This is a genomic window from Enterobacter sp. 342, assembly GCF_036663495.1.
Lineage (GTDB): Bacteria > Pseudomonadota > Gammaproteobacteria > Enterobacterales > Enterobacteriaceae > Enterobacter.
The window spans coordinates 1-94735 of record NZ_JAWUEI010000018.1 but is presented as its reverse complement, the minus strand read 5'-3'; the positions used below and the strand labels follow the sequence as shown (position 1 = coordinate 94735).

The 94735-nt window shown below is 53.9% G+C and carries 83 protein-coding genes and 1 pseudogene; 57 read left to right on the top strand and 27 right to left on the bottom strand.

What is annotated here, in order from left to right; translation table 11 throughout:
* Positions 1 to 191: hypothetical protein (locus V6E55_RS15560; protein WP_316943278.1), on the top strand; the 191-nt coding region annotated here is incomplete at its 5' end.
* Between the two features lie 47 nt (positions 192 to 238).
* Entirely contained in the window at positions 239 to 1534 is a 1296-nt protein-coding gene (locus V6E55_RS15555; RefSeq protein WP_316943277.1) for an MFS transporter, read from the top strand.
* On the opposite strand, the gene V6E55_RS15550 is transcribed toward V6E55_RS15555, so the two are convergent.
* The 5 genes from V6E55_RS15550 to trxC all read right to left on the bottom strand — a co-directional run bounded on the left by V6E55_RS15550 (position 1531) and on the right by trxC (position 7252).
* Positions 1531 to 1854 carry a YfiM family lipoprotein gene (locus V6E55_RS15550; RefSeq protein WP_316943276.1) on the bottom strand — a complete coding sequence of 108 codons (324 nt, stop codon included), beginning with the start codon at positions 1852 to 1854 and terminating at the stop codon, positions 1531 to 1533. The genes V6E55_RS15555 and V6E55_RS15550 overlap by 4 nt on opposite strands.
* Positions 1855 to 1899: 45 nt before the next feature.
* Positions 1900 to 3255, bottom strand: a complete 1356-nt coding sequence (pssA, locus tag V6E55_RS15545) for a CDP-diacylglycerol--serine O-phosphatidyltransferase (RefSeq protein WP_028016047.1) — start codon at positions 3253 to 3255, stop codon at positions 1900 to 1902.
* 110 nt (positions 3256 to 3365) lie between these two features.
* Positions 3366 to 6029 carry a bifunctional acetate--CoA ligase family protein/GNAT family N-acetyltransferase gene (locus V6E55_RS15535; protein ID WP_316943275.1) on the bottom strand — a complete coding sequence of 888 codons (2664 nt, stop codon included), beginning with the start codon at positions 6027 to 6029 and terminating at the stop codon, positions 3366 to 3368.
* A gap of 35 nt (positions 6030 to 6064) precedes the next feature.
* Positions 6065 to 6763 (bottom strand): tRNA-uridine aminocarboxypropyltransferase, encoded by a 699-nt coding sequence (gene tapT / locus V6E55_RS15530; protein ID WP_316943274.1) that lies wholly within the window; start codon positions 6761 to 6763, stop codon positions 6065 to 6067.
* Positions 6764 to 6832: 69 nt separating this feature from the next.
* Positions 6833 to 7252 (bottom strand): thioredoxin TrxC, encoded by a 420-nt coding sequence (trxC, locus tag V6E55_RS15525; protein ID WP_028016050.1) that lies wholly within the window; start codon positions 7250 to 7252, stop codon positions 6833 to 6835.
* Positions 7253 to 7455: 203 nt separating this feature from the next.
* Here trxC and V6E55_RS15520 point away from each other — a divergent pair, with 203 nt between their 5' ends.
* Positions 7456 to 8556, top strand: coding sequence for a tRNA/rRNA methyltransferase (locus V6E55_RS15520; protein WP_028016051.1), 1101 nt, complete (start codon positions 7456 to 7458; stop codon positions 8554 to 8556).
* Positions 8557 to 8604: 48 nt separating this feature from the next.
* Here the strand turns inward: V6E55_RS15520 and ung are convergent, their stop codons facing one another.
* On the bottom strand, positions 8605 to 9294 hold the full coding sequence (gene ung, locus V6E55_RS15515; RefSeq protein ID WP_316943273.1) for a uracil-DNA glycosylase: 690 nt from the start codon (positions 9292 to 9294) through the stop codon (positions 8605 to 8607).
* 313 nt (positions 9295 to 9607) lie between these two features.
* On the opposite strand from ung, the gene grcA reads away from it, so the two are divergent.
* Positions 9608 to 9991 (top strand): autonomous glycyl radical cofactor GrcA, encoded by a 384-nt coding sequence (grcA, locus tag V6E55_RS15510; protein ID WP_008502190.1) that lies wholly within the window; start codon positions 9608 to 9610, stop codon positions 9989 to 9991.
* Between the two features lie 56 nt (positions 9992 to 10047).
* On the opposite strand, the gene srmB is transcribed toward grcA, so the two are convergent.
* A complete protein-coding gene (srmB, locus tag V6E55_RS15505; RefSeq protein WP_041908660.1) occupies positions 10048 to 11376 on the bottom strand; it encodes an ATP-dependent RNA helicase SrmB in 1329 nt (442 codons plus the stop codon).
* A gap of 132 nt (positions 11377 to 11508) precedes the next feature.
* On the opposite strand from srmB, the gene trmN reads away from it, so the two are divergent.
* A complete protein-coding gene (gene trmN, locus V6E55_RS15500; protein ID WP_114977476.1) occupies positions 11509 to 12246 on the top strand; it encodes a tRNA(1)(Val) (adenine(37)-N(6))-methyltransferase TrmN in 738 nt (245 codons plus the stop codon).
* Here the strand turns inward: trmN and nadB are convergent.
* Positions 12231 to 13850: an L-aspartate oxidase gene (nadB, locus tag V6E55_RS15495; protein WP_129995170.1), complete on the bottom strand. Its 1620-nt coding sequence runs from the start codon at positions 13848 to 13850 to the stop codon at positions 12231 to 12233. The two genes, trmN and nadB, sit on opposite strands and share 16 nt — an antisense overlap.
* A gap of 344 nt (positions 13851 to 14194) precedes the next feature.
* On the opposite strand from nadB, the gene rseD reads away from it, so the two are divergent.
* The 12 genes from rseD (at position 14195) to acpS (ending at position 23607) form a co-directional block, all read left to right on the top strand.
* Positions 14195 to 14278, top strand: coding sequence for a rpoE leader peptide RseD (gene rseD, locus V6E55_RS25860; RefSeq protein ID WP_223605340.1), 84 nt, complete (start codon positions 14195 to 14197; stop codon positions 14276 to 14278).
* On the top strand, positions 14275 to 14850 hold the full coding sequence (gene rpoE / locus V6E55_RS15490; protein ID WP_006176728.1) for an RNA polymerase sigma factor RpoE: 576 nt from the start codon (positions 14275 to 14277) through the stop codon (positions 14848 to 14850). The genes rseD and rpoE overlap by 4 nt, the downstream gene beginning before the upstream one ends.
* Positions 14851 to 14881: 31 nt before the next feature.
* Positions 14882 to 15532, top strand: coding sequence for an anti-sigma-E factor RseA (gene rseA / locus V6E55_RS15485; RefSeq protein ID WP_014832926.1), 651 nt, complete (start codon positions 14882 to 14884; stop codon positions 15530 to 15532).
* Positions 15532 to 16485, top strand: coding sequence for a sigma-E factor regulatory protein RseB (gene rseB / locus V6E55_RS15480; protein ID WP_129995171.1), 954 nt, complete (start codon positions 15532 to 15534; stop codon positions 16483 to 16485). Before rseA ends, rseB begins: the two co-directional genes overlap by 1 nt.
* Positions 16482 to 16958 carry a SoxR-reducing system protein RseC gene (gene rseC / locus V6E55_RS15475; RefSeq protein ID WP_316943270.1) on the top strand — a complete coding sequence of 159 codons (477 nt, stop codon included), beginning with the start codon at positions 16482 to 16484 and terminating at the stop codon, positions 16956 to 16958. Before rseB ends, rseC begins: the two co-directional genes overlap by 4 nt.
* Positions 16959 to 17143: 185 nt before the next feature.
* Complete coding sequence (lepA, locus tag V6E55_RS15470; protein ID WP_028016058.1) at positions 17144 to 18943, top strand: translation elongation factor 4; 1800 nt, start codon at positions 17144 to 17146, stop codon at positions 18941 to 18943.
* A gap of 15 nt (positions 18944 to 18958) precedes the next feature.
* Positions 18959 to 19933, top strand: a complete 975-nt coding sequence (gene lepB, locus V6E55_RS15465; protein WP_028016059.1) for a signal peptidase I — start codon at positions 18959 to 18961, stop codon at positions 19931 to 19933.
* Between the two features lie 222 nt (positions 19934 to 20155).
* Positions 20156 to 20836 carry a ribonuclease III gene (rnc, locus tag V6E55_RS15460; protein ID WP_003860711.1) on the top strand — a complete coding sequence of 227 codons (681 nt, stop codon included), beginning with the start codon at positions 20156 to 20158 and terminating at the stop codon, positions 20834 to 20836.
* Positions 20833 to 21738, top strand: coding sequence for a GTPase Era (era, locus tag V6E55_RS15455; protein ID WP_049005958.1), 906 nt, complete (start codon positions 20833 to 20835; stop codon positions 21736 to 21738). Before rnc ends, era begins: the two co-directional genes overlap by 4 nt.
* A gap of 18 nt (positions 21739 to 21756) precedes the next feature.
* Entirely contained in the window at positions 21757 to 22464 is a 708-nt protein-coding gene (gene recO / locus V6E55_RS15450) for a DNA repair protein RecO (RefSeq protein WP_028016061.1), read from the top strand.
* A 31-nt stretch (positions 22465 to 22495) separates the two neighbouring features.
* A complete protein-coding gene (pdxJ, locus tag V6E55_RS15445) occupies positions 22496 to 23227 on the top strand; it encodes a pyridoxine 5'-phosphate synthase (protein ID WP_129995174.1) in 732 nt (243 codons plus the stop codon).
* On the top strand, positions 23227 to 23607 hold the full coding sequence (gene acpS, locus V6E55_RS15440; RefSeq protein WP_129995175.1) for a holo-ACP synthase: 381 nt from the start codon (positions 23227 to 23229) through the stop codon (positions 23605 to 23607). The genes pdxJ and acpS overlap by 1 nt, the downstream gene beginning before the upstream one ends.
* On the opposite strand, the gene V6E55_RS15435 is transcribed toward acpS, so the two are convergent.
* Together V6E55_RS15435 and V6E55_RS15430 are read right to left on the bottom strand one after the other, a co-directional pair.
* Positions 23604 to 23864, bottom strand: coding sequence for a YfhL family 4Fe-4S dicluster ferredoxin (locus V6E55_RS15435; protein ID WP_008502177.1), 261 nt, complete (start codon positions 23862 to 23864; stop codon positions 23604 to 23606). The two genes, acpS and V6E55_RS15435, sit on opposite strands and share 4 nt — an antisense overlap.
* Positions 23865 to 23910: 46 nt before the next feature.
* On the bottom strand, positions 23911 to 24759 hold the full coding sequence (locus V6E55_RS15430) for a MurR/RpiR family transcriptional regulator (RefSeq protein WP_114977483.1): 849 nt from the start codon (positions 24757 to 24759) through the stop codon (positions 23911 to 23913).
* Positions 24760 to 24877: 118 nt separating this feature from the next.
* On the opposite strand from V6E55_RS15430, the gene murQ reads away from it, so the two are divergent.
* From murQ to tadA, 4 genes are read left to right on the top strand one after another with little or no spacing between them, the layout of a single operon-like run.
* Positions 24878 to 25771: an N-acetylmuramic acid 6-phosphate etherase gene (gene murQ / locus V6E55_RS15425; protein WP_129995177.1), complete on the top strand. Its 894-nt coding sequence runs from the start codon at positions 24878 to 24880 to the stop codon at positions 25769 to 25771.
* A gap of 11 nt (positions 25772 to 25782) precedes the next feature.
* A complete protein-coding gene (locus V6E55_RS15420; RefSeq protein ID WP_316943268.1) occupies positions 25783 to 27144 on the top strand; it encodes a PTS transporter subunit EIIC in 1362 nt (453 codons plus the stop codon).
* Between the two features lie 3 nt (positions 27145 to 27147).
* Entirely contained in the window at positions 27148 to 27783 is a 636-nt protein-coding gene (gene yfhb, locus V6E55_RS15415) for a phosphatidylglycerophosphatase C (RefSeq protein WP_028016066.1), read from the top strand.
* 24 nt (positions 27784 to 27807) lie between these two features.
* Positions 27808 to 28347: a tRNA adenosine(34) deaminase TadA gene (gene tadA, locus V6E55_RS15410; protein WP_032666645.1), complete on the top strand. Its 540-nt coding sequence runs from the start codon at positions 27808 to 27810 to the stop codon at positions 28345 to 28347.
* Here the strand turns inward: tadA and mltF are convergent.
* The gene (mltF, locus tag V6E55_RS15405; protein WP_129995179.1) at positions 28235 to 29785 is read right to left on the bottom strand and encodes a membrane-bound lytic murein transglycosylase MltF; all 1551 of its coding nucleotides are present in this window, start codon (positions 29783 to 29785) and stop codon (positions 28235 to 28237) included. The two genes, tadA and mltF, sit on opposite strands and share 113 nt — an antisense overlap.
* Positions 29786 to 30052: 267 nt before the next feature.
* Between mltF and purL the strand changes: the two genes are divergently transcribed.
* The 5 genes from purL to glnB all read left to right on the top strand — a co-directional run bounded on the left by purL (position 30053) and on the right by glnB (position 38380).
* On the top strand, positions 30053 to 33940 hold the full coding sequence (purL, locus tag V6E55_RS15400) for a phosphoribosylformylglycinamidine synthase (RefSeq protein WP_114977490.1): 3888 nt from the start codon (positions 30053 to 30055) through the stop codon (positions 33938 to 33940).
* Positions 33941 to 34469: 529 nt separating this feature from the next.
* Positions 34470 to 35897: a two component system sensor histidine kinase QseE/GlrK gene (gene qseE / locus V6E55_RS15395; RefSeq protein WP_236920257.1), complete on the top strand. Its 1428-nt coding sequence runs from the start codon at positions 34470 to 34472 to the stop codon at positions 35895 to 35897.
* Position 35898: 1 nt separating this feature from the next.
* Positions 35899 to 36627, top strand: a complete 729-nt coding sequence (gene qseG / locus V6E55_RS15390; RefSeq protein ID WP_316943267.1) for a two-component system QseEF-associated lipoprotein QseG — start codon at positions 35899 to 35901, stop codon at positions 36625 to 36627.
* Complete coding sequence (gene glrR, locus V6E55_RS15385) at positions 36624 to 37961, top strand: two-component system response regulator GlrR (RefSeq protein ID WP_114977493.1); 1338 nt, start codon at positions 36624 to 36626, stop codon at positions 37959 to 37961. The genes qseG and glrR overlap by 4 nt, the downstream gene beginning before the upstream one ends.
* 80 nt (positions 37962 to 38041) lie before the next feature.
* Positions 38042 to 38380, top strand: a complete 339-nt coding sequence (gene glnB / locus V6E55_RS15380) for a nitrogen regulatory protein P-II (RefSeq protein WP_003860685.1) — start codon at positions 38042 to 38044, stop codon at positions 38378 to 38380.
* Positions 38381 to 38421: 41 nt separating this feature from the next.
* Here the strand turns inward: glnB and V6E55_RS15375 are convergent, their stop codons facing one another.
* From V6E55_RS15375 to hmpA, 5 genes are all read right to left on the bottom strand, one after another.
* Positions 38422 to 39888, bottom strand: a complete 1467-nt coding sequence (locus V6E55_RS15375) for a POT-type proton-dependent oligopeptide transporter (protein ID WP_316943266.1) — start codon at positions 39886 to 39888, stop codon at positions 38422 to 38424.
* Positions 39889 to 39942: 54 nt separating this feature from the next.
* Positions 39943 to 42084, bottom strand: coding sequence for a lysine decarboxylase CadA (gene cadA, locus V6E55_RS15370; RefSeq protein WP_049005975.1), 2142 nt, complete (start codon positions 42082 to 42084; stop codon positions 39943 to 39945).
* Positions 42085 to 42161: 77 nt separating this feature from the next.
* On the bottom strand, positions 42162 to 43496 hold the full coding sequence (gene cadB / locus V6E55_RS15365; RefSeq protein WP_316943265.1) for a cadaverine/lysine antiporter: 1335 nt from the start codon (positions 43494 to 43496) through the stop codon (positions 42162 to 42164).
* Between the two features lie 340 nt (positions 43497 to 43836).
* Positions 43837 to 45381, bottom strand: a complete 1545-nt coding sequence (gene cadC / locus V6E55_RS15360) for a lysine decarboxylation/transport transcriptional activator CadC (protein ID WP_114977496.1) — start codon at positions 45379 to 45381, stop codon at positions 43837 to 43839.
* Positions 45382 to 45528: 147 nt separating this feature from the next.
* Positions 45529 to 46719: an NO-inducible flavohemoprotein gene (gene hmpA / locus V6E55_RS15355; RefSeq protein WP_316943264.1), complete on the bottom strand. Its 1191-nt coding sequence runs from the start codon at positions 46717 to 46719 to the stop codon at positions 45529 to 45531.
* Between the two features lie 304 nt (positions 46720 to 47023).
* Here hmpA and glyA point away from each other — a divergent pair, with 304 nt between their 5' ends.
* Positions 47024 to 48277: a serine hydroxymethyltransferase gene (gene glyA / locus V6E55_RS15350; RefSeq protein WP_028016077.1), complete on the top strand. Its 1254-nt coding sequence runs from the start codon at positions 47024 to 47026 to the stop codon at positions 48275 to 48277.
* Between the two features lie 54 nt (positions 48278 to 48331).
* Here the strand turns inward: glyA and V6E55_RS15345 are convergent, their stop codons facing one another.
* Entirely contained in the window at positions 48332 to 48754 is a 423-nt protein-coding gene (locus V6E55_RS15345) for a DoxX family protein (protein WP_028016078.1), read from the bottom strand.
* A 173-nt stretch (positions 48755 to 48927) separates the two neighbouring features.
* Between V6E55_RS15345 and V6E55_RS15340 the strand changes: the two genes are divergently transcribed.
* On the top strand, positions 48928 to 50067 hold the full coding sequence (locus tag V6E55_RS15340) for a 3-phenylpropionate MFS transporter (protein WP_236920253.1): 1140 nt from the start codon (positions 48928 to 48930) through the stop codon (positions 50065 to 50067).
* Here V6E55_RS15340 and csiE read toward each other — a convergent pair whose 3' ends face one another.
* Complete coding sequence (csiE, locus tag V6E55_RS15335; protein WP_108090915.1) at positions 50068 to 51345, bottom strand: stationary phase inducible protein CsiE; 1278 nt, start codon at positions 51343 to 51345, stop codon at positions 50068 to 50070. It abuts the gene before it with no gap.
* A gap of 125 nt (positions 51346 to 51470) precedes the next feature.
* On the opposite strand from csiE, the gene V6E55_RS15330 reads away from it, so the two are divergent.
* Together V6E55_RS15330 and V6E55_RS15325 are read left to right on the top strand one after the other, a co-directional pair.
* On the top strand, positions 51471 to 52109 hold the full coding sequence (locus tag V6E55_RS15330) for a DUF1007 family protein (RefSeq protein ID WP_114977500.1): 639 nt from the start codon (positions 51471 to 51473) through the stop codon (positions 52107 to 52109).
* Positions 52100 to 53080 carry a nickel/cobalt transporter gene (locus V6E55_RS15325; protein WP_114977501.1) on the top strand — a complete coding sequence of 327 codons (981 nt, stop codon included), beginning with the start codon at positions 52100 to 52102 and terminating at the stop codon, positions 53078 to 53080. The genes V6E55_RS15330 and V6E55_RS15325 overlap by 10 nt, the downstream gene beginning before the upstream one ends.
* Before the next feature lie 40 nt (positions 53081 to 53120).
* On the opposite strand, the gene suhB is transcribed toward V6E55_RS15325, so the two are convergent.
* Positions 53121 to 53924: an inositol-1-monophosphatase gene (suhB, locus tag V6E55_RS15320; RefSeq protein WP_013098296.1), complete on the bottom strand. Its 804-nt coding sequence runs from the start codon at positions 53922 to 53924 to the stop codon at positions 53121 to 53123.
* A gap of 131 nt (positions 53925 to 54055) precedes the next feature.
* Here suhB and trmJ point away from each other — a divergent pair, with 131 nt between their 5' ends.
* The 11 genes from trmJ to sseB all read left to right on the top strand — a co-directional run bounded on the left by trmJ (position 54056) and on the right by sseB (position 62699).
* On the top strand, positions 54056 to 54784 hold the full coding sequence (trmJ, locus tag V6E55_RS15315) for a tRNA (cytosine(32)/uridine(32)-2'-O)-methyltransferase TrmJ (RefSeq protein ID WP_129995191.1): 729 nt from the start codon (positions 54056 to 54058) through the stop codon (positions 54782 to 54784).
* A gap of 219 nt (positions 54785 to 55003) precedes the next feature.
* Entirely contained in the window at positions 55004 to 55495 is a 492-nt protein-coding gene (gene iscR / locus V6E55_RS15310; RefSeq protein ID WP_008502158.1) for a Fe-S cluster assembly transcriptional regulator IscR, read from the top strand.
* Positions 55496 to 55614: 119 nt separating this feature from the next.
* Positions 55615 to 56829 (top strand): cysteine desulfurase, encoded by a 1215-nt coding sequence (gene iscS, locus V6E55_RS15305; RefSeq protein WP_008502157.1) that lies wholly within the window; start codon positions 55615 to 55617, stop codon positions 56827 to 56829.
* A 24-nt stretch (positions 56830 to 56853) separates the two neighbouring features.
* A complete protein-coding gene (gene iscU / locus V6E55_RS15300; protein WP_003860661.1) occupies positions 56854 to 57240 on the top strand; it encodes a Fe-S cluster assembly scaffold IscU in 387 nt (128 codons plus the stop codon).
* 13 nt (positions 57241 to 57253) lie between these two features.
* Positions 57254 to 57577, top strand: a complete 324-nt coding sequence (iscA, locus tag V6E55_RS15295) for an iron-sulfur cluster assembly protein IscA (RefSeq protein ID WP_003860659.1) — start codon at positions 57254 to 57256, stop codon at positions 57575 to 57577.
* Between the two features lie 80 nt (positions 57578 to 57657).
* The gene (hscB, locus tag V6E55_RS15290) at positions 57658 to 58173 is read left to right on the top strand and encodes a co-chaperone HscB (protein WP_114977503.1); all 516 of its coding nucleotides are present in this window, start codon (positions 57658 to 57660) and stop codon (positions 58171 to 58173) included.
* Positions 58174 to 58187: 14 nt separating this feature from the next.
* Positions 58188 to 60038 carry a Fe-S protein assembly chaperone HscA gene (hscA, locus tag V6E55_RS15285; protein WP_316943263.1) on the top strand — a complete coding sequence of 617 codons (1851 nt, stop codon included), beginning with the start codon at positions 58188 to 58190 and terminating at the stop codon, positions 60036 to 60038.
* Position 60039: 1 nt separating this feature from the next.
* The gene (gene fdx, locus V6E55_RS15280; protein ID WP_014071345.1) at positions 60040 to 60375 is read left to right on the top strand and encodes an ISC system 2Fe-2S type ferredoxin; all 336 of its coding nucleotides are present in this window, start codon (positions 60040 to 60042) and stop codon (positions 60373 to 60375) included.
* Position 60376: 1 nt separating this feature from the next.
* Positions 60377 to 60577 carry a Fe-S cluster assembly protein IscX gene (iscX, locus tag V6E55_RS15275; protein WP_003860650.1) on the top strand — a complete coding sequence of 67 codons (201 nt, stop codon included), beginning with the start codon at positions 60377 to 60379 and terminating at the stop codon, positions 60575 to 60577.
* A 53-nt stretch (positions 60578 to 60630) separates the two neighbouring features.
* Entirely contained in the window at positions 60631 to 61917 is a 1287-nt protein-coding gene (gene pepB / locus V6E55_RS15270; RefSeq protein ID WP_316943261.1) for an aminopeptidase PepB, read from the top strand.
* A 5-nt stretch (positions 61918 to 61922) separates the two neighbouring features.
* Complete coding sequence (gene sseB, locus V6E55_RS15265; RefSeq protein ID WP_114977506.1) at positions 61923 to 62699, top strand: enhanced serine sensitivity protein SseB; 777 nt, start codon at positions 61923 to 61925, stop codon at positions 62697 to 62699.
* 17 nt (positions 62700 to 62716) lie between these two features.
* Here the strand turns inward: sseB and V6E55_RS15260 are convergent, their stop codons facing one another.
* The 4 genes from V6E55_RS15260 to V6E55_RS15245 all read right to left on the bottom strand — a co-directional run bounded on the left by V6E55_RS15260 (position 62717) and on the right by V6E55_RS15245 (position 67347).
* Positions 62717 to 63487, bottom strand: a complete 771-nt coding sequence (locus V6E55_RS15260; RefSeq protein WP_316943258.1) for a MurR/RpiR family transcriptional regulator — start codon at positions 63485 to 63487, stop codon at positions 62717 to 62719.
* The gene (sseA, locus tag V6E55_RS15255) at positions 63487 to 64332 is read right to left on the bottom strand and encodes a 3-mercaptopyruvate sulfurtransferase (protein ID WP_316943257.1); all 846 of its coding nucleotides are present in this window, start codon (positions 64330 to 64332) and stop codon (positions 63487 to 63489) included. The genes V6E55_RS15260 and sseA overlap by 1 nt, the downstream gene beginning before the upstream one ends.
* 90 nt (positions 64333 to 64422) lie before the next feature.
* Positions 64423 to 65790 (bottom strand): 6-phospho-alpha-glucosidase, encoded by a 1368-nt coding sequence (locus tag V6E55_RS15250; RefSeq protein WP_316943256.1) that lies wholly within the window; start codon positions 65788 to 65790, stop codon positions 64423 to 64425.
* Between the two features lie 12 nt (positions 65791 to 65802).
* On the bottom strand, positions 65803 to 67347 hold the full coding sequence (locus V6E55_RS15245; protein WP_316943255.1) for a PTS transporter subunit EIIC: 1545 nt from the start codon (positions 67345 to 67347) through the stop codon (positions 65803 to 65805).
* Between the two features lie 274 nt (positions 67348 to 67621).
* On the opposite strand from V6E55_RS15245, the gene V6E55_RS15240 reads away from it, so the two are divergent.
* The 13 genes from V6E55_RS15240 to V6E55_RS15180 all read left to right on the top strand — a co-directional run bounded on the left by V6E55_RS15240 (position 67622) and on the right by V6E55_RS15180 (position 87252).
* Positions 67622 to 72574, top strand: coding sequence for an alpha-2-macroglobulin family protein (locus tag V6E55_RS15240; RefSeq protein ID WP_316943253.1), 4953 nt, complete (start codon positions 67622 to 67624; stop codon positions 72572 to 72574).
* Between the two features lies 1 nt (position 72575).
* On the top strand, positions 72576 to 74900 hold the full coding sequence (gene pbpC, locus V6E55_RS15235) for a peptidoglycan glycosyltransferase PbpC (RefSeq protein ID WP_316943252.1): 2325 nt from the start codon (positions 72576 to 72578) through the stop codon (positions 74898 to 74900).
* A gap of 156 nt (positions 74901 to 75056) precedes the next feature.
* A complete protein-coding gene (ndk, locus tag V6E55_RS15230) occupies positions 75057 to 75488 on the top strand; it encodes a nucleoside-diphosphate kinase (RefSeq protein WP_003860625.1) in 432 nt (143 codons plus the stop codon).
* A 169-nt stretch (positions 75489 to 75657) separates the two neighbouring features.
* Positions 75658 to 76824 carry a bifunctional tRNA (adenosine(37)-C2)-methyltransferase TrmG/ribosomal RNA large subunit methyltransferase RlmN gene (locus V6E55_RS15225; RefSeq protein ID WP_014832896.1) on the top strand — a complete coding sequence of 389 codons (1167 nt, stop codon included), beginning with the start codon at positions 75658 to 75660 and terminating at the stop codon, positions 76822 to 76824.
* Between the two features lie 293 nt (positions 76825 to 77117).
* Positions 77118 to 78131, top strand: coding sequence for a cytoskeleton protein RodZ (rodZ, locus tag V6E55_RS15220; RefSeq protein ID WP_316943251.1), 1014 nt, complete (start codon positions 77118 to 77120; stop codon positions 78129 to 78131).
* Between the two features lie 26 nt (positions 78132 to 78157).
* Positions 78158 to 79276 carry a flavodoxin-dependent (E)-4-hydroxy-3-methylbut-2-enyl-diphosphate synthase gene (gene ispG / locus V6E55_RS15215; RefSeq protein ID WP_023308814.1) on the top strand — a complete coding sequence of 373 codons (1119 nt, stop codon included), beginning with the start codon at positions 78158 to 78160 and terminating at the stop codon, positions 79274 to 79276.
* An 80-nt stretch (positions 79277 to 79356) separates the two neighbouring features.
* Complete coding sequence (gene hisS / locus V6E55_RS15210; RefSeq protein WP_316943249.1) at positions 79357 to 80631, top strand: histidine--tRNA ligase; 1275 nt, start codon at positions 79357 to 79359, stop codon at positions 80629 to 80631.
* A gap of 13 nt (positions 80632 to 80644) precedes the next feature.
* Positions 80645 to 81265, top strand: a complete 621-nt coding sequence (locus tag V6E55_RS15205; RefSeq protein WP_316943248.1) for a YfgM family protein — start codon at positions 80645 to 80647, stop codon at positions 81263 to 81265.
* Positions 81266 to 81275: 10 nt separating this feature from the next.
* Positions 81276 to 82454: an outer membrane protein assembly factor BamB gene (gene bamB / locus V6E55_RS15200; RefSeq protein WP_236920245.1), complete on the top strand. Its 1179-nt coding sequence runs from the start codon at positions 81276 to 81278 to the stop codon at positions 82452 to 82454.
* Between the two features lie 112 nt (positions 82455 to 82566).
* Complete coding sequence (der, locus tag V6E55_RS15195) at positions 82567 to 84042, top strand: ribosome biogenesis GTPase Der (protein WP_024908655.1); 1476 nt, start codon at positions 82567 to 82569, stop codon at positions 84040 to 84042.
* Between the two features lie 300 nt (positions 84043 to 84342).
* On the top strand, positions 84343 to 85887 hold the full coding sequence (locus V6E55_RS15190) for a peptide MFS transporter (protein WP_129995203.1): 1545 nt from the start codon (positions 84343 to 84345) through the stop codon (positions 85885 to 85887).
* A 58-nt stretch (positions 85888 to 85945) separates the two neighbouring features.
* Complete coding sequence (locus tag V6E55_RS15185; RefSeq protein ID WP_316943246.1) at positions 85946 to 86980, top strand: Gfo/Idh/MocA family oxidoreductase; 1035 nt, start codon at positions 85946 to 85948, stop codon at positions 86978 to 86980.
* Between the two features lie 50 nt (positions 86981 to 87030).
* Positions 87031 to 87252 (top strand): zinc ribbon domain-containing protein, encoded by a 222-nt coding sequence (locus tag V6E55_RS15180; RefSeq protein WP_316943244.1) that lies wholly within the window; start codon positions 87031 to 87033, stop codon positions 87250 to 87252.
* On the opposite strand, the gene V6E55_RS15175 is transcribed toward V6E55_RS15180, so the two are convergent.
* The 3 genes from V6E55_RS15175 to xseA are packed head-to-tail and all read right to left on the bottom strand — an operon-like array spanning position 87249 to position 90049.
* Positions 87249 to 87599 carry a protealysin inhibitor emfourin gene (locus V6E55_RS15175; RefSeq protein WP_114977518.1) on the bottom strand — a complete coding sequence of 117 codons (351 nt, stop codon included), beginning with the start codon at positions 87597 to 87599 and terminating at the stop codon, positions 87249 to 87251. The two genes, V6E55_RS15180 and V6E55_RS15175, sit on opposite strands and share 4 nt — an antisense overlap.
* Positions 87600 to 88619: a M4 family metallopeptidase gene (locus V6E55_RS15170; protein ID WP_236920242.1), complete on the bottom strand. Its 1020-nt coding sequence runs from the start codon at positions 88617 to 88619 to the stop codon at positions 87600 to 87602. It lies immediately after the preceding gene.
* 56 nt (positions 88620 to 88675) lie between these two features.
* Positions 88676 to 90049, bottom strand: a complete 1374-nt coding sequence (gene xseA / locus V6E55_RS15165) for an exodeoxyribonuclease VII large subunit (RefSeq protein ID WP_028016100.1) — start codon at positions 90047 to 90049, stop codon at positions 88676 to 88678.
* Between the two features lie 159 nt (positions 90050 to 90208).
* Between xseA and guaB the strand changes: the two genes are divergently transcribed.
* Together guaB and guaA are read left to right on the top strand one after the other, a co-directional pair.
* Entirely contained in the window at positions 90209 to 91675 is a 1467-nt protein-coding gene (gene guaB, locus V6E55_RS15160; protein WP_028016101.1) for an IMP dehydrogenase, read from the top strand.
* A gap of 192 nt (positions 91676 to 91867) precedes the next feature.
* Positions 91868 to 93445 (top strand): glutamine-hydrolyzing GMP synthase, encoded by a 1578-nt coding sequence (gene guaA / locus V6E55_RS15155; protein WP_316943242.1) that lies wholly within the window; start codon positions 91868 to 91870, stop codon positions 93443 to 93445.
* Positions 93446 to 93792: 347 nt separating this feature from the next.
* Here guaA and V6E55_RS15150 read toward each other — a convergent pair.
* A pseudogene (locus tag V6E55_RS15150) lies at positions 93793 to 94296 on the bottom strand (MBL fold metallo-hydrolase); the annotation flags it as partial.
* 82 nt (positions 94297 to 94378) lie between these two features.
* Between V6E55_RS15150 and V6E55_RS25855 the strand changes: the two are divergent.
* Positions 94379 to 94480, top strand: coding sequence for a putative zinc ribbon protein (locus tag V6E55_RS25855; protein ID WP_442881660.1), 102 nt, complete (start codon positions 94379 to 94381; stop codon positions 94478 to 94480).
* Positions 94481 to 94735: the final 255 nt, after the last annotated feature.

The following is a 94735-nucleotide window of genomic DNA, read 5'->3' as shown; positions in this document are numbered from 1 at the left end:
CCCATGTGAGAGTAGGGAACTGCCAGGCATCAATCAAGAAGAACCCCGTACCGAAAGGTGCGGGGTTTTTTGCTTTGTCTTTTCTTAATCTGGCCTTTCTCTTAATCCCTTATCCTGCTAATGGAATGTGTGATCGCTGTCTCAATGTTATTTATAACAAAATTATAACATTTCATTTACGAGGTAATTGAGTTTGCTGACTCAATACGCCGCAGTTTATGGCAGGAGCATAATCACAATGACAGAAAGCATTGCATCAAACGGGACGCTGGCTACCAGTGATACCCGAAGAAGGGTATGGGCAATTATCAGTGCCTCTTCAGGGAATCTGGTTGAATGGTTCGACTTTTACGTCTACTCATTCTGTTCACTCTACTTCGCACATATTTTCTTTCCCTCCGGCAACACCACGACGCAGCTTCTACAAACGGCAGGGGTTTTTGCTGCAGGATTCCTGATGCGACCGATCGGGGGCTGGTTATTCGGCCGCATTGCGGATCATCGCGGACGTAAGGCCTCAATGCTTATCTCGGTTTGTATGATGTGCTTTGGCTCTCTGGTGATCGCCTGCCTGCCAGGATATGAATCCATTGGGACCTGGGCTCCCGCGCTACTTTTGCTGGCCCGTTTATTCCAGGGGTTATCGGTGGGGGGCGAATACGGCACCAGTGCGACCTACATGAGTGAGATTGCTCTGGAAGGTCGTAAAGGATTTTACGCCTCCTTCCAGTATGTCACGCTTATTGGTGGTCAACTTTTGGCCATTCTTGTGGTGGTTATTCTGCAGCAGATTCTGACGGACGAACAACTTCACGCCTGGGGATGGCGAATTCCTTTCGCAATGGGCGCAGTACTGGCAGTTGTCGCACTTTGGTTACGCCGGCAGTTGGATGAAACCTCTCAGAAAGAGGTCAGGACGCTGAAGGAAGCCGGGACCTTCAAAGGGTTATGGCGTAACCGCAAAGCTTTCCTGATGGTGCTGGGCTTTACTGCGGGTGGCTCTCTCAGTTTCTATACTTTCACCACCTATATGCAAAAGTACCTGGTGAATACCACCGGAATGCACGCCAACGTCGCCAGCGTCGTCATGACTATAGCGCTCTTTGTCTTTATGCTCATACAGCCGATTGTTGGTGCGCTCTCGGACAAAATTGGCCGGCGTACCTCGATGCTCATTTTTGGCGGATTGTCTGCGCTCTGTACCGTTCCGGTTTTGACTGCGCTTCAGCATGTCTCCTCGCCGTATGCAGCATTTGCGCTGGTTATGCTGGCGATGGTGATTGTTAGTTTCTATACCTCAATCAGCGGGATACTGAAAGCCGAAATGTTCCCGGCGCAGGTACGTGCTTTAGGAGTAGGGCTCTCTTATGCGGTAGCCAATGCGTTGTTTGGCGGATCTGCGGAGTATGTTGCGTTGTCTCTTAAATCATGGGGAAGTGAAACAACATTCTTCTGGTACGTCTCTGCAATGGGGGCGCTGGCATTTATCGTATCCCTGATGCTTCATCGCAAAGGGAAAGGCATCCGGCTTTAATAGTGCGCCATCTGCCACACGGCATAACCGGTCGTTGCACCGGCAACATCCCAGGCGAAATCCTTCCAGCTCCAGCCGCTCCCAGCGGGGCGGCTATCCCACAATTCTTTAGATGCCCCAAGACCTACTGAGAACATCAACCCTATCGCCGCGCTACGATCCTGGCTATACCCTTGATGTTGAGCATATTCATTACCGGCTGCGGACAACATCGCGGAAGCGAGGAAATGTTGGGCTTTATCCTGACCGGACCAGCTATCGTTTGCCATGTGGCTACAGCCACTCAGAAAGAAGACGCTCAGAAACAGAGGAATACGCATCAACGGGCCCCATAAAAAAGCCCTGCGAGTGGCAGGGCCTGGACATTACAGAATACGGCTGATAAGTCGGTCGATACGGATACGACGTAAACGGCGGATAAGCTTGCGGACTTTCACCGGATAATCGGCAATGCTCTGCAATTCGCGATAATGATTAACCACAGTGGTATGTGTGCGAATCAGCTCCAGCTCACGCTCACGTTTTGCAGCTAACTCATGTTGCGGGTCATGGATCAGGATAGCGTTTTCCAGATCCAGTCGCCATGCGCGCGGGTTCAGGTTGTTACCGGTCAGCAGCATCCACTCATCGTCGACCCACATTCCTTTGAGATGGTAGGTGTTGTCTTCATCTTTCCACAGACGCACAACCAACTGGTCAGTGTTTACGTAATACTGTAAACGACTCAGGAAACGGCGCAGGTTAATCTCATAGAGGTAAGGTAGCGCACCGATAATTTTGAACGGCTGATCTTCAGGAATAAAGAAGTCGTTAGCCGTTTTATCCCCAACGATGATTTCCACTTTTTTACCATCGCGCAGCAGCTGAATGATATTACGCACCAGCACGGCAGGAAGGTTGAAGTACGGTGTACAGATGGTGAGTTTCTGCTCTGCACACGGCATCAGATGGAAGATCGTTTTATTTAGCAGGCTTGATTTGCCGAGCCCTACCAGCGGGGTAACGGATAACTCTTCGTTGTTTGCATCGCCCTGGAAATGATAGACCGCATCGCGCAGTTCCTGGCGGAATGCACGAACATCATTTTTGATTTCCGGGCTCTTAGGGCGCTCTGGATCGTCAAGGCGATTTACACCACGGCCATGAACCAGATTTTTATCAACCCAGTTAAACATGATATCAGCCATCTGAGGATTACGAATCAGATGGTAGCGGTCGTAGCGATATTTATCGAGCTGATGGAGGTAAACATCATTCAGACTAGCACCACTGTAAAGTACGCTGTCATCAATGATGAAACCCTTGAAATGAAGGACGCCGAGCGCTTCGCGGGTATTAACAGGCACACCATAAACAGGAACATCGACGCCAGGATTCTCCTGCGCCATGCGGCAATACCAGTCAGCATTGGTGTTTGAAGCGGCAGCGCCAATACGACCACGCTGAGCGCGATGCCAGTCAACCAGCACGCGAACATCAAGTTCAGGACGTTGACGTTTGGCTTCATAGAGCGCGTTCAGGATCCCGCGCCCGCCTTCATCTTGTTCCAGATACAGTGCCACAATGCAAATGCGTCGCGTGGCACTGGCAATCTTTTCCAGAAGCGTCTCCCGAAAATGAGCGGGAGCGTAAAAGAACTCTACATCATCAACTGACTGAGAAATCTTCGGTAGTTGAGCAAGGTGTTGTTGATGTTTATTACGCTTAAATTTTGACAACATCACAGTGCGTTTCTTCTCTGTTCATTGAAGGGTTGTCTGTACCATGCAAACAACATAAGCGGACAATGATACCACCAGTCCCGTCCAAAGTGGGTAACATTTCCAGTAGCTTACTCGTGTTTATCTGCTGATGTCAGGTTGAGGGACAAGGCAACAATACCTTCGTCCAGTTGAATATCAACATCAAATCCAAGTTTTCGCGCCAGGGTCACCATACCGCGATTGTTAGGCATAGTAATGCCATTCAGGCGTAACAATCCGTGATCTCGCGTATAACTGATGAGTTTTTCCAGCAGTCGTCTCCCCAGACCCAGGCCTTTTAGATCAGAGCGCACCAACACAGCAAACTCCGCATCAACATTATCCGGATCAGAAATAGCACGCGTTACGCCAAGGATCTCATCACACTTATCGGAACGACGAATGGCGACAAAAGCCATTTCTCGATCGTAGTCGATCTGGGTCATATTGGCTAAATCATCGTGGGTAAATTCGTTGATTTCACTAAAATAGCGATAGTAAAGATCCTCTTTCGTGACCTGAGAGATAAAAGCCCGTAACTGCGGCTCATCTTCTGGCAGAATTGGGCGGAACAATGCCCGTTCCCCATTTTTCATCTCTACCCACTCTTCCAGTTGCAGCGGGTAAGGACGGATCGCCAGACGGCTCTCTCTGTCACCTTCGAATGGCGCGATATCCAGCGTCACGTCCAGTGCCGTAAACTCATTACCGGAGGCGAGAAGGGGATGGATATCCAGCCGCTGGATCTCTGCACAATCAACTATCAGGTTAGACACCTGCACCAGGAATTGACTTAATCCGGCAATATCAAGCGGACGCAACGCACTGCGGCCACGGATCTTTCTGCTTTTTATAGCCTGAATGATCAGATAACGCGCCAGGTTCATGTTCAGCGGAGGCAACGCGACCACTGCCTGTTCTGCCGGACGCCACTCAACGCCGCCTTCTCCCAGCATGATGAGCGGACCAAACACGGGATCGTGTTCAACCACCACCCGTAGCTCCTGAGCACCTGCGCGGTTAGCCATACTTTGTACCAGCAACCCGTGGATCCTTGCCTGCGGCCAGGCCATTTTGACCCGGTCGAAAATAGCATCTGCTGCTTGCTGAACCTCCGTTGCCGTACGCAGGTATAACATCACCCCCTGAATATCAGACTTATGCGGGATATCCGGTGAACGCAACTTAAGGGCAACCGGATAGCCAATTTGTTCGGCAATATGCACAGCTTCAGCACTGTCACTGGCAATCCAGGTGGGCAGGGTTTGCATTCCGTAACTACCGAGAATGGGCTGAACTTCATGCGTATCAAGCGTCGTCGCACCCTCTTCAATAGCCTGTTGCAAAAGACGGTGAACGTCGACGGTGTTCGCCGTCAAATTACCGGGCAACGCCGGGGTTTCGCGTAACTGTTTCTGGTTACGGCGATACTCGACCATATGCATAAATGCAGTGATGGTGCCTTCCGGAGTACGATAGGTTGGCAGACCAGCTTCACTAAACAAGCGGCGCGCCTCCTGAGAGGAAAACTCACCGCACCAGTTGGTCAGTAAAGTGACATATTTGCCACGTGGATGATTGCGCACGGTATCAATGAGTGCACGCGCACTTTCACTACCCGGAGCGGCCGCGCTGGGGGAGTGGATAATCATCAGTGCGTCGAAATCCTGGCTATCCAGCAAAATCGAGATGGCCTTGATATAGCGATCGCTGTTGGCGTCATCACGTAAGTCAAGCGGGTTGTCAGGCGTCACACTCGTCGGGAGAGCTTCTCTCAGACGATGCAGCGTCTCTTCACCCAGCGTTGCCAGCTTACCGAAGCGCCGCCACAGTTCATCCAGCGCGAGTGCAGCAGGGGCGGCACCGTTACTGACAATCATTAACTTCTCACCACGCAATGGGCGCATATGGCTTAGCGTCTCGACGGCGGAAAAAAGCTCGTGTGTATCCTGTACGCGCAGTAAACCCGCACGTTGAATGGCAGCGTCCCAGGCAGGATCCATACCGGAATGCGACTGCAGAAGTCGCTGGGCTGCAGGGCTACGCCCACTTTTGATCACCAGGATCGGTTTATTGCGCGAGGCGCTTCGTGAAGCCGATACAAAACGACGGGCATCGCTGAGGTGCTCAAGGTAAAGCAGGATTGCGCTGGTTTTACTGTCGCGAGCCAGAAAATCAAGGAGCTCATCAACGTCAATATCCAGGCTGTCACCCAGGGCAATGAAGTAGGAGAACCCCATTTCACGCTGCTGAGCCCAGTCGAGGATGGTGTTCGATACCGCCGCCGATTGCGAGATAAACGCGAGTTTACCTTTACGGATTGGTACAGGGGAGAAGCTGGCATTCAGCCCCTGCCAGGGGGCGAGCAGGCCAAGACTGTTTGGCCCAAGGATGCGCATTTGATAACGACTAGCGCATGCCAGCAGCTCTGGTTGTTGTTCAGGTGGAGACGAGAGAATTATGCAGGTTTTACACCCTTTTTTACCGAGTGATTCCAGCAGTTCCGGATTTCGTTTCGCATTGGTACACAATACGGCAAGATCGGGTACGAAAGGCAGGCTCTGCACATCCGGCCAGGCAAGTACTCCCTGAACTGCCTTGTAGGCAGGTGTCACGGGCATAACAGGGCCGTTAAACCCTCCGGCTAGCAGGTTGCGCATCATCAGATAGCCTGCACGATCCGGTTTCATTGAGGCACCGATAACGGCAATGGATTTAGGACGTAATAGCGCTTCTAACCCTCTCTGGCTCATGCAGGCCTCCTGTGAATGCAAGCGACCTGATGATTTTAAACGCTTTCTGTCTCTGTTGCTGTGACACTGCCCTTATGAACGGTTTTTCCCGCCAGATAGCGCTCGCGAAAGCGGGAGAAATGGTTGCCCAGGGCGCCTGCCGCTGCGGTATCACCTGCTAAATCCAGAAGCGCAATGGCCACTTCGGCAGTGCAGTATTGCCCGTCGGCATGCGCTTCACGCAGGCGGTAGGCGGAGACCCGGGAAAGATCGACAGAAATCACCGGCAGTGCGTCAAGATAAGGACTTTTACGAAACATTTTTCGTGCTTCGGTCCAGGTGCCATCCAGCATAATAAACAGGGGCGGTTTACCGGATGGTGGAGCCGAAAGCACTTGACGATCGGTGCCTGCATAAGAGGCCGGGAAAACGACCATGGGCTGATAGTCCGGGTTTGTCACTGCGTCGAGCAGGGCCTGTGGTGGCTCCGTGCGCGACCACTGAAACGCAGTGGTATCAGGCAGAATATCGGCAATCAGGCGGCCCGTATTACTGGGTTTCATCGGCTCGGTATCGAACATAACCAGACAAAAACGGCTCTCCGCTGTACTCGGGGCCAGTGTCTCACACAGGCAAACCTTTAGCGGCAGCAGGCATCGCTGGCAACGACGGATTCGATTGCCACGGGCAAGAAAGGGACGCGTTGAGCGCGCAAGGCGTTCGGCACGTAATTGAAGAACAGCGTTATCAGTCATGGGCGAAATGCAGGGAAAACCCTATTTTCGCAGAGGCGGGAACGGGGCACAAGATGTGCCCCGTGAATGTTACAGCGACTCGTTTAACCAGCTTTCAAAAGGTGCTTTTGGAACCGCACCGTTGAGCATATCGATCACTTCACCCTTTTTGAAAATCATAATGGTCGGGATGCTGCGTATACGAAAACGTGCGCTCAGTTCGGGTTCAGCTTCGGTATTGACCTTAACGAACCGCATTTTCCCGTTACGCTCTTCTGCCACATCTTCGAAGATCGGTGCGAAGCTACGGCATGGGCCGCACCATGGCGCCCAGAAGTCGACTACTACAGGAAGATCATCCTTGAGGAGTTTGTCCAGCGTAGCACCCGTTGCGTTAATGACATCGCCATCAAACAATTCATGGCCACAACGCCCGCATTTCGCACCATCTTCAATTCGATCATCCGGAATGCGATTGAGAGCCTGACAGTTGGCACATACGGTATTCATAACTAACCTCTGATAGAGCCGTGGGACAGCGGCAAACGCCGATAATGTTTCTAATATGTTACATATTATCAATGAGCCTGTTTGAAACAACAATGCGTTTTATTCAATGAGAACAATAGTCACAGGCTTTTGTACGAAATTATGGCTATGCGCTGGCACATCGGGTAATCTGCGCGCTTCGCGCAGCGCTGGTGGAGAAAAGCATGAACGACGAAATGAAAAACAAAAGCGGCAAGGTCAAAGTGATGTATGTCCGCAGTGATGATGACTCTGATAAACGCACCCAAAATCCGCGTACCGGAAAAGGTGGCGGGCGTCCGGCGTCTTCTCGTGCAGACGGTGGCCGTCGCCCCGCCCGCGATGACAGAAATAACCGCGGTGATGACCGCAAACGTGATGACCGTAAGCGTGACGATCGCAAACGTGATGACCGTCCACGTGATGACTTCTCACGTGATAACTCATCCCCGTGGCGTACCGTTTCTCGCGCGCCTGGCGATGAGACGCCAGAAAAAGCCGATCACGGTGGTATCAGCGGTAAAAGCTTTATCGACCCGGAAGTGCTGCGTCGTCAGCGGGCTGAAGAGACTCGCGTGTATGGCGAGAATGCCTGCCAGGCTCTGTTCCAGAGCCGTCCTGAGTGCATCGTCCGCGCCTGGTTTATTCAGAGTGTGACCCCACGCTTTAAAGAAGCGCTGCGCTGGATGGCCGCAAACCGTAAAGCCTATCACGTGGTAGATGATGCCGAGCTGACCAAAGCGTCCGGTACCGAACACCACGGTGGTGTTTGCTTCCTGATCAAAAAACGTAACGGCACTACCGTTCAGCAATGGGTCAGCCAGGCAGAGGCTGATGACTGCGTGCTGGCGCTGGAAGATGTGGGCAACCCGCATAACCTGGGTGCGATGATGCGTAGCTGCGCGCATTTCGGCGTGAAAGGCGTGCTGTTGCAGGATGCTGCACTGCTGGAATCAGGTGCGGCGATCCGTACTGCAGAAGGTGGTGCTGAGCACGTTCAGCCGATCACCGGTGATAGCGTTCTGGATGCTATTGAGCAGTTCCGTAAAGCAGGCTATTCCATCGTGACCACCTCGAGCCATGCCGGTACGCCACTGTTTAAAGCGACGCTGCCGCGTAAAATGGTGCTGGTGCTGGGTCAGGAGCGCGATGGTCTGTCAGACGCAGCGCTCTCCAGTGCGGATCTAAGTGTCTCTATCGACGGGACAGGCAATGTGGAAAGTCTGAACGTATCCGTTGCGACTGGCGTATTGCTGGCCGAGTGGTGGCGCCAGAACAAGGCGTAAGACTGCATGCTTTTTGTATGCCCGGTGAACCGGGCATACAAACTCAAACTACTCGCTCTCTGCCGGTAATACAGGCATCCAGTCAATTGGCGTTTCGCCACGTTTTTCCAGCCATTCATTCGCCAGAACAAAATGATTACTGCCAAAAAAACCCCGATGGGCAGACAGCGGTGACGGGTGCGGCGCCTTCAACACGTGATGACGCTGCCGGTCGATAATCGCCCCTTTCTTCTGCGCGTGAGAACCCCAGAGTAAAAATACCACGCCTTCACGATGCTCGTTGATCAGGCTAATGGCTTTGTCTGTAAACGTTTCCCAGCCCAGGCTTGCGTGTGAGTGCGCCTGACCTGCCCGTACTGTAAGCACCGTATTCAATAACAGCACGCCCTGGCGCGCCCAGCTTTCCAGGTAACCGTGAGTAGGGCGGGTAAACCCGGGCAGCGTTCCCTCAAGCTCTTTGTACATATTCAGCAGTGAAGGGGGGATAGCCACGCCCGGGCGTACAGAGAATGCCAGCCCGTGCGCCTGCCCTGGGCCATGGTAAGGATCCTGTCCGAGGATAACGACTTTGACATCGCTTAATTCGGTATAGCGAAATGCGTTGAAAACATCTTTCTGTGGCGGATAAATCGTCTGGCCAGATTGCCGCTCTGTCGCAACGGTGCTGAGAGTATTAATAAAATAGGGCTGCTGTTTTTCTTCGGCCAGCACGTCGTGCCATGTTAAAGGTGTCGTCATCTCGCTCTCCTGCGAATCTCATCTGCGCCTAGCTTACCCGTTAAATTCCTGGGTGCAAAATTACAGGCAGAAATTGACCGTAAGTCCCTCAATTTATTTTGAAATGATGCAGGTAATATTGAATTGGTAAGGTAATGAAATTGATCTAAAACAATAAATCCAGACCGCACTCTTTGTGTGGTTGGTGTTTTTGTTGATTTAAATCAATAAATCGCCGGGGTGCGAATGATATATATACACACAAGAAACATTGGTTTTACCAATTGGCCTGAAAAGGCCGGCATCAGTTAATGTAGCCTAAGGGAGGCAATACATGATTACAGGTATCCAGATTACTAAAGCTGCAAATGACGATCTGCTCAACTCTTTCTGGCTGCTGGACAGCGAGAAAAACGAAGCACGCTGTGTCGTCGCGAAAGCAGGTTTTGCTGAAGATGAAATCGTTCCAGTGAGCAAGCTGGGCGAAATTGAATACCGTGAAATCCCAATGGAAGTGAAACCGGAAGTGCGTGTGGAAGGTGGTCAGCACCTGAACGTTAACGTGCTGCGTCGTGAAACACTGATGGACGCGGTTGAGCATCCGGAGAAGTATCCTCAGTTGACCATCCGCGTTTCTGGTTATGCGGTACGTTTCAACTCTCTGACTCCAGAACAACAGCGCGACGTTATCGCTCGTACCTTTACTGAAAGCCTGTAATGGTTTCAGCCATTGGGGCAGAATAAAAAAAGCCGGGGATTTTCCCCGGCTTTTTATTACTCTTCGGTCTTCGTTTCCTGCGCGGCAGCGCTTGGCTTACGGCGCTTACCAATGTTTTTGGTATCGCGGTGACGCTGCTTCACGCGTGGCTTCTCTTTTTCTTTCTCTTTTCGCTCAGCACGTTTCGCGAGTGCTTTCTTGGACGGTTTACCCGTCATTTTTTCACTCGGCGCACGTGTTGTCGGGCGCAGGCCATCAATAACGCGCGCTTTCAATGGCTCATCCACATAGCGGCCAATTTTCTGCAGCAACAGGTAGTCATGTGCTTCGACCAGTGAAATAGCAATACCTTTACGGCCCGCGCGGCCGGTACGGCCAATTCGGTGCAGGTAGGTATCTCCGCTGCGCGGCATATCGAAGTTAATGACGTGGCTGACGTCCGGGATGTCGATCCCGCGTGCGGCAACGTCAGTCGCAACCAGCACGTTAACGCGGCCATCGGTCAGGCGCTTAATGCCTTCGGTACGTTTGATCTGTGCCATCTCGCCTTCAAGATAGCAGTTATTGATCCCGGCATTGCGCAGCATTTCAGCCAGCTCATGCACACGTTCGCGCTTACGCACAAAAACGATAGTGCGGGTGGCATCTTCCTGCTTCAGCAGGTGCTTGAGCAACTCAACCTTGTGCTCAAGGTTGTCTGCACGGTAATACCACTGATGGATCTTCTTGCGCTCGCGCGTGGACGGCGTGGCAGAGACTTCTACCGGATCTTCCAGCAGACGCTCTGCGAAATCTTTGATCGCATCCCCTTCGAGGGTAGCGGAGAACAGCATCGTCTGGTTACGCCAGCGCGTCTCACCCGCGATGTGTTCGATATCCTGGGCAAAGCCCATGTCCAGCATGCGATCGGCTTCGTCCAGAATCAGTGTTTCCACGGCGCGGCAGTCAAAGTTCTCTTCTTTAATATACTGCAGCAGACGGCCAGTCGTTGCGACGACGATGTCCTGGTTTTCGCTGAACACTTCGGCGTGGTTCATATACGCAACGCCGCCGGTGATGGTGGCGATATCCAGATGTGTATTCGCTGCGAGTTCGCGTGCGTGATCGGCAACCTGCATTGCCAGCTCGCGCGTAGGCGTCAGGATTAAAATACGCGGCGGGCCTGATTTTTTACGTGGAAAATCGAGCAGATGCTGCAACACAGGCAGCAAATAGGCTGCTGTCTTCCCCGTGCCGGTTGGCGCAGAACCGAGCACATCGCGGCCCTCAAGCGCAGGCGGAATGGCCGCTGCCTGAATGGCGGTCGGGCGTGTAAAGCCTTTGCTCTCAAGAGCATTGAGCAGGCTTTCATCGAGTTCAAGTTCGGAAAAAGTCGTTACAGTCATGTTCTACCTCTGTGTGGGGCGCTGATTATAGACGTTACGGCTGTAATCTTCATCTGTTTGTATGGATATCGCTTTTCGGTCACCTCGCTTTCCCCTATGCTACTCCAGTTTCACTTAGAAGGTTGCCCTGACATGTCTCAACTCAAAGCGCAGTTGCGCCGCGATGGTTTTACATTTAAACAATTTTTTGTCGCTCACGATCGCTGTGCCATGAAAGTCGGTACTGACGGTATCTTACTGGGAGCCTGGGCACCTGTCGCAGGTGTTAAGCGTATTCTTGATATCGGTACCGGCAGCGGGCTGGTGGCGTTGATGCTGGCGCAGCGTACGGAAGAGCATGTCACGATTGATGCGGTTGAACTGGATGCGCAGGCCGCAGAGCAGGCGCGTGAAAATGCGGCCGAATCACCCTGGGCTGAACGGATGAAAGTGGAATGCGCAGATGTGCTGACCTGGGCGCCTGAACAAACCGCGCGTTACGATCTGATCCTCAGCAACCCTCCCTACTACGAGCCCGGCGTTGAGTGCGGTTCACCGGAGCGTGAACAGGCCCGTTATACCGGCTCCCTCAACCATAAAGCGCTACTCACCAGTGCAGCAGAACTCATCTCCGAAGAAGGTTTTTTCTGTGTCGTTCTGCCTGAGAGTACGGGCAATACATTCATTGGTATCGCCCAGGAGATTGGCTGGACGCTACGTCTGCGTACTGATATTTCGGATACGGAAGGTCGACTGCCGCACCGTGTACTGCTGGCGTTATCACCAAAAGAAGGTGAATGTTTTAATGACCGAATGGTGATCCGTGGGCCAGACCAGCGTTATTCCGAAGATTACACTGCTCTGACCCAGGCGTTTTATCTGTTTATGTAAACCTGCGGGGCGAGTATCGACGGGCCGGATTCAGCAAGCTGATCCGGGTAATCCAGGGTATAGTGCAGCCCGCGGCTCTCTTTACGCATCATCGCGCAGCGTACAATCAGTTCGGCTACCTGAACCAGATTGCGCAACTCCAGCAAATTATTAGATACGCGGAAATTGGCATAATACTCATCAATTTCCTGCTGGAGCATAGTGATCCGGCGCAATGCGCGCTCAAGTCGTTTGGTTGTGCGCACAATCCCTACGTAGTCCCACATAAACAGCCGTAGCTCATGCCAGTTGTGCTGGATCACGACCAATTCGTCCGGGTTATCAACGCGGCTTTCATCCCAGGCAGGCAGGTGCTCTGTCTCGCGGGCGTAAGGCATGCGTTTTGTGATATCTTCCGCCGCTGACCAGCCGTACACCAGACATTCAAGCAGTGAGTTAGAGGCCATACGGTTCGCACCGTGAAGTCCGGTATAGCTGACCTCACCGATAGCATACAGGCCATCTACATCCGTACGTCCATGATCGTCAACCATTACGCCACCACAGGTATAGTGGGCGGCAGGTACAATGGGCACCGGATCACGGGTCAAATCAATGCCCAGATTCAGCAGCTTTTCGTAAATCATCGGGAAGTGCTGGCGAATGAACTCTGCGGGCTTATGGCTGATATCGAGATACATACAGTCCACGCCAAGACGTTTCATTTCATGGTCGATGGCTCGGGCAACGATGTCACGTGGCGCGAGTTCACCTCTGGCATCAAAGTCCGGCATAAAGCGTGAGCCGTCAGGGCGTTTCAGATAAGCACCTTCTCCGCGCAGCGCTTCCGTGAGCAGGAAGTTGCGTGCCTGAGGGTGGAACAATGCGGTCGGGTGAAACTGGTTAAATTCGAGGTTCGCCACGCGGCAACCGGCGCGCCAGGCCATAGCGATACCGTCTCCGGAGGCAATGTCCGGGTTGGTGGTGTACTGATACACCTTGGAGGCGCCGCCTGTAGCCAGTACGACAGCCTTCGCCTGACAAGTTTCAACTTTCTCTTTATTACGATTCCAGACCCAGGCACCCACGACACGACGTGTGCCGGGCAAACCAATTTTGTCGGAAATAATCAGGTCAACGGCATTACTCCGCTCAAGGACCCGAATATTAGGATGACTAAGAGCCTTACTGACCAGCGTAGTTTCAACCTCTTTACCTGTGGCATCCGCGGCGTGCAGGATGCGACGGTGGCTATGACCTCCTTCTCGAGTAAGGTGATAGCTCTCTTCGCCATTGGGCTGAACCTGGGTATCAAATAATACCCCCTGGTCGATGAGCCATTGAACGCAATGACGGGCATTACTGGCGACAAACTCTGCGGCATGCGTATCCACGATCCCGGCGCCGGCAATCAACGTATCTTCAACGTGTGATGCAATGCTGTCTGTCTCGTCAAACACAGCGGCAATACCGCCCTGGGCATAAAATGTGGAACCTTCACTTATCGGCCCTTTACTCAGAACAATAACGTTCTGATGCTCGGCCAGACGCAGCGCCAGAGAGAGACCGGCAGCACCGCTGCCGATGATCAGTACATCACAATGAAGTTCAGGTGTTGTGTTCATGATTTTTGTTTAATTTACTAAACAGTGTTTGGTCAGAATAGCACCTGAATGCGAGATATCGCACGTTTTTTTTAAAGGCTGTTGCAATGACTAAACTCGTAAGGTGGCGTAAACAGGAGGTAAATGAATGAAATTATTTTGCGAAGCAGATCGTTAGTGTCAGATTTTGTGGTGAAATAAAGCCTGGGTTGCGTTACTCTTCTGGCGGGAAAAAAGATGTTTCTTGTCAGAAAGTGGTGCGTATCGTGAACAGACTTATAATGAGAGAAAATGAACAGTCTGCGGCGCGATGAACAAAAACAAAGGCGTTACGGAACTTATTGAAGATCAGACACTCTAATTCGGTGCTTGCTCAAAGTGCGGTATTTCTAGAGTGGCGTTTCGATAACGCGTGGAATTTAGGTTTGGGGAGACATTACCTCGGATGAGCGAGCAGTTAACGGACCAGGTCCTGGTTGAACGGGTCCAGAAGGGAGATCAGAAAGCCTTTAACTTACTGGTGGTGCGCTACCAGCATAAAGTGGCGAGCCTGGTTTCCCGTTATGTACCGTCAGGTGATGTGCCTGATGTAGTACAAGAGTCTTTTATCAAGGCCTATCGCGCGCTGGATTCTTTCCGGGGGGATAGTGCTTTTTATACCTGGCTGTACCGTATTGCAGTCAATACGGCAAAGAATTATCTGGTCGCTCAGGGACGTCGTCCACCTTCAAGTGATGTGGACGCAATCGACGCCGAAAACTTCGAAAGTGGCGGCGCATTGAAAGAAATTTCGAACCCTGAGAACTTAATGTTGTCAGAAGAACTGAGACAAATCGTTTTTCGCACGATCGAGTCGCTCCCGGAAGATTTACGCATGGCAATTACGTTACGGGAGCTGGATGGTCTGAGCTATGAAGAGATAGCCGCTATCATGGATTGTCCGGTCGGTACGGTACGTTCACGAATTTTCCGTGCGCGAGAAGCTATTGATAATAAAGTTCAACCGCTTATCAGGCGTTGACGATAGCGGGATACTGGAAAAGGTATTAGGCATGCAGAAAGAAAAACTTTCCGCTTTAATGGATGGTGAAACGCTGGATAGTGAGCTGCTCAACGAGCTGTCTCATTCTCCCGAAATGCAAGAGACCTGGGAGAGTTACCATCTCATCCGTGACACTCTTCGTGGTGACACCGGCGAGGTTCTCCATTTCGATATCTCAGCCCGCGTGATGGCGGCCATTGAGAATGAGCCTGTTCATCAGACCACTCCGCTGATTCCTGAAGCTCAACCAGCGCCTCACCAGTGGCAGAAAATGCCGTTCTGGCAGAAGGTGCGTCCATGGGCTAGCCAGCTCACCCAAATGGGGGTGGCTGCATGTGTATCGCTTGCAGTTATCGTTGGCGTCCAGCACTATAATACTCAGTCTGAAACTAATCAGCAGCCAGAAGCGCCAGTGTTTAACACACTGCCGATGATGGGCAAAGCCAGCCCGGTGAGTCTGGGTGTACCGGCTGATGCCTCCGCCAGCGGCGGTCAGCAACAGCAGGTTCAGGAGCAGCGCCGTCGCATTAATGCGATGTTGCAGGATTATGAGTTGCAGCGTCGTCTGCACTCTGAACAGCTTCAGTTTGAGCAGGCACAAACACAGCAAGCTGCTGTGCAGGTGCCCGGAAACCAAACTTTAGGAACGCAATCGCAGTAATGAAGCAACTTTGGTTCGCCATGTCTCTGATGGCGGGTAGCCTGTTCTTCTCTGCCAACGCCTCGGCTGATGTTTCATCCGGGGCGTTGTTGCAGCAAATGAATCAGGCTAGCCAGTCACTCAATTATGAGTTGGCATTTATCAGCATCAATAAGCAGGGCGTCGAGTCGTTACGCTATCGACATGCCCGTCTTGATAACCAGCCGCTCGCCCAGCTTTTACAGATGGATGGCCCGCGTCGGGAAGTTGTTCAGCGTGGTAACGAAATCAGTTATTTCGAACCTGGTCTGGAGCCTTTCACGCTGAATGGCGACTATATCGTTGATTCTCTGCCGTCACTTATTTACACCGACTTTAAGCGGCTTGCCCCTTATTACGATTTTATTTCGGTAGGGCGTACGCGCATTGCGGACAGATTGTGCGAGGTGATCCGCGTTGTTGCCCGGGACGGAACACGCTACAGCTATATCGTCTGGATTGACGCAGAAACCAAACTTCCGATGCGTGTAGACCTGCTTGACCGTGACGGTGAAACGCTGGAACAGTTCCGCGTTATCTCCTTCGATGTGAACAATCAGGTTGGAAACAGCATGCAGAATCTGGCTAAAGCCAGTCTGCCGCCACTGCTTTCTGTTCCGGCGGGTGACTCCGTTAATTTCAACTGGGTACCTTCCTGGATCCCACAAGGGTTTAGTGAAGTCTCAAGTAGTCGTCGTCAGCTGCCAACCATTGAGACTCCCGTTGAATCGCGTCTTTATTCCGATGGATTATTCAGCTTCTCGGTGAATATCAACCGCGCAACGGCAAACAGTTCTGAACAAATGCTTCGTACCGGACGTCGTACTGTCAGCACCACGGTACGCGATAATGCAGAGATCACAATTGTGGGTGAGTTACCTCCGCAGACGGCAAAACGCATTTCTGACAGCATAAAATTCAGGGCCGCACAATGATTAAAGAGTGGGCTACGGTTGTATCGTGGCAGAACGGCATTGCGCTGGTGAGCTGCGATGTCAAAGCATCATGTAATAGTTGCGCATCCAGAGCCGGCTGCGGCAGTCGCGTGCTGAATAAGCTCGGGCCACAAACGTCGCACACGATTTCTGTGCCAAGCGAACAGCCGTTGATGGCGGGACAGAAGGTGGAGTTGGGGATTGCGGAAGGCAGCCTGCTCAGTTCGGCCATGTTGGTTTATCTCTCCCCGCTGGTCGGACTGTTTATCATGGGCGGCATATTTCAGACGTTGTTTAGTACTGATGTGGCCGCCATGTGCGGCGCCGCGTTAGGTGGCGCAGGAGGATTCTGGCTTGCTAAAGGTTTCTCTACGAAGCTTGCTGCCCGCGAAGAGTGGCAGCCTGTCATTCTCAGCGTTGGGCTGGCGCCAGACCAGCTTCGTGTTGAGACGCTCTCTTCTGAGGCCCGGTGATCCATCGGGCTTTATCATTATTTACGTCCTAAAACAGAAAACGTCCTTTCTTCACGCTATACCTGTCTCTAAGTGCATTTCCAGGTAGCGAGGATGTAGTGTAGAATGCTGCGTTTTCGCACTGAAAAACGTCAGGCTAAGAACAGCGGCCTCCAGGAATTCGTAAGGCATAATTATTTAACTATATGAAGAACATACGTAACTTTTCGATCATTGCTCACATTGACCACGGTAAGTCGACGCTGTCTGACCGTATTATCCAGATTTGCGGTGGCCTGTCTGATCGTGAAATGGAAGCCCAGGTTCTGGACTCCATGGACCTGGAACGCGAACGCGGTATCACCATTAAAGCGCAGAGCGTCACGCTGGATTACAAAGCGGCTGATGGTGAAACCTATCAGTTAAACTTTATCGACACCCCAGGCCACGTTGACTTCTCCTATGAAGTATCACGCTCGCTGGCAGCCTGTGAAGGCGCGCTGCTGGTGGTGGATGCCGGGCAGGGTGTAGAAGCACAGACCCTGGCAAACTGCTACACCGCGATGGAAATGGATCTCGAAGTTGTGCCGGTTCTGAATAAGATCGACCTGCCAGCCGCTGATCCTGAGCGCGTAGCGGAAGAGATTGAAGATATTGTCGGTATCGACGCGACTGATGCAGTACGCTGCTCCGCTAAAACGGGCGTGGGCGTGACCGATGTTCTGGAACGTCTGGTTCGTGATATCCCGGCCCCTGAAGGTGACCCGGATGGCCCACTGCAGGCGCTGATCATCGACTCTTGGTTTGATAACTACCTTGGCGTTGTCTCCCTGGTGCGTATTAAAAACGGCACCATGCGTAAAGGCGACAAAATCAAGGTAATGAGTACCGGGCAAGTTTACAACGCGGATCGTCTGGGCATCTTCACGCCAAAACAGGTTGACCGTACCGAGCTGAAGTGCGGCGAGGTAGGCTGGTTGGTCTGTGCAATCAAAGATATCCTCGGCGCGCCAGTGGGCGATACCCTGACGGGGGCACGTAACCCGGCAGATAAAGCACTGCCAGGTTTTAAAAAGGTGAAACCGCAGGTTTACGCGGGTCTGTTCCCGGTCAGCTCTGACGACTACGAAAACTTCCGCGATGCACTCGGTAAGCTTAGCCTGAACGACGCCTCACTGTTCTATGAGCCAGAGAGCTCTACGGCGCTGGGCTTCGGCTTCCGCTGCGGCTTCCTCGGCCTGCTGCACATGGAGATCATTCAGGAGCGTCTGGAGCGTGAATACGATCTGGATCTGATCACCACTGCACCGACCGTAGTCTATGAAGTTGAAACCACCTCGAAAGAAGTGATCTACGTCGACAGCCCGTCCAAGCTTCCACCGCTGAACAACATTCACGAACTGCGCGAGCCGATTGCTGAGTGTCACATGCTGCTGCCGCAGGAGTTCCTGGGTAACGTCATTACGCTGTGTATCGAGAAGCGTGGTGTGCAGACCAACATGGTTTACCACGGTAACCAGGTGGCGCTGACCTATGAAATCCCGATGGCGGAAGTGGTACTCGACTTCTTCGATCGTCTGAAGTCTACCTCTCGTGGCTATGCGTCACTGGATTACAACTTCAAACGCTTCCAGGCCTCCAACATGGTACGTGTGGACGTGCTGATCAACGGCGAGCGCGTGGATGCGCTGGCACTGATCACCCACAACGACAATGCACCATATCGTGGTCGTGAACTGGTTGAGAAGATGAAAGACCTGATCCCGCGTCAGCAGTTTGATATCGCGATTCAGGCAGCCATTGGCAACCACATTATTGCCCGTTCTACCGTAAAACAGCTGCGTAAAAACGTACTGGCTAAGTGCTATGGCGGTGACGTCAGCCGTAAGAAAAAGCTGCTGCAGAAGCAGAAAGAAGGTAAGAAGCGTATGAAGCAGGTCGGTAACGTCGAGCTGCCGCAGGAAGCATTCCTTGCCATCCTTCATGTTGGTAAAGACAGCAAATAACCCTAAGGAGTTGGCATGGCGAACATGTTTGCCCTGATCCTGGTCATTGCTACCCTGGTGACAGGTCTGTTGTGGTGTCTGGATAAGTTTATCTTCGCCCCAAAACGCCGTGAACGCCAGGCTGCCGCTCAGGCAGCCACAGGCGATCAGCTGGATGCGAAAACGCTGAAGAAAGTCGGCCCGAAACCGGGCTGGCTGGAAACAGGAGCCTCGGTATTCCCGGTGCTGGCGATTGTGCTGGTGGTACGTTCGTTTATTTACGAACCGTTCCAGATCCCGTCAGGTTCAATGATGCCAACGCTGCTGATTGGTGATTTTATTCTGGTTGAGAAGTTTGCCTACGGCATCAAAGATCCTATCTATCAGAAAACACTGATCGAAACGGGTCATCCAAAACGTGGCGACATCGTGGTGTTTAAATATCCGGAAGATCCGCGCCTGGACTACATCAAGCGTGCGGTAGGTCTGCCGGGTGATAAGGTCACTTATGATCCGGTTGCGAAGGAAGTCACCGTTCAGCCGGGCTGCAGCTCCGGTACGGCGTGTGAGAACGCGCTGCCAATCACCTACTCAAACGTTGAGCCAAGTGATTTTGTCCAGACCTTTGCCCGTCGTAACGGCGGCGAGGCGACCAGCGGGTTCTTCCAGGTACCGAAAGGTGAAACCAAAGAGAACGGTATTCGTCTGGTTGAGCGTAAAGAGACGCTGGGTGATGTGACACACCGTATCCTGACCGTGCCGATTGCGCAGGATCAGCTGGGTATGTATTACAAGCAACCGGGTCAGCAGCTGGCAAGCTGGATTGTGCCTCCGGGACACTACTTCATGATGGGTGATAACCGCGATAATTCTGCGGACAGCCGTTACTGGGGCTTTGTACCTGAAGCGAATCTGGTGGGTAAAGCGACCGCAATCTGGATGAGTTTTGAGAAGCAGGAAGGTGAATGGCCGACCGGCGTACGCCTGAATCGTATTGGCGGAATCCATTAATTCTCATTAAATGAACGCGTAGCCGCTTTAATTAGCGGCTACGTGAATTATTTCAGCGATAAATCTCTTCGAACTAACGACATCCCCTGTCGTTGTGTATAGAATATTCCCCCGAAGTTTAAGGTTGGCCCTGCAAAGGTGCCACGGCACACGAAACCGCGTTGGTTTTCTCAGGTCGGTTTCGTGTGCTGCATTTTTGACGCATTCATTTATTGGTATCGCATGAACCCCATCGTAATTAATCGGCTTCAACGGAAGCTGGGCTACACTTTTCATCATCAGGAGTTGTTGCAACAGGCATTAACCCATCGCAGTGCCAGCAGCAAACATAATGAGCGCCTCGAATTTTTAGGTGACTCTATTTTAAGTTTCGTGATTGCGAATGCGCTTTATCATCGTTTCCCGCGTGTGGATGAAGGTGATATGAGCCGCATGCGTGCCACGCTGGTTCGGGGTAATACCCTTGCGGAAATCGCGCGCGAATTTGAACTGGGCGAATGTCTGCGTCTTGGGCCGGGTGAATTGAAAAGCGGCGGCTTCCGTCGTGAATCGATTCTTGCCGATACGGTCGAAGCATTAATTGGTGGCGTGTTCCTGGACAGCGATATCCAGACCGTAGAAAAGCTGATCCTGAACTGGTATCAGACCCGTCTGGACGAAATCAGTCCGGGCGATAAACAAAAAGATCCGAAAACGCGTTTGCAGGAATATTTGCAGGGGCGTCATTTACCGCTGCCATCGTATCTGGTGGTGCAGGTACGTGGCGAAGCGCACGATCAGGAATTTACCATCCATTGCCAGGTCAGTGGCCTGAGTGAACCGGTGGTGGGCACAGGTTCTAGCCGTCGTAAGGCTGAACAGGCTGCCGCCGAACAGGCGTTGAAAATGCTGGAGCTGGAATGAGCGAAGAAAAAACCTATTGCGGATTTATTGCCATCGTCGGACGTCCGAACGTCGGCAAATCCACCCTGCTGAATAATCTGCTCGGGCAGAAGATTTCTATCACCTCGCGTAAGGCGCAGACTACGCGTCACCGCATCGTCGGCATTCATACTGAAGGCGCGTATCAGGCGATTTACGTCGATACGCCAGGCCTGCACATGGAAGAGAAGCGCGCCATTAACCGCCTGATGAACAAGGCGGCAAGCAGCTCTATTGGCGACGTTGAGCTGGTCATTTTCGTTGTTGAAGGCACCCGCTGGACGCCGGACGACGAAATGGTGCTGAACAAACTGCGTGACGGTAAAACGCCGGTCATCCTCGCGGTCAACAAAGTGGACAACGTACAGGAAAAGGCTGACCTTCTGCCGCATCTGCAGTGGCTCGGTAGCCAGATGAATTTCCTCGACATCGTACCGTTGTCTGCCGAGACCGGTCTGAACGTGGATACCATCGCGGGTATCGTGCGTAAGCATCTGCCGGAAGCGATCCATCACTTCCCGGAAGAGTACGTTACCGATCGCTCCCAACGCTTTATGGCTTCTGAGATCATCCGTGAAAAGCTGATGCGTTTCCTCGGTGCTGAGCTGCCATACTCCGTGACGGTAGAAATCGAACGTTTCCAGAGCAACGAGCGCGGCGGTTATGATATCAATGGCCTGATCCTCGTTGAGCGTGAAGGGCAGAAGAAGATGGTCATTGGCAACAAAGGTGCCAAGATCAAAACCATCGGCATTGAAGCCCGCAAAGACATGCAGGAGATGTTCGAAGCCCCGGTTCACCTGGAACTGTGGGTGAAAGTGAAATCTGGCTGGGCCGATGACGAGCGTGCTCTGCGCAGCCTCGGTTACGGCGAAGACCAATAACTCAAGACGACGAGTATGATGGATGGATGGCAGCGTGCCTTTGTCCTGCATAGTCGTCCCTGGAGCGAAACCAGCCTCATGCTGGACGTCTTCACGGAAGAGTCGGGCCGCGTGCGCCTTGTTGCGAAAGGCGCACGTTCCAAACGTTCTAACCTGAAAGGTGCCTTACAGCCTTTCACTCCCTTGCTGGTTCGTTTTGGTGGGCGAGGGGAGGTCAAAACCCTGCGCAGTGCCGAAGCCGTCTCTCTGGCACTTCCCCTTTCAGGTATCACGCTGTACAGCGGTTTGTATATCAACGAACTCATCTCGCGCGTTCTTGAACATGAGACTCGCTTCTCTGAACTTTTCTTCGATTATCTGCACTGTATTCAGGCACTGGCTGGTACCACCGGTACCCCCGAACCTGCGCTGCGTCGTTTCGAACTGGCGCTGCTGGGACATCTGGGATATGGCGTCGATTTTCTGCATTGTGCGGGGAGCGGAGACGAGGTCGAGGACACGATGACCTACCGTTATCGGGAAGAAAAAGGTTTTATTGCCAGCGTCGTAATTGATAACAGCACGTTTACCGGTCGTCATCTCCGGGCGCTGTATGAGCGCGAGTTTCCTGATCAGGACACACTGCGCGCTGCAAAACGCTTTACCCGCATTGCCCTCAAGCCGTATCTTGGCGGCAAGCCCTTAAAGAGCCGCGAATTATTCAGGCAGTTTATGCCGAAACGTTAGAGACAGAACCAAAAGAAAACCGAGGATTGTCATGGCTGAATTACTGTTAGGCGTCAACATTGATCATATCGCCACACTGCGTAATGCGCGCGGCACGGCTTATCCTGACCCGGTTCAGGCGGCATTTATCGCCGAGCAGGCTGGCGCCGACGGCATTACCGTTCATCTGCGTGAGGACCGTCGCCATATCACAGATCGCGACGTACGTATTCTGCGTCAGACGCTGGATACCCGTATGAATCTGGAGATGGCCGTCACGGAAGAGATGCTGGCGATTGCCTGCGAGACTAAACCCCATTTCTGCTGCCTGGTACCGGAAAAGCGTCAGGAAGTGACGACCGAAGGCGGTCTGGATGTTGCAGGGCAGCTCGACAAAATGCGCGATGCCTGCAAACGTCTGGCCGATGCCGGCATCCTGGTTTCTCTGTTTATCGACGCCGATTTCGCCCAGATCAAAGCGGCAGCCGATGTGGGGGCACCGTATATCGAAATTCATACCGGTTGTTATGCTGATGCTGAAAGCGATGCAGAGCAGGCCAAAGAGCTGGAGCGTATCGCCAAAGCTGCCACGTATGCCTCAAGCCTGGGCCTGAAGGTCAATGCCGGGCATGGCCTCACCTACCACAACGTAAAAGCCATCGCCGCCCTGCCAGAAATGCATGAGCTGAATATCGGTCATGCGATTATTGGCCGTGCAGTGATGAGTGGCCTGAAAGAGGCGGTATCAGAGATGAAACGCCTGATGCTGGAAGCGCGCAAGTAATGGCCATTCTGGGCTTAGGCACGGATATCGTTGAAATAGCCCGTATTGAAGCGGTGATCGCCCGTAGCGGCGATCGCCTGGCAAGGCGTGTGCTAAGCGATAACGAATGGGCCATCTGGGAAGCGCATCAGCAACCGGTGCGTTTTCTGGCCAAGCGCTTTGCGGTAAAAGAGGCGGCAGCCAAAGCCTTCGGGACTGGTATTCGAAATGGTCTGGCATTTAACCAGTTTGAAGTGTTTAACGACGAACTGGGTAAACCGCGCCTGCGTTTATGGGGTGAGGCGCAAAAGCTTGCGGAAAGGCTGGGCGTGAACCATATGCACGTGACGATCGCGGATGAACGCCACTATGCAAGCGCAACGGTGATCATCGAAAGTTAAAGTTTGTCCGCATGATGCATCAGGACAAACTTATCCCATAGCTGCTCTTCGCTCTCGACGTGTGCCGGATCTTTCAGGATGGTATTGGGGATCGGGCACACTTTCTGACAAGTCGGCGTCTCATAGTGGCCGATGCATTCGGTGCAGCGGTCGCTGTTAATCTCATAAATGCTGTCGCCCATCGAAATCGCCTGGTTCGGGCATTCGGGTTCGCACATATCGCAATTGATGCATTTTTTGGTAATTAACAGCGCCATCAGGAAATTCTCAGAAACAACACAAACTGGGCGGGCATTATACGCGTCAAACCAGTTTCTTTACCAGTTCTTCGCTGTGACGAATGCGCTCGGGCGCGTGCTCCAGATCCTGCTGCACCAGTGCCATGAACAGCAGATCGGTCAGCATCATTTGCGCACTGGTGGACGAGATAGCCGCACTGCGCGTAGCCTGCTCTTCGGCAATGGTATATAGACAGCGCGTTGCCCGCTGTTGCAGGGCATTTGGGGTAAAACCGGTGATTGCCAGTATTTTACCGCCGACACGCAGGGCTTCGTCGGTCGCCATGTTGATTTCACGACGCTCACCGGAATAGGAGATTGCCAGCAGAAGATCGTCAGGATCCATCGCCTGTACGGTCGCCAGCAGGGCATGCATATCCTGCTCTACGATGGCGTTAAGCCCAATTTTTGTCAGCTTCCAGCCAAAGTTACGCGCCACAAGTCCAGACGCACCGATGCCGGTCAAAATGATACGCCGCGCCGCATGCAGCATCGCCACACTTTCCAGCAGCTTTTCTTCGGAATTCACGTCCAGGGTGGCATGCATGGCTGCGACGTTTTCTTTAATCAGCTTTTCCCCAACCAGACGCATCGGGTCATCACCACGGATCTGGTTATGTACGGGCATCGACTGCGGATTGGGATTGCTCACCAGCGCTTCGCTAATCGCCAGTTTGAGGGCGGGGAATCCCTTAAAGCCAATCTTCTGGGCAAATTTCACCACGCTTGATTGACTCACACCGGCTTCACTCGCCAGTTGCTGCGAGCTGAGATGGCGGGCGTGATCGGGCTGAGAAAGCAGAAAATCCGCCAGCTTTTTGTCGCTTTGAGCAAAGCCTGCATATCGCTGGCGAATACGAATTAAACAGTTCATAGGTTCTCCTGGCGAAAATGTGATTATCTGCGCAAATACGAATTTTGCTCGCCTGAATGAATTTTATATTCCATTATAGTGTGATTATTATGAATTAAAAATTCCTGAGGTACAAAACATGAATCTTGGCTCACTTGTTTCAGAAACGCGTAACCCGCAAACCATGGATCTGGATGCACTTTCCACCCTTGAGCTGGTTAACCGTTTTAATCAACAGGATACGCTGGTCGCGCAGGCAGTGAAAGAGACATTACCTGAGGTGGCGAAAGCTGTCGATGCCGCGGCGGAAGCACTGAAGGCGGGTGGTCGTATTATTTATATGGGGGCCGGAACCAGCGGGCGTCTTGGCGTGCTGGATGCGTCCGAATGCCCACCGACGTTTGGTGTTCCACACGGTCTGGTGGTCGGGTTGATTGCCGGTGGTCCAGGTGCGCTGCTGAAAGCTGTTGAAGGGGCGGAAGATAACAAACAGCTGGGTGAGGAGGACCTGAAGGCTCTGAATCTGACAGCGAAGGATCTGGTGGTCGGGCTGGCAGCATCCGGACGCACGCCGTACGTCATTGGCGGGCTGGAATACGCCAACCAGACCGGCTGCACAACGGTAGCCATTTCCTGTAATCCAGGCTCTCCGATTGCACAGGTCGCTGCCATTGCTATTTCCCCGGTTGTAGGGCCGGAAGCGCTGACCGGCTCCACGCGCCTGAAATCCGGGACCGCACAAAAGCTGGTGCTCAATATGATCTCCACCGGTGCAATGGTGAAGTTCGGCAAGGTTTACCAGAACCTGATGGTGGATATGCAGGCGACCAACATCAAGTTAGTGGACAGAGCCTGTCGCATGGTGATGGAAGCGACGGGTGCAAGCCGTGAAGAGGCGGAAGCTGTACTCAAACAAACCGATCACGATGTTAAACCGGCCATTCTGATGATCTTAAGTGGTCTGGACGCTGCGGCCGCGAGAGCCAAACTCACTGCGCATAATGGGTTCTTACGGGCGGCATTAGAAAACTAACAGAGGCGTGTATGGATAAAACAGCAGCGCTCGCCAGCAATATCCTGCAGGGAATTGGTGGGGAAGAAAATATTCAGCGTCTGGAAAACTGCATGACGCGCGTGCGCGTCGAGGTGCATAACGACGACCAGCTTGATGTGCCGCGTCTGAAGCAACTTTCCGGCGTCAGCGGCTATGTGAAACAGGGGCAACAGCACCAGCTGATCGTCGGGCCGGGGAAAGCGGCACAGGTGGTTGATGCCATGCGTGCACTGATGGGCAGCGGAGCAAGCGTAGTAATTGACGATGCTGAACGCACCAAAGCGCAGGCGAAGGCCAAATACAAAGCCCCCATGAGCGATGCGCTGCGCCAGCTGGCAAACGTCTTTATTCCGTTGATCCCAGCGTTTATTGCTTCTGGTTTGATCACCGGGATCATCAACATCCTCAAGCGCCCGGATATTGTTGGGGATTTTGCCACTCAGTATCCGAACCTGCTGGGTATTCTCGGGATATTCGGCAGTGCAGTGTTTGCCATCATGAACATTCTGGTCGGGGTGAACACGGCTAAGGTGTTTGGTGGTTCGATGGCCATGGGCGGGGTGATGGCGGGGATTTTATCCAGCCCACAACTGGCACAGATAACCCTGTTTGGCGAGGCGCTTCAGCCGGGGCGCGGCGGGGTGATTGCTGTACTGCTGGTGGTGATCCTGATGTGCTGGGTCGAGAAAAAATTGCGTGCTCTTTTACCCGGATCGATTGAGCTTATCCTTAATCCACTGCTGACTACACTTATCACCGGCAGTGTGGCGATTGTTGCACTGCAACCACTGGGCGGCTGGATCTCAGAAGCGATTGCCCATGGCGCGTCTTTGGCGATCGATCGCGGCGGCCTGTTAGTGGGGGCGGTGTTGTCTGGCACTTTCCTGCCATTAGTGCTGACGGGTCTGCATCAGGGGCTGGTGCCGATCCATGTCGAGTTGGTGCAGACGCACGGTTACAACGCGCTTCTGCCTATCCTCTCTATGGCTGGTGTGGGGCAGGTTGGTGCGGCCATCGCGGTGCTGATGAAAACCCGTAATATGCGTCTGAAAAAAGTGATTAAAGGTGCACTTCCGGTCGGTTTGCTTGGCATTGGGGAACCGCTGATTTTTGGCGTCACACTGCCGCTGGGTAAACCGTTCCTCGCTGCCTGTCTGGGTGGTGCGGTAGGTGGAGCACTCATCAGCTACTGGAAAGTCGCCACTGTTATCACTTTTGGACTGTCCGGTTTACCGCTGGCGTTGACCATCGTGACCGGAAAAGTGATGCTCTATCTGTTAGGCTATTTAGTAGCAGTGATAGCCGGGTTCCTGTTTACCTGGCTGTTAGGATTCAACGATCCAGAGGAGTAAGGTTTGGCAAATTACGAGCGTCGCGTTGTCTTTTTCGACCTGGATGGAACGCTGCATCAGCAGGATATGTTTGGTACGTTTATGCGCTACCTGTTGCGGCGTCAGCCTCTGAATGCACTGCTCGTATTACCGCTCTTACCCGTGATTGGCATCGCGTTGCTGGTGAAAGGCCGGGCAGCGCGATGGCCGATGAGTCTGCTGTTGTGGGGATGCACGTTTGGCCACAGTGAATCGCGACTCAAACAGCTCGAACAGGATTTTGCACACTGGTTTCGCGGTCATGTTGCCGCGTTTCCTGTCGTTCAGGCGCGTCTCACCAGCTATCTCGATGCGAACGATGCCGATATCTGGCTGATTACCGGTTCACCGCAGACGCTGGTTGAGCAGGTCTATTTTGATACCCCATGGCTACCTCGGGTGAATCTAATCGCCACACAGATTGCTCGCGGTTATGGCGGTTGGGTGCTCACCCTGCGTTGCCTGGGGCATGAAAAAGTGGTGCAACTGGAGAAACGCATCGGTACACCGCTGCGTCTTTACAGCGGCTACAGTGACAGCAAACAGGACAATCCGCTGCTCTATTTTTGTCAGCATCGCTGGCGTGTCACGCCGGTGGGGGAACTTCAGCAACTCGAATAGTCTTCTCTCTGGAGGGTGTGTATAATGCCGCCCGCTTTAAGACCGGAGTATCAACCCTTGTCCAATCCTGAACACAATCATGAATACTGGATGCGCCACGCGCTAACGCTGGCTCAACGTGCCTGGGAAGAGGGCGAGGTCCCCGTGGGGGCCGTGCTGGTTTACAACAACCAGGTGATTGGAGAAGGCTGGAATCGCCCGATTGGCCGTCACGATCCCACTGCTCACGCCGAAATCATGGCGCTTCGACAAGGTGGGCTGGTGTTGCAAAACTATCGCCTGCTCGACACCACGCTGTACGTGACGCTTGAGCCGTGCGTGATGTGTTCTGGTGCGATGGTACACAGCCGTATTGGCACGCTTGTCTTCGGCGCGCGGGATGAAAAAACCGGCGCGGCTGGCTCACTGATGGATGTTCTGGGACACCCGGGGATGAACCATCAGGTCAAGACTATCGGCGGGGTGCTTGCACCAGAGTGTTCGGGGCTACTAAGTGATTTCTTTCGAATGCGCCGGCAGCAGAAAAAGCAACAAAAGGCAGAATTGAAGTTGTCGGACGATTAAGTTCATCCGGTGCCACAACCGGGTAACTTTGAGCCAGCTGTTTTGCCTCTGCCGCTTCTTTCTCTTTCTCCAGCAGGTATCCTACCAGGCTTATCTGATATTTACGGATATTTTCCACGTAGGCGTAAGCCTCATGTCCACGTGCGTAGCCATATGTCAGCTTGTTGTACCAGGGTTTCTGGCTCAGCAGTGGCAATCGCTGTTTAACGTCTGACCAGCTGTCCGGGTTACCTTTCGTTTTCGCCGTCAGTGCTCGTGCATCAAGCATATGCGCATAACCCATGTTGTAGGCGGCCAGCGCGAACCAGATCCGCTCTTCTTCCGGTACTGTTTCCGGTACCTTGGCCATCATATCCTGCAGATAGCGAGCACCACCGCTGATGCTCTGTTCGGCATCGGTACGGTCATTCACCCCCAGGCTCAGGGCGGTATTTTTGGTTAGCATCATTAAACCGCGTACGCCTGTGGGCGACGTGGCCTGGGTATCCCAGTGAGATTCCTGATAGGAGATAGCCGCCAGCAGTTTCCAGTCAATTTCCTGGGCGTATTTTTCGAACAACGGCTGCAGGTCTGGCAGGACACTGTCTACCGCGCGCAGGAAGCTACGGGTGTCGACATAGTCAAAGTCGTCACCGTGGCCAAGATACTTCTCCTCCAGACGCGCCAGGGTACCGTCTTCATTGATGGTGTTGAAGAAATCGAGCATCGCCGCAGAAAGGGTCTGATCGTCATCAAGCTGGCTAAACCAGGTAACGGGTTGTTCGTCGGTGACGTCCAGCGCCACGGCGATCTCAGGGTGAACGCGCTGGAAAAGACTGATCGCGACTGAATCAGCGATGGTATAGGGCAGTTTCTGATCTTTAACCTGTTCCAGCAGTTCCGTTGTGCCGAGTTTAGGATCGACTGTCCAGCTCAGGTCCGGGTATTTCTTCTCCTTGAGCTCACGCAGATCGTCAATCACCACATGGCCGGGGGCAATCGTCAGTTGTTGATCGTTAATGGTAGCAAGCGTGCGCGGGCGAACGCTTCCGACACGGTAGACCAGTTGCTGCGAAACGGAGTAGTAGGTCGGGCCTGGCTGATAGTTCTTGCTGCGCTCGCTGTTATACACCAGCCCGGCCGCGAGCATATCGGCATCGTCGTTATCGAGGTCATCAAACAGCTGGTTGATATTCTGGCGGACGGTAATTTTAAGCTTTACGCCAAGATAATCGGCGAACTGTTGGGCCAGTTCGTAATCCAGACCAATAACTTTGCCATTGATGTCGCTGTAGATCAGCGGAGAGTTTAGGGTACTGACGCGCAATTCCCCCCGCTCCTTTATGGCGGCGATACGGTTTTCGGCTTTGCCGAACCAGGGGATGGAAGGCCAGAGGGCCACTGCCAGCAGCAACGTCACAATGCCGATGAGCAGATAATTAATCTTTAATTTTTTCAATTAGTTAATTCTCTGCGACGCCGGTTGCCTCAGTTTGCTGTAGCCATGTTAATAATAAGGTTTGCCATTGAATGAGCGGCATTTTGCGTAAACTTGCGCCACTTGGCAACCCATTAGAGAGACAGGTCACATCTATTGTTAAATGTCTGCGCAGATTTTATTTCGACGCAAACGGTTTCGTCGGCGCTCAGGATTCTCTATAATGACGCCCGTTTTCCCCCCTTGCGCACACTGTAAGCGCCCCGGCGCTTCGAAGACGAGAGACTTATGATGGAAATTCTGCGTGGTTCGCCTGCACTGTCTGCCTTCCGTATTAACAAACTGCTGGCACGTTTTCAGGCGGCCGACCTTCCGGTAAGCAATATTTACGCTGAGTATGTCCATTTTGCTGACCTGAATGCCCCTCTGAATGCTGAGGAGCGCGTACAGCTGGAACGCCTGCTGAAGTATGGCCCAAGTCTGAGCAGCCATACGCCAACCGGCAAACTGATCCTTGCGACGCCGCGTCCGGGCACCATCTCCCCCTGGTCTTCCAAAGCCACCGACATCGCCCACAACTGTGGCCTGAGCCAGATTAACCGTCTGGAACGCGGCGTGGCGTACTATGTGGAAGCTTCCACCCTGAGCGAAGAACAGTGGCAGGCGGTTGCAGCTGAGCTTCATGACCGCATGATGGAGAGTGTTTTCGCCTCTCTCGATGACGCGCAGAAGCTATTCTCCCACCATCAGCCTGCGCCGGTACAGAGCGTGGATTTGCTGGGGCAGGGGCGCCAGGCTCTGATTGACGCGAACCTGCGTCTTGGCCTGGCACTGGCAGAAGACGAAATTGATTATCTGCAGGATGCGTTTGTTAAGCTGAACCGCAATCCGAATGACATCGAACTCTATATGTTCGCGCAGGCCAACTCTGAACACTGTCGTCACAAGATTTTCAACGCCGACTGGATTATTGACGGCGAACAGCAGCCGAAGTCGCTGTTCAAAATGATTAAAAACACCATGGAGAAAACTCCAGACCACGTGCTGTCTGCTTATAAAGACAATGCCGCGGTTATGGAAGGTTCCGAGGTGGGCCGCTTCTTCGCCGATCGCGAAGCAGGGCGCTATGACTTCCATCAGGAGCCTGCGCACATCCTGATGAAAGTTGAAACCCATAACCACCCGACGGCGATCTCCCCGTGGCCGGGTGCGGCGACCGGTTCCGGCGGTGAAATCCGTGATGAAGGTGCAACGGGCCGCGGTGCAAAACCAAAAGCCGGTCTGGTCGGTTTCTCCGTTTCCAACCTGCGCATCCCGGGCTTTGAACAGCCGTGGGAAGAAGATTTCGGTAAGCCAGAGCGCATTGTCACCGCGCTGGATATCATGACCGAAGGCCCACTGGGCGGCGCGGCGTTTAACAACGAATTTGGTCGTCCGGCGCTGAACGGTTACTTCCGTACTTATGAAGAGAAGGTGGACAGCCACAACGGCGAAGAGCTGCGCGGTTACCACAAACCGATCATGCTGGCGGGTGGGATCGGCAACATTCGCGCCGATCACGTGCAGAAAGGCGAGATCGTCGTGGGCGCGAAGCTGATCGTGCTGGGTGGCCCGGCAATGAACATCGGCCTGGGCGGCGGGGCAGCTTCTTCTATGACCTCTGGTCAGTCCGATGCGGATCTCGACTTTGCTTCCGTGCAGCGCGACAACCCGGAAATGGAGCGTCGTTGCCAGGAAGTGATCGACCGTTGCTGGCAGTTGGGTGAAGCTAACCCAATTCTGTTTATTCACGATGTGGGCGCGGGCGGTTTGTCTAACGCCATGCCGGAGTTGGTGAGCGACGGCGGCCGCGGTGGCCGTTTCAACCTGCGCGACATCCTGAGTGATGAGCCGGGTATGAGCCCGCTGGAAATCTGGTGTAACGAATCTCAGGAACGTTATGTTCTGGCTGTTGCTGCGGATCAATTACCGCTGTTTGACGAGCTGTGCCGCCGCGAGCGCGCGCCGTATGCCGTTATTGGTGAAGCGACCGAAGAACTGCACCTCTCCTTAAGCGACACCCACTTTGACAACCAGCCGATCGATCTGCCGCTGGACGTTCTGCTCGGTAAAACGCCGAAGATGACCCGCGATGTTGAAACCCGTAAAGCGGCAGGAAAAGCGCTGGATCGTCAGGGCATTACCGTTGCGGAAGCGGTCAACCGTGTACTGCACCTGCCGGCTGTGGCAGAGAAAACGTTCCTCGTGACCATTGGCGACCGTACCGTGACCGGTATGGTATCGCGCGATCAGATGGTCGGCCCGTGGCAGATCCCGGTCGCTAACTGCGCCGTGACCACCGCGAGCCTCGACAGCTACTACGGCGAAGCAATGGCACTGGGCGAACGTACCCCGGTGGCGCTGCTGGACTTCGCGGCATCTGCTCGTCTGGCTGTCGGTGAAGCGCTGACTAACATCGCTGCAACCCAGATTGGCGATATCAAGCGTATCAAACTTTCTGCGAACTGGATGGCCGCTGCTGGCCACCCGGGTGAAGACGCAGGCTTGTATGAAGCGGTCAAAGCGGTGGGTGAAGAGCTGTGCCCTGCGCTGGGTCTGACCATTCCGGTGGGTAAAGACTCTATGTCGATGAAGACCCGCTGGCAGGAAGGCAATGAGCAGCGCGAGATCACCTCTCCGCTGTCGCTGATTATCTCCGCCTTTGCTCGCGTGGAAGACGTTCGTCATACCGTTACACCGCAGCTCGTGACCGAAGACAACGCCCTGTTGCTGATTGACCTGGGTAAAGGCAACAACGCGCTGGGTGCGACCGCGCTGGCGCAGGTTTACCGTCAGTTGGGCGATAAGCCAGCTGACGTGCGCGATGTGGCGCAGCTAAAAGGCTTCTACGATGCCATCCAGGCGCTGGTTGCGCAGCGTAAGCTGCTGGCTTACCACGATCGCTCCGATGGCGGTCTGCTGGTGACGCTGGCAGAAATGGCCTTCACCGGCCACTGTGGTGTGGAAGCGAATATTGCCTCTCTGAGCGAAGACCATCTGGCGGCGCTGTTTAACGAAGAGCTGGGTGCGGTCATTCAGGTACGTGCGGCAGATCGCGACGCGGTTGAAGCGATTCTGGCGAAGCACGGACTGGCAGATTGTGTGCACTATCTGGGTAAAGCCGTTCAGGGCGACCGCTTCGTCATTGAAGCTGACGGTCATGCCGTGTTCAGCGAAAGCCGCACGACGCTGCGTATGTGGTGGGCAGAAACCACCTGGCAGATGCAGCGTCTGCGCGACAACCCGGAATGTGCCGATCAGGAGCATAATGCAAAGGCAAATGACAACGATCCTGGCCTGAACGTGAAGCTCTCCTTCGACATTAACGAAGATATTGCTGCACCGTACATTGCGACTGGCGCGCGTCCGAAAGTGGCCGTGCTGCGTGAGCAGGGCGTTAACTCCCACGTTGAGATGGCCGCTGCCTTCCACCGCGCGGGCTTTGATGCCATCGACGTTCACATGAGCGACCTGCTGGCTGGCCGTACCGGTCTGGAAGATTTCCAGGCGCTGGTGGCGTGCGGTGGCTTCTCCTACGGTGACGTGCTGGGCGCGGGTGAAGGTTGGGCGAAGTCCATTCTGTTCAACAATCGCGTGCGTGACGAATTCGAAACCTTCTTCCACCGTCCGCAAACGCTGGCGCTGGGCGTGTGCAACGGTTGCCAGATGATGTCCAACCTGCGTGAGCTGATCCCGGGCAGTGAAGCCTGGCCGCGCTTTGTGCGTAACCAGTCTGACCGTTTCGAAGCGCGTTTTAGCCTGGTGGAAGTGACTCAGAGTCCTTCTCTGCTGCTGCAGGGCATGGTCGGTTCGCAGATGCCAATCGCGGTCTCTCACGGTGAAGGTCAGGTTGAAGTGCGTGACGCTGCACATTTGGCTCAGCTTGAGAGCAAAGGCCTGGTGGCGCTGCGCTTTGTCGATAACTTCGGTAAGGTCACTCAAACTTACCCGGCCAACCCGAACGGTTCGGCAAACGGTATCACTGCTGTTACCAGCGAAAGCGGTCGTGCAACCATCATGATGCCGCACCCGGAGCGTGTATTCCGTACCGTGAGCAACTCCTGGCACCCGGAAAACTGGGGCGAGGACAGCCCGTGGATGCGTATTTTCCGCAACGCGCGTAAACAGTTGGGTTAAGCAATAAAATGAATGCAGGCCCGGTGAGCGGAAACGCCACCGGGCTTTTTTATACCTGTCGCAAAACCGCGACAACGCAGTAAAATAGGTGTCTCCAAAAGGAGACATTTAACTTATTGATTTGTATATGACACGACAGTTTCCCGTTAAGGTGTTGCTTAATAGCGACACTTAGCCTGGAAATCATTCAGCAGACAATTAACACCGTAAATGAGTAAAAGTAATATATATCAATGTGTTAATTTTTAGTTTTGCATTCTGGCACGGCTGTTGCATAATATTGAGCAGTGGCTCATTCACCCTCTTATGTCAGCCCCTTCGGGACGTGCTACATAAACTTCGAATGACGCACAAAAAGGTGCCTGCCGTCCAACTACTGATTATAGCGATGCTTTATCAGGCCCGGGCGAAACGTCGAGTTAGGCACCGCCTCATTCCATAACAAAGCCGGGTTTTTACCCGGCTTTGTTGTATCTGAAGGGCAGACTCAGTTACGCTCTGCGTAAACCCCCACTAAGAGAGTAATGCGTTGAAACGCTGGCCCGTTTTTCCCCGCTCCCTGCGACAGCTTGTCATGATGGCCTTCCTGCTGATCCTGCTGCCATTACTTATCCTTGCCTGGCAGGCGTGGCAAAGTCTCAATGCCTTGAGTGCTCAGGCGGCGTTGACTAACCGCACGACGCTCATCGACGCCAGGCGCAGTGAAGCGATGACCAATGCCGCGCTGGAGATGGAGCGTAGCTATCGCCAGTACTGTGTGCTCGACGATCGTACGCTGGAAAAGGTGTATCAGAATCAGCGTAAACGCTATAGCGAGATGCTGGATGCCCACGCAGGGGTGTTGCCGGATGACAAGCTGTATAAAGCGTTACGTCAGGATCTGAACGACCTTGCTCAGCTACAGTGTAAAAATAGCGGTCCGGATACGACCGCCGCCGCGCGCCTGGAAGCCTTTGCCAGTGCCAACACCGAGATGGTTCAGTCAACGCGTACCGTAATTTTCTCGCGCGGGCAGCAACTGCAGCAAGAGATTGCCGAACGTGGACAGTTCTTCGGCTGGCAGGCTCTGGTGCTGTTCCTGGTGAGTCTCGGGCTGGTTCTGCTCTTTACCCGCATGATCATCGGCCCGGTGAAGGGCATTCAGCGTATGATCAACCGTCTGGGAGAGGGAAAATCGCTCGGTGATACGGTCGCCTTTAAAGGACCGCGTGAGTTGCGCTCCGTAGGGCAGCGTATTATGTGGCTGTCTGAACGTCTGGCATGGCTCGAATCTCAGCGTCATCAGTTTCTGCGCCATATTTCCCATGAGCTTAAAACGCCGCTGGCCAGCATGCGTGAGGGCACGGAACTGCTGGCGGACGAAGTGGCCGGGCCGCTGACAACGGAACAGAAAGAGATTGTCGAGATCCTTGATGCCAGCAGTCGCAATCTGCAAAAGCTGATTGAGCAACTGCTGGATTACAACCGCAAGCTGGCTGATGGCGCGGTTGTACTGGAAAACGTCGAGATTGAGCCGCTGGTGGATATGGTGATCTCCGCTCATAGCTTGCCAGCAAGAGCTAAAATGATGCATACCGGTGTAGAACTGAATGCACCAGCGTGCCTGGCTGAACCCATGCTGTTAATGAGCGTTCTGGATAATCTTTACTCCAATGCGGTGCACTATGGTACTGAATCCGGTAACATTTATATCCGGAGTTACACGAATGGTTCACGGGTGTTTATTGACGTCGCTAATACCGGCACCCCGATCCCCGATGACGAAAAAGCCATGATATTCGAGCCCTTTTTCCAGGGGAGTCATCAGCGTAAAGGTGCAGTTAAAGGAAGTGGTCTGGGCTTGAGCATCGCCCGGGACTGCATACGACGCATGCAGGGTGAGCTAAACATTGTCACGGACCAACGTTCGGATGTTTGCTTCCGTATCGAATTGCCCCTGAGCCGGAAAAATCAATAACATGAATCTATGTCTGGTGAGTATGTCACACGTCTTTTTCCGCGCCGTACGCGCGGTGTTTTCCCGCAACACGCTTCGCCTGAGCCTGCCTTGTTTATTTCTGGCTGGGTGTGTTTCCCATGCACCGGAAAGTGCGATTAGCGATAAACAAGAAGATAAATGGCCAGATAACCAACTGGCAGATTTTCTATCAACCCGCTGTGACGACATCTGGAACCTGTCAGGCCATGACGTTGAAAGCAACCCACTGTTCTGGCTACGTGGAATAGATTGCGCCCAGCGTCTGGCACCGGTAGACGCTCGTTCGAAAGCAGCGATGCTGGATGACGACACCTGGCAGGACGCTTTCAAGCGCGGGATTTTACTGGCAGATGCGAAAATTACCCCCGTTGAACGCCGCGCCAACGTGACCCGGCTGGACACGTTTGTGGTCAACCTTCCGGTCCAGGTTCGCCCGGTATACCAGCTCTGGCGTGATGGGCAGACATTACAACTTCAACTGTCTGAAGAACGCTCCCGCTACAGCAAGTTGCAGCAGTCCACTGACAGCGAGCTTGATACGTTACGCCAACAGCAGCAACATTTGCGTACGCAACTGGATACCACGACACGTAAGCTGGAGAACCTGACCGATATCGAAAGACAGCTTTCGTCGCGTAAATATCAGCCGGGGAGTTCATCTGCTGCACCGGACAGCGATACGCCGAAACAAGAGGATGTGAAGCCATGACCAGCCGAAAACCTGCTCATCTCTTACTGGTGGATGACGATCCGGGGCTGTTAAAGCTGCTGGGAATGCGTCTGGCGAGTGAAGGCTACAGCGTGGTAACCGCTGAGAGCGGGCAGGAGGGGTTGAGAATTCTCAGCCGCGAGAAGATTGACCTGGTGATTAGTGACCTGCGGATGGACGAAATGGACGGCCTGCAGCTGTTCGCGGAGATCCAGAAGCAGCAGCCGGGTATGCCTGTGATTATTCTCACGGCACACGGGTCGATCCCGGATGCGGTTGCCGCGACACAACAGGGGGTGTTCAGCTTCCTGACCAAGCCGGTGGACAAAGATGCGCTTTATAAGGCTATCGACAGCGCGCTGGAACATGCTGCCCCATCGAATGATGAAGCATGGCGGGAGTCTATCGTCACCCGCAGCCCCATTATGCTGCGTCTGCTCGAACAGGCCCGGATGGTGGCGCAATCTGACGTCAGCGTGCTCATTAACGGCCAGAGCGGTACCGGGAAAGAGATCCTCGCGCAGGCGATTCACAATGCCAGCCCGCGCAGCAAAAACGCTTTTATTGCGATTAACTGCGGCGCACTCCCGGAACAATTGCTCGAATCTGAACTGTTTGGTCATGCCCGCGGTGCTTTCACTGGCGCGGTAAGCAGCCGGGAAGGGTTATTCCAGGCAGCGGAAGGCGGCACGCTTTTCCTGGATGAGATTGGCGACATGCCTGCGCCGCTGCAGGTTAAATTACTGCGCGTGTTGCAGGAGCGAAAAGTTCGCCCGCTGGGCAGCAACCGCGATATTGATATTAACGTGCGTATTATTTCGGCGACACACCGCGATTTACCGAAGGTGATGGCCCGCAACGAGTTTCGCGAAGATCTCTACTACCGTCTTAACGTGGTGAACCTGAAGATCCCGGCGCTGGCCGAACGTGCGGAAGACATTCCGTTGCTGGCGAACCATCTTTTACGCCAGGCTGCCGATCGCCATAAACCGTTCGTTCGTGCCTTTTCCACCGATGCGATGAAACGGCTGATGGCCGCAAGCTGGCCGGGCAACGTGCGTCAACTGGTGAACGTGATTGAGCAGTGCGTCGCGCTGACCTCATCACCGGTTATCAGCGACGCGCTGGTAGAGCAGGCCCTGGAAGGGGAAAACACGGCATTGCCGACGTTTGCCGAAGCGCGGAATCAGTTCGAACTGAACTATTTGCGTAAGCTGCTGCAAATTACCAAAGGCAACGTGACCCACGCGGCGCGAATGGCGGGGCGTAACCGTACCGAATTCTACAAGTTACTGTCGCGGCACGAGCTGGAAGCGAACGATTTTAAAGAGTAGTACCGCAAAATTCGCTTGAATATGATACTGTGAGCAACCGATTACGAAGCAGCTTACAGGCAAGAGTTTAAGGACCCACCATGAAAAAGATCGATGCGATTATTAAACCTTTCAAACTGGATGATGTACGTGAAGCGCTGGCGGAAGTTGGCATCACCGGGATGACCGTGACGGAAGTGAAAGGTTTTGGTCGTCAAAAGGGCCACACCGAGCTTTACCGTGGCGCAGAGTACATGGTGGACTTTCTGCCGAAAGTGAAAATTGAAATCGTGGTGAGCGACGACATCGTGGATACCTGTGTGGATACCATCATTCGCACGGCGCAGACGGGCAAAATCGGCGATGGCAAAATCTTCGTCTTTGACGTGGCGCGCGTGATCCGTATCCGTACCGGCGAAGAAGACGACGCGGCGATTTGATGGTATTCCTTCGCTGCCATTCCCTGGCGGCGAAGGTGCTTTTAATCGTGCTCTGTTTCCGGCAAGGTGAGTGGGGAAGGGGTAAAACATCTTCTCAAACCAACGAATGTAACGATCAATACCACGCAGCCTAGCGTCCACCCGCTCATCTGAGAGAAAAAGTGGGCATAGGCAGCAATCGCCGTATCGTTAATCTGTGGCTCAGTAGTTTGTTGCGCCACGCGTCCTGCCAGCCAGTTGGCGACTGCGCCTGTCGCCAGCATATAAATCCCCGTTAACAAACCTGTGATGCCCGGCAGATTCAGACGGGTGATTTGCGCCATCGCTACCGGGTCGATAAACAGTTCGGCGAAACCCATTAGCGCCAGTCCGGCGATCATCATCCCCATTGAGACTTGTCCGTTTAACCCGCCATGACGCGCATTCAGCGCCAGTAACATAAAACCAGCGCTCATTAACAACAGACCTAATGCGAACTTCAGCCATACGCGTAGCGCTGAGCGTATTTTCCCTTCCGGACGCGCTAGCCAGGAAAGGGCAACACCTGCCGCCATCACTGCAATGGCATTAACAGACTGAAACAGTGCCGTTGGCACCTCAATATTAAGCAACTGTCGGTTAACAAATCGGTCGATAAACAGGCTGATAGTACTGCCACCCTGCTGTGCCAGCACCCAGAACAGCGTCCCTGTCATCATCAGTATCGCAATTTGCCACAGTGCGCGGCGATGCTCAGGAAATCTCATCATAATGCGCGCCACCATTATCACAGCAAACGCGCACACGGCGACCAGTAGATAACCAGAGCCATTATTCTCCAGCAACAGGGTAAAAAAGATGGGCGCGATGCAGAGCATTATCAGCAGCCAGCCCCAGACCGGGAGGAGATACTTTTTACTGCGTAATGCCTGTTTATTGACGCCGCGCGTATGCTGGAAGTGGTGATGCCCACTGAGGAAAATCAGCAAACCTACAAACATGCCGATCCCGGCCAGCGCAAAGCCAATATGCCAGCCGTACCATTGCGCCGCCAGTCCGCAGGCAATCGGCGCAGCAATGGAGCCAATGTTCCCTGCGGCATATAACAGCGAAAATCCGCCATCACGACGTGGATCGTCATGGGCATAAAGTTCTCCCAACAGACAACTGATATTGGATTTAAACAGACCGTAACCACAAATGATTATCGCCAGTGCAGCGTACAGACTGCGGGTTGAGTCAGATTCGATACCTAACACCACATGGCCGAACGTCATCAGCAATGCACCGGTAATAATGGCTGTGCGGTTGCCAAGCAGGCGGTCAGCCAGCCAGCCGCCGAGAATAGGGGTGACGTAGACCAAAGATGCGTAAGCGCTAAAGAGTGTGATGGCGTGGCTATCGTCGAAACCAAGCTGATGGGTGAGGTAGAGGATAAGCAGAGCACGCATGCCGTAAAAGCTGAAATATTCCCAGATTTGAATCGCCACGATGTAATAAATCGCGCGCGGTTGTGAGGGTGTTTTCATGTTATCTCCTTGCGGCGTGAAAAAGGGAAGTGGCAAGCCACTTCCCTTTAGTCTTTATTTATCGTTTTTCAGTACCTTAACGGTATAACGACCATCCGCCTGGCGATATGCACCATGGATGTCGGTTTCAAAGCCTGGATAGTGAGCACCTATTTCGCACAGCATTTGCAGGAATTCCAACACTGGACGGCTCTCTTCAGTGATCATCTCACCAGGCATAACCAGCGGTACTCCTGGAGGATATGGCAGGATCATATTGGCGTTGACGCGGCCCACCATCTCACTGAGATAGACCTCTTCCGTCTCACCATGCAGCTCTTTCTGGAACGCGGCATACGGTGTGATTACCATTTTTGGCAGCACTTCAAATGCGCGGAACATCAGATCCGGCAGATTATGATGCTCAACGAGTTTATGAATGTTCTGTGCAAGCTCCTGAATGCGCATGCTTTCGTAGAACTCAGGATTCTCACGATAGAGCGATGGCAGCATGTTTTTCACGCGTAGATTGAGATCGAAAGCGCGTTTGAAATCGGTGAGTGCGCGGAGCAGACTCAGGGCTTTCGTTTTATCAATACCGATGCTGAACAGGAACAGCAGGTTATACGGACCCGTTTTCTCAACCACGATGCCTTGTTCATCAAGGTATTTCGCGATGATACTGGCAGGAATACCGAAGTCGTCCATGGTGCCATCTTTCTTCATCCCCGGTGTCAAAATGGTGACTTTAATCGGGTCGAGATACATATGCTCGTTATCAATGTTCTTGAAACCGTGCCATGCACTATCGGAACGCAGAGGCCAGCATTCAGGCTCATCAATGTGTTCCGGCTGCCACACATCAAAGAACCAGCCTTCAGATTCGCCTTTCAGACGTTTAATCTCTTTGCGGAATTTCACTGCGCGCTGAATAGAACCGTCGATCAGACGCTTACCTGCATTACCTTTCATCATCGCCGCAGCGGTTTCAGTGGATGCCACGATTCCATAATGCGGAGAGGTTGTCGTGTGCATCATGTAAGCTTCGTTGAAGGTCTCTTCGTTTACGTCGCCTTTTACATGAATCATCGAAGCCTGAGAAAACGCCGCCAGCAGTTTGTGCGTGGACTGAGTTTCGTAAATCACTTTACCTTCCACACGACCGCCGCTCATCCCACTTTTACCCGCGTAAATGGGGGAGAAATTGGTATAAGGCACCCAGGCCGAGTCAAAGTGGATGGATTTTACATCCAGCGTTTTCTTGATGTAGTCGGTGTTGTAGAGCAGACCATCATAAGTGGAATTGGTTATAACGGCGTGCACTGGCCAGGTCGCGTTTGGCGTCTCTTTTACGCGTTTGGCAATGGTTGCATGCTGGAGTTCGCTCTGCGGGATCCCGCCGAGAATACCGTATGCGTTACGGGTTGGTCGGAAATAGATCGGTGTAATATCGCTCATCATCATCAGATGCGTCAGCGATTTATGACAGTTTCGATCGATCAGAACAGTGCTGCCAGCAGGTGCTGAGTACATGCCGACAATTTTGTTCGCTGTGGATGTACCGTTGGTCACCATGTAGCTGCGCTCAGCGTTGAATACACGAGCGATATACTCTTCTGCCTCTTTGTGTGGGCCGCTATGGTCAAGCAGTGAACCGAGTTCGGATACGGAAATCGAGATGTCAGATTTCATGGTGTTAGGGCCAAAGAAGTCGTAGAAAAGACTCCCTACCGGGCTTTTCTGGAACGCGGTGCCGCCCATGTGGCCAGGTGTACAGAACGTATATTTCCCTTCGCGAACATATTTGAACAGCGCTTTGGTCAGCGGCGGCAAAATTGTGTCGATATATTCATCTGTGTTCTGTTTGATTTTGGCGGCGATATCGTCAGCGGCACCGAGAGCATACTCAAAGAAACGTACTTTCATACGCAGATCGTTGAGGCTAACGTCGAGCGTGGAGTATGAATTAGCGAATGCATACAGCGGCATATATTCGTTCATTTTGCTGATGTCTTCGCACAGCTCGAGATTGTATTTATCCCAGTCAAAAATAACGCCGCACAGACGCGCATTGTTCTCAATGAGTTTCAGTAAGTCTTCGCGGTCATTTGGGTAAACAATACGGAAATCCAGACGCTCAAGTGCGCGGTGGAGCTCACGGATAGGTTCTTCTTTAAAGTAAACGCCCATGTGATTCATGATAGCGATAACATTCATAGTCTTATCTCCAGGTGTAGAAAACCCCTCCCGTCACGGTGTGACAGGTGTCAGGAAGGGCTATAAGAAAGGGGGGATTAAAGTGCGTCGGCGGTGGTGCTTTCGGCTTCGTTGTTATGCTGGCGCTGGTACATTTTGCGACCATAGAACATCAGAATGACGAGGCTGACGATAAAGGTGCCAGACAGTTCGAAGGAGTTGGCCCCCATCAGTGCGATGAAGCAGAACGCGCAGCCCAGAATGGAGCAGACCAGGCTTGCCAGGTTGCGAACGTTAACGCCTTCGAAGCGAATCAGGTCAACGCAGGAGTAGAAATACGGCAGCATGGTCAGCAGTACTGCGATACCCGTCAGTTCGCCGAACAGGTCTGAGGCTTTACCGCCGCTTGAGTTCATCACGGTGATGAGAACCATCAGTACGGTCATTTTCAGCGCTGCCAGCAGCAGGCCCTTTTTCGGGATGCCGTTGCTATCAACTTCACCATAAATTTTCGGGAAGTTACCATCGTTAGCGGCGCGAACCCCGGCCTGGCCTACCAGCATCATCCAGGAGCCCAGTGAAGTCAGGCAGGCGAAGGCGGTGAAGGCAGATACTATCGGTGCAGCCCAGTTACCCATGATGGTTGAGGCACTGACAGCGAATGGTGCGCCAGAAGCGGCCATTTCAGAGGCCGGATACATACCAGAAATCACCTGTGTTGCCGCGATATAGACAATACCGGCCAGAGCGGTACCCAACATGGTTGCCAGTGGCACTGTGCGTTTAGGGTTTTTCACCATCCCGGTGCTTACCGCAGCGGATTCAACCCCAACGAATGCCCACAGGCAGAGCAGGATACTTTTGATCACCGCATGAGGGTCGGTAGTAGCAGAGGTGTTCCAGTTTGCCTGATAGATGGCAACATCAAACCAGTGCCATCCCGCAATCGCAGTCACTACGACCGGGATCAGCACCAGTACCAGACCGATTGTCGTCAGGCGGCTCACCCAGGTCCCGCCAAGCATATTCACAAAGGTAAACAGCCAGACAATTGCAATACAGGCAATACCTGCCGGAACAGGATTATTTAATGCCGGGAAGAAGGTAGAAAGATAAGAAACAGCGGTAATACCAATTGCCAGATTACCAATCCAGTTTGCGTGGTAATAAAGCACACCGGTCTGGAAACCGAAAGCGGGAGATAATTCACCGGCATAAGCAATTGGGCCACCTTGTTGAGGATTTTTGGTTGCCAGGCGGGCGTAGACATATGCCAGAGACATTGCCCCAATAATGGAAATGACCCATCCCCAAATTGCAATGCCACCGATGCTGGCAAGGTTTGCGGGTAATAAAGCGATACCACTTCCCATCATATTACCGGCGACGACACCGGTGCAGGCAAACAGGCCTATCTTTTTGGCTGAACTCATGTTCGTTTCTCCTGAATTTTATTTTGGAGGTGCGGACCGTTGTTTAAGGTACAAAGTGATCCGACCGACTGACCGCAAGGTTACGGATGCGAACAGGAGAAGTCCTAAAGATAAAGTGAAATAAAAGACAACTTCAAAAAAATGATACCCTGAGATTTTTTAGTTAACATATCAGGATAAAAATTTTATATCAGGAAAAGATAAATAATGATATCTGACAGGGGATTGATGAGGTTTTTATTGCGGTGGGGATTGTTGCCAGGAGATAACAATTAAAACCTCCTGGCAACATTTTTACTACTTGCTGAATAAATTCATTAACGCATTCAGAGGGCGCTTTCTACTCTTGTGCTAGAAACGTTTTTAAATAAGGAGCCGCTTTTTTAATGGAAGTCTGGAAAACGCCATTCTCAATCCAGTAGAGAGTGTTTTCACCCGGTCTTAAATTAAATGCTGTAATATAAGCATCAGCCGCCAGACGATTATCACCCTTCATCTCATAGATCTTTCCTAGTAACACATAATTTAGCCAGGACATTTCGAGTTCAATACTTTTGTTAATGTTCCTGTATGCATTGTCAATATCACCTTTACTTAATCCATTGATCGTCTGTATTTGATACCACGTTGCTGATTCCTCAATGCCGGGAAGTTGCGCGATTTTACTCAGCTCATTATTCAGCGCGGTAAGTTGAGGTTCATTGAACTGCTGCTGTGAATGTCGTAGTACATCCACCAGTACTTTTTCCAGCAGCGCATTGATAAAGTCAGGTGCGTCTTTTGCGACGACGCTGAGTAACTCGCTGGCTTTATTTAATGACACGACATCACCTTCCATAATCAACTGGTCAGCCTGGTAGTACTGCGCCAACGACAGGCTTTGCGAATTGCGGAACTGGGCAAGTTGTGCCTGCATACGAGGTGGCCAGGGCTGCGTCAACACGGCGGAGAGACTGTGGAGGAGATCTTCCTGTACTGATAACAGTGTGTTGTCGGTAATAAAGTAGCGCTTGTCCAGCATGACAGAACTGTCTGCATTATCGACCAGCAATACAGACATAAAACATTGCTGTGCCCGGTAATGACGTTGATTAACGAATTTGATGGTGAGTGTTTTCCCGGAGCTACTGGGTTCTGTCACGTTGTAGTTGGTTTTGTCATGCACCATAAAGGTGGAATATGTGTTCAGTGACGAGGTAATCAGGTTTCCCAGGCCGATGGCGTAAGACTGTTGAGAAGACCACTTATTGCAAGAGATACCGCGTTCAAAACGTACATCTATATCGCGTGGATTGAGTAGCAGACGTGTTTTGGTCACCGGTGGGTGAGAATTGATAAGCGACATTATAACCAGTGCAATCAACGCGCCAAGTGACAACAGAAAGAGTAGCCAGGTCCAGAAGGAGGCGACACGATTTCGCCGGTCGACTTTTTTCCGCGCCTGTCTGAATAATGAGGGAGCGGACGCTGTTACCGGTTCAGGCAGCGTGTTGACCTGCCCGGCAGGTGTCGTTTCTGGTGAGGTTATGAGAGTGGATGGTCCACTGTCGGCGCTTTCTTCAGTCATCCAGACCACCGGCGCGGTGAGCTTGTAGCCCCTCTTTGGCACAGTGGTGATGTATTCTGGACTCTGTTCATCACCGTCTTTCAGCCATTTACGGAGTTCTGAAATGCTCTGGGTAACCACATGACTGGTGACAATATTGCGCATCCAGATGTTATCAATGATTTCATCCCGGCTCAGGACTTCATCAGGATGACTGGCGAAATACACCAAAAGATCAATTAAGCGTGGTTCAAGCGTCAGTTGGCGACCTTGCCGACTAATTTGATTTATGGACGGCGTAACTCGCCACTCGCCAACGCGTACAACAGGTTGTTGCATAAAAAAGCGTCCCCAAGCGGAAAAGGGAAAAGAAAAATCATAACATGAATGACAAACTCATTATTGATAAGCCACAAGACTCAATGTTGAAGATGAAAGAAAAAAAGGATGCCGCTAAATACAGCATCCTGAGAGGAATTGGTCGGTTTACAGCACTTTATGAGGCCCGAAACACTCGTAATGAATGTTTTCAGATTTGATCCCCAGCGTAACTAGCTGTCTGGCGGCAAACTGCATAAAAGCGACTGGGCCGCAGAGCCAGAATTGCATCTCTGGATTGCTGAACAGGCTCTCGTGTTTACTCAAATCCATCAAGCCCTCACTGTCGAATCGTGCATTCTGACGGTCATCTTCATCAGGCTGGCGATACCAGGTATGCGCGGTAAAGCGTGGCAGGGCCGCCCCCAGCGTTTTTACTTCATCCGAAAAGGCATGCACATCACCGTTCTCGGCGGCGTGGAACCAGTTTACCTGTGCGGTGTGGTTTGCTTTCGCCAGCGTATCGAGCATCGCCAGCATTGGCGTTTGGCCGACACCCGCAGAGATCAGCGTGACCGGGGTATGCGTTTCAACGGCCATAAAGAAATCACCAGCAGGTGCGGCCAGATGTACCACGTCACCCACGCTGGCTTCGTTGTGCAACCAGTTTGAAACCTGACCGCCTTCTTCACGTTTCACTGCGATACGGTAACGTTTACCGTCAGGTTTACGGGTCAGGGAGTACTGGCGAATTTCCTGATGCAGGAAACCTTCAGGTTTCAGCCAGACGCCCAGGTACTGTCCTGGCTGATAATCAGCTACCGGCTGACCGTCAACCGGCTCAAATTCAAAGCTGGTAATAAGCTTGCTGCGCGGCGTTTTCTCAACGATACGGAACGCGCGCGTACCTTCCCAGCCACCGTTCTTACTGGCGTTTTCGCTGTAGATTTGTGCTTCACGGTTGATGAATACGTTTGCCAGCACGCCGTAGGCTTTACCCCACGCGTCCAGTACCTCCTGACCCGGACTGAACATTTCGTCCAGGGTCGCTAACAGATGGCCGCCAACGATGTTGTACTGCTCCGGTTTGATCTGGAAGCTGGTATGTTTCTGCGCGATTTTTTCCACCGCAGGCAGCAGCGCTGCCAGGTTTTCAATATTGCTGGCATAAGCCGCGATAGCATTGAACAGGGCTTCGCGCTGATCGCCGTTACGCTGGTTGCTCATGTTGAAAATCTCTTTGAGCTCCGGGTTGTGCGTGAACATACGATCGTAGAAATGGGCAGTGAGTTTAGGGCCGGTTTCTACAAGCAGGGGAATAGTGGCTTTTACAGTAGCGATGGTTTGAGCGTCGAGCATGAGCGCGTCCTTTTGATGATACTTTAATGATGCATTTTAAATGCATCTTATAAAAAATACCCCTGCGTTGTAAATGGTTCTTTGCAACATGAAAAATATGCATCACAAACCTGAAAAGAAATCGGTTGAAAATGTTGAGAGCTTTATTCCTCAAACCCTTGCGTGGCGTGAAGGAAAACGTTTGCGTAAAATCGTTTGTCAAGACCTGTTATCACAGAACTATTCAGTTATACTGTTGCCCGTCGTCCAACAGGACTGCCTTTTCAGGCCAAAATTTACTTGTTAGCTGAGTCAGGAGATGCGGATGTTAAAGCGTGAAATGAACATTGCCGATTATGATGCCGAACTGTGGCAGGCTATGGAGCAGGAAAAAGTACGTCAGGAAGAGCACATCGAACTGATCGCCTCCGAAAACTACACCAGCCCGCGCGTAATGCAGGCACAGGGCTCTCAGCTGACCAACAAATATGCTGAAGGTTATCCGGGTAAGCGTTACTACGGTGGTTGCGAGTACGTTGATATCGTTGAGCAACTGGCTATTGACCGTGCGAAAGAACTCTTTGGCGCTGACTACGCTAACGTGCAGCCGCACTCTGGCTCTCAGGCTAACTTCGCGGTCTACACCGCGCTGCTGCAACCGGGTGATACCGTTCTGGGTATGAACCTGGCGCAGGGTGGCCACCTGACTCACGGCTCCCCGGTTAACTTCTCCGGCAAACTGTACAACATCATTCCTTACGGTATTGATGAGTCCGGTAAAATTGACTACGAAGACATGGCGAAGCAGGCGCAGACCCATAAACCGAAAATGATCATCGGCGGTTTCTCTGCTTACTCCGGAATCGTTGACTGGGCAAAAATGCGTGAAATCGCAGACAGCATCGGTGCTTACCTGTTCGTAGACATGGCGCACGTTGCGGGTCTGATTGCCGCAGGCGTTTACCCGAACCCGGTTCCTCACGCTCACGTTGTGACCACCACCACCCACAAAACTCTGGCGGGTCCTCGCGGTGGCCTGATCCTGGCGAAAGGCGGTGATGAAGAGCTGTACAAAAAACTGAACTCTGCTGTGTTCCCAAGCGCGCAGGGCGGCCCTCTGATGCACGTTATCGCGGCGAAAGCGGTGGCGCTGAAAGAAGCGATGGAGCCAGAGTTCAAGGTTTACCAGCAGCAGGTTGCCAAAAACGCCAAAGCGATGGTGGAAGTGTTCCTGAACCGTGGCTACAAAGTGGTCTCCGGTGGTACTGAAAACCACCTGTTCCTGCTGGATCTGGTTGATAAAAACCTGACTGGTAAAGAAGCTGATGCTGCCCTGGGCCGCGCCAACATCACCGTGAACAAAAACAGCGTACCAAACGATCCGAAGAGCCCGTTTGTGACCTCCGGTATCCGTATCGGTTCACCAGCAGTGACTCGCCGTGGCTTTAAAGAAGCGGAAGTAAAAGAGCTGGCTGGCTGGATGTGTGACGTTCTGGACAATATCAATGACGAAGCGGTTATCGAGCGCGTTAAAGGTAAAGTTCTGGATATCTGCGCACGCTTCCCGGTATACGCATAATTCCTCTGCTTTGCAGAAATAAAAAAGGCCGCGTTTGCGGCCTTTTTTTATGGCTCAACGTCGGTCAAGGGAAATGGCACCAGGCCCGACTATCGCCAGCAGAATAAAGGCACCAGCAATACTGACATTCTTGTAGAAGTTAATCATATTCGGTACGACCGCATCACCGGTCATATCCCAGTAGTGATGGCCTATTACCGCGGTTCCCAGCGTGTAAAACACAAACAGGACGGCGAGAGGACGGGTGAAAAAACCCAGCACGATCAGAATAGCGGCGGGCACTTCCATCACCACCGCAATAATGGCCGCCAGCATGGGCATCGGTGTACCCAGCGAGGTCATATATTGCACGGTGCCGCTAAATCCAGTGAGTTTCGGATAGCCAAAGATAATAAACAGCACGACAAGTGCAATACGGCCAATCAACAGCAACAGGTGACGCGACTGACCGAAATCGAAATAACGAAGTGAGTTCATGGCAGAAATACCTCTGCAAGTGGAGTAATTTAAACGTAATACACATTTTCATTCCCTGCCATAAGCCAGACGACTGCACATTATGTTAATTTTTCGTTAATTTATAGCAGGCTATCGACTTGCTTAATTTTTATATTCTCGCCAGACTATGGCCTCGATTTCGGGAGGGATTCATGGTCTTGCATTCCACGCGCTGGCTGGCGCTCAGTTATTTCACCTATTTCTTTAGCTACGGCATTTTTCTGCCTTTCTGGAGCGTCTGGCTTAAGGGTATTGGCCTGCCCCCCGAGACCATCGGTATCCTGCTAGGTGCCGGGCTGGTGGCACGTTTCCTGGGTAGCCTGCTGATTGCCCCGCGCGTTAGCGATCCCTCCTTATTGATCAAGGCGTTGCGCATTCTTGCTCTGTTGACGCTGGTCTTTGTCGCCTGCTTCTGGGTCAGCCACCAGTTTGCCTGGCTGATGGTGGTGATGGTCGGCTTCAACCTGTTCTTTTCACCGCTGGTACCGCTGACGGACGCCCTGGCGAACACCTGGCAAAAGCAGATCACCATGGACTATGGCCGCGTGCGCCTGTGGGGCTCAATTGCCTTTGTGATTGGCTCTGCGCTGGTGGGTAAACTGGTCAGTCTCTATGATTACCGCGCGATCCTGGCTCTGTTGAGTATCGGGATTGCCTCGATGTTGTTGGGCATGCTGCTGCGACCGTCGGTGATGCCGCAAGGGGAGAGCCGCCATCAGGAGAGCGCGGGCTGGCCTGCCTGGCGGAGCCTGGTTGCACAAAGCTGGCGTTTTCTGGCGTGCGTGTGTCTGCTCCAGGGGGCGCATGCGGCGTATTATGGTTTCAGTGCCATCTACTGGCAGGGGGCGGGATATTCTGCATCAGCCGTTGGCTATCTGTGGTCGCTGGGGGTAGTGGCCGAAGTCGTTATTTTCGCTCTGAGCAAAAAGCTGTTCCGTCGCTTTGGCGCGCGCGACCTGCTGCTGCTTTCCGCCCTGTGCGGTGTAGTGCGGTGGGGCATTATGGGCTGGACGACTGAACTCCCGTGGCTGATTGTGGCGCAAATTCTCCACTGCGGTACCTTCACCGTGTGCCATCTGGCGGCGATGCGCTATATCTCGGCGCGTGAGGGAGGGGACGTGATTCGTCTGCAGGCGGTTTATTCCGCAGTTGCGATGGGCGGCAGTATTGCGATCATGACGGTCTTCGCCGGTTTCCTCTACCAGCATCTGGGACATGGCGTCTTCTGGGTAATGGCACTGGTTGCTTTACCCGCTATAATCGTTCGTCCTAAAGTGACCGCTCGCGCCTGACTATGATTCCAGCATGGCGCGAATATGTTCTTGCTGCTGTGTGTTCAGTGCTTCAACGGCATGGATCAACGGCGGCGAGAATAACGGCAGAGCGGTAGGATAGGGGGTGATAACCAGCGCGGCTTCGCGCGGTGCCCCCTCTTTCTGGAAAGTCTGCAACGCCAGATAGCGAATATTGAGCGGCAGCAGCGTCAACTCACGAAGTTGCTCCTCAATCAGATCTTCACAGGCTTTATCTTCCCCCGTCAGCAGGATGACCTGTTTTTCGTGCAGATCGGTTTCCTGCATCAGCCAGGCACCGAAAATCACCGCGACCAGGCTCATCTCCTCATCGGAAAAACGTAGCCCAAATTCCGCCTCCAGCTCAAACAACGCCTCTTTGGTGGTGCGTAAAAGTCGGGGGTAGAGACGATGGATCTCCTCCGGCAGGCTGTTGTCGATGCCGATCTCAAACAGTGAGCGGTCCAGTGCCTGAGCAAGATGGATATAAAGCTGATCGGTCAGGCCTTGCTCATCGCTGAAATTCATCCCTGTTTGTGAACGAAAACGAGCAATCATACGCACAATGGCGCGGCGTAAACGCTGATCCTGCTGGTGTTTATCAAGCACGGGATCAGGTGTACGGAGCATCATAAACAACAGTGCCAGAAACAGTTGTTCATCCCCGTGAGCGCCTTGTGGAACGCGTCGTTTCCAGTGACGCACGATCTCCTGCGCCGTAAAATACTCCCCTCTCGACTGGGTCCAGCTGCGCTGAACATGGGAAAACTGCGGCGTGTTCCCCAACTGATGCTGGATTAGGCAATATTGCAAATAGAGCTGTAAAAACTGGACATCGCGACATTCAAACTGGCGCTGTAGTTTCCGTGAGCAGAAGTTGATCAGCGCCCGCAGGTTAGCATCGTCATAAAGTGGGCGAGCAATGCCATGCTGTTTAAGTGCGGTTTTTAATGCAGGGGTAAACTGGTGCGAGACAAACTGTGGACACAGCCGCAGAGCCCTGCGCAGCCAGTGCAGCAGGCATAAACGCTTATTCAGGGCTGTACCTTCAATCCGGTAGCTGCCGTCATGGTGCGTGACGATATCAAGCCGGTGATAGCGCTGGATTTCATCGCGCGTCTCGGCTATATCTTGCCGTGCCATGGCGTCGTCCACGCCATTGGCAGCGATTATGCTCTGTGCGGTGACGACAGCATCGGGCAGGTAAAGCATCAAAAGCACCTGGCAGCGGCGCTGCGAACTGGAAAGCACAGATGGAATTTCAAGCGTCGTCATCATCTGTCGGGTATCCAGTGTGAATGTTTGATAAGAATAGCTAAATGATGGACGCTGAAAAGCGCGCCGGCAGCCCTTTCATTCAGGATTGCAGGAGAACATCACAGAATTTTTGACGTGAGGAATTGATGCAAACAGTTAAACAATGCGCGATGGCGCTATTTTTTGCGGTTATCACCTTCACCGCCAGCGCACACCCTCACAGTTTTATCGACCTGAAAACCGAGCTGGTCACCGACGGCACTCAGCTAAGTGGACTGAAAATGCGCTGGACGATGGATGAAATCACCTCGGCTGACCTGCTGTATGATGCAGGAAACGCAAAGCCCGGCGATGAAATCTGGAAAAAGCTGGCGGCGGAAGTGATGGCTAACGTGCTTGGTCAGCACTATTTCACTGAATTCTGGCATAACGGGCAAAAGGTCAAATTTCTGAACCGTCCCACGGAGTACGGTATGACGCGCGAGGGGCATCAGGCAGTGCTGACGTTTGTGCTTCCGCTGGCACATCCGCAGCCGCTGGCAGGGCAAAAATACACGTTTTCGACCTTTGACCCTACCTACTATGTCGACATGAGTTATGCCGGAGATAGCGATGTGCAGCTTCCGGCATCATTACAAAAAACCTGCAAGATTTCCGTTCATACCCCAAAGCCCAGCGAAGAAACACTTAACTTTGCGGTTTCTCTCGATAAAGAAGATGCGCCGCCTGAAGACATGGAGTTGGGTAAACAGTTCGCGCAGGAGGTGACATTGCAATGTCAGTGATCTCTTCACAGATTCGAAAACAGCGGCGCTGGCTGCATCTCTGGCCCCTGGCGATTTTTGCGCTGTTAGCGGTTTGCGGTACGTTATGGCTATGGCAGGTATGGCCTCAGGTAATGATGAAAAGCATTATCTGGCAGCGTGAGCTTAACCAGCAGATGAGTGGTTTGCTGAAGGCGGTGGCGGAGAATCCGACGAAGGCAGGCGGCTCGCTGCTGGCGTTCAGCTTTATCTACGGCGTATTACATGCGCTGGGGCCAGGGCATGGCAAAATCGTGATCACTACCTGGCTTGCCACTCATCCGTCGAAGCTTAAATCGAGCATTGCGCTGACGCTGGCCTCTTCATTGCTTCAGGGCGGCGTGGCGATTGCGCTGGTTGTGGTGGTGCTTTCGCTGTTACAGCTTCCGGCCCGTCAGTTACATCTGAGCAGTTTCTGGCTTGAGAAAGGAAGTTATGCACTGGTAGGTGTGTTGGGGCTGATTCTTTGCTGGCGCGCGCTGAAAAAATTGCGCGTGTTACTGCAAAAGCCGAAATTCAAAGCCTTTACTCCCCATCATATCCATAACGAACACTGTGGCTGTGGGCATCAACACCTGCCGACACAGGCGCAGTTGCAGAGTGGGGATGACTGGCGAGCGCGTCTGATGATCGTCCTCTCTATGGGCATGCGTCCGTGCTCGGGGGCGATCATGGTGCTGCTGTTCAGTAAAGTGATTGGCGTGTTTGGCTGGGGCATGCTCTCTGCACTGGCCATGGCGGCGGGAACATCTTTGACCATTTCGTCGCTGGCTCTGCTGGTTCACAGTTTCCGTCAACTGGCGGTAAAACTCAGTGGTGATAGCGCGCCGGTGCTGTGGCGGCAAGTCGGCTGGACAACGCTCGCGCTGGCAGGCGGGGTGATTTTGCTGGTGGCTGCGGTAACGATGTGGATGAGCGCGGTGCCGGTGGGAAGGGGATTGCGGCCTTTTTAGTTGTTATTCCCCCTCCCACAGGGAGAGGGAATTTTCGGTATTAACGCTTCAGCGCGTCACTCAGTTCATCACGCATGTTGGCCAGCATGGCTTTAACAACGCGTGGGTTACCCGCAACGATGTTGCCGGTAGACATATAGTTGTGGCCGCCGGTGAAATCACACACCAGTGCGCCTGCTTCACGCGCGATCAGCTCGCCCGCAGCAAAGTCCCACGGCTTCAGTGCCAGTTCGAAGTAACCGTCAACACGGCCGGTAGCAACATAAGCCAGATCCAGCGCAGCAGAACCGGTGCGACGGAAGTCCGCGCATTCGGTGAACAGTTTGCCCAGGATATTCATATAGGTGGTTGCGTGCTGTTTGGCTTTGAACGGGAAGCCGGTCGCCAGAATGGTACCGTCCAGATCGCGTGCATTGCTGCAGCGCAGACGGTAGCCGTTCAGCTGTGCGCCCTGACCGCGCGTTGCGGTGAACAGTTCGTTACGCATTGGATCGTATACAACAGCGACTTCAGTACGGCCTTTAATGCGTACTGCGATAGACACAGAGAAGTGTGGCAGGCGTTTGACGAAGTTGGTGGTGCCATCCAGTGGATCGATAACCCATTGAACATCCTGATCGGTACCTTCATGTTCACCGCTTTCTTCGGTGATGATGGTGTGCTGTGGGTAAGATTTGCGGATCGTTTCGATAATAATCGCTTCTGCGGCTTTATCGACGTTAGTCACGAAATCATTGCTGCCTTTCTGGCTGGTTTCTACGGAGTCTGGCGTTTCGTAGTGTTTGGCAATTACATTACCCGCCTTGCGCGCTGCGCGCACGGCGATGGTCAGCATCGGATGCATCGGTCTCTCTCACTGGATGTTAAAGAACAGGAAAATCGGCGCAGAGTATAGCAGCGAGATCGGAATCTGTCTCCCGTTTATGATAATATGCCGGAATATTCTTCAGACGCTGAATTCAGACATTAAACACTATGCTGCAAAACATTCGAATTGTGCTGGTTGAAACATCGCATACCGGCAATATGGGCTCTGTTGCTCGCGCTATGAAAACTATGGGCTTAACGAACCTGTGGCTGGTTAACCCGCTGGTGAAACCTGACTCACAGGCCATTGCCCTGGCTGCCGGAGCCAGTGATGTCATCGGCAATGCCCAGATTGTTGACACTCTCGATGAAGCCCTGGCGGGATGTAGCCTGGTGGTGGGCACCAGCGCACGCTCCCGTACACTGCCTTGGCCAATGCTTGATCCGCGCGAATGCGGCCTGAAAAGTGTGGCAGAAGCTGAGCAGGCGCCCGTTGCGCTGGTCTTTGGCCGCGAGCGCGTTGGCCTGACCAACGACGAACTGCAAAAATGCCATTACCATGTCGCGATTGCCGCGAACCCGGAGTACAGCTCCCTGAACCTGGCGATGGCGGTACAGGTTATCGCCTACGAAGTACGTATGGCCTGGCTGGCAACGCAGGAAAATGAGCGTACTGAGACTCAGGAAGAGGCCGCCTATCCGCTGGTGGATGATCTGGAACGCTTTTATGGTCACCTTGAGCAGACGCTGCTCTCAACCGGCTTTATCCGCGAGGGCCATCCAGGCCAGGTGATGAACAAGCTGCGTCGTCTGTTCACCCGCGCGCGTCCGGAAAGCCAGGAGTTGAACATCCTGCGCGGGATTCTGGCGTCGATTGAGCAAAAGAATAAAGAGTAGTGTCGGTTTGTTTTCTCCCTCTCCCCGTGGGAGAGGGCCGGGGTGAGGGCATCAGGCCGCACCCAGGTAAAACGGCACGGAAGGTTAAATACCTGACTAAAACAGTCAAGTAAATAGTTGACCATTTTAGTCAGGAATGTCAGACTTGGCCCTGCTATGCAATACCCCATTTTACTATAAAAAACCCCGGGCAGGGGCGAGTTTGAGGTTAAGTAAGACATGAGACTGACATCTAAAGGGCGTTATGCCGTGACCGCGATGCTGGACGTTGCGCTCAACTCCGAAGCGGGCCCGGTTCCGTTGGCTGATATTTCTGAACGACAAGGGATCTCCCTCTCTTATCTGGAACAGCTGTTCTCCAGACTGCGTAAAAATGGACTGGTTTCCAGCGTTCGTGGCCCAGGCGGCGGTTATCTGCTGGGTAAAGACGCGGGCAGTATTGCAGTTGGTGAAGTGATTAGCGCAGTTGACGAATCCGTTGACGCGACCCGTTGCCAGGGTAAAGGCGGCTGCCAGGGCGGCGATAAGTGCCTGACCCACGCGCTGTGGCGCGATCTGAGCGACCGTCTGACCGGCTTCCTGAACAACATCACCCTCGGTGAGCTGGTGAATAACCAGGAAGTTCTGGATGTCTCTGGTCGTCAGCACAGCCATGATTCACAACGCAGCACCCGCGCGCAGGACGCTATCGACGTTAAGTTACGCGCGTAATAAAAAGATAAGTATTTCAGAATCAGGCCGGGGCGAGGACTCGCCCCGTGTACTCGGTCGTACATCCAGCCGGTTGCCTGATTCCTTGCATTGAAGCGATGTACGGAGTTTAAAGAGCAATGAAATTACCGATTTATCTCGATTACTCCGCAACCACGCCGGTGGACCCGCGTGTTGCCGAGAAAATGATGCAGTGTCTGACCCTGGACGGAAACTTTGGTAACCCAGCTTCCCGTTCACACCGTTTTGGCTGGCATGCTGAAGAGGCGGTGGATATCGCCCGTAATCAGATTGCTGACCTGGTGGGTGCCGACCCGCGTGAGATTGTTTTCACCTCCGGTGCGACCGAATCCGACAACCTGGCGATCAAAGGTGCAGCCAACTTTTATCAGAAAAAAGGCAAGCACATCATCACCAGCAAAACCGAACACAAAGCCGTGCTGGATACCTGCCGCCAGCTGGAGCGTGAAGGGTACGAAGTCACTTACCTGGCGCCACAGAGCAACGGTATCATCGACCTGAAAGAGCTCGAAGCGGCCATGCGTGATGACACCATTCTGGTTTCCATCATGCACGTAAACAACGAAATCGGCGTAGTGCAAGATATCGCGACCATCGGCGAAATGTGCCGTGCGCGCGGCATCATCTACCACGTTGATGCGACCCAGAGCGTGGGTAAACTGCCTATCGATCTGAGCCAGCTGAAAGTTGACCTGATGTCCTTCTCCGGCCACAAAATCTATGGTCCGAAAGGCATTGGCGCACTGTACGTTCGCCGTAAACCACGTATCCGCATCGAAGCGCAGATGCACGGTGGTGGTCATGAGCGCGGTATGCGTTCTGGTACACTGCCTGTTCACCAGATCGTGGGCATGGGCGAAGCGTACCGTATTGCAAAAGAAGAGATGGAAACCGAGATGGCACGCCTGCGCACGCTGCGTAACCGTCTGTGGGACGGCGTGAAAGATATGGAAGAAGTGTATCTGAACGGCGATCTCGAGCAGGGCGCACCTAACATCCTCAACGTCAGCTTCAACTATGTTGAAGGTGAATCGCTGATCATGGCGCTGAAAGACCTGGCGGTTTCTTCCGGTTCTGCCTGTACCTCTGCAAGCCTGGAGCCATCCTACGTGCTGCGCGCGCTGGGTATGACTGACGAGCTGGCACACAGCTCTATCCGTTTCTCTTTAGGTCGTTTCACTACCGAAGAAGAGATTGACTACACCATCAAGCTGGTTCGCAACTCCATCGGCCGTCTGCGTGACCTTTCTCCACTGTGGGAAATGTTCAAGCAGGGCGTGGATCTGAACAGCATTGAATGGTCACATCACTAATCGGTACATAAGGAGAATTCAATCATGGCATACAGCGAAAAAGTTATTGATCATTACGAGAACCCGCGCAACGTTGGCTCTTTTGACAACAGCGACGAAAGCGTTGGTAGCGGTATGGTTGGCGCGCCAGCATGTGGCGACGTGATGAAGTTGCAGATTAAAGTCAACAATGAAGGTATCATTGAAGACGCGCGCTTCAAGACCTACGGCTGCGGTTCTGCTATTGCCTCCAGCTCCCTGGTCACCGAATGGGTGAAGGGTAAGTCTCTGGATGAAGCACAGGCAATTAAGAACACGGATATTGCTGAAGAACTCGAACTGCCACCAGTGAAAATTCACTGTTCTATCCTGGCAGAAGACGCGATCAAAGCCGCCATTGCGGATTACAAAAGCAAACGTGAAGCAAAATAATTGAGGTTTGAGTATGTCGATTACCCTTAGCGACAGCGCTGCCGCGCGAGTAAGCTCTTTTCTGGCGAACCGTGGTAAAGGCTTTGGCCTGCGACTGGGCGTACGTACCTCCGGCTGTTCTGGTATGGCTTACGTACTGGAGTTTGTTGATGAACCGGCGTCCGATGACACCGTGTTTGAAGACAAGGGCGTGAAGGTGGTGGTCGATGGCAAAAGCCTGCAATTCCTCAACGGCACTCAACTGGACTTTGTAAAAGAAGGCCTGAACGAAGGGTTCAAATTCACGAACCCGAACGTCAAAGACGAGTGTGGTTGCGGCGAAAGCTTCCACGTTTAACCGCGCGTCATCCGAAACCCCACCGTGGCGTTACTCGCTACGCGTGGGGTTTGTTCTAACAGGCTACCCCTGAGATTGTTATGGATTACTTCACTCTCTTCGGACTACCCGCTCAATATCCGATTGATCTCCAGGCGTTGACGATCCGTTTTCAGGATTTGCAGCGTCAGTACCATCCGGACAAATTTGCCAGTGGTACTCAGTCAGAGCAATTGGCTGCGGTATCGCAATCCGCGACCATCAACCAGGCCTGGCAGACGCTGCGCCATCCGCTAACGCGTGCAGAGTATCTGCTCTCGCTCCACGGTTTCGATCTGGCGAGCGAACAGCATACCGTACGCGACACCGCGTTTCTGATGGAACAGCTGGAGCTGCGTGAAGAGCTGGATGAGATTGAACAGGCGAAAGACGAAGCACGTCTGGAAAGCTTCATCAGACGCGTGAAAGGCATGTTCGATACCCGCCATCAGCAGATGGTGGAGCAACTGAACAACGAGACCTGGGACGTGGCGGCAGATACTGTGCGCAAACTCCGTTTTCTCGATAAACTGCGAAGCAGTGCTGAACAACTCGAAGAAAAGCTGCTCGATTTTTAATTTCGGAAGCAATTATGGCCTTATTACAAATTAGTGAGCCTGGCTTAAGTGCCGCACCGCACCAGCGTCGTCTGGCGGTGGGTATTGATCTGGGCACCACCAATTCTCTCGTGGCGACCGTGCGTAGCGGCCAGGCGGAAACGCTGGCTGACGAGCAGGGCCGCCATCTGCTGCCTTCCGTGGTCCACTACCAGCAACAGGGTCACGTGGTTGGCTATGACGCCCGCGCCAATGCTGCGCGCGATCCGGCCAATACCATCAGCTCCGTCAAGCGCATGATGGGCCGCTCGCTGGCCGATATTCAGACCCGTTACCCTCATTTGCCGTATCAACTGCAGGCCAGTGAAAACGGCCTGCCGATGATCGCGACTGCGGCCGGTCTGCTGAACCCGATCCGTGTTTCTGCTGATATCCTCAAAGCACTGGCGGCGCGCGCTACGGCGACGCTCGGTGGCGATTTAGACGGCGTGGTGATCACCGTTCCGGCCTATTTTGACGATGCACAGCGTCAGGGCACCAAAGACGCAGCGCGTCTGGCGGGCCTGCACGTGCTGCGTCTGCTGAACGAACCGACGGCAGCGGCAATTGCTTACGGCCTCGACTCCGGTCAGGAAGGGGTGATTGCGGTTTATGATCTCGGTGGCGGTACTTTTGATATCTCGATCCTGCGCTTAAGCCGTGGCGTGTTCGAAGTGCTGGCAACCGGCGGGGATTCCGCACTGGGCGGCGATGACTTCGACCATCTGCTGGCCGATTTCATTCGCGAGCAGGCAGGCATCAGCGAGCGCAGCGATGCGCGCGTACAGCGTGAACTGCTGGATGCGGCCATCGAAGCAAAAATTGCGCTGAGTGATGCACAGTCTGTCACCGTGAATGTCGCGGGCTGGCAGGGTGACATCTCTCGCGAACAGTTCAACGACCTCATCGCTCCGCTGGTGAAACGTACCCTGCTGGCCTGTCGCCGTGCACTGAAAGATGCCGGTGTTGAGGCTGAAGAGGTGCTGGAAGTGGTCATGGTGGGTGGTTCAACCCGTGTGCCGCTGGTGCGTGAGCGTGTAGGCGAGTTCTTTGGCCGCACGCCGCTGACCTCCATCGACCCGGACAAAGTGGTTGCCGTGGGCGCTGCTATCCAGGCTGATATTCTGGTTGGCAACAAGCCGGACAGCGAAATGCTGCTGCTGGATGTTATCCCTCTGTCGCTGGGTTTAGAAACCATGGGCGGCCTGGTGGAGAAAGTGATCCCGCGTAACACCACCATTCCGGTAGCGCGCGCACAGGAATTCACCACCTTTAAAGACGGTCAAACCGCGATGTCCATCCACGTTATGCAAGGCGAACGCGAACTGGTACAGGACTGCCGTTCTCTGGCGCGCTTTGCGCTGCGCGGTATTCCGGCGTTGCCAGCGGGTGGGGCGCATATTCGCGTCACCTTCCAGGTAGATGCGGACGGTTTGCTGAGCGTCACGGCGATGGAAAAATCCACCGGCGTGGAATCATCTATTCAGGTGAAACCATCCTATGGTCTGACCGATGGCGAAATCGCCTCCATGATTCAGGATTCAATGAGTTACGCCGAGCAGGATGTGAAGGCGCGTATGCTGGCTGAACAAAAAGTTGAAGCTGCACGCGTGCTGGAAAGCCTGAACGGCGCGCTCGCTGCCGATGCCGCGCTGTTAAGCGCCGCTGAGCGCCAGGTCATTGACGACGTTGCCGCACACTTAAGTGCCGTAGCGCAAGGCGATGACGCTGATGCAATAGAAGAAGCCATTAAAAACGTTGATAAACAAACACAGGACTTTGCTGCTCGCCGCATGGACAAATCTGTCCGCGTCGCGCTGAAAGGCCAGTCCGTGGACGAGGTTTAATATGCCAAAGATTGTTATTTTGCCTCATGCGGACCTCTGTCCGGATGGTGCTGTTCTGGAAGCGAAGACCGGTGAAACCATTCTCGATGTTGCCCTGCGTAACGGTATCGAAGTGGAACACGCCTGTGAAAAATCCTGTGCCTGTACAACATGCCACTGCGTCGTGCGTGAAGGTTTCGACTCTCTGGCTGAGAGCACCGAAGATGAAGACGACATGCTGGATAAAGCATGGGGTCTGGAGCCAGACAGCCGCTTGAGCTGCCAGGCGCTGGTGACCGATGAAGATCTGGTCGTGGAATTCCCACGCTACACCATCAACCACGCACGCGAGCATTAATATGGGACTGAAGTGGACAGACAGCCGTGAAATCGGCGAAGCGCTCTACGACGCGAACCCGGATCTCGATCCGAAGACCGTACGATTCACCGACATGCACCAGTGGATCTGCGATTTAGAGGATTTTGACGATGATCCAAACGCATCCAATGAAAAAATTCTGGAGGCGATTCTGTTAGTCTGGTTAGATGAAGCAGAATAAATCACCTTACGGGCTGCCTTCAGGCGGCCCGTTTGCTAATAAGGATAAATAAAATGACCGAAGCGATGAAGATTACGCTCTCCACACAGCCTGCAGACGCACGCTGGGGAGAAAAAGCCACGTACAGCATCAACAACGACGGCATTACCCTGCACCTGACGGGCAAAGATGATTTGGGCCTGATCCAGCGCGCGGCGCGCAAAGTGGATGGTCTGGGCATTAAGCATGTCACCCTCGACGGCGAAGGCTGGGACACCGACCGTAGCTGGGCGTTCTGGGCGGGCTATAAAGGTCCGAAAGGCACCCGCAAAATTGAGTGGGCGAACCTTGATGCCGTGGGGCAGAAAGAGCTGGAAAGCCGTCTGACCATTATCGACTGGGTGCGCGATACCATCAATGCCCCGGCAGAAGAGCTGGGCCCGGAACAGCTGGCACAACGTGCTGTTGACCTGCTGTGCGGTGTGGCGGGCGACAAAATGTCTTACCGCATCACTAAAGGTGAAGACCTGCGCGAGCAAAACTACATGGGCATCCATACTGTAGGCCGTGGTTCTGAGCGTCCTCCTGTGCTGCTGGCTCTGGATTACAACCCAACTGGCGATAAAGAAGCACCCGTCTTTGCTTGCCTGGTCGGGAAAGGCATCACTTTCGATAGCGGTGGCTACAGCTTGAAACAGAGCGCGTTCATGGATTCCATGAAGTCCGACATGGGCGGCGCGGCCACCATTACCGGCGCGCTGGCGTTTGCTATCACCCGTGGTCTGAACAAGCGTGTGAAGCTCTACCTATGCTGTGCTGACAACATGGTGAGCGGCAATGCCTTCAAACTGGGCGACATTATTCGCTACCGCAACGGCAAAAACGTCGAAGTGATGAACACCGACGCCGAAGGCCGTCTGGTGCTGGCCGATGGCCTGATCGACGCCTCTGCCCAAAAACCAGAACTGATCATCGACATGGCAACCCTGACCGGTGCGGCAAAAACCGCCTTGGGCAACGACTACCATGCACTGTTCAGCTTCGACGACAAACTGGCCGCGCGCCTGCTGGCAAGTGCTGCCGCTGAGAACGAGCCGTTCTGGCGTCTGCCGCTGGCCGAGTTCCACCGCAGCCAGCTGCCGTCCAACTTTGCCGAGCTGAATAACACCGCAAGCGCGGCGTACCCGGCAGGTGCGAGCACCGCAGCCGGTTTCCTGTCTCACTTTGTTGAGAACTACCAGGAAGGCTGGCTGCACATCGACTGCTCAGCAACGTACCGTAAAGCGGCGGTTGAGCAGTGGTCTGCGGGCGCAACGGGTCTGGGTGTGCGTACCGTGGCGAACCTGCTGACGGCTGAGTAATTGTTATGTCCGAAACCAAAAACGAATTAGAAACCCTGCTGGAGCAGGCGGCGACCGAGCCTGCCCATCGTCCGGCGTTTTTCCGCACACTGCTGGAATCCACCGTGTGGGTGCCGGGCACCGCAGCGGAAGGGGAGCAGGTTGTTGAAGACAGCGCGCTGGATCTGCTGCACTGGGAGAAAGATGACGGCACTTCGGTGATCCCGTTCTTCACCTCTCTGGAAGCGTTGCAGGAAGCGGTTGAAGACGAACAGGCGTTCGTGGTGATGCCAGTACGTACCCTGTTTGAAATGACGCTGGGCCAGACGTTGTTCCTTAACGCTAAACTGCCGACCGGAAAAGAGTTCACTCCGCGTGAAATCAGCCATCTGATTGGCGAAGAGGGTAACCCGCTCAGCACGCAAGAGGTGCTGGAAGGGGGCGAAACGCTGCTGTTGTCTGAGGTGGCGGAACCGCCTGCGCAGATGATCGATTCTCTGACAACGTTGTTCAAAACTCTGAAACCGGTAAGACGCGCTTTCCTCTGTTCCATTAAAGAGAGCGCGGACGAACAGCCCGTACTGTTGATTGGTATTGAAGCTGACGGCGATATCGACGAGATCATTCAGGCAGCGGGAAGTGTGGCCACCGATACGCTGCCGGGCGATGAGCCGATTGATATTTGCCAGGTGAAGAACGGTGAGAAGGGCATCAGCCACTTTATTACTGAGCACATCACCCCGTTCTATGAGCGTCGCTGGGGGGGGTTCCTGCGCGATCTGAAAACCAACCGCATCATCTGATTACAACGGGGTGCATGTCACCCCGTTGCTTCCAGCAGCAGTAAATCCATCAGCAATACCAGATTCGACTCAAACGACGTCACCCCCGCGGCTTCGGCGGCGAAGTGTACCGCCTCGTCATAAAGGGCAAAGTGTACGTCCGCCATCCCCGCCAGCGTATTGGCTGAGGCGCGAGTGAACGCAACGATCGTCATACCGACGTTTTTAGCAATCCGCGCTTTATCCAGCACCTGTTCCGTTTCGCCACTGCGCGAGACGGCAATGAATACCTGGTAGCGTGCGGCATTACTGAGGAAAATATTCCGGCTGTCGCCTGGCCCGGAGATAAACGCCGTTTTGCCCAATACCTGCAGCTTCTTGGTCAGGTACTCCGCAAACAGGTAAGAAAACCCGGCACCGTAGAGAAAGAAACTCTCTTTCTGACGCAGCAGGTTGGCAAACTGCTGGCGTTTGTCGTGGGTGGCCCACTGGAAGGTGTGCTGATAGTTGGCGATAAACTGATTAAACAGCGCCGGAAGTTCAGGAAGCGATTGCCCCTGAACAGCAATATGCGGCGTGTCGGAGAGAAGCTGCTTGCAGTGCCAGATAAACTCGCTAAAGCCGCTGAACCCCAGTTTCTGGCACAGCCGCATGATGGTGGCGGTAGAGACAAACGTCGCCTGCGCCAGCTCGCGCACCGTGATGTTACCCACCAGCAGCGGATGCTCCGTAAGGTGGGCAAGAACGCGATACTCCGCGCGGGTCAGTGACGCCCCGCGCGTTAACAGCGTGGCCAGGCGGTTATCCATTATTTCGCGGGTTCGACAGGCAGATCGTCTCGCGCACCCCATTCGCTCCAGGCGCCATCGTAGAGCGTTACGTCGTGTATGCCGAGCGTGGCGAGTGCCAGAATGACCACGCAGGCTGTTACGCCGGAACCGCAACTGGCGATAATCGGACGGTGTAAATCCACGCCCTGACGATCAAAAATAGCGCGTAGCTCATCGGTTGTTTTCAGTTCGCCCTCAAATACCAGATCGCCCCATGGCACGTTCAGCGCACCCGGAATATGTCCGCGCTTCAGCCCTGGACGCGGTTCATCCGCTTGCGCATTGAAGCGCGGGGCAGGACGGGCGTCGACGATTTGGGCCGTTTTTTCATGGCTGACGACCAGTACGTCGGTCAGGCGTTTCACCACATTCGTGTCAAACGTCGCATCAAAATCAGCCTCTGGCAGTGTCACGTCTCCCTGCTGCAGCGGCAGTTCGTCGCGCTTCCAGCCAGCCAGACCTCCCGCCAGAATCGAGACTTTCTCGACGCCGAAGTTTTTCAGCATCCACCAGGCGCGAGGGGCAGAGAAGAGGTTACCTTCATCATAAACAACAAGGTGTTTGTCTTTGCTGACGCCCAGTTCGCGCATCGCCACGGAAAACGCTTCCGGGCGCGGCAGCATGTGCGGCAGGGGAGAGGTGTGATCGGAGAGGGCTTCGATGTCAAAAAATACCGCGCCAGGCAGATGTCCGGCACGGTATTCACCGGGCACGTCACGATGCTCTTGCCCCGGTGGGGCCATACGCGCGTCAATTATCTGGACTTCCGGATCGTCGCCGTGCTCAATCAGCCAGTCGGCGGCGACAAAATATGAGGTGGACATGGGTTGCCTCCATTCTTTTCCGTAAAAAAGGATTGTCGGTGTTTTTTCTGACACCGACAAGCAAACCACGTTCAACTCGCGAGCAAGCCCCTATTTTTTCACCGTTTCGCCGTCCTGCCAGGCTTTTTGCAGCGCAGGCCAGTAGTCGCGGTTGGCCTCGATCATCTCATCCAGAATCACCTTCGCATGTTCCATGGTCGGTACGGTGCGGTTGAGGGTAAATGCCTGGAGGGCTTTCTCATAGCTGCCCTCAATGGTCGCTTCCACCAGCAGCTGTTCAGACGCAAGCTGCTGTTGCAACAGGGTCTGATGGAACAGGGGCACCTGACCGACGCGAATCGGTTCTGGGCCTTCGGAGGTGATATAAGCGGGTACCTCCACCACGGCATCGTAAGGCAGGTTGGTAATCGCCCCGCGGTTTTCCACCATCACCAGATGGCGGCTACGCAGGTTAAAGGCCAACGAGCAGGCGACATCAACGATAAACTCGCCATGGACGCCCACGTGGAAGGCATCTGGCAGGATCCCGGTGCGCTTATATTCTTCGGCTGCAGCGAACAGCTTTTTCTCGCGCCCGTTCATCACTTCGTTGGCTCGGGTATAGTCCGGGTTCTGATGTTCCACTATCTGGTTCGGCATCAGGTAGTACTGCAGGTAAGGGTTCGGCAGATACTCCGGGAAGTTATCCATGATCGGCTTGATGTTGCGCCAGGTTTTGACCCATGACGGATCGGAATGCTGCGGGTCGGTTTTGGCGGCGTCTTCCGTCAGCAGACCAAACTTCGCGATATGTTTACGCAGTTCGGGCAGCTTGTCCTCGCCGTCTACCCGCACGCGGGTAAACCAGCCGAAGTGGTTCAGACCGAAGTAGTCCACCTCTAGCTTGTGGCGATCGACGCCCAGAATCGCCCCCATGTTACGCATGGCAGCCACTGGCATATCGCAAATGTTCAGCACCCGCGCGTTCGGGCGCAGGCGCCGAACGCCTTCCGCGACAATCGCCGCCGGGTTGGAGTAGTTCACGATCCAGGCTTTCTCATGCGCGTAGCGATCCACCAGATCGATAAGCTCCACCATCGGCAGGATTGTGCGCAGACCGTATGCCAGGCCGCCGGGGCCGCATGTTTCCTGGCCGACCACGCCGTGACGCAGTGGGATCTTCTCGTCCTTTTCGCGCATTTTGTACTGGCCGACTCGCATCTGGGCGAACACAAAATGCGCGCCGCTAAAGGCCACTTCCGGATCGCGGGTAACGGTGAATTTGATGCTCTGACTGTGGTCGCGAATGACCTTCTCGACGACTGGCGCAATGGTGTTCTGACGCGCCTCGTCGATGTCATAAAGGCGGATTTCGGCCAGGGGGAAATCCTGCAGGCGCACCATCAGGCTTTTCACAATACCCGGCGTGTAGGTGCTACCGCCGCCGGCAATCGACAGAATAAATGGGGGTGTAAACATCTTTAGCTCCTTTCAGAGAAACGTCTCAACGGCTTCTCGCATTTTTTTGACGTGCAGCCCGTAGACCACCTGAACGTTGTTACCTTGTTTGATAATCCCTTTCGCGCCGGTCGCCTTCAGGCGTGGCTCGTCAATGATGTCGACGTTCTTCACCATGACGCGCAGGCGGGTGTAGCAGTTATCCACCACTTCAATATTTTCCCGACCGCCGAGACCCACCACGATGGATTCACCCAACCCGTCGTTGTTGCCCTTTGCCTGGTATTCCTGCTTGCTGTAGAGGCGTGTCTCCTGGTCTTCATCCTCACGGCCTGGCGTCTTCATGTTGAAGCGCAGGATCAGGAAACGGAACACCACAAAGTAGAGGGCAAACATGACAAGCCCGACGACGATGTACAGCGGCCAGTTGGACTTCACCGTGCCGAGCGGCAGGTTGTAGAGGATAAAATCGATAATCCCGTTGGCGCCGATGGCGTGAACGCCCAGCAACGAGAACAGCATCATGCCGATGCCGGTCAGCACCGCATGCACCACGAACAGCAGCGGCGCGACAAACAGGAAGGAGAATTCAATCGGCTCGGTGACACCCACCAGTAGAGAGGTCAGCGCTGCCGGGATCAGTATCGCTTTTGCTGCCGCCTTACGCTCTGGCTTGGCGGTCATATACATCGCCAGCGCCGCCGCCGGCAAGCCAAACATCTTGCTGATGCCGCGCGCGTCCCACACCACTGTGCTGCTAAGTTGTTTCACCTCAGGGCAGGCCATTTCGGCAAAATAGATATTGCGCGCACCCTGATAAACCGTGCCGCAAACCTCCTGCGTGCCGCCCAGTTCGGTATACAGGAACGGGGTATAGACCAGATGATGCAGGCCTGTGGGCACCAGAATACGTTCAAGGAAACCGTAGATAGCCACTCCAAATGGTCCGGAGCCTTTAATTGCCAGCGCCAGAGCGCTTATACCGTGTTGGGCAAAAGGCCACAGTTCACTCATCACCACGCCGAGCAGCATGGAGACCGGAAGCATCACGATAGCGACAAAACAGTGGCCGGAGTAAATCGCCATCGCGCCGTTAAACTGTACACCGGAGTATTTGTTGTACAGATATCCGGAGAGCGCGCCGGTCAGGATCCCGGCAAACACACCCATTTCCAGCACCTGTACGCCCAGTACCATCACCTGTCCGGCCGCTTTCATCTGCGCTGCGGGGGCCAGTTCACCCTGCCACTGCAGCGTGACGTTCATCGCATTGATGAACACCACAAACGTGACGAGCCCTATCAGGGCCGCGTAGCCTTTATCGCGATTTGCCAGACCAATCGGGATACCAACGGCAAACACCAGCGCCAGGTTGACCAGCACCGAGACGGCGGATTTCGCGATAAGCTGCCCGAGATGTTGAATCAGCGGATGACCGAGAAACGGCACATACTCCGCGAGATTACCGTTACCCAGTACGTTCCCGAAGGCGATAAACAGACCGACGATCGGTAAGATAAGGACCGGTCCATAAAGTGATTTTCCGAAATGTTGTAGGGCGTTCACGGCTCGTTTCATGGCTTTCTCTCTTATTGAACCGCGCACTCGGGGTGCGTCTTGCGCTTAAAACTAGCAGGCTTTCGGCAAGCTAATCCATCTATCTTCTTGTTTTAAAAACAAATGACGTTAAAGGTAACATGTGACGTTTGACGCTGTGATCGGTATAACACCACCAGGTTGCCGGTGCGAGCCGCCTTCCAGATCCTAAAATTGGACTTTTTGAATTAATGAAACTTGCGGATAATACTTATCCGGACGACGACCAACAGGCCCTATGGGCCAGGGACAAAGGATGAAACCGTTTCGCTTAGCCGCGCTCTCTCTCGCGCTGCTCACCACGTTTACGCTTGTCGGCTGTGATAACAGCGACGATAAATCTCAGGCTGCGGCTTCCGCGGCATCCTCAGCCACAACACCAAAAGCGGCGGAAAAGCCCGATGCTGAAAAGCTGGCCAAACTTGCAGCACAGAGTCAGGGTAAAGCGCTAACCTTGCTGGATGCCTCTGAAGTGCAACTCGACGGCGCTTCAACACTGGTGTTGACCTTCTCTGTCCCACTGAATCCTGATCAGGATTTCGCGAAAACAGTACATGTAGTGGATAAGAAAAGTGGCAAGGTTGACGGGGCGTGGGAACTTGCGCCGAACCTGAAAGAGCTGCGTCTGCGCCATCTGGAGCCCAATCGCAATCTGGTCGTTACCGTTGAACGTGGCCTGCAGGCGCTGAACAAAGCAACGTTCGACATTGATTATGAAAAAGCCCTGACCACCCGGGATGTTGAACCGACGGTCGGTTTCGCCAGCCGTGGCTCGCTGCTACCTGGCAAGGTGGTGGAGGGTCTGCCAGTGATGGCGCTCAACGTCAACAATGTGGACGTGAATTTCTACCGTGTGAAGCCGGAATCGTTGGCCTCGTTTGTCAGTCAGTGGGAATACCGTAATTCGCTGACAAACTGGGAATCTGACAATCTGCTGAAAATGGCTGACCTGGTTTACACGGGACGTTTTGACCTGAACCCGGCGCGCAACACGCGTGAAAAATTGCTGCTGCCCCTGAAGGATATTAAGCCGCTTCAGCAGTCTGGGGTCTATATCGCGGTGATGAACCAGGCGGGGCACTATAACTACAGCAACGCTGCGACTCTCTTTACTTTAAGTGATATTGGGCTGTCCGCTCACCGTTACCATAACCGCCTGGATATCTTTACCCAGAGTCTGGAAAACGGTGCGGCGCAGTCCGGTGTGACCGTCACCCTGTTGAACGATAAAGGGCAAACTCTTGCCGAAGCGAACAGCGACGGCGATGGCCATGCAAAGCTTGAGACCGACAAAGAGGCCGCTCTGATTCTGGCCAGTAAAGACGGGCAAACGACGCTGCTTGACCTTAAGTTACCGGCCCTCGATCTGGCGGAGTTTGATATTGCAGGTGCGCCGGGTTACAGCAAGCAGTTCTTTATGTTTGGCCCGCGCGATCTCTACCGCCCTGGCGAAACGGTGATCCTTAACGGTTTGTTACGTGACAGTGACGGTAAACCACTTCCCGATCAGCCCGTGAAACTTGACGTACTGCGTCCTGACGGGCAGGTAGCACGCACAATCGTCGTCCAGCCAGAGAACGGCCTCTATCGCTTTAACTATCCGCTGGACAGCGGGGCGCAGACCGGCATGTGGCATGTCCGTGCCAACACGGGGGATAACCTGCAGCGTCTGTGGGATTTCCACGTTGAAGATTTTATGCCAGAGCGTATGGCGCTGAATCTGACCGGACAAAAAACGCCGGTTTCACCGCAGGATAACGTCGACTTCAACGTGGTGGGGTATTACCTGTATGGCGCGCCAGCCAACGGTAATTCTCTGCAGGGCCAGCTTTTCCTGCGTCCGCTGCGTGAGGCCGTCGCTACGCTGCCGGGCTTCCAGTTTGGTGATATCGCCGAGGAAAACCTGAGCCGCAGTCTGGATGAAGTTCAGTTGACTCTCGATGATAAGGGGCGTGGGCAGGTTTCTACCGAAAGCCAGTGGAAAGAGGTGCACTCCCCTCTGCAATTGATTCTGCAGGCCAGCCTGTTGGAATCCGGGGGACGTCCGGTGACGCGTCGTGCTGAGCAGGCCATCTGGCCGGCGGCTGAGCTGCCGGGTATCCGTCCTCAGTTCGCCAGCAAAGCCGTTTATGACTACCGTACCGATACGACAGTTAACCAGCCAATTGTCGATGAAAATAGCAATGCCAGCTTTGACATCGTGTATGCCGATGCCAGCGGGGCGAAAAAGGCCGTTTCCGGGTTACAGGTTCGCCTGATCCGCGAGCGCCGGGACTACTACTGGAACTGGTCAGAAAGCGAAGGCTGGCAGTCGCAGTTTGATCAAAAAGATCTGATCGAAGGCGAGCAAGAACTGAGTCTTAAGGCCGATGAGACCGGCAAAGTCACTTTCCCGGTAGAGTGGGGCTCATACCGTCTTGAAGTTAAAGCACCTGACGAGATGGTTAGCAGCGTGCGCTTCTGGGCAGGGTATAGCTGGCAGGATAACAGTGACGGTACAGGGGCTGCGCGTCCTGACCGTGTGACGTTGAAACTGGATAAACCGTCTTATCAGCCAGGGGATACGATTCAACTGCATATTGCTGCTCCGGCGGCAGGTAAAGGCTATGCGATGATCGAATCCAGCGAAGGTCCGCTGTGGTGGAAAGAGATCGACGTACCGGCAAACGGGCTTGATCTCTCTATTCCGGTGGATAAGGCCTGGAAACGCCACGATCTCTATCTCAGCACGCTGGTGGTACGCCCTGGGGACAAATCCAAATCCGCTACGCCAAAACGTGCGGTGGGTCTGCTGCACCTGCCGATGGGCGACGAAAATCGCCGCCTGAACATTGCGCTCGATAACCCACAGAAGATGCGTCCAAACCAGACGCTCTCTGTGAAGGTGAAAGCCAGCGTGAAAGAGGGTGCAGCGCCACAAAAAGTGAACGTGTTGCTTTCGGCGGTGGACAGCGGGGTGCTGAACATTACCGACTACGTCACGCCGGATCCGTGGCAAGCCTTCTTCGGTCAGAAGCGTTATGGCGCAGATATCTACGATATCTACGGCCAGGTCATTGAAGGCCAGGGCCGCATGGCAGCGCTGCGTTTTGGTGGCGACGGAGATGAACTCAAGCGTGGTGGCAAACCGCCGGTGAACCACGTCACCATTATTGCCCAGCAGGCTCAGCCGGTTACGCTTGATGCCAACGGGGAAGGTACCGTTACGCTGCCGATTGGCGATTTCAACGGTGAGTTGCGCCTGATGGCGCAGGCCTGGACGGAAGATGATTTCGGTAGCAGCGAAAGCAAGGTTATTGTCGCCGCGCCGGTCATTACCGAGCTGAATACTCCACGCTTCCTGGCAAGCGGAGATACCTCACGGCTGACGCTGGATCTCACCAACCTGACTGACAAGCCGCAGACGCTGAGCATCGCCCTGACCGCGACTGGCAAACTGTCGCTTGAAGGCGCACAGCCGCAGCCGGTGCAACTGCCGCCGGGTGCACGAACCACTCTGTTTATTCCGGTGCGCGCGCTGGACGGTTATGGCGACGGTGAAGTGACCGCGCAGGTTACCGGCCTACAGCTTCCGGGCGAGACTTTCGCACCGCAGCAGAAGAGCTGGAAAATCGGCGTGCGTCTGGCGTTCCCGGCCCAGACGGTGAATACAGGGGCTATGCTGAACCCTGGTGAGTCCTGGACGGCACCTGCGCAGCATATCAATGGTTTCTCTCCTGCGACCTTGCAGGGGCAACTGTTACTGAGCGGCAAACCGCCGCTCAATCTGGCGCGTTATATTCGCGAGCTGCAGGCTTATCCGTATGGCTGTCTGGAACAAACTGCCAGCGGTCTGTTCCCGTCGCTCTACACCAATGCGGCGCAACTCACCGCACTTGGCATCAAAGGTGATACGGACGACAAACGCCGCGCGGCCATTGATATCGGTATCTCCCGTCTGTTGCAGATGCAGCGTGAGGACGGTGGTTTCGCGCTGTGGGATAAAAACGGCCCGGAAGAGTACTGGCTGACCGCTTACGTTACTGACTTCCTGGTGCGTGCGGGCGAGCAGGGTTACAGCGTACCTGTGGATGCAGTGAATAACGCCAATAGCCGCCTGCTTCGTTATCTGCAGGATCCGGGCATGATGTCCATTCGCTATAGCGACGATACTCAGGCCAGCAAGTTCGCCGTACAGGCTTACGCTGCACTGGTGCTGGCGCGTCAGCAAAAAGCGCCACTGGGTGCGCTGCGTGAGATCTGGGAGCGCCACGGGCAAGCGGCCTCCGGACTACCGCTGATGCAACTGGGTATGGCACTTAAACTGATGGGTGATGCTCCGCGCAGCCAGCAGGCGCTGGATCTGGCACTCAAAACGCCGCGTAACGACAGCAAAACCTGGATGGCCGATTACGGTAGCGTCCTGCGTGATAACGCACTGATGCTCTCCCTCCTGGAGGAGTACAAGCTGCTGCCGGATGCGCAAAATACGCTGTTGAATGCCTTGTCTGAACAGGCCTTCAGCCAGCGCTGGTTGTCCACTCAGGAGAGTAATGCTCTTTTCCTGGCCGGACGTTCGCTGCAAACCTTGTCAGGGGCATGGCAGGCCAAAACCTCGTTGTCTGATACCGCATCAGGTGGGGATAAATCGCTGATCCAAAATGTGAATGGCGATCAGCTTAGCGCACTGCAGGTGACCAATACCGGTACGACACCGCTGTGGGTGCGCCTGGACAGTACGGGTTATCCGGAATACGCGCCTCAGCCAGCCTCTAACGTATTGCAGGTTGAACGGCATATTCTGGCAACCGACGGCAGCTCGAAGTCTCTTTCTGAGCTGAAGAGCGGTGAGCTGGTGCTGGTGTGGCTGGAAGTTAAAGCCAACCAGAACGTGCCTGATGCGTTGGTTGTCGATCTGCTCCCGGCTGGGCTGGAACTGGAAAACCAAAACCTGGCGAGCAGTAGCGCCAGTTTGCAGGACAGTGGTAGCGAAGTGCAGAACTTGCTCAGCCAGATGCAGCAGGCGGATATTCAGCATATGGAATTCCGTGACGATCGTTTCGTCGCGGCAGTCCCTGTCAATGAAGGGCAGCCGGTGACGCTGGTCTACCTGGCCCGTGCAGTCACGCCGGGAACCTACCAGGTACCGGTTCCGATGGTTGAATCCATGTATGTTCCGCAGTGGCGGGCAACGGGTGCCTCCAGTGGCCCGCTGATTGTTGTTCCGTAATATGCTGATGGCACGTTTGATACGCTCCCGCTGGCTTTGGCTGGCGGGAGCGCTTCTCGTTTTATGGGGGCTCGTTCTTGTCGCTGACCGGTTGTGTCCATTGCCTCTGAAAGAGGTCAACCCTGCTCGGGTCGTGGTGGACGAGAAGGGGACGCCGCTCTGGCGTTTTGCCGATAACGACGGGATCTGGCGCTACCCGGTTACGATTGAAGAGGTCTCTCCCCGCTATCTTGAGGCCCTGATCCAGTATGAAGATCGCTGGTTCTGGGATCATCCTGGCGTGAACCCTTTTTCTGTCCTTCGTGCGGCCTGGCAGGATCTCTCTTCCGGAAAGGTTGTCTCTGGCGGTAGCACGCTCACCATGCAGGTGGCGCGCCTGCTGGATCCACATCCGCGTACCTTTGGTGGCAAAATTCGTCAGCTCTGGCGGGCGATGCAACTGGAATGGCATCTTTCCAAACGCGAGATCCTCACGCTCTATCTCAACCGCGCCCCGTTTGGCGGCACGTTGCAGGGAGTGGGAGCCGCGAGCTGGACCTATCTGGGAAAACCGCCGTCGCAGCTCAGTTATTCTGACGCGGCGCTGTTGGCAGTGCTCCCTCAGGCTCCGAGTCGTTTACGCCCGGACCGCTGGCCTGAACGGGCCGAAGCGGCGCGCAATAAAGTGCTCGACCGGATGGCGACGCAAGGTGTCTGGTCTGCAAAACAGGTCAAGGAATCCCGTGAAGAAGCGGTATGGCTGGCACCACGGCAGATGCCGCAACTGGCGCCGCTCTTTGCACGCATGATGCTCAGTAAAAGCCGCGACACGAAAATTGTCACCACTCTCGATGGCGGGCTGCAACGGCAGCTCGAAGAGCTGGCGATGAACTGGAAATCCCGCCTGCCTGAACGCAGCTCACTGGCGATGATCGTCGTGGATCATACCAACATGAAAGTACGCGGCTGGGTTGGGTCGGTGGATATCAACGATGACAGTCGCTTCAGCCATGTGGATATGGTCAATGCGATCCGATCCCCGGGATCGGTGCTGAAACCCTTTATCTATGGCATGGCACTGGACGATGGCCTGATCCATCCCGCATCGCTGCTTCAGGACGTTCCAAGAAAAACCGGTGATTATCGCCCGGGGAATTTTGACAGTGGGTTCCACGGACCGGTCAGCATGAGTGAAGCGTTAGTGCGCTCCCTCAACTTGCCTGCGGTACAGGTGCTTGAAGCGTATGGACCAAAACGGTTTGCCGGGATGCTGAGCAATGCAGGGTTACCGCTTATACTTCCTTCGGGCGCTCAGCCAAACCTTTCTCTGATACTGGGAGGCGCAGGCGCGCGACTGGCGGATATTACGGCTGCCTACAGCGCCTTTGCCCGCCACGGTAAAGCGGGGAGATTGCGTTTACAACTAGGCGATCCGCTGGTTGAACGACCGTTATTGTCACAAGGCTCGGCGTGGATTATTCGTCGTATTCTGGCGAATGAGGCGCAGCCGCTACCGGATAATGCGTTACCACAAATCGCGCCGCTGGCGTGGAAAACAGGAACCAGCTACGGCTACCGTGATGCCTGGGCCATTGGTCTGAATGCCCGTTACGTGATAGGTATCTGGACTGGACGGCCGGACGGCACGCCCGTGGCGGGGCAGTTTGGTTTTGCCAGTGCCGTGCCGCTGTTAAATCAGGTGAATAACTTGCTTCAGTCCCGCTCAACGGTAGACGAAGCCCGTCTGCCGCGCGATCCGCGTCCGGCAAGCGTCGGGCGGGGTGTGATCTGCTGGCCTGGTGGTCAGTCGTTGCCGGAGGGCAGTGAAAACTGCCGACGTCGTCTTGCGACGTGGTTACTTGAGGGGAGTGAACCCCCCACGCTGCTTTTGCCGGAACAGGAAGGTATACGCGGCATTCGTTTCCCGGTATGGCTGGATAAAACCGGTAAACGCGTTGCGGCAGACTGCCCTGATGCTATTGAGAAAGTGCTGGATGTCTGGCCGTTGCCGCTTGAGCCGTGGCTGCCTGCAAGCGAGCGTCGTGCGGTCCGGGTTCCTCCCTCTTCAGCAACGTGTCCGCCGTTGTCGCAGGATGCACCTGCTCCGCTTATGTTGACCGGCGTGCATGAGGGGGCCGTTATCAAACGTCTGCCGGGGGAATCCCGCGTTTCGCTGCCGCTTCAGGTGACCGGCAATAGTGGCGAGCGCTGGTGGTTTTTGAACGGCGAACCGCTGAGTGTGAAAGGAAGAGTTTACACATTACAGCTTGATAAATCGGGTGATTATCAGTTACTCGTTATGGATGAGAGCGGGCAGGTCGCGACGGTGAATTTTACGCTGCAGTGATCCTAAAACAGCTTTCAGATGTGAGCTGTTGCTAAAACTCGTCTTATTTTAAAAAAATGTTACCTGAATCCATAGGCAATGGCGCTATTGCTCATTATAATCCGCGCCACACCATACTCAGGTATGCAAAACAACAGAACATTGACAGAGGTTATCATGGCTATTGAACGTACTTTTTCCATCATCAAACCAAACGCGGTGGCAAAAAACGTTATTGGCAGCATCTTCGCTCGCTTTGAATCAGCAGGGTTTAAGATTGTTGGCACTAAAATGCTGCACCTGACCGTTGAACAGGCTCGCGGATTCTACGCTGAGCACGAAGGTCGCCCATTCTTTGACGGCCTGGTTGAGTTCATGACCTCTGGTCCGATCGTTGTATCCGTACTGGAAGGCGAAAACGCAGTACAGCGTCACCGTGACCTGCTGGGTGCAACCAACCCGGATAACGCGCTGGCAGGTACCCTGCGCGCTGACTACGCTGACAGCTTCACCGAGAACGGTACTCACGGTTCTGACTCTGTTGAATCTGCTGCACGCGAAATCGCTTTCTTCTTCGCAGAAGGCGAAGTGTGTCCACGTACCCGTTAATTTAACGGTTTCGTTTACACATTATTTTCGTAAATGCCGCGTCCAGACGTGGCATCCCTGCGCCAGACTTTGTACAATGCAACGCCCCGGACGAGCTGACCGCTTTCCGGGGCGTTTCTATTCAACCCTCCATGGGCCATAACGTGTAACAACGAGGCCGGAAAATATTATGTCTGAATTAGTGAATACCTCCGAAGTCGCCACGCCTGCGGTTCCAAATAAAAATGGAAAAATCAACCTGCTGGATCTGAACCGTCAGCAGATGCGCGAGTTCTTTAAAGAGATGGGTGAGAAGCCGTTTCGTGCCGATCAGGTGATGAAATGGATGTACCATTACTGCAGCGACAATTTTGATGACATGACTGACATCAACAAGGTCCTGCGCAACAAGCTCAAAGAAGTGGCTGAAATCCGCGCACCGGAAGTGGTGGAAGAGCAGCGTTCTTCTGACGGCACCATCAAATGGGCGATTGCCGTAGGCGATCAACGCGTTGAAACCGTCTACATCCCGGAAGAAGACCGAGCCACGCTGTGTGTCTCCTCTCAGGTAGGCTGTGCGCTGGAGTGCAAATTCTGCTCTACCGCGCAGCAAGGTTTTAACCGTAACCTGCGTGTCTCTGAAATTATCGGCCAGGTCTGGCGTGCCGCAAAAATTGTGGGCGCGGCTAAAGTGACAGGCACGCGTCCAATTACCAACGTGGTAATGATGGGCATGGGTGAGCCACTGCTGAACCTGACTAACGTCGTTCCAGCGATGGAAATCATGCTGGATGACTTCGGTTTCGGTCTGTCTAAACGTCGTGTAACGTTGTCGACCTCAGGTGTTGTACCTGCGCTGGACAAGCTCGGCGATATGATTGACGTTGCGCTGGCAATCTCCCTGCACGCACCAAACGATGAAATCCGTGACGAAATTGTGCCGATCAACAAAAAGTACAACATCGAAACCTTCCTCGCCGCCGTGCGTCGTTACCTGGAGAAATCTAACGCGAACCAGGGTCGTGTCACTATCGAGTACGTGATGCTTGACCATGTTAACGACGGTACTGAACATGCGCATCAGCTGGCTGAACTGCTGAAAGATACGCCATGCAAAATCAACCTGATTCCATGGAACCCGTTCCCGGGCGCACCATATGGACGTAGCTCGAACAGCCGTATCGATCGCTTCTCCAAAGTGCTGATGGAGTATGGTTTCACCACCATCGTGCGTAAAACCCGTGGTGATGATATTGATGCCGCATGCGGACAGCTGGCAGGTGATGTCATCGACCGTACCAAACGCACCCTGCGTAAACGCATGCAGGGGGAGACAATTGCGGTTAAAGCTGTTTGATTATTATGCACTCACGGCGCATTATTTGCGCCGTGAAGCATAATCTTACTGAATAATCAGTCAGATTCGTGATGACTGAGTAATAATTACGGTGCGTTTCATCCGACTTTCGGGCAGTATGTAACGACGTAACAACAGTTTAGCCGTACGGGCAGGGCTGTACTGTCATCTCCGGGCAGACAGTCTTATACTGTCTGTTCACGGTTAACTGACCAGAAGTTTCGCGGTGCGGGTGGCATTGTGACTCACCGGCGCCTGAACCCTTATTTTTCACGTACCAGTAGTTGTAGCGAATGAATACTGAAGCCACTCACGACCAACATGAAGCACTCTCCACTGGCGTTCGTCTTCGCAACGCCCGTGAACAACTCGGACTCAGCCAGCAAGCCGTTGCAGAACGCTTGTGCCTGAAGGTTTCCACGGTTCGCGATATTGAAGAAGATAAGGCGCCTGCCGATCTGGCTTCAACGTTCTTGCGCGGTTATATCCGCTCTTACGCAAAACTGGTGCACATCCCCGAAAACGAATTACTGCCGATGATGGAGAAGCAGGCACCGGTACGTGCAGCAAAAGTTGCGCCGATGCAGACATTCTCCCTGGGGAAACGTCGTAAAAAACGTGATGGCTGGCTGATGAGCTTCACCTGGTTGGTGCTGTTTGTGGTTGTCGGCCTGACGGGCGCGTGGTGGTGGCAAAACCACAAAGCGCAGCAGGAAGAGATCACCACCATGGCCGATCAATCTTCCGCTGAACTTAACCAGGCCGGAAACGGTAACGCACAGAGCGTACCGCTCGCCACCGACGGCGCGGCAACGACCAGCGAACCGCAAACCGCGACGACCGAGACACCTGCAACCGATGCGACGCAGGCTCCAGCAGTAACAGCCAACACACCAGCACCTCAGACTCAGGCTCCGGCTCAGGATCAAAACGCCGTAGTTGCACCTTCTCAGGCTCCTGTGGATACCGCAACGAACGCACCGGCTGCGAACACCGCAGCACCACTGCCGACCGATCAGGCGGGCGTGGCAACGCCAGCGGCGGATCCTAACGCGCTGGTGATGAATTTCACAGCCGACTGCTGGTTAGAAGTCACTGATGCAACAGGTAAAAAACTGTTCAGCGGCCTGCAGCGTAAAGATGGCACGTTAAACCTAACCGGCCAGGCTCCCTATAAACTTAAAATCGGCGCTCCGGCAGCGGTACAGATCCAGTATCAAGGAAAACCTGTCGACCTGAGCCGCTTTATCAGAACTAACCAGGTTGCACGTCTTACCGTTAATGCCGAACAATCAGCAGCACAGTAACAGACGGGCAACGCGGGAGATTTTTCATGCATAACCAGGCTCCGATTCAACGTAGAAAATCGAAACGGATTTACGTTGGGAATGTGCCAATCGGCGATGGGGCACCTATCGCCGTTCAGTCTATGACCAACACGCGCACCACCGATGTGGAAGCGACGGTCAATCAAATCAAAGCATTAGAACGTGTGGGCGCGGACATTGTTCGCGTCTCCGTGCCGACAATGGACGCCGCTGAGGCGTTCAAACTGATCAAACAGCAGGTCAGCGTTCCGCTGGTGGCTGATATCCACTTCGACTACCGCATCGCCCTGAAAGTGGCTGAGTATGGCGTTGATTGTCTGCGTATTAACCCGGGCAATATCGGTAACGAAGAGCGTATCCGCATGGTGGTGGACTGCGCACGTGACAAAAATATTCCTATCCGTATCGGCGTCAATGCCGGGTCTCTGGAAAAAGATCTGCAGGAAAAATACGGTGAGCCTACGCCACAGGCGTTGCTCGAATCCGCGATGCGTCACGTTGATCACCTTGATCGTCTTAACTTCGATCAGTTCAAAGTGAGTGTAAAAGCGTCCGATGTGTTCCTTGCGGTGGAGTCTTATCGCCTGCTTGCAAAACAGATCGACCAGCCTCTGCACCTCGGGATCACCGAAGCAGGTGGTCTGCGCAGCGGCTCGGTAAAATCCGCGATCGGTCTGGGGCTGCTGCTCTCCGAAGGGATCGGTGATACCCTGCGCGTTTCGCTGGCGGCCGATCCGGTGGAAGAGATCAAAGTCGGATTCGATATCCTGAAATCGCTGCGTATTCGCGCACGTGGGATCAACTTCATTGCCTGCCCAACCTGTTCACGTCAGGAGTTTGATGTGATCGGTACGGTGAATGCTCTGGAACAGCGTCTGGAAGACATCATTACCCCGATGGACGTCTCTATCATCGGCTGTGTGGTGAATGGTCCGGGTGAAGCGCTGGTGTCAACCCTGGGCGTGACCGGCGGTAACAAGAAAAGTGGTCTCTATGAAGATGGCGTTCGTAAAGATCGTCTGGATAATAGTGACATGATCGACCAGCTTGAAGCCCGCATTCGCGCCAAAGCGGCCATGATGGACGAGACACAGCGTATCAGCGTTCAGCAGGTTGAAAAATAACGTGATGGGAAGCGTGCAGCTTCCCATGTATGATTGAACCCATTCTTTGGGTTTTTTTTGTATATAGAAAGAGAATAAACGTGGCAAAAAACATTCAAGCCATCCGCGGCATGAACGATTATCTGCCTGGCGAAACCGCCATCTGGCAGCGCATTGAAGGCACACTGAAGCAGGTGCTCGGCAGCTACGGTTACAGTGAAATCCGTTTGCCGATTGTAGAGCAGACCCCGTTATTCAAACGCGCGATCGGCGAAGTCACCGACGTGGTTGAAAAAGAGATGTACACCTTTGAGGACCGTAACGGCGACAGCCTGACCCTGCGTCCGGAAGGTACGGCGGGCTGCGTACGCGCCGGCATCGAACATGGTCTTCTGTACAATCAGGAGCAACGCCTGTGGTATATCGGCCCGATGTTCCGCCACGAACGTCCCCAGAAAGGTCGTTATCGCCAGTTCAACCAGCTGGGTGTGGAAGTCTTTGGCCTGCAGGGTCCGGATATCGACGCTGAGCTGATTATGCTGACCGCTCGCTGGTGGCGCGCGCTGGGGATTTCTGAGCACGTTTCACTGGAGCTGAACTCAATCGGCTCTCTGGAAGCGCGTGCAAATTACCGTGACGCGCTGGTTGCGTTCCTGGAACAGCATAAAGATAAGCTGGACGAAGACTGCAAACGTCGTATGTACAGCAACCCGCTGCGTGTTCTGGATTCCAAAAACGCGGATGTTCAGGCGCTGCTGAACGATGCGCCTGCGCTGGGTGACTACCTGGATGAAGAGTCTCGCGAACACTTCGCGGGTCTGTGCAAGCTGCTTGAAGCGGCAGGCATCGCTTATACCGTGAACCAGCGCCTGGTGCGCGGTCTGGATTACTACAACCGCACTGTATTCGAGTGGGTTACCTCAAGCCTCGGTTCGCAGGGCACCGTGTGTGCGGGCGGTCGTTATGACGGTCTGGTAGAGCAGTTGGGTGGCCGTGCAGCCCCTGCGGTTGGCTTCGCAATGGGTCTTGAACGACTTGTTTTGCTGGTTCAGGCAGTTAATCCGGAATTTAAAGCAGATTCCGTTGTCGATATATACCTGGTGGCCTCAGGTGCGGATACGCAGTCTGCGGCGATGCAGCTTGCTGAACGCGTGCGCGATGCACTGCCAGACGTTAAGCTGATGACCAACCACGGCGGCGGCAACTTCAAAAAACAGTTTGCTCGTGCCGATAAGTGGGGCGCAAGTATTGCACTGGTGCTGGGCGAGTCCGAAGTGGCTAACGGCGAAGTCGTAGTGAAAGACCTGCGCTCTGGTGAGCAGACAACGGTAACGCAGGACGGCGTTGCGGCGCACTTGCGCACTCTATTAGGCTAAGGAGAAGGACTGCGTGGAAATTTACGAGAACGAACACGATCAGGTCGACGCGATTAAACGCTTCTTTGCTGAAAACGGCAAAGCGCTGGTTGTTGGGGTTATTTTAGGTGTCGGTGCGCTGATAGGCTGGCGTTACTGGAACAATCATCAGGCGGATTCCGCGCGTGGCGCGTCCCTGTCCTATGAAAATACCGTGAGCGCAATTCGAGCCGATCAGCCACAAACGCTGACGGCAGCCGAAAAATTTGCGGCTGACAACAAAAACACTTACGGTGCACTGGCTGCACTGGAAGTGGCACAGCAGTACGTTGATAAGAACGAACTGGATAAAGCGGCTGCTCAGCTGTCTCAGGGCCTTGCTGCCGCCAGCGATGAAAACCTGAAAGCGGTTATCAACCTTCGTCTGGCACGTATCCAGGTTCAGCAGAAAAAAGCTGACGACGCGCTGAAAACGCTCGATACCATTAAAGGTGAGGGCTTTGTTGCCATCGTTGCCGACCTGCGCGGTGAAGCACTGCTGAGCAAAGGTGACAAAGCGGGCGCGCGTAAAGCGTGGCAAGCTGGCGTGGATAGTCAGGCATCACCTGCGCTGAGCGAAATGATGCAGATGAAAATAAATAATTTGTCCGTCTGAGAGGGACCCGATGCAATTGCGTAAATTACTTCTGCCAGGACTGCTTTCTGTTACGTTATTGAGTGGTTGTTCACTGTTCAGTGGCGAAGAAGACGTTGTGAAAATGTCCCCACTGCCGACGGTTGAAAACCAGTTTACCCCATCCACTGCGTGGAGCACCTCCGTGGGTGATGGGATTGGTGATTTCTATTCCAACCTTCATCCGGCCTTTGCCGACAGCGTAATCTATGCGGCAGACCGCAAAGGTACCGTGAAAGCGGTGAACGCTGATGATGGAAAAGAAGTGTGGTCGATTAACCTCGCGGAAAAAGACGGCTGGTTCTCTCATAAACCTGCGCTGCTGTCTGGCGGCTTGACGGTTGCCGGTGGTCATGTCTACGTGGGCAGCGAAAAAGCACAGGTTTATGCCCTGAACAGCAGCGACGGCTCTATTGCCTGGCAAACGACTGTGGCGGGTGAATCCCTGTCTCGCCCTGTGGTCAGCGACGGCCTGGTGCTGATTCATACCAGCAACGGCCAGTTGCAGGCGCTGAACGAAGCGGACGGTCTGGTGAAATGGACTGTTAACCTGGATATGCCAGCGCTCTCTCTGCGCGGTGAATCCGCACCGGCTACCGCATTTGGTGCTGCCATTGTTGGCGGTGACAACGGTCGCGTGAGCGCAGTGCTGATGCAGCAGGGCCAGATGATTTGGCAGCAGCGTATCTCTCAGGCTACGGGCTCAACGGAAATTGACCGTCTGAGCGACGTCGACACAACGCCGGTCATCGTTAACGGTGTGGTTTACGCGTTGGCCTATAACGGTAACCTGACTGCGCTGGATCTGCGCAGCGGCCAGATCATGTGGAAACGTGAGCTGGGCTCGGTGAATGATTTCATCGTTGAGGGTAACCGCATCTATATGGTTGACCAGAACGACCGTCTGCTGGCTCTGAGCACCGAAGGTGGCGTGACGCTGTGGACGCAAAGCGATCTGCTGCACCGTCTGCTGACCGCGCCAGCGCTGTACAACGGTAGCCTGGTGGTTGGTGACAGCGAAGGGTATATGCACTGGATTGATCCAGAAAATGGTCGCTTTGTTGCACAGCAAAAAGTCGACAGCTCTGGTTTCCTGACCGATCCGGTTGTGGCCGATGGTAAACTGCTGATTCAGGCAAAAGACGGCACGCTGTACGCGATCACGCGTTAATTACCCGCCGGTTGTAGTATACTAAACGGCTCCTGTTCATTCAGGAGCCGTTTTGACATTTTTAAAAACGCCGCAAAAGCGACGTTATTTTGAATTTTATGAGGCTTCAAACATGGTACCTGTGGTCGCGCTTGTCGGGCGCCCTAACGTTGGAAAATCCACTCTTTTTAACCGTTTAACACGCACCCGTGATGCGCTGGTTGCGGATTTCCCGGGGCTGACGCGTGACCGTAAGTACGGTCGTGCAGAAGTAGAAGGACGCGAGTTCATCTGTATTGATACCGGTGGTATTGACGGCACAGAAGATGGTGTTGAAACCCGCATGGCAGAGCAGTCACTGCTGGCAATTGAAGAGGCCGATGTGGTGCTGTTCATGGTGGATGCCCGTGCTGGCCTGATGCCAGCGGACTCCGCTATCGCCAAACACCTGCGCTCACGCGAAAAACCGACCTTCCTGGTGGCGAACAAAACTGACGGCATCGATGCCGATCAGGCAATCGCGGATTTCTGGTCTCTGGGCCTGGGCGAAATCTACCCCATTGCGGCATCTCATGGTCGCGGCGTAACCAGCCTGCTGGAAACCGTTCTGCTGCCGTGGGTTGACGAAGTTAACCCGCCGGAAGAGGTGGACGAAGACGCAGAATACTGGGCGCAGTTTGAAGACGGAGAAGAGGGCGAAGAAGAAGAGCCTGAAGACGACTTCAACCCGCAGGATCTGCCGATCAAGCTGGCTATCGTGGGGCGTCCAAACGTAGGTAAGTCTACGCTTACTAACCGTATCCTGGGTGAAGAGCGCGTGGTCGTTTACGACATGCCGGGCACCACCCGTGACAGTATTTACATCCCAATGCAGCGTGATGAGCGTGAGTATGTCCTCATCGACACCGCAGGCGTACGTAAACGCGGGAAAATCACCGATGTGGTGGAAAAATTCTCCGTTATCAAAACCCTGCAGGCGATTGAAGATGCTAACGTGGTGCTGCTGGTTATTGACGCTCGCGAAGGTATCTCCGATCAGGATCTCTCTCTGCTCGGCTTTATCCTCAATAGTGGGCGCTCACTGGTTATCGTGGTCAACAAATGGGATGGCCTGAGCAACGAAGTGAGAGAGCAAGTGAAAGAGACCCTCGACTTCCGTCTGGGCTTTATCGACTTTGCTCGTGTGCACTTCATTTCCGCGCTGCACGGCAGCGGCGTAGGCAACCTGTTCGAATCGGTGCGTGAAGCGTATGACAGCTCCACCCGTCGTCAAAGTACCGCTATGCTGACCCGTATCATGAATATGGCAGCGGAAGACCATCAGCCACCACTGGTGCGTGGTCGTCGCGTGAAGCTGAAATATGCCCACGCCGGTGGTTATAACCCACCAATCGTGGTGATTCACGGCAACCAGGTGAAAGACCTGCCGGACTCCTACAAGCGCTATCTGATGAACTACTTCCGTAAATCGCTCGACGTGATGGGCACGCCTATCCGTATCCAGTTTAAGGAAGGGGAAAACCCGTTCGCCAACAAGCGTAACACTCTGACGCCAAACCAGATGCGTAAGCGTAAGCGTTTGATTAAGCACATTAAGAAAAGCAAATAATCATTGCCAATCTCACCAAAGCCCGCGTTTATCGCGGGCTTTTTTTTGCCCAATCATACCGTCGGTTTTCTCTGTGTGAAGTCAATCACTATTCACTTTTAACCATGTTTAAATCTAAGAAAGTAGACAATCGTCGAATTTTCATCTTAAAGTCCGGGGTGCGGTACTAGACAAAACTAGCGCCTGGTTATCAAATGGTTAACTAACTTTTCGCCGCATGTAAAAAATCGGTCAGATACGTAACTGACCGGCGTACTTGCTGGTGTTTACAAGCACGACGACATACCTTTCGGGAGAATTATGCAATCCTCTGTTAATCAAAAAGAAAGCCGAACGTTCTTCGGCCATCCGTACCCGCTCGGTTCTCTGTTCTTCACCGAGATGTGGGAGCGTTTCTCGTTTTACGGCATTCGCCCGTTACTGATCCTGTTTATGGCCGCCACCGTCTATGACGGCGGGATGGGGCTGGCGCGCGAAAACGCCTCGGCGATTGTCGGTATCTTTGCCGGGACCATGTATCTGGCCGCGCTGCCGGGTGGCTGGCTGGCCGATAACTGGCTCGGCCAGCAGAGAGCCGTCTGGTACGGTTCGATTCTGATTGCGCTCGGACACCTGTCGATCGCGCTGTCAGCCATCATGGGCGATAACCTGTTCTTTATCGGCCTGATGTTCATCGTGCTCGGCTCTGGTCTGTTCAAAACCTGTATCTCGGTGATGGTCGGTACTCTGTACAAAAAAGGCGATGCGCGTCGTGACGGCGGATTCTCGCTGTTCTACATGGGCATCAATATGGGCTCGTTCATCGCACCACTGATTTCCGGCTGGCTGATCAAAACCCACGGCTGGCACTGGGGCTTTGGTATTGGTGGTATCGGGATGCTGGTCGCGCTGATTATCTTCCGCGTGTTTGCCGTTCCGGCGATGAAACGCTATGACAGCGAAGTCGGTCTGGACTCCACCTGGAACAGCCCGGTCGTGAAGCGTAACGGCGTTGGCGTGTGGCTACTCGCGCTGGCCGCAGGTGTGGCGACGATCGTCACGCTGATCGCCCAGGGCGTGATTGTGATTAACCCGGTCGCGGTAGCCAGCGTGCTGGTTTACGTGATTGCAGCGTCCGTAGCCCTCTACTTTATTTATCTGTTTGTTTTTGCGGGCCTGAACCGTAAAGAGCGCGCCCGACTGCTGGTCTGCTTTATTCTGCTGATCTCTGCGGCGTTCTTCTGGTCTGCATTTGAACAGAAGCCAACGTCTTTCAACCTGTTCGCCAACGACTACACTAACCGCATGATCGGTGATTTCGAAATCCCGGCGGTGTGGTTCCAGTCAATTAATGCCCTGTTCATCATCCTGCTTGCTCCGGTATTTAGCTGGGCATGGCCGAAGCTTGCGAGCATGAACATTCGTCCGAGCAGTATCACCAAGTTTGTTATCGGTATTCTGTGTGCTGCGGCAGGTTTTGGCCTGATGATGCTGGCGGCAGAAAACGTGCTGAGTAATGGTGGCGCAGGCGTATCGCCGTTCTGGCTGGTGGGCAGTATCCTGATGCTGACACTCGGCGAACTGTGTCTGAGCCCGATTGGCCTGGCGACCATGACATTGCTGGCGCCAGAGAGAATGCGTGGTCAGATGATGGGCTTGTGGTTCTGCGCCAGTGCGCTGGGGAACCTGGCAGCGGGCCTGATTGGCGGTCACGTGAAGGCCGACCAGCTGGATATGCTGCCGGATCTCTTTGCGCGCTGTTCCGTCGCACTGCTGATTTGTGCCGCGGTACTGATCGTCCTCATTGTTCCAGTGCGTCGTATGCTGGAAAATGCGCAGACTAAACCGGCCGCTAACGCCTTATAAACCTCAGTGTGCCGGGGCAGGTGTTACGCCCCGGCACTGTATTCCCTGAGGTGAAATTATGCAGTTAGGATTTGTTGGTCTTGGCGCGGTAGTGGAAACCGCGTATATGCCCGCGTTGCGACACCTTTTTGGTCACTCGGTGCGTTGTTTTGGGTTTGATGTTCTTCCTGCAAAGCACCCTGAAGGCGTTACGCGCTGCACTTCCCTTGCGCAACTTCTTGCCATACCGCTGGATACCCTGTTTATCACCACTGCATCGCTGCACCATCTTGAGGTGCTGGAGCAGGCGATTGCCTCGCCCGTTCCACGCATTGTGGTTGAAAAACCGGTAGTCGCCACGCTTCCCCAAATAGAAAAGCTCAACACACTGCTGGCAAAACCCGGTGTGGCATCTCGCGTGCTGGCGCTCGACCACTGGATGGCGCGCATTGAAACGGTGAAGCGGTCGCTGGTGGGCAATGTCTCTGACATCGTCAAAATCGACGGTTTTTTGCAGGAGCCGAGTGGCTATAACGAATCCGGGGAACCCATCGCGCTTAACTTTGCCACGGGCGAGCCGGATACCCGTACACTTCGTCATCCTGATGGCGTGATTCTGGATATCGGTACACACGTGCTGGCGATGCTGCGTGAAACGGTGCGTTATCTGGGAGGGAGTGATGAGATGACGTTGCAGGTGGTGACGGCTAAAGACCGCCTGGGTCGCGATATCACAAAAGGCGACCTGACCACGGCGGAAGGTGAGGCACATCTTCAGGGCTGCATCAGCGGCGTGCCGGTTGACATCTGGCTTAATAAATACGCGGGACCCGCGGGCGGGCAAAAGGGTTTACGGCTCTGCTTACGGGACGGGCGCACCATCAGTTACGACCGGCACGGCACAGAAGATGTGCTGGAGCTGATCAATGGCGACACCCGGCAATACTGGAAAATTCCCGGCACAATCTACGAACACTGCCTTGCAGAGCATATTCTGGGCACCAGGAGTTTGTATGAACGGGATCCGCAAGAGGTGAGTCGCACCACGCGCCGCAGGATCGAGGAAGTGACGCTGCTACTGTCCTTGCAGCAACAGTTGCGTGGCCCGCACTGAACGCAACGTGGTAAAATTATCACAGACATGAATGCGCTAAAGGAGTCACCATGACGATTACCTGCCCGGATTGCCAGGCATCGCTTGAGCCCCTGAACGGGGTGGCACATTGCGACAGCTGTAATAAAGACATTGCGCTTGAAGCCCGTTGCCCGGAGTGTCACCAGCCACTCCAGGTATTAAAAGCCTGCGGCGCGGTGGACTATTTCTGCCAGAACGGCCACGGTCTTATCTCTAAAAAACGCGTGGAGTTTGTTCGGGTCGAAGGCTAATCGCACACGCAGCCTTCGCCTTTCTGCCACAGCTCGACCAGCGACTCGGGCGCCTCCTGCTCCGGTACCAGCACGATGATATCGGCGTAGTGCGCCTGATTTTGCCCGGTCCAGATAATCTGGATGCGGAAATAGCGCTGGTCACCGCTGCCAGGTGACGAGGCTTGTCCCGGCGGCTGACCGCGCGGAAAGGCCTGCTCCAGGATGCTCACCACGCGCTGGCGTTGAGCCTCATTGAGCGAAGAAAGCGCGATGGTACGCTGGCCGCTCAGCTTAGGAATAAAAGCGACGCCGCCTTCTCGGGCCAGCTCAACCACGGCGTCATCTGTCAGTTCCGGAACCTGCATTTACAGCACTCCCACCTGTTCCCAGGCTTGCTTAATGGCCGCCCCAACGTCGCCACCGGAGCGTTTCTCTCCGTGTGCTATCGTCAGTTTTGCAAAGGCATCAAAATCCGCATCCTGCGCCAGATTGCGATCGCAAACTGTGTCGTACCAGGCATAACCCGCTTTTTCCCAGGCGTAGCCGCCGATAGCCGTCGCGGCCAGATAAAATGCCCGGTTGGGGATGCCGGAGTTCAGGTGTACGCCGCCGTTATCCTCACGCGTTTTAATGAAATCTTTCATGTGCGCGGGCTGCGGATCTTTGCCGAGCAGCGGATCGTCGTAGGCAGTGCCAGGTTCAGACATCGAGCGCAGCCCTTTACCGTTGATTCCTTTTGCAAGCAGCCCTTCACCAATGAGCCAGTCTGCTTTATCGGCGGTTTGCTTCAAATGATACTGTTTGACCAGAGATCCAAACACGTCTGACAGCGACTCGTTCAGCGCGCCAGACTGTTCAAAATAGATAAGCCCGGCTTCGGTTTCAGTCACACCGTGGCTCAGCTCGTGTGCCACCACGTCGATGGCGATGGTAAAGCGGTTAAATATTTCCCCGTCACCGTCGCCGAATACCATCTGCTGACCGTTCCAGAAGGCGTTCTGATATTCCCGACCGTAATGCACGGTGCCGGTCAAAATAAGCCCTTTATTATCGAGTGAATCACGCTGATATTCTTTCCAGAAGAAATCATGGGTAATACCCAAATAATCGTACGCCTCATCCACCGCCACATCACCGTTCGAAGGCTGGCCTTCGTAACGCACCTGCGAACCCGGCAGTTCCTGGGTCTGCTTCGCGTCGTAAATATCGCGCTCCAGCTGTCCGGCTTTATTCACGTGCGGCGCGGCAGGTTTTCCCGGCATGTGGGCCATCAGTGTCTGGACATGGGTTAAGGTCTGGCGGGCGCAGCGCTGTTGCGGCTCTGAACCGCTTTCGATAATACGACGAAGAATATAAGGGGGAATAACGCTATGACGATGGGACATGCTGCTCTCCTTATTAAAAGGGAATAGCAGCAGTATAGTAAGTAACCGGCGAAGAATTATCCGGTTTTACGCTGGCGTGTTTTTTTCACCGGTTTAATTGATTTCACTTCGCTTTCTACCCAGCCGTCTGAAAGACGTGTCGTCAGCACATCACCGGTATTCACCTGTTTGGTTTGCTTCAGCACTTTGCCGTCTGTCGCCGTCGTCACGCTATAGCCGCGCGCCAGCGTGGAGAGGGGGCTGACCGCTTCAAGATGGGTCACCGCATTGCCAAAGCGTTCGCGGGTTGAGCTCAGGCGTGTACGGATATTCTCTGCCAGACGATATTCGAGCTGCTGGATCCGCGTTTGCGCGCGATAAATTTTCGGCTGCGGGTTCTGCTGGTTCAGGCGCTGCGTGACGCGCTGCTGACGCGACACCGCACGCTTGAGCTGGTTATCCAGCGCGAAATTCATGCGCTGACGCAGGCGCTCCAGGACGGTCTGCTGACGCGCCAGACGCAGTTGTGGGTGCTGCTGTTGCAGGCGATGATGAAGCTGGGTAAAACGACGGGTACGGTTTGCGAGGAAGTAGTCCATCGCCATTTCCAGACGCTGCTGGCCGTTCTGAAGCTGACGCAGCAGTTCCAGCTGGTTGCGGCTCACCACTTCCGCTGCTGCGGATGGCGTAGGGGCGCGTAAATCCGCAACAAAATCCGCGATGGTAACGTCCGTTTCGTGCCCGACGGCGCTCACGACAGGGATATGGCTTGCGAAAATCGCTCGTGCGACACGTTCGTCGTTAAAGCTCCACAGGTCTTCCAGCGAGCCGCCGCCACGGCCAACGATCAACACGTCGCACTCCTGACGCGCATTCGCCAGTTCAATGGCGCGGACAATCTGGCCCGGTGCATCGTCACCCTGTACCGCGGTTGGGTAGATGATCACGGGCAGGGAAGGGTCACGACGCTTGAGCACGTGCAAAATATCGTGCAGGGCCGCACCGGTTTTTGAAGTAATAACCCCAACGCAGTGGGCAGGAGAGGGGAGCGGCTTTTTGAACTGCTGGTCGAACAACCCCTCTTCCGAGAGTTTTGCTTTTAGCTGTTCATACTTCTGCTGTAGCAAGCCTTCGCCCGCAGGCTGCATGCTCTCGACGATAATCTGATAGTCACCGCGCGGCTCATACAACGTGATATTGGCGCGAACCAGAACCTGCTGGCCGTGCTGAGGACGGAACGTCACGCGACGGTTGCTGTTGCGGAACATCGCGCAGCGCACCTGGGCGGTATCGTCTTTTAGCGTAAAGTACCAGTGACCGGATGACGGCTGCGTGAAGTTTGAGATCTCACCGCTGATCCACACTTGCCCCATTTCCTGCTCAAGCAGTAAACGAACCGTTTGATTAAGGCGGCTAACAGTAAAAATTGAAGGGGTTTGAGAGGATAACATGTGAGCGGGATCAAATTCTAAATCAGCAAGTTATTCAGTCGATAGTAACCTGCTGAGAGGGGAGTGCAAGGTTTTTTTATAAAAAAGTGTGGATGCAATCGGTTACGCTCTGTATAATGCCACGGCAATATTTAACCACCCAGGTCAGAGATATTGCCCATGCTACGTATCGCTAAAGAAGCACTGACGTTTGACGACGTCCTCCTTGTTCCCGCTCACTCTACTGTTCTGCCGAATACTGCCGATCTCAGCACGCAGTTGACGAAAACCATTCGCCTGAACATTCCTATGCTCTCTGCGGCAATGGACACCGTGACTGAAGCGCGCCTGGCTATCGCCCTGGCACAGGAAGGTGGCATCGGCTTTATTCATAAAAACATGTCTATCGAGCGTCAGGCTGAAGAAGTTCGCCGCGTGAAGAAACATGAATCCGGTATCGTGTCTGACCCACAGACCGTTCTGCCAACCACCACCCTGCACGAAGTGAAAGCCCTGACCGAACGTAACGGCTTTGCCGGTTACCCTGTTGTGACTGAAGCCAACGAACTGGTCGGTATCATTACCGGTCGTGACGTGCGTTTCGTGACCGACCTGAACCAGCCTGTCAGTGTTTATATGACACCGAAAGAGCGTCTGGTAACCGTTCGTGAAGGCGAAGCCCGTGACGTCGTGTTCGCTAAAATGCACGAAAAACGTGTTGAGAAAGCGCTGGTTGTGGATGCGAACTTCCACCTGCGCGGCATGATCACCGTTAAAGATTTCCAGAAAGCAGAACGTAAACCTAACGCCTGTAAAGACGAGCATGGCCGTCTGCGCGTAGGTGCTGCAGTTGGCGCGGGTGCTGGTAACGAAGAGCGTGTTGATGCGCTGGTTGCTGCGGGCGTTGACGTGCTGCTGATTGACTCCTCTCACGGCCACTCCGAAGGCGTTCTGCAACGTATTCGTGATACCCGTGCTAAATACCCTGATCTGCAGATCATCGGCGGTAACGTGGCGACGGGCGCAGGTGCTCGCGCACTGGCTGACGCTGGTTGCAGCGCGGTGAAAGTGGGTATCGGTCCTGGCTCCATCTGTACTACCCGTATTGTGACCGGCGTGGGCGTTCCACAGATCACTGCAGTGTCTGACGCGGTTGAAGCGCTGGAAGGCACCGGTATTCCGGTTATCGCTGACGGCGGTATCCGCTTCTCTGGTGACATCGCTAAAGCGATTGCCGCAGGTGCTGCTGCGGTGATGGTAGGCTCTATGCTGGCTGGTACCGAAGAATCCCCGGGTGAAATCGAACTCTACCAGGGCCGTTCTTACAAATCTTACCGCGGTATGGGCTCTCTGGGCGCGATGTCCAAAGGTTCCTCTGACCGTTACTTCCAGACCGATAACGCCGCTGACAAACTGGTACCGGAAGGTATCGAAGGTCGCGTTGCCTATAAAGGCCGTCTGAAAGAGATCATTCACCAGCAGATGGGCGGCCTGCGCTCCTGTATGGGTCTGACCGGCTGTGGTACCATTGACCTGCTGCGTACTAAAGCGGAATTCGTACGCATCAGCGGTGCGGGTATCCAGGAGAGCCACGTTCACGACGTGACGATCACCAAAGAGTCCCCGAACTACCGTCTGGGCTCCTGATAAGTTTCCGCGCCCGATCCAGTTACTCTATGGATTTCGGGTTGCAGGAAGGCGGCAAGTCCATGAGACCCCGGGAGCATAGTTAACTATGTGACCGGGGCGAATGGACGCAGCCAACGCACCTGCAGCCTGAAAGACGACGAGTAAATCGGGCGCTCTGTTTTTGTTTCTCTTGCCTCGGAATTAGCGTCAATGACGGAAAACATTCATAAACATCGCATTCTCATCCTGGACTTTGGTTCTCAGTACACTCAGCTGGTGGCGCGTCGCGTACGTGAACTGGGCGTTTACTGTGAACTGTGGGCGTGGGATGTCACGGAAGCACAGATTCGCGAATTCAATCCAAGCGGCATCATCTTGTCCGGCGGCCCGGAAAGTACCACCGAAGAGAACAGCCCGCGCGCACCGCAGTACGTGTTCGAAGCTGGCGTGCCAGTATTCGGCGTTTGCTACGGTATGCAGACCATGGCAATGCAGCTTGGCGGCCACGTCGAAGGTTCTAACGAGCGTGAGTTTGGCTACGCGCAGGTAGAAGTCGTCACCGACAGCGCGCTGGTGCGCGGTATCGAAGACTCCCTGACCGCAGACGGCAAACCGCTGCTGGACGTTTGGATGAGCCACGGCGACAAAGTCACCGCCATCCCGTCTGACTTCGTGACCGTTGCCAGCACCGAGAGCTGCCCGTTCGCCATCATGGCAAACGAAGAAAAACGCTTCTACGGCGTGCAGTTCCACCCGGAAGTGACCCACACCCGTCAGGGTATGCGCATGCTGGAGCGCTTCGTGCGTGACATCTGCCAGTGTGAAGCCCTGTGGACCCCGGCAAAAATCATCGACGACGCCGTTGAGCGTATCCGCCAGCAGGTTGGCGATGACAAAGTGATCCTCGGCCTCTCCGGCGGCGTGGACTCCTCCGTGACCGCGATGCTGCTGCACCGCGCCATCGGCAAAAAACTGACCTGCGTCTTCGTCGACAACGGTCTTCTGCGTCTGAACGAAGCCCAGCAGGTTATGGACATGTTTGGTGACCACTTCGGTCTGAACATCGTTCACGTGGAAGGCGAGCAGCGCTTCCTGGATGCGCTGAAAGGCGAGAACGATCCGGAAGCGAAACGTAAAATCATCGGCCGCGTGTTCGTGGAAGTGTTCGACGAAGAAGCACTGAAGCTGGACGACGTGAAGTGGCTGGCGCAGGGTACCATCTACCCTGACGTGATTGAATCTGCGGCATCCGCAACCGGTAAAGCACACGTTATTAAATCTCACCACAACGTGGGCGGCCTGCCGAAAGAGATGAAGATGGGCCTGGTTGAGCCACTGCGTGAGCTGTTCAAAGACGAAGTGCGTAAGATCGGTCTGGAGCTGGGTCTGCCGTACGATATGCTCTACCGTCATCCGTTCCCGGGCCCGGGTCTGGGCGTGCGTGTGCTGGGCGAAGTGAAGAAAGAGTACTGCGACCTGCTGCGTCGCGCGGACGCGATCTTCATCGAAGAGCTGCACAAAGCTGACCTGTACAACAAAGTGAGCCAGGCGTTCACCGTGTTCCTGCCGGTTCGCTCTGTAGGCGTAATGGGCGATGGCCGTAAGTACGACTGGGTTGTCTCCCTGCGTGCGGTAGAAACCATCGACTTCATGACCGCGCACTGGGCGCACCTGCCGTATGACTTCCTGGGCCGCGTGTCTAACCGCATCATCAACGAAGTTAACGGTATTTCCCGCGTGGTGTATGACATCAGCGGTAAGCCACCGGCTACGATTGAGTGGGAATGATTTCCCAACCTTAAACGTCTGGCACTAACAGACTATAAAATATCTCTAAGCCCGCGGATTGCGGGCTTTTTTTTGGGCCATGGCTGGCAAGACCGTGCATGGTTTGAACGTGGTATTTTGAGGTGGGTGATTTATCGGGAATGCTACGGATTACACCTGATACCATGACGCGCCTAATTCAAACCTAAAGATAAGCGTAATAAAGAAAATAACCATATGGTCCATGGTTGTTGCCATTACTGCTGACCTGTCTCTTATCGCTCTGGAGTTGTCAGGTTAGTGCCAGAATCGGACCATGATGACGTTGAACGGTACTAATCAATAATGCGTCAGACAGGTATATCCCTTCATTTTTCAGAGTAGGAAATGCGGTATCCATTGCCCTCACTGAGAATGTGGGCAAACTCAGCCTGACCTAAATGCATACCTGCAATGAGCAATTTTTCGCTGGCGGCTTTTTCCATTATTTTCTTCCTTGTTTCCTCAGCCTGAGCGGGATCGTTGTCAAATAAAATAGAAACAGCCGGTTGTGCTGACTGAATATGGGGGTAATGAACAATGTCTCCCCATATTAATAAGCACTTATCATCCGAATCGATGCGAAAACCTGTATGCCCGGGCGTATGCCCCGGTAGTCATACCGGCAGAATGCCTTCTGCTATTTTGTTCCCGTTTAAAAAACACACCTTCCGACCATAAGCCTGTAATGTTTGGCGAACCAGCCAAAAATTACGTTGCCCGCGCTCATTCGCGACTTTGAGTTTTTTATCATCCTGCCAGTGTTACGCTTCAAGTGGATGAAGAAGAATTTCAGCACGCTTAAAAACCGGCTGTATTTCAGAGTCCAGCAGCGGAACACTGGAAAGAGCGTGGCGTGGATCCAACTGCACGGCATAAGAAGATTGTGCGTGCCCCCCCCTCGCGGCTCCGGTGATGCACTGGCACTGTTGGGCATGCGATGAGGTGTTTATTGGGTCGAAGCTCTGCCAACGCTGCGACAGCGCTCTTTACTGCCGACAGATGACAGGTGAATAGGGAGATGACACGGAGAGTCATCGGCAGTTGAGTGGAGAACTATAGGCCTGACTACATCGGATTTGATATTCGGTTGTCGGTTACACGTCTACAGCGGCAAACGCTGTCTGTAGTGGGGGGCGAAGGCATTCGCATAGAATGCGGTGAGAGTGGCTACATTTGACTTGTGACGTGTTGTTGGCTTTGTTGAATAAATCAGATTTCGGGTAAGTCTCCCCCGTAGCGGGTTGTGTTTTCAGGCAATACGCACGCTTT

What these genes read in the sequence shown, in the direction of transcription:
- purL (WP_114977490.1), top strand. Translation starts at nt 30,053, where the DNA reads ATGATGGAAATTCTGCGTGGTTCGCCTGCACTGTCTGCCTTCCGTATT.
- trxC (WP_028016050.1), bottom strand. Translation starts at nt 7,252, where the DNA reads ATGAATACCGTATGTGCCAACTGTCAGGCTCTCAATCGCATTCCGGAT.
- murQ (WP_129995177.1), top strand. Translation starts at nt 24,878, where the DNA reads ATGAATCTTGGCTCACTTGTTTCAGAAACGCGTAACCCGCAAACCATG.
- suhB (WP_013098296.1), bottom strand. Translation starts at nt 53,924, where the DNA reads ATGCATCCGATGCTGACCATCGCCGTGCGCGCAGCGCGCAAGGCGGGT.
- sseA (WP_316943257.1), bottom strand. Translation starts at nt 64,332, where the DNA reads ATGTCCACCTCATATTTTGTCGCCGCCGACTGGCTGATTGAGCACGGC.
- recO (WP_028016061.1), top strand. Translation starts at nt 21,757, where the DNA reads ATGGATGGATGGCAGCGTGCCTTTGTCCTGCATAGTCGTCCCTGGAGC.
- V6E55_RS15520 (WP_028016051.1), top strand. Translation starts at nt 7,456, where the DNA reads ATGAACGACGAAATGAAAAACAAAAGCGGCAAGGTCAAAGTGATGTAT.
- V6E55_RS15180 (WP_316943244.1), top strand. Translation starts at nt 87,031, where the DNA reads ATGACGATTACCTGCCCGGATTGCCAGGCATCGCTTGAGCCCCTGAAC.
- acpS (WP_129995175.1), top strand. Translation starts at nt 23,227, where the DNA reads ATGGCCATTCTGGGCTTAGGCACGGATATCGTTGAAATAGCCCGTATT.
- V6E55_RS15435 (WP_008502177.1), bottom strand. Translation starts at nt 23,864, where the DNA reads ATGGCGCTGTTAATTACCAAAAAATGCATCAATTGCGATATGTGCGAA.
- iscU (WP_003860661.1), top strand. Translation starts at nt 56,854, where the DNA reads ATGGCATACAGCGAAAAAGTTATTGATCATTACGAGAACCCGCGCAAC.
- pdxJ (WP_129995174.1), top strand. Translation starts at nt 22,496, where the DNA reads ATGGCTGAATTACTGTTAGGCGTCAACATTGATCATATCGCCACACTG.
- V6E55_RS15170 (WP_236920242.1), bottom strand. Translation starts at nt 88,619, where the DNA reads ATGTCCCATCGTCATAGCGTTATTCCCCCTTATATTCTTCGTCGTATT.
- rseB (WP_129995171.1), top strand. Translation starts at nt 15,532, where the DNA reads ATGAAGCAACTTTGGTTCGCCATGTCTCTGATGGCGGGTAGCCTGTTC.
- fdx (WP_014071345.1), top strand. Translation starts at nt 60,040, where the DNA reads ATGCCAAAGATTGTTATTTTGCCTCATGCGGACCTCTGTCCGGATGGT.
- era (WP_049005958.1), top strand. Translation starts at nt 20,833, where the DNA reads ATGAGCGAAGAAAAAACCTATTGCGGATTTATTGCCATCGTCGGACGT.
- glnB (WP_003860685.1), top strand. Translation starts at nt 38,042, where the DNA reads ATGAAAAAGATCGATGCGATTATTAAACCTTTCAAACTGGATGATGTA.
- V6E55_RS15555 (WP_316943277.1), top strand. Translation starts at nt 239, where the DNA reads ATGACAGAAAGCATTGCATCAAACGGGACGCTGGCTACCAGTGATACC.
- rodZ (WP_316943251.1), top strand. Translation starts at nt 77,118, where the DNA reads ATGAATACTGAAGCCACTCACGACCAACATGAAGCACTCTCCACTGGC.
- V6E55_RS25855 (WP_442881660.1), top strand. Translation starts at nt 94,379, where the DNA reads ATGCACTGGCACTGTTGGGCATGCGATGAGGTGTTTATTGGGTCGAAG.
- V6E55_RS15345 (WP_028016078.1), bottom strand. Translation starts at nt 48,754, where the DNA reads ATGAACTCACTTCGTTATTTCGATTTCGGTCAGTCGCGTCACCTGTTG.
- rnc (WP_003860711.1), top strand. Translation starts at nt 20,156, where the DNA reads ATGAACCCCATCGTAATTAATCGGCTTCAACGGAAGCTGGGCTACACT.
- trmJ (WP_129995191.1), top strand. Translation starts at nt 54,056, where the DNA reads ATGCTGCAAAACATTCGAATTGTGCTGGTTGAAACATCGCATACCGGC.
- lepA (WP_028016058.1), top strand. Translation starts at nt 17,144, where the DNA reads ATGAAGAACATACGTAACTTTTCGATCATTGCTCACATTGACCACGGT.
- trmN (WP_114977476.1), top strand. Translation starts at nt 11,509, where the DNA reads ATGTCTCAACTCAAAGCGCAGTTGCGCCGCGATGGTTTTACATTTAAA.
- V6E55_RS15225 (WP_014832896.1), top strand. Translation starts at nt 75,658, where the DNA reads ATGTCTGAATTAGTGAATACCTCCGAAGTCGCCACGCCTGCGGTTCCA.
- V6E55_RS15245 (WP_316943255.1), bottom strand. Translation starts at nt 67,347, where the DNA reads ATGAAACGAGCCGTGAACGCCCTACAACATTTCGGAAAATCACTTTAT.
- ung (WP_316943273.1), bottom strand. Translation starts at nt 9,294, where the DNA reads ATGACGACACCTTTAACATGGCACGACGTGCTGGCCGAAGAAAAACAG.
- pepB (WP_316943261.1), top strand. Translation starts at nt 60,631, where the DNA reads ATGACCGAAGCGATGAAGATTACGCTCTCCACACAGCCTGCAGACGCA.
- glyA (WP_028016077.1), top strand. Translation starts at nt 47,024, where the DNA reads ATGTTAAAGCGTGAAATGAACATTGCCGATTATGATGCCGAACTGTGG.
- nadB (WP_129995170.1), bottom strand. Translation starts at nt 13,850, where the DNA reads ATGAACACAACACCTGAACTTCATTGTGATGTACTGATCATCGGCAGC.
- bamB (WP_236920245.1), top strand. Translation starts at nt 81,276, where the DNA reads ATGCAATTGCGTAAATTACTTCTGCCAGGACTGCTTTCTGTTACGTTA.
- tapT (WP_316943274.1), bottom strand. Translation starts at nt 6,763, where the DNA reads ATGACTGATAACGCTGTTCTTCAATTACGTGCCGAACGCCTTGCGCGC.
- V6E55_RS15190 (WP_129995203.1), top strand. Translation starts at nt 84,343, where the DNA reads ATGCAATCCTCTGTTAATCAAAAAGAAAGCCGAACGTTCTTCGGCCAT.
- tadA (WP_032666645.1), top strand. Translation starts at nt 27,808, where the DNA reads ATGCCGCCCGCTTTAAGACCGGAGTATCAACCCTTGTCCAATCCTGAA.
- sseB (WP_114977506.1), top strand. Translation starts at nt 61,923, where the DNA reads ATGTCCGAAACCAAAAACGAATTAGAAACCCTGCTGGAGCAGGCGGCG.
- V6E55_RS15250 (WP_316943256.1), bottom strand. Translation starts at nt 65,790, where the DNA reads ATGTTTACACCCCCATTTATTCTGTCGATTGCCGGCGGCGGTAGCACC.
- V6E55_RS15175 (WP_114977518.1), bottom strand. Translation starts at nt 87,599, where the DNA reads ATGCAGGTTCCGGAACTGACAGATGACGCCGTGGTTGAGCTGGCCCGA.
- V6E55_RS15535 (WP_316943275.1), bottom strand. Translation starts at nt 6,029, where the DNA reads ATGAGCCAGAGAGGGTTAGAAGCGCTATTACGTCCTAAATCCATTGCC.
- V6E55_RS15260 (WP_316943258.1), bottom strand. Translation starts at nt 63,487, where the DNA reads ATGGATAACCGCCTGGCCACGCTGTTAACGCGCGGGGCGTCACTGACC.
- V6E55_RS15330 (WP_114977500.1), top strand. Translation starts at nt 51,471, where the DNA reads ATGCAAACAGTTAAACAATGCGCGATGGCGCTATTTTTTGCGGTTATC.
- xseA (WP_028016100.1), bottom strand. Translation starts at nt 90,049, where the DNA reads ATGTTATCCTCTCAAACCCCTTCAATTTTTACTGTTAGCCGCCTTAAT.
- rseA (WP_014832926.1), top strand. Translation starts at nt 14,882, where the DNA reads ATGCAGAAAGAAAAACTTTCCGCTTTAATGGATGGTGAAACGCTGGAT.
- grcA (WP_008502190.1), top strand. Translation starts at nt 9,608, where the DNA reads ATGATTACAGGTATCCAGATTACTAAAGCTGCAAATGACGATCTGCTC.
- iscX (WP_003860650.1), top strand. Translation starts at nt 60,377, where the DNA reads ATGGGACTGAAGTGGACAGACAGCCGTGAAATCGGCGAAGCGCTCTAC.
- ndk (WP_003860625.1), top strand. Translation starts at nt 75,057, where the DNA reads ATGGCTATTGAACGTACTTTTTCCATCATCAAACCAAACGCGGTGGCA.
- srmB (WP_041908660.1), bottom strand. Translation starts at nt 11,376, where the DNA reads ATGACTGTAACGACTTTTTCCGAACTTGAACTCGATGAAAGCCTGCTC.
- guaB (WP_028016101.1), top strand. Translation starts at nt 90,209, where the DNA reads ATGCTACGTATCGCTAAAGAAGCACTGACGTTTGACGACGTCCTCCTT.
- V6E55_RS15325 (WP_114977501.1), top strand. Translation starts at nt 52,100, where the DNA reads ATGTCAGTGATCTCTTCACAGATTCGAAAACAGCGGCGCTGGCTGCAT.
- V6E55_RS15420 (WP_316943268.1), top strand. Translation starts at nt 25,783, where the DNA reads ATGGATAAAACAGCAGCGCTCGCCAGCAATATCCTGCAGGGAATTGGT.
- iscS (WP_008502157.1), top strand. Translation starts at nt 55,615, where the DNA reads ATGAAATTACCGATTTATCTCGATTACTCCGCAACCACGCCGGTGGAC.
- glrR (WP_114977493.1), top strand. Translation starts at nt 36,624, where the DNA reads ATGACCAGCCGAAAACCTGCTCATCTCTTACTGGTGGATGACGATCCG.
- pbpC (WP_316943252.1), top strand. Translation starts at nt 72,576, where the DNA reads ATGCTGATGGCACGTTTGATACGCTCCCGCTGGCTTTGGCTGGCGGGA.
- qseG (WP_316943267.1), top strand. Translation starts at nt 35,899, where the DNA reads ATGAATCTATGTCTGGTGAGTATGTCACACGTCTTTTTCCGCGCCGTA.
- ispG (WP_023308814.1), top strand. Translation starts at nt 78,158, where the DNA reads ATGCATAACCAGGCTCCGATTCAACGTAGAAAATCGAAACGGATTTAC.
- V6E55_RS15550 (WP_316943276.1), bottom strand. Translation starts at nt 1,854, where the DNA reads ATGCGTATTCCTCTGTTTCTGAGCGTCTTCTTTCTGAGTGGCTGTAGC.
- hmpA (WP_316943264.1), bottom strand. Translation starts at nt 46,719, where the DNA reads ATGCTCGACGCTCAAACCATCGCTACTGTAAAAGCCACTATTCCCCTG.
- V6E55_RS15375 (WP_316943266.1), bottom strand. Translation starts at nt 39,888, where the DNA reads ATGAAAACACCCTCACAACCGCGCGCGATTTATTACATCGTGGCGATT.
- V6E55_RS15240 (WP_316943253.1), top strand. Translation starts at nt 67,622, where the DNA reads ATGAAACCGTTTCGCTTAGCCGCGCTCTCTCTCGCGCTGCTCACCACG.
- rseC (WP_316943270.1), top strand. Translation starts at nt 16,482, where the DNA reads ATGATTAAAGAGTGGGCTACGGTTGTATCGTGGCAGAACGGCATTGCG.
- iscR (WP_008502158.1), top strand. Translation starts at nt 55,004, where the DNA reads ATGAGACTGACATCTAAAGGGCGTTATGCCGTGACCGCGATGCTGGAC.
- rpoE (WP_006176728.1), top strand. Translation starts at nt 14,275, where the DNA reads ATGAGCGAGCAGTTAACGGACCAGGTCCTGGTTGAACGGGTCCAGAAG.
- der (WP_024908655.1), top strand. Translation starts at nt 82,567, where the DNA reads ATGGTACCTGTGGTCGCGCTTGTCGGGCGCCCTAACGTTGGAAAATCC.
- guaA (WP_316943242.1), top strand. Translation starts at nt 91,868, where the DNA reads ATGACGGAAAACATTCATAAACATCGCATTCTCATCCTGGACTTTGGT.
- iscA (WP_003860659.1), top strand. Translation starts at nt 57,254, where the DNA reads ATGTCGATTACCCTTAGCGACAGCGCTGCCGCGCGAGTAAGCTCTTTT.
- csiE (WP_108090915.1), bottom strand. Translation starts at nt 51,345, where the DNA reads ATGATGACGACGCTTGAAATTCCATCTGTGCTTTCCAGTTCGCAGCGC.
- V6E55_RS15430 (WP_114977483.1), bottom strand. Translation starts at nt 24,759, where the DNA reads ATGAACTGTTTAATTCGTATTCGCCAGCGATATGCAGGCTTTGCTCAA.
- pssA (WP_028016047.1), bottom strand. Translation starts at nt 3,255, where the DNA reads ATGTTGTCAAAATTTAAGCGTAATAAACATCAACAACACCTTGCTCAA.
- V6E55_RS15185 (WP_316943246.1), top strand. Translation starts at nt 85,946, where the DNA reads ATGCAGTTAGGATTTGTTGGTCTTGGCGCGGTAGTGGAAACCGCGTAT.
- hscB (WP_114977503.1), top strand. Translation starts at nt 57,658, where the DNA reads ATGGATTACTTCACTCTCTTCGGACTACCCGCTCAATATCCGATTGAT.
- V6E55_RS15340 (WP_236920253.1), top strand. Translation starts at nt 48,928, where the DNA reads ATGGTCTTGCATTCCACGCGCTGGCTGGCGCTCAGTTATTTCACCTAT.
- cadB (WP_316943265.1), bottom strand. Translation starts at nt 43,496, where the DNA reads ATGAGTTCAGCCAAAAAGATAGGCCTGTTTGCCTGCACCGGTGTCGTC.
- cadA (WP_049005975.1), bottom strand. Translation starts at nt 42,084, where the DNA reads ATGAATGTTATCGCTATCATGAATCACATGGGCGTTTACTTTAAAGAA.
- cadC (WP_114977496.1), bottom strand. Translation starts at nt 45,381, where the DNA reads ATGCAACAACCTGTTGTACGCGTTGGCGAGTGGCGAGTTACGCCGTCC.
- hscA (WP_316943263.1), top strand. Translation starts at nt 58,188, where the DNA reads ATGGCCTTATTACAAATTAGTGAGCCTGGCTTAAGTGCCGCACCGCAC.
- lepB (WP_028016059.1), top strand. Translation starts at nt 18,959, where the DNA reads ATGGCGAACATGTTTGCCCTGATCCTGGTCATTGCTACCCTGGTGACA.